The sequence below is a fragment of the Shewanella mesophila genome (assembly GCF_019457515.1).
GTDB lineage: Bacteria > Pseudomonadota > Gammaproteobacteria > Enterobacterales > Shewanellaceae > Shewanella > Shewanella mesophila.
In genome coordinates, this window is the sequence record NZ_CP080421.1 from 3,056,592 (window position 1) to 3,171,934 (window position 115,343).

Below are 115,343 nucleotides of genomic sequence, written 5' to 3' on the forward strand. Positions count from 1 at the left end.
ACGAGACCATATTTCATACTCTTCGTACAATGTGAGCGCCACTGTGAGACTAAAAACCTTTGAGATACTCTGAATAGAAAAAGGCTCTAAATAATCACCAGCACCAATGGTTGTGCCATCGACGCTAGTGACAGCTATGGCTAACTTTTGTGGATCCACCTTAGCCAAAGCAGGGATGTAATTGGCGACTTTACCTTGACCGAGCAGGGGACGAACTTCTTCTACCACCTGCTCAAGTAGCGCCTTATCTGGTTTTAGTTCCACCAAATATCATACAGCTCGCTAATCTCTACATTGGTAGTTGGTTGTTGTTTCCAGAAAGCGCTAACCGCTTCACGATCTTCTTCGGTACATTTACCTATAGCTTGGGTGGCGATGATGCCTTCCCACTCTTTATGTCCACCACCATGGAAACCGAGCTTACGCACTTCAATCACTTCGGCAATAAACTGATCGACAATATTATCAATCTGCTCTTCAGAAACAGAATCATCAAAAGTCCAATTGACATCAAATCCAAACTCTTGAAACTCATCAATACGCAATTTTTTGCGAAGACGACGGCTACGTGTTGCCATGTTGTTACCCCGTTAGTTCATTAAAATAGTTAATAAAAATAGTGACACTAGTTAAACCGTAAACGCTATTCACAGCGCTCGAACATCAGATCCCATACACCATGACCAAGACGATGACCACGAGCTTCAAATTTTGTTAGCGGACGATGATCTGGACGCGGCACGAAATCACCATTTGCAGACTGGTTCTTATACCCAGGAGCTGCACTCATCACTTCAAGCATATGCTCACTGTAATTTTCCCAATCGGTGGCGAGATGAAATACACCACCGACTTTAAGGCTATTACGGATCATCTGTGCAAATTCAGGCTGTACGATACGGCGCTTATGGTGACGTTTTTTATGCCATGGATCGGGGAAAAACAGCTGCACTCTAGCAAGCGAGCCTGGCGCAATACTGTTCTCTAACACTTCAATCGCATCATGATGGAAAACACGTAGATTAGTTACGCCAGCTTCAGCAGCATCAGCCAAACAGGCACCGACTCCGGGCTTGTGTACTTCGATGCCGATAAAGTTGAGCTCAGGAGCGGCTTTAGCCATCTCAACTAAAGAGGCCCCCATGCCGAATCCAATCTCGAGAACCGTATCCGCTTCACGGCCAAAAACTTGAGCTAAATCGAGAGGCTCGGGAGAGTAATCTAGCCCCATTAGCGGCCACTGCTGCTCCATCGCAACCGCCTGACCTTTTGTTAAACGCCCTTCTCGAAGAACAAAACTTCTTACTTTACGAAGGTATTTACCCTCTTCATTAAACTCAGCGGTTGTAACGTCGCTCATTATTTCTAGCCTCTGTCTCTGCCATTAGTTGGCCATATAAGCATCTAACGTAGCGACTGTTTAACTCATGAGTTAATGACACAGCCGAACTAGCAAGATCATGCACAATCTTGACACTAATATGATGGAATTTTTAAAAAGAAGGGCATTATCCAAAGTTAATGGAGCAGTGCAAGCCCTATTGTTGCCAAAGTATACCAATAAACGCTCTAGGTGCGAGCAAAGCAGTACTTTAAACCCCATTTAAGTTGAGAAAACATCAGCGGCTCTATACACTGAGCGCCATGAAAAAAGAGCAATTTCACCAGCGCATTGTTAACTGGTACGCCGTACATGGCCGCAAACACCTTCCTTGGCAACAAAATAAGACGCCTTACAAAGTTTGGGTCTCTGAGATTATGTTGCAACAGACCCAAGTCGCTACGGTTATCCCCTATTTCGACGCCTTTATGGCAAGGTTTCCAACCATTGCCGTTTTAGCTGATGCAGAGCAAGATGAAGTCCTACATCATTGGACAGGGCTGGGTTACTACGCAAGAGCGAGAAACCTACATAAAAGTGCCCAGCTCATTGCCCGTGAATATGATGGACAATTTCCAACAAAATTTGACCAAGTGCTCGCCTTACCAGGTATAGGTCGCTCTACCGCTGGGGCTGTCTTGTCTCTATCTCTTGGCCAACACCACCCAATTTTAGACGGTAATGTAAAGCGAGTACTCGCAAGACATGGCGCAATTGAAGGTTGGCCAGGTAAGAAACAGGTCGAAGAGCAATTATGGCAACTGACAGAAAGCCTCACGCCAATAGACAGTATCGCTCATTACAATCAGGCGATGATGGACATAGGGTCGAGTATTTGTACCCGCTCGAAACCTAAATGTGACCAATGTCCTGTAGCCATAGATTGTAAGGCGCAATTAATGGGAAGGCAGACCGAGTTCCCCGGGAAAAAACCCAAAAAGACGATTCCTGAAAAACTGGCATATATGTTGGTGATAAGAGACTGTGACCGGGTCATGATGGCCAAACGTCCGCCCGCAGGAATTTGGGGGGGATTATGGTGTTTTCCACAATTTGGCACCATGTTAGAACTTAACCAGTTTATTGAGCAACACGGAATGCAGCTAGAGACAGATGAACCACTCGCGAGCTTTAGACACACATTTAGTCATTTCCATTTAGACATCGCAGCATTCACGGCAAAGATCAACCCCAGTAAAGCACATCTGATCATGGAAGATGATGCATCACTCTGGTATAACATAGCCAATCCCCCTAAAGTTGGTTTAGCCGCGGCAACAGAGCGGATCCTATCCAGCTTAGGTTCTGAATTTAATAAGGAGTAATCATGGCTCGTACAGTGAACTGCCAATATCTTAAAAAAGAGGCAGATGGCCTAGCCTTTCAACTCTACCCAGGCGAATTGGGTAAGCGTATTTTCGACAATATTAGCCAAGAAGCATGGACTCTTTGGCAGTCGAAACAGACGATGCTTATCAACGAGAAGAAGCTCAACATGATGAACGTCGATGACCGCAAGTTTCTAGAAGAGCAGATGGTGAACTTCCTGTTCGAAGGAAAAGACGTTGAAATTGAAGGCTATGTGCCAGAGAAAGATGACCAATAGTCTCTCTAACAAGTTATAACTGAAAACGACTTAAATAAAAAAGCGCCATCAACGGCGCTTTTTTGTCTTTGTACAAAATGGAAATTACTGACGAATGCCTTCGACCACCAGATCGAGTTTCACATGACTAGAAGCTGGACCTAAATCCATTTTGATATCGTAATCTTTCAATGCAAACTCTGTACTACCAATAAATCCAACGCGGTAACCTCCCCATGGATCTTTGCCCTCTCCCACAAGGTTGGCATCGATAGCCACATCTTTCGATACGCCATTAAGGGTTAGCAAACCATTAAGCACAAACTTGCCATCGCCTTTATCTTCCACCGAAGTTGATTTAAATGTGGCTTGAGGAAACTTAGCCACATTCAAAAAATCTTCACTGCGAAGATGCTTATCTCGCTCAGCATGATTAGAGTCTAAACTTGCCGTATTAATGGTGACATTAACCTTTGATGCACCAATGTCGCCATTATCGAAACTAAAATCACCAGAAAAATCGTTAAAACGGCCAACCACAAAACTATATCCCAGATGACTTACCTTGAATTGCACAGAAGCATGAGCTCCTTGAGTATCGATAACATAGTCGGCAGCATTTACCTGTCCAGCCATCAATAGTGCTCCAGCGATCACGCTGCTTAATAAACCCTTTTTCATTTTATCTCCTTAATAGTAACCATTCTGACTAATGTTGAATCTTTATCGATTACGTGATGCTTTATCGCCCCAAGCATATGTATACCCACTAAAGCAATTAGGCTATAAGCCAAATACTGATGGATGACACCCGCCAAATCTGCTTGATCATTAAATAATGCCCCTAGGCTAGGTAGCTCAAACAAACCAAATACCATAATGCCACGCCCATCTGCCGTAGAGATCAAATAACCGCTGCAAAAAATAGCCATGAGTAGCAGATACAGCAACCCATGAACTGCGGCGCCAAAGGTCTTCTCCCAAGCTTGATGCCCGGCCAGCCCTCTAGGCTTTGGGTTACTCCATCGCCAAAGCAATCGAGCTAATGTTGCCAGGAGCAATAGCACTCCAACACTCTTATGTAGTTCTGGCGCTGTTTTATACCAACTACTGTAATAAGTTAAATCCACCATCCAAAAGCCCAAAGCAAACAAACCGACAACAACAACGGCTGAAACCCAGTGCAGCAGGATACTCATTAAGCCAAAATGAGTTTCGGTATTCTTAAACATAGTCACTCCACTTATTCAGGTGATATTTTCCTTTTAAAAGATAGTACGTTCGATTTTTAACGGTGAATATCGCGTAATTTCGCCAATTAGATTCGAATTATTAGAATAGTTAGAGTCTTTCGCGCACTTTAGGAAGCATTTAGGGGCCTTAACCAGAGAAAGTAGCAATTTAACGACTCAATTTTAGATGGGAGCTTTAGATCGAAGCCTTAGCTAGAACCAAACAGACGTTATAAAAGCGCTTGAGTGTAGCTTTGTCGCACTAAAAACCAGCTAACAAGATAAAAAACAGACATTTTGAGCATTAACTAGCCATGCAGTAAGATTTATCTAAAAAAGCACTTGCAGGATAAATATGACCGCTATATTATACGCGCACTCCAAACGACACGGGTTACATAAGACCTGGTTTGAAGTAGTAAACTAGACACTTAGTTTAGTTGCCCGAATAGCTCAGTCGGTAGAGCAGAGGATTGAAAATCCTCGTGTCCCTGGTTCGATTCCGGGTTCGGGCACCACTATTTAGCAGTACATTAGTTGTAAAAGTTAAGCCGGCATAGCTCAGTTGGTAGAGCAACTGACTTGTAATCAGTAGGTCCCGAGTTCGACTCTTGGTGCCGGCACCATATAAATTAGCCTCGACATTGTCGGGGCTTTTTTATATCTAAATTATCTTAATCCCTCGAACAATCTATACCAATCAATATAAGAAAGTGATCTATTCAACGTGTTTTTTGGCAACTAATTCAAGGCGAATGGACGATGAAATGGTTGCTCCAAGTTCAGCAATACCTTTCAGAATAAAGATAGGTAATAAAAAAGGAGCCCTTAGGCTCCTCATCAGTTAATACCAATCGGTATAAGTACAACTTGTGTTAGCCCGCCTAACAGACAAAAGCATCACGCTTCAGGCTAAGTCACCGAATCTCTTATAGATTGATACTATTTCCAGCTTCTCATCTTATGCCCTTTAACGGCATAAAACAGGATAAACAGATAACAGGGGAACATCACCATATAACCGCCCTGCTGCCCGAGTGACGTTGCCGAACTAGTTAGTCCCCAAAACAGTGGACCGAAAGCACCACCTGCAATGCCCATGACCAATAGCGCCGAACCAGTGCTAGTCAACTTACCCATACCCGATAACGCTAGCGGCCATACCGCAGGCCAAACAATCGCATTGGCTAACCCAAGGAAAGCGATCATTAATAAGGTATCGGGTAACATGGCGCCACCAAAAGGTACCAATAGAGTATTTGCTATGGCGTAAGAGCTATTGTCGCCAAATAAAATCCCTAAGGTTAATACAAGTCCTAGGATCGCAGAGATCATTAGCGCCTTAGGCTGGGAGATAAAACGTGGGATAGTCAAAATACCTAAGGTGTAACCCAGCACCATACAGATCATGGTATATGAGGTCATCACGCCGTAGTTTTCAACACCCAGTGACAATGCAAAAGTACCTATGGTATCGCCAGCGATAACCTCGACGGCAACATAGAAAAATAGCGCTACCACACCTAATGCAAGATTCGGATGAGACAGTGCTTCGCGAGTATGCCCTTTACCACAGCCCTCTTCATCATCTTCTTTTTCCAACTCAGGTAAGGGAGACTTCTTCACTAAGACGGCTAATAACCCAATAAACAATGCCATTCCCATATAGGGATAAACTAAGCTATTGGCCATCTCATCGATTTGAACTTGAGTCAGCTCCATACCGACGCGATCTTTAAAGCTATCCAGGATCAGCGCGGTGAATACTAACGGTGCAATAACGCCAGCGCCCTTATTAAGGATCCCCATTACGCTAACACGAGCTGCCGCGGATTCCTCTGGACCAATTCGAACAACATAAGGATTAACAGCAGTTTGCAACAAAGTCTGCCCAGTCCCCATCACCAATTGAGCAAACAGAAACAGGACAAATATTTGGGTCTTAGCCGCAGGAATAAACAACAAGCCCGCGAGCATCATTATCCCCATGCCTAATGCCATACCGGTTTTATAGCCCACTTTTCGTATAACCCAAGCCGAAGGAAGTGCTGTAAATGTAACGGCAATATAAAAAGAGAAAAGGATGAGTGAAGCTTGAAAGGGGGAAAGTTGAAGGATCTGCTTAAGATAGGGCATCAATGAGCCATTTAACCAAGTAGCAAATCCTAGAATAAAGAACAGTCCTGCGACAATCGCCATCGGGATCGCGCTACTGCGCTTAATTTCACTATTTAATGTCATTTCCATAAGCCTGTTTTCTTATAGTAATTAATATGTTGATACCAGTTAAACCAGTACCGGCTCAGTATTATAGTGGTACAGCTATCAAAGGCTCGACTCCAGAAGCATTGGAATAGTTTTGCCCCCTTGTTTCACCGATGTTAAAACATAAAACACCAAAAGACAACGCTGTCATTTTTAATTTTAATTGAATACATAGCTAACTTATCGATTTAGTTCACTAAAAAAATCAGCCATGATATTTCAAAGGTCAAACTTTAATAAAAATGCCACGTTTATACATCCAATACAGTAACAACCACTGCACCGTGAGCAACCCAATCGTTGCAGCAAACATCTGCATTGATGCTGGTAGTACATCAATAAAACCACCAAAGAGACTCGACGAAACGTATTGCCATTTAACAAGGCTTGAGGAGAGGTAAATAATGATGGCATTACAACCAATAACAACAAATACAAAAGCGAGGCGATGTAATCTGAGCACATCAACCAAGGCATAGAAAAGAGCCAAAAATATCAAACTCCAACCCGTAGTCACCAATACAAAGCTACTGGTCCATAAATCTTTATTTACAGGAATAACACTATTAGATAGCCAACCTAGCCCGAGTATGACAGTGCCGATTAATAACAGTACGCCAACCTTAGCCCACTCGCCTTTTGGGTGAGTCTTTACAATGAAGTGGCCAGTAAAGACGCCGGCTAAGGCATTAATTACCGCGGGAATCATTGATAATACACCTTCGGGATCTGTTGCCCGACCTTGATAGCTAACGCCTGGTAGCAGAAGGCTATCAACATAAGCGTTGATTGAGCCAGCCATTGATAAGTCACCAGCATTTCCGCCGGGAACAGGAACATAAAGCTGGATAAAGGCATAACCAAACAGCAATGCCATAGCAACGCCGATCTGAATCTTTAAGCTAGTATGCCAAACCAGCATAGCCGCAAAAAACCAGGCAAAGGCAATACGTCCTAGCACACTGGCATAACGGATCTCATCCAGCGCCGCTGGGACACCATTTCCCCATCCGTGATTATAAAGAACACCGAAAAATAATAATAAAGCCAAACGCTTAAATGCGTGACGATAAACGGGTAAGCGAGTCGTAAAAGGTAACTTATCTAGACGCTTCGGAGATAAGCCCAGTGCGACCCCAGAGAGGAAAATAAACAGCGGAAAAATCAAATCATAAAAAGTAAATCCATGCCACTGACTATGATGCATCTGTGCAGCGGCTATCTTCCAGCCTTGCCATCCCGTCCAGGTCAGTAGGCCAGCAAACAGGGCCTCACCACCGAGGATCCAAAACATATCGAATCCACGCAAAGCATCGAGTGACATAAGCCGTGGTTTCGACGTTTTTTTCAGGCTTGCTTCCATATTGAGATTTTCCGCCATACTAAGGTTCTTGTTCTTATTCGTTTAGGTCAGTCAACTTGTATTGTTATTAAGCCCCAAAAGTTTGGCTTTTAGGGCTTAATAACAAAATTTACAGGGTTAAATCTGATATACCAATTTGCCACCGATATAGGTTCTAGTCACCTGTCGCTGAGAGTCCAGCAAGACCATATCTGCTTTTTTCCCAACCTTAAGCGTTCCGCGAACACTATCTTGGCCGATAAACAGCGCAGGATAGAGCGATGCCATACGAAGAGCCTCACCGAATTCTAGCCCCAACATGCTAACGCAGTTGTTCACCGCTTGCGCCATATCTAAAACACAGCCAGCAAGCTCCCCCGTTATCGCATTTAATCGATCGCCATCGCGAATGACTTTAGTACCGAAAAGCTCAAAACTTGCATCTTGTGCCATACCAACCGGTGGCATGGCATCTGTGACTAACATCACCTTGCCTTTAGGCTTTGCATAAATGGCTACTTTAGCAGCGGCGGCATGTACATGGTGACCATCGACAATCAAACCGCACCAAGCATCGCGGCTCTCGATGGCGGCGCCAACCATGCCAGGCTCACGCGATCCCATAGGCGACATTGCGTTGTACAGATGAGTAAAACCTGTTGCACCAGCCTTAAGGGCGGCAACCACTGTATCGTAGTCGGCGTTAGAGTGACCTAAACAGACTCGTACATCTTCTGCCACCAAGGCTTTAATCACCTCAACAGAAACATTCTCAGGTGCGAGGGTAACGACTTTAACACCTAAGTCCTTACGACAAAAAACGTCTAGCTCGGCATCAGAAATTCGACGAATGTGAGACTGTGGATGTACCCCTTTTTTAGGGACTGAAAGATGAGGACCTTCAAAATGCACGCCCAAAACACCATCACTCCCTTCAGATAAAGACTGAGCCACCGCATCTGCCGCGGTGCGCATAACGTCAATATCATCGGTAATTAAGGTGGGCAAAAAGCCTGTCGTGCCAAACTGGGCGTGAGCACGGCCAATCGTTTCAATACATTTAACACTGCGGTCTGCGTTGAGCAGTGCCCCGCCGCCGCCATTAACCTGTATATCGATAAATCCTGGTACCAGTGTGCCATTGACCCGAACAGGTTTTATGTCGGCCACGGTATCGAACGCTATAATATGGCCATCGTCGATTGTCACTGGCAAGTTTTGATGAAACACCTCACCATCAAAGACCTGATCAGCGATTAAGGTTTGCTTCATAAATTAAATCCTACGAAATACTTATCCATCAAATAGTTGCTTTTATTAATCTGCGGCGGCATAACACTGACGCGCATAATAAGCAGCCCCCATTTCTGGTGGCGCAATAACTGGCGATATTCTGGCGACGACGTCTTTATCTAACCAAGGAGCAAGAGGTTCAGCAAGTCCGCCTATCATTGAAAAACGAGGCGGATGCAAACTAAATAACTTCTTGGCTAACTCGCTGATGTAGGCCGCGCCTTCTACGACTATGCTTTTAGCGACCTCATCTTGCTCAGTGGCACTTTCTAATACCAAGCGGGCTAAGGTAGCGTAGCAACTAGAGGACTTACCCGCTAACTGCTCAACAATCCCCATGGCATCAGTTATCTGAAAATGATTCTTAAGACGCTCGGTTAACTGTGTCTTAGGACCGAAACCATCGAGATCTAATAACACCTGCTCTGCCGCCTTTAACCCTAACCAGGCACCACTTCCTTTATCACCTAATGGAAAACCATGGCCACCCAAGGATAAAGATTTTTCTGCTACATGGACGTAACCACAAGATCCTGTTCCGGTGATAATCACCGCGCCATCACTACCATGATGCGCTCCTATACAAGCAGTATGAAGATCGGTAGTCACAAATATGTTAGCAAATGGATGCTGCCACTTAACCAGCTCTTGATATAAATGGGGAACATTAACTCCAGCCAAGCCAAGACCAGCCACAAGCTGTCCGCTATCACTCGCCTGAAGACCCGCATCTTCCAATGCTAGTTGAGTAGAGAGTTTAATAGACTCAAAAGTCTGTGACAGACCGAACAAAGGATTTGCTCGTCCTGCTACGCCTGTCCCAAGGACACGATCATCGCTTGCATAAATGGTGGCTCGACATTTACTGCCACCACCATCGATACCAATAAATAAGGGGGCTTCCTTTGTCTGGTTAAATCCCATTACGGACCTCTTTCACTGTTTTATATCCAGAGAGAAGCATTTAAAAAGGGCTCAGCTCTGCCTTTCGACTAGGTTAACTCTATGTTACAACATAAATGACAACGCTGTCATTTATATTTTAAAAGATTCGGAAATGAATGTATTTATATTAATAAATCAGTTGGATAAGCAATAGAGTCTAGAGCTGACGTAGACATAGGCAGCTCTAGATTTATGACACGATTAATTAACGGATAACACACGTCCCTTGCGTTGACCGTCTGCTGCGATAGCTCTTACCTCGACTTTACCTAGGACTCTCACCGCCTCAAAGTAACGCTGCCAAGGCCCATCGTTGACTCTATACTCAACCGCTAGTCCAGGATAAATAGTGTTAGTAAAAAGCAAGTCATCTTTAATCATCGCCCCAACGGTAGGTACGCGATAAGCGATATCGGCTCGATCGAGTTTTATCAGCTCTTTGTGCCCTAAGGTATTGGCAAACTGTGTCCATTGCGCCTGCTGCTTAGCGCGCATCTCTTCGGTAAAGTGACCGCTATTTTGATTATATATAGCGCCTTGATATTGATAAGGCACTTCCCAATCGGCCTGATGCCAAGCACGTTCAGCTAGCACCAGCAACCTTGGAAAGATCATATATTCAGCCACATCATCACTACGAATCGTTTCGCTCCAAATCTGTCCCTGGATCCCCGAAAACTTAAGGTCCTTAGCAAGCGGGCCACTGATCCGCTTCCCGGTTTCATCTAGCTTAAGGGTATCGTCAGCTTCAAATGGGCGCCCTTCTATATCGGTCCATTGCTCAGCATTCGCTGGTAAGTTATCAGGCATAAAACTGTACAGTTTACGCTCACTACTGTTGCGACTAGCCCAGTAGTAACCATGCTCTTTAGGATCGGCTTCGTAGGGGAAATCAAAATAGAGAACCTCAGGATTGCTCAATACCGTATCCCAACCTAAGTTGGCTTGATCGTGCGCTCGCTTAAAGCCGTCATGAGACACCACATCCCAGATATTACTCTGGCTAACCTTTGGCATGCGATCGGCACGAGTATGACTCATGCCATCACTCCAACCCGCAGGCTTTATGCCTTTTTGTGCCAATAGATTAGAGACGCGCTCGATGAAATAGGCGCCATAATCCTTTTCGCTAGCCACACCTTTATCATTACTCTCTAAAAAGGCCTGACACACGGGCGAATCAACCCAAGCACCTGCAGTTTCATCTGCGCCAATATGATAAATAGTCAATGGTTGACCAGCTTGCTGGTGCAGCTTGGCTATTTCATCGACCACTTTGTCGACAAAGTGGAAAGTTGACTCCATACAGACATTCAAGGTGTTGTCGTCATAATATTGAATCGACGCATATTGTGTCTTATCTTGTGGATCGATCAGGCGATACTCATTTGCAGCAGCGCTATCCCCTACAGCGGTAAGCTTTCGAAAACGAGCTTCCATCGATTTAATTGCGGCTCGTGAATGTCCCGGCATATCCATAGAGGGAATAACTTGGACCTGCCTTGCCGATGCATATCGTAAAATCTCAATATAATCGGCCTTAGTGTAATAACCATTTACTTTAGCATCTGCGCTTGGCCCACTACCGAGTTGAGGCAATAGACAAGTCTCTTCAGTTAAATCATGACAGCGTTTACTACCAATATCAGTTAGCTCAGGTAAACCATCGATTTCAAGACGCCAACCTTCATCGTCAGCCATGTGCAGATGAAGTTTATTGAGTTTGTATGCCGCCATTTGATCGATCAGATCTAACATAAATTGTTTACTGTGAAAGTTTCGCGCAACATCAACGTGCATGCCTCTAAATGCATACCTAGGCTCATCTTCAATACGCATAGCATCAACGGCCAACTCTTTTACATCAATTAGACTTGCAAGTGAGGCTATACCGTAGGAGTAGCCAGCATCGTCAGCCGCATAGATAGTGATCTGGTTCGGCAAAATAGTGAGCTGATAGCCACCAGCAGCTAACGATTTACCAAGCGGCTTAAGCTCCAGTAAAACCCCATCTGGATTTTCATTCACACCTAAACGCTGCAAACGATTTAATGCAGCATCGACGGTCCTTTGCGCAACATCTCCAAGCGATAAACGATAGCCACTCTTTAGTGAGGTGGCAGCAAGATGAGTATCTAAAACTTGTATCTTAGGAGTAGGAATAATGGTGTTAATTGCTAGGCTTGGATCGTTAGCAACTCCCTCATTTTCCCTAAACAATACTTCAGGTTTTGCCCACTCCAATCGATCTGTGTCGCTGCGCTTATATTGGGTTTCCGCATTGGTATAAGACGCGGCATACGGGCGAGTCTCCATACCTGTATCTGCATCCGTTGCTAGCATGGTGCTTTTTATCACCGCAGGATTAAGCCCTGGAACCACCATATAGTAATTAGGCATGGCGTCGGTTTCTGATAACTGCCAAAGCTCTCCGAGAAAATCGATAGTCTGAGATTGCCCCTTATTAAATCCGCCAAACTTATCCGTAGGCGTGATCTGGTGTAAATCGCCTTTAATATGCTTGATATTAAACTGATCTGATGACACCTGTTTTACTGGGCGCATCTGACTGTAATAGATAGCCCAATCGCGAGTAGGCAGTTCGGCTTTAGGAGTCAATGTTATTTGCGCGGCAAAACAGCGTCCGTCGACACCAGATGTGGTGCATTGCTCTGGATAATTAGTCACAGTCTTGTAGGTAACGACTAAAGAGTCTGCAAACTCATTGAGCTGGTTTTGAGTCAAATGAGCAACTGAACTAGACTGGGAAGCTATATCTGAATTTTGCGATCTTGATTCATTGCAAGCTACGCAGCTTAAACTAAGCATCACAGCGACTGCGACAAGTTTATTGTTCATTACCGTCCTCTTAATATTTAATCTAACCTATCATTTAATCTGTCATCTAAAGTTGACTATGAACGCTACAGCCATCTCCTTGCACTAACAGTCCACAACCCATCACATGAGTACCAAAGACAGTGGCTAAAGCCTTCAAGATGATTGCAGCCTAACAATCTATAGCAACCACATTAAGCGATCCTAGTAAGCAATAAGCACTGATTATCATGCCTAATATATCAAACCTATTAATAGTTAAAGACATACCTAAAGACATAGTTAAACACAAGAAATCAATGACATTCATTAACTTAGCTTGCAAAATCAAGACACTGATAGATGTATAGAAACTATCATGTGGGTAAACACAATGACCAATAGCTTATAACGCCCCGCAGGCTTTCACATAAAGGGACTTCTAAATACAGATCTAATGTGAAGGCGATGCTTGGTCGCTCTTCAGAAAAAAATGCTAGGTGCGTTATCTATCAACTTATCGATAAAACACCCAGCAATCTCTAGTATCTGGGGAGAGACTATTGGAAATATCAAACACAATTACAGTTAATCAAACACGGTAATTGCCAATCACATGAATTAGGAGACCTCTTCCTAAATTATGCAAACCTTGCAAAACAAACGTGCCACACAAGCAAATGACAACGCTGTCATCTGTAAATCTACACAAACCAAAACAGAATTTCTACATTTTTTTGACAAAAATAGAGAAAAATTTCTAACCCCAAATATTTGTAGCTTGATTTAATAGACTTAAACAGTAAACAATCACTCATACAAACAACATTAATATGACAACGCTGTCAACAGTTGCTAACATCGAGTATCAATATCAAGTAAACAAGCCTTCTATTCGTCTTTAGATAGCTGATATTTTACGCTGGCGTTTATAACGATATGTTAAGTATTTAGATAAAAAGTGCTGTAGTTTTAGGCGGATAATCATGAAGATATAGACTATGTATCGCAAAGTTGCTTATCAATTAATATAACCTTGTTTGCTCGATATCATTCATTCAAGGCCAACAACTAACACACTATTACCAGATAAATAAGGTGCACGAATAATGACCAAGATAGTTCCTCTTTCATCGGAAAAACACCTAAACATAAAATTGACCCACTCTAGTGACTATACCCGCTTTGCTAAAGAACACTTGATCCCTGTTTTAGCACGAGAGCTCCCAAATCTAGCAGCGGAGTTTCCCGTTGTTTTTGTAAAAAATAGCGAGAATGGACAGTTCATTCCTGTGGCAATGATGGGGATAAAGCCTGAGGTGAATCTATATTGCCAATCGACTCTATGGAGCTCACCAGTAACCCCGTTAGGGTTTAATAATGCGCCCCTTTCTATTACGAAAACAGCCGAAAAAGATGACAAGGTGATTGTCTGTATTGATGAAAATAGCTCGATGATCTCCCAAGAGGAAGGTAGTCGATTATTTACCGATAGTGGGGAACAAACCGAATATCTAACCGCAAGAACCAACTCACTATTAGATGTTGCTGCGATGCACCAGCAAACTCAGCTAATGTGTCAGTATCTAGCACAGAAGAACCTGTTAAACCCCCAGCAACTTACCCTAAAACTTGATAATCAACAGCAAAATATCAACATCAATGGCGTTTATGTCATCGATGACAAGAGCTTCAATGCAATTAGTGACGAAGATTTCTTGGAGCTTAAAAACAAAGGGTTATTACCAATAATTTATGCCCACAGAGCCTCGCTAAACCAGCTTCCTCGACTAATAGCGAAACAAAATAACCACGATAACAACTAGGGGCTTTAACCTACAGCTGTTTTCTGGACTATTAAGTAAAGAATCCACCTTCTGACGAAGGTGGCTTTGAAATGCCTCCCTAGAAGGCTGCTTTCCTATCCTGCTTGTGGCGGCGCTGCATCAAACTGCCCGCCCTGCTGGCAGACACTGATCACTTCTACCGGCAAGCACTGCCCAGGCTGCTGGTCAAACTGCCCAATTGCAGACAAGAAAAAGCCCCAAGCAAATGGGACTGATTGACCAAAAGTGTTATGCCTGTCCTATATCTAATTTATAGAAAGAGAGATATAATCGAGTGAGCTTGCACCATCAATATTCCATGACACTTCGATCTCTTTATCTTCAACTTCAAATAGTGCAGCCATCTCTACCCCATCATTCCACTCGTTACTAGGGATGCCAAGCAACGAGAGTACTTGTTGATAGGTAGTATTTTTGTCAAAAAAATACTCTTGCCCTCGGTATCTAACTATTCCTTTAAAGGCTGAAAAATCATTATAACCATCATTGAAACATGTAAATATATTTGCCACATCCTTTCCTGTACCATATATTCCATAGCCATCACCTTTCTTAGTGACATCTTTGTTTTTCTGCCCGCCAAGATTATATCCACCAAGAGAAAATGTATCTAAATCTAATATTAAATTATTCTTTATGCTGTCATTGGTCATAATAATTACCGTTTTCTTTTATCTAGCTTATCCAGTTTTAGACTATCTAACCTTCCAGAAACTCTCACAACCTTTGGCACCGCGATTCCTTTTCCTGCTGCAGCTTTCATTGCAACGCCTTTGGACTTGTTTTGTGGTTTATCAGGGTTCATAGGAACTACTACTTTTTCAACATTAGCTTGGCTTAGTTTATCAGAACATGAATCACAAGGGTTTTGATCAACCGCAACAGTCCAAGGCCTTGGTTTTCCGCGTAAATCTTTTAAAGTCTGCTCCTCAGCATGGATATCACTAAATACTGGTTGGCGTGATACACTCTGTCTAACGGGGGTCAAATTTCCTTCGCCATCTCGTCCTTGTGAAAAAGTTGCATTTCCAATATCAGTTTTGTCAGCATTAACTCGCCCATCGACTAGATGGTCCACCATAGACTGATCCGTATTACTCGATCCTAAACTTCCCACATCAGCCATACTGCCGGTATCAGTATTAATGCGGTTATCAGCACCACTATTTGGTAAGGCTGACAACGTCGCTTTTCCTAAAAGGATCACGCTGGCAGCTAATGAGCCCGTATCTTTGTACGCCCATTTCAAATCACTGCCTAAATTTACACCGACAGCGAACTCCCCGGTGCAATAGCTACATGAATCCGCATTATTAAGCAGCTCGACCTGTGCAGCAGTTAAGTCAGCGTTAAACCCAAATGACGCCCCGGCAATATAATCTGCCGCATACCCCGTCGGATCCGTCCCGGCCAGCGGGTTATTCATGATGTACGAATAGGGGTTCACACTCTGGGTACTGGTTGGGCTCTGGATCAGCGGGTCCACGCTCATAAAGCGCCCGAGGTTATAATCGTACACCCGGCCGTTCATATGAATTAATCGGAAGAAATTATTATTTTAAAGAGCATAAAAAAGGCCCGAATGTACGAGCCTTTACATAATAACCATTAAAGAACCTGTGTTAAGCAGCCTGCTGTTGCAAGCCAGCAATAATATCTTCAACTTCTTTGTCTATTACAATTTCAAAATCAGTATACAAAGCCACAGGCTTCATATTACGGCCCTCACCTTTTTCAAGTCGCGCAAAACCCTTCTCACACAATGACTTCAATGTGTTAGAAAGATTTGATTTCTTACGGCCTGATAGCTCTGCTAAGGCTGTAACACTCTCAGGCCGTTCAGTGTCAATCAGCCTCAGTAGTGCAATATTCTCAGGGTTAAGGATCTGAGAAACTGCATTGAGAGATGTGTACCAAACTTTAGGCTCATCTTTCGCTGGCTTATACTTACCTTGCGCAATCGCAAGTACTCTGGCGCGAACCAATTGCTCTGACATAATGCCTATTCTTGCTTTCATAGCTACTTACCTTCTATAGCTTCGATTGTTTTGTCAACACCACCAAAAAAGTCATTCAGTAAAGTGGAACAATCTGTAAATTCATAGGGAGTGCCTTTATCGCTGGCTGACTTATGTACATGGTCATAGTCATGGCGCTTACCTGCATACTTTTTCTTTTTCGGTTCTTTAACGGCATGGGCATTGTCCATGCCGAATACGCGTTTATTGTATTTATTATGGAGCGTAAGATTATAGCGAATCCCGTGAGGTCGATGTTTTGATGGGGCAACTTGCCAAACCTCAATCTTCCACCAATAGCCATCTTCTCTATGAACCTCCTGCCCATGAAGTTCTAGCAGATTGTTTAAGCCTGTGTTCAAATAAAGTAACCCTTTTATGTTATGACCTGATTATAACTAAGCCTGTGCCATAAGTCCAATGATGGCTACCTATTGGCCGCCATTTCTGAGCGTACTAAAAATAGCTCTTCCGTGAGCTAGGCTTTACTGTTGAGCAGCAGGGTGCGTCTTGTTATAGACTTCCCGCAGCTTTGTCATGCTCACGTGCACATAAATCTGTGTGGTCGACAAGTCTGCATGCCCGAGAAACTCTTGCACATGACGAATATCTGCACCGTGATCCACCATGTGTGTTGCCGCAGCGTGACGGTACTGGTTGCAAGCTCCTGACTTGCGTACATCGGCCAACTTGATGTACTTGGCCACCAGTTCCGAGAGCTGAGCAGCCCGAAATGGTTTACCATTATTTGCCAGGAATAAGGTTTTTCCGGAGTGCACATTGGCCAACGTCGGTCTAACTTCTTTCAGGTAACGATAAATCCAAATGCAAGTGTCTTTGGCTATAGGCACGTATCTGTCTTTAAAGCCTTTTCCCTGATTAATCCTGAGTTGGCATTGCTCAAAGTCAACATCGTCCAGCGTCAAGGTGCCAAGTTCAAGTCGCCGAATACCGGAAGCATAATAAGTCGTCATAATGGCCGTGTCCCTTATGCCTTTAAGTCCATAGTGTTCGGCCTGTTGTAAGACCTTCTTTACCTCCTGCTCACTAAGAACTGGCTTAGGTAATCGCCTGCCATTTTTCGGTAGTTCAAAGTGTTCAGTAGGGTTCACCGATAGCACTTCTTTGATGAATAACGTTCTCAAAAATACCTTTACCACAGTCAGACGATAACGAATGGTGGCTCGGCATAAAGGCCCACCATGACACGCTTTTCGATACAGATATAGGTACTGCTGATAGCTATCGAGCACTTCCAGGTCAACCTGAGTTACATCGATCAGATCATGTCCAAAAGCCCATCTCCGAAAGAGCGACAATGCCGCTTCTTTGCTTAGCACGGTATTATCGCTTTGCCCTTTAGCCCGACAGATATCTAAATAGTACTGCATACATGCAGTTAAGCTTAGTGAGTTGGGTTTAGTGAGCCACATAGCGCTTCCCCCATATCATGAGATGAAACTTCACTGCATGATAATATGTACGGTGCCTATACCATTGAATGATCCTCGGGGCTGGTCTACTGGGGCAATTGAGCTTTACCCCACAAGCGGCCACGATATTTTCCCCCTCAAACAACGGTTCCACAATACACCCTCGAAAAATTTCATGGCCACTACTCTTTAGCAACCCCATACGCCGTAAAGCTCCACGATAACCTGCGCCGTCAACTTTACTAGCTCCGGACACATAACGATTCAAGGTTCGATCACAATACCCAATCAAATGGGTTTCAATACTGTCCATGCTTATTCCTTGTCGCGCCAGCTTTTGGCAGACGTGGGGGTTTACAAGCAAACGCTGGTGATAAATGTCAAAGAGCTGTCTAAGGTATGAGTCCTCCGCATTTGAGGAGGCCAACATCTGCTCATAGGCTTCAAGATGAAGGTCGGTATCCATTACTTGTCCTCCTTAACCACTCGATATACCTTACGCATGGATTCACCGTGCAACTCTAGGCGATGCGCGCGATGAATGATGCGATCCATAATGGCGTCAGCAAGAGTAGGTTCTCCTATATATTCATGCCATTTACTGACAGGTAATTGGGTTGTGATAATGAGTGCACCGGACTCAACACGCTCTTCTATCAACTCCAGTAAATCTTGCCGATTAAGGTCATTTAACGGTGCCATTGCCCAGTCATCCAATATCAATAGCTTGTATTTGGCCAGCCCACTGCGCAGTTTGGGCAAGGAACCGTCCCGATGGGCAATGTCCAGCTCCTCCATCAGTAGATTGAAGCGCTTATACAGTACAGAAAAATTCAATTTGATTGCTTGATTGGCGAGGGCACAGGCAAGCCAGCTTTTACCGGCCCCTGTTGGCCCGGTAATGAGCAAAAACTGATTCCGTGCGACCCACTCACAACTAACCAAGGTAGCCAAATAGCCCTTATCAATTCCCCTCTTAGCTACGTAGTCGATGTTTTCCACGCAAGCTTGCCCCTGTTTTAGCCTCGCCGCCTTAAATAGCCGCTCCCGCTTTTTTTGAGACTTGTATTGGATCTCCTCACAGGTCAAAAACGCTAAAATATCGATGATGGGAAGTGCGAGCATGTCCGGCGTTACCAGTACTTTTTTTAAGGCTTCACTCATGCCGATTAGCCGCAACTGCTGGAGATTGTCAAAACGCTATGTTCACTGCTCATTTTACTGCCCTCCATTGAGGTAGTAGCGGGCACCACGAACATTATGATGAAGTGGCAACAGGCCTTGGACAGGTTTAGCCTCATCCAAAGGTTCATCCAATCGACACTGTAAAATTGAACGGACACTGCTGACGGTCAAAGATTGAATTTCGCAGGCGCACTGGCAAGCTCGTTCAAATCGCATTTGACCGTATTTTCTCGCTAATTTTTGCAATTGAGAACATGCTTTACAGCCCTGCAACGAGCAATCAGGTACGCCATCAAACTGTGCCGATGTCAAAGCCAAGGAGTGCTCACCGATATTTTTTGCCCAATGCATAAAATGGGCTTTTGATTGTGCCGCATACGCTTGATGGCTCTTAGGGCGATGGCTGTTCTCCGTAGTCGCACCACCTTGAATATTGCTGCGCATATGCATAGCAACTAATTGGTGATGGAAATAGATTTCCACCATGTTTTGGCAGATTTTAATGTCAACAGACTGGCCAGTTAACTCATAGGGTACTGAATAGGCATGGCCATACACGTAAATGTGATAATCCCTATTCACCTTTTGCTGGTGTATCCAACGACCTATGTTAAATCGCTTCGTAGGAAGGGGAGACAACGCTGCTCGCTCTGTATGTTCAAACCGTTCACGGCGATTGCCCTGATATCGCTTAAAGGGGCGTTGATTCAGTTGCTCCAGCAACTCAACAATAGCCTGATTAATCTCTGCAATACTGAAAAAACGGCGGCGACGCAGCACCACGGTTATCCATCGGGTAACCAACAGTACGCCGATTTCGGCTAGCGATTTATCTTGTGGTCGTCTGACGCGCGCAGGTTCTACGACAAAACCATAATGCTCAGCCAACTCCTGATAGCTGCGATTTACTTCTGGGAACTTGCCTGGCCGAGTGACTGCGGACTTAAGATTGTCCGGCACCACTAATTGGGGAATCCCGCTAAAATAGGTGAACATCGCCTGATGGGCTTCCAACCAATCCTCCAATTTTTGGGAACTCAGTGCTTTGGCAAATACCAGTTGTGAGTATCCCATTACCCCAACAAACATTTCTGCATAATGCGTTTGCCCTGAATGTTGGTCTATCCAGGGTATGCGTTTTCCAGCAAAGTCGACAAAACACACCTCGCCAGGGGCATAGTACTGACGCATAGAGACATCGATGGACTTTACGTAGTTCCTATACCAGTGAGTAAACTGCGAGTAACAAAGTGCGTCGGCAGGTTCAATACTGCGGTATTCCTCCCATAGCTGAATGAGTGTTTGATGTTTTTCCTGCATTAAATGGTGCACATATGCCCAGTCGGGTTGACGCTTACTATTGTTTACCGGAACGATAGGGTTCAACTGTTTCAGCAACTGGTCATCAGAGTGTTGTTCCAATTCAGCAAGGGTTATGGCAGCTTTTCGCCGCTTATTACGATAGGCCCGCACTGTATTGGGGGAGATGCCCACAAGCTGAGCAATCCGTCGATTGGAATAGTTGGTGGTCAGTAGCAAACGCAATAACTGCCGTAATTTACGTATGTTCATGATGAACTCCTTAATTTCACTGTGAAGGAAATCAAGGCACACACATGCCCACGCTTCGGTCTGACCGAAACTTGACAGTCTGGCATGGGAAAGCTTTAATGAAGTTGTCGAGCACGCTAATTCGACAACTTCCGAAGAAGTCAGCATCTGCAAATGCTGGCTTTTTCCCTTTCTGTGCCTTGGTAATGAAAAATCAAACGGTTGGTTACATGTCGATAGGCTTCCCCTCTGTTTGATATTGATGTTCAATACGTTGCTTGGCCAACCAAAGCGCGATGTCTTTTACAAGAGCAAATCGTCCTCTTCGTCCCGATATGGTAAAAAGCTCAACAGGAAAAGTCGGTTGAGACATGTGTTTTCGCAATGAATGGATACTCCTGTAGCCCATCGCGTTAGCCAGCCTTTCGCCCGTCAACAAAGGCGAGCCATAGCGATGCATCAATTCACGTTCTAACTCAAAAGCCAGTGTATCCACGTCGCTGCTGAGCTTCTTATTCATGCTGCAACCTATTTCGATTTGGTGGGATTAACTAAGAATACAAAGCCAAGCTAAACTTGCATAAGGCTTTATTTTTCGATTAAAGGCACGAGTTTATGAGATGGTTTGACAGTAAATATGATTTATATCAATCAATTGGCCTAAATGCGCACTGTTTGCAATGCCAGTTGCAAACTTTATTTATCCGATGTACACCTTCGAGAATTACCTCAAACTAAGCAGGCGCACAAAATCGCTTGCTACTCGCTATTGGTGTGCTTGTCTGAAAGCACATTTGGGCGAATCCACTGCCTATGGAATGAAGAGGGCATTATTTGCTGACAGTGAGCAATGCAGTTCTACCGCCAATTGGCTGAACAATTCATCCCGCTTTTTTAACAGAAAAGAGCAAGGTGAACCTGTTATTCGAGAGTATGTGGTTGACATTATTGACCGTCGCTTAAACAGTCCAATTCCCTTTAAATCTCTGCTATGCCACCCCTTGTGGCAACTCATAGATAATCGCAACCCTACAATATCATCAGTGAATGTGGCACTGAGCAACCTTCCCTCTCACTATGTAAACCTACTTTTCACAGAAGATAGTTTCGGTAACCTGACAAGGAAACAATCGCTAACTAAGAAGGCCGTGTGGTCATTGATACAAAAAACCGACATCCATGCGTTCACATGCTTAATCGGTCGGTGTTTACAGGAAACAACAATGGAAGGTGAAAGACTTGATACGAATCAGTTAGAAGCCGTCAAATACCTTTTGAAATTAGCGAATATTACGCCATTTAAATCTATTGCTACTGACTTTTATCGGTTCATAAATGATCAGTTCTGGCATCTCTATTTAAATACTCCCCTCAACGTTCATCATGTCATTTGGCCGATTATTTCGCCAAAAGGAGAAAAATGTTACCTCCCCATGAGATTGATAGCTGAGGAAGCATTAAAAATAGACGAGGTAATTGAACTGTATAAAACGCTATATGAGCAAGCCTGTACGATTGGTCTTGTGCCTGGCAACCCAGCGGGAGAAGCTAATTTTTATGCTTTCATATGTCACACAGAAATGCAGCCTCTAATTGATACTCTCTTTAATCACACGCACCCTCCCAAAACGCTTACAGATTTAAAGCACCGTATTTTTTTAGCAACTTGTTAAAATCTATCCACGACTAACAGCAGCTTGGTCAGTTCAAAGCAGTAGAAGTGATCACTCATGAACAGCAGAAGCGATCAATTGCTCCAGTGCCGCCAGCTTGCGCAAGACTATAAATATATCCCTATAGGCGCTGCTAAATCGTCCCAGATTTAGAAGCTTGCATTGAACTTCTAACAGTAGTGGTCAAGCAAAGTCTAACGCAGATATGTTTAAATCAGCTTATAAGACATTAAACATATGCTACCCCATAACTTTAATTCTTTTTATTTCAGTGTTTTTGTAATCCAAAGCGATTAATCTTCTCAAGTAATACCCTATGCTCAGGTAGGTCATTAGCTAATGTCCCCCCAACCTGCCTAATGCGATCGCTATGTGCCTTCCATTGCAGCTTATCAGTTGAATGATTACTCCCTAAAGAAGTTCCGTAGGCCATGCCATAAAGTACATAGAGGTAGTTATCTAAGTCAAATACCTCAAATTTGCTAAAGAAATCTTCCCTAACTGGAATATGGGTTTGCCAGAGTGTTAATCTCTTGGCTAGTTCTTTTGGAATGGTACTGGGATCTCGATTATCGATCCAAAACGGCGAATCGCTGCGATCGGATATGCAGTAGTGTAACTTAACAAACTCAACAACCCTTTCCCATGCATAGGTCATCACCTTGTTGAACTGCTCAGAGATCAAGCCAAGTTCATCAACATTAGTCGGAAAACGACTTGCCAAATAGCCTGCTGCGAAATCGGTTAACAAGATAGATGTGGCTTCCAACGGCTCGAGGAAGCCCTGAGCCAACCCTAACGACAAGCAATTTTTATGGAAAAAATGCTTCCTATAACCCACTTTCATAAGTAACAGTCGATGCTGATATTGGGCCAGATCCTCCCCAAGATAATGCTCTAACTTCTTAAGGGCGGTTTGATCATCCATATACTTTGATGAATAAACAAAACCTACGCCGCGCCGATTGATTAAAGCAATATCCCAGATCCATCCTGCTTGATGGGCTGTGGCTATGGTAAATGGTGGAATGGGGACGTCGTCAGCGATGGGCACCTGAACGGCGATCGCCCTATCGACAAATAACTCGTTAGATTTATCAACAAACGGCACCTTTAGGGCTTTATCAATCAGCAGCGCTTCAAAACCACTGCTGTCGATATAAAAATCAGCATATAAAGTACCGTGGCTATCTGTGTTGAGCGACTCGATATGACCACTATCATTAAGATTTACATCTAGGACATTTGCACTTATATGTCGCACATTAAAACGAGATTTTGCGTTATTGGCTAACAATAGCGCAAACTTTGCAGCATTAAGATGATAAGCGTATCCAAGTGAGCCTTCATATTCAGCATGAGTTATCTGCTTGGGCGCTTTATAGGACTCACATACGGCATGCTGGGGCGAAACTGTATCACAGTAAAAACGCCCATAAGCGCCATCAGCATAAGGGTCCCCACGCTCTCTTAACCAGTATTCAGTTAAGTCATCCCCTAGGGGACTTGGCATATCGAAGAGGTGATGATAAGAGTTTCCCACGCCATGGCGATGCTTATCCATCCAATTGACGAATTTAATCGACTGTTTAAAAGTGACATCACAACTTGTAATAAACTCGCTCTCGCTGATCCCAAATTGCTTCAAACTCTTGCGAATAGCGGGAACTGTACCTTCGCCCACACCAATCGTTGGAATATCGGGTGACTCAATAAGGGTAATAGAAACGGTATCATTCCCTTCAAAGGTTTTGCCAATATGGTTTGCGGCGAGCCAACCCGCTGTACCGCCACCGACAATAATGATTTTTTTTATATCCATACTTAACCCAATCTAACCATATAACCGAAGACATCAACAACAGCTATGCCATATTAGCCTTCTAATAAAAAAGCCCAGCGAATGCTGGGCTCTATTAGCTAATTGACAACTGAACTCTACTAGCAGCCTAGTGCTAGTAGAGTTTAAGTGCTATTAGAATCTTAGCGATACGCCCACTTTGTATCTCGCTTCACCATCGAAGCTCCATACTGGGTAGTCAGCCTTAAACTCAGGAATAACTTCAGCATCTAGCGGCGCTACACCAGTTTGAATACTATCTTCTTCAGTCAAATTAACGGCTTCAAAAGTAATATCCATCCAATCAGTAACACTGTAGTTCATGCTTAAATCGAGTGAACCGTAATCTTCGTGCTGACGGTTACCATAGAAACCTGGAAGCTCACGCATCATATACTCGCTGCGCCAGTTATAAGCTAAACGAGCATTGAAGCTATCCATCTCATAGTAGCCCACTAAGTTAACTGTGTGCTTAGACGAATCAGAGAATACGCCAACCGAATCTGGATAATTCTCGCTAGGTGAACCCGCATCAGCAAAGGTATAGTTAACAGAGTAACCTAAACCACTGTCGAACGAATCTTGAAGTTGTAGCTCAACCCCTTCAATACGTCCGCCATTGGCATTATACTTTTCACTTACCGTCCAGCAATCATAAATGCCAACACCACAAGCACTTCCACCCTGCTCGATTAGGTTATTGTCCTCAATACCGATCTGTTGATTTAGCTTTTGACGAGTCGTAATGAATGAGCTTACATCCTTAATGAAGTAAGTCACTGACGCTAAGCCTTCACCACCAAAGTACCACTCTAAGCTCACATCGGCTTGAGTTGCTTTAAATGGATCTAACGCCACTGAGCCACGATTAAGCTTTTCATTACCTGGAGTACCGTCATTTAAACCAGGAAGCGTTGAAGTCGCAAATAACTCAGCATAGTTAGGACGTGATATAACCTGAGCCGCTGACGTACGTAAAATGAGATCTGGTGTTAGATCAAATGCCACGTTGATACTAGGTAATACATCGCTATAGCTAGACTTATCAGTGCTAAGCTCATCCGCAAATTGACCTGAATCACTCAGAGCATAGTAATCAGACTCGATATCGGTAGAGATGAAACGTAAACCAAAGTTACCGCGAATACCCTCGCCTTCGAAATTAGCCATTGCGTATGCCGCAAGGTTTTTCTCATTCAAGGTACCATAACCCGATTTATCACGAGTAAAACCATCGACAACCGCTTTAGCATCACGGATCATCGCATCGAAATTAGGTTTAGGTAGTGTAAAACCAGCACCCGCAGACATTGTTCCTGAGTAATATTCAGATGCATCTCTGGCAAGAATATCACCAACAATTGCAGCTTCTGTTTCTTGAGTTACATCGTGGTCGGCGTAACGAACACCCGCTTTAATAGAAGTGATCGCACCGAAATCTACAGGAACGGTTAAATCGATTTGAGCGTAAGTCTCTTCGTCGGTATTTGGTTGCTGCTTTAGCGCCCAACCGGCAGTTTCAAGCTGACCATTAAAATCACCAGCATCAAATGATTGCTTGGCAATATCGATCAAAATCTTTTCGCCAGTTGCATCATAGCGGCCAGCAAAATCACCGGGTTGACCGATAGAATTACCGTAGTTAGAGGTTAAGCTTGTACCGCCATCAGCGCTGGTATTGCCGACTCGGCCTTCTAACGTGAAGTTATCGGCTTCATATTTAAAGTCCAAATCGTAAGTGTCTGAAGACATTTCCGCTTCACGAGCCCAAGTCTGCGCCCAAGCAAATCCACCTTCACCAGTGTGAGTGATATCGGTACAAACACCTGCGGCGTTAGTCTGATTACAGGTACTGACACCTTGCTGGGTCGGGAATAGGAAAATCGAAGTATTAGCGTTATTCGCCTTTAGATCTAGGCTAGTAACGGTTAAGCCAAACTCTAAATTATCGGTAGGACGATACTGAGCAGCCACGTTATAGGCTGTACGCTCACGATCTTGCTGGAAAGTCGTTGGCACTATCTCACCCCAACCGAGGAGCGTTTCGATACCATTACGCTGATACTCTGTTTGAGAACTCGCGGCCGACACTAAAATACCAAAGTTTTCACTGTCATTTTTCCAGCTATATAAACCAGAAAGCGCAGGGTCCGTAGCTTCAGAAACCGTACCATAATCGCCTTTTGCACTTACAAACACCGTATTTGCATCTAAATCTAGCGGTTTACGGGTTTGAACGATCACCGTACCACCAATACCACCTTCAGTGATATCGGCTTGCGAAGACTTATAAACCTCGATACCGCTAACCATTTCTGGTGGCAATAAAGAGTAGTTAAAACTACGGTCTATCGCCTGTTGATCAAACCAACCAGTTGATGCAACTGAGTGTCCATTGAGCAAAGTACGAGTCAACTGTGATGAAGCACCACGGATAGAGACTTGCTGGCCCTGCCCAAACTGACGGCTCACACTCACACCTGGAATACGAGCTAAAGATTCCCCCACATCACCATCAGGGAATTTACCAATATCTTCAGCAGTAACTGCATCTACGACCGCATCAGAAAATCGTTTTGCGTTGATAGAAGCTTTCATTGATGCGCGTAAACCACGCACTTCAATTTTTTCAATATTATCTGTATTTACGGTTTCTGCTTCGGCTTCAGCAGCCATAGCAGAAACAGACAAAGCACCACTCATCAGTAATGCAATATTTGTAGCTAGTACACTTTTCTTAAAAGTAGATGGTCGCATCTCGTTTCCCTTCCATAACTTTATTATCGTTTTATTTTCCATGCCCATTCCTTTAACGAGGAATGACAACGCTGTCATGTGAGGTTAAAGATTACACAACAATTAACAGATGCGCCACAACAAAATAACCAAAAATAGAAAATGGCCCCATCTGACTACTCATGAATGTGCAATTATCAACCAAGGTAGTATGTATAACTAACTGAAGTTAATTGTTTTTTATTAGGAGATATCGTTCTCACCGCAAAAGTAACTTGATGTGTCCAATGCGTGAAATTAAATTTGATGATTGCTTAATGAGGTAAAAGTTAGCAATATTGTCGTCAGGGGAAGTGTGATCTGCTGTTTATATACACAGCACATCGTTTGAATGAAATTAAATTCTGTAGTTTGCAACTATGCGGCTACGACAACGAGTATCCGCTAGATGAAAGTAACCATTAATGATGTCGCAAAGCACGCTGGAGTGTCGATAAAGACAGTCTCTAGGGTCACCAATAAAGAACCTTCGGTAAGACAAGCCACTATAGACAAAGTCAACGAAGCAATTGCGGCTCTAAATTACCAGCCTAACGTCGCCGCAAGAAATTTGGCAGGAACAAAATCCTACGTTATTGCATTCGTTTATGACAATCCAAATGCTTACTATGTTATTGATATGCAAAATGGGATTTTGTCATCATGTAAACAAAGAGGATATGAGCTTCTCATTCATCCTTGTGATGCCACGTCAGATAACATCTGCCAAGAATTAACCGATATGGTTCGCCACGCAAGACTCTCAGGCTTAGTGTTAACACCACCGCTATCTGAAAATCCTAAGGTGCTAGCCGCATTAGACAATATCAATGCAAATTACGTGAGAATAATTGCAGGAGAAGTCGCTGACAAGCATGGTGGATTATCGGTACTGGTGAACGATAAACACGGTGCGGTATCAATCACTCAGCACTTAATCGACCTTGGACATAAACGGATCGCATTTATCAGTGGGGATCACCAGCATGAATCCACCAAAGAACGTTTAGCTGGCTTTAAACTCGCTATGGAAAAAAACCATTTACCTATAGATGATAGTCATATCATCGATGGCCAATACTCTTTCGAATCGGGAGTTGAAGGTGCTAAAGCTTTATTAAGCAACGCACTTAAGCCAACGGCTATTGTTGCCTGTAACGATGAGATCGCCGCTGGCGCGTTATTTGCGGCGCGTTTGGAAGGCGTTTCTATTCCTTCGCAATTATCTATCGTAGGCTTCGAAGATAGTCCATTTTCGCGACAAACATGGCCAAAGCTGACAACGGTACATCAACCTAATAGTAAGATAGCCCAAACCGCAACCGAACTGCTGATAGCAAATCAAAGCAAAGGCGACGACATATTAACAGATGAGGTCTTTGTTCCTGAGCCCGTGATCAGAGATTCGTCCGCCAGCCCACTCTAAATAGCCAACGCTATAACATTAAAAGCAAAAGCCGTTAAATATTATATTTAACGGCTTTTGCTGCAACTAATTAATACGCATAATTAAACGGCTTCTTCGTTCTCTTCACCAGTTCGAATACGAATAACACGTTCAACTTCAGTGACAAATATTTTTCCGTCGCCAATCTTGCCAGTTCGAGCGGTATCAACGATAACCTCTAAAGCCTGTTCCAATTGCTCATCTTGAATAACTAGTTCAATTTTAACCTTAGGAAGGAAATCGACCATATACTCGGCACCGCGATAGAGCTCTGTATGACCTTTTTGGCGACCAAAACCTTTGACTTCAGAAACTGTCATGCCGGTAATACCAATTTCTGCCAGAGATTCCCGCACATCATCTAACTTGAACGGCTTAATTATGGCCTCAACTTTCTTCATCAAACGCTCCCATTAAAATAGATCAACGACTAAACACCATGAAACAATAGCTTATCACGCCCCATAAATACACAGAAGTCGATTATATCAATATGCAAAAAGAAGCTGTATTCATAGAACGCAACAATATAAAAACCGCATCCAAGCATAACGATAGCTAATCTATACTGGTTAACTGTGACGTTATATTTGTCGCGATAAGCCTGTGGAATGCAGGCAAAAGACATGTTCAAGGAATGAACGATGAAAAATCAAAATGGATTTATCAGTGGATTTTCCTGTGGTTTTACCTTAGTTGAGCTAATGGTGACGCTCATTGTGCTAACCATTTTAGTCGGTATAGCAGCGCCCAACCTAACGGAACTCTATGATGCGATGCGATCCAATGCCAACATCCGCACCATACAACAGACGATTCAATATGGCAGAAACGCCGCGATCAGTTACGGTGTAAGAGTCACTACGTGTCCAATAAAAGATTATCAGTGTGACGACAATTGGCAAAATGGACTCACCGTATTTACCGATTCAGGAGAGAAAAATATCATTGATAGTAATGATAAAATACTCATTCAAACCGCACCATTTAATAATAGAGATACAGTTATCTACAATCGTACCTCGGTACGATTTCAACCCGACGGATTAGCATACGGCACCAATGGTACATTACGATATTGTCCAAGCTCGAAAACCAGCCCCTATTCTAAGGCCGTTATCATTAACCAAGCTGGCAGAGTCCGATTTTCAAAAGATACAAATATTAGCTGCGACAGTTAACAGATTGCCTCATCCATTTAATATCTCACAATAAAAGAGCAATATAAGGTTCTGCCAAATTCATATTTAATGCCAAATTATTGGCATTAAAAAGAATGAGTTATATATACTGAAATCCGCTTACATCTCGCTTATACTTACTAAAGGCTTCGCGAGGATTAATAAAAATGCGCAATAGTTCACAAGGATTTACCCTAGTCGAGTTGATGGTCACCATTGCCGTTGCAGCAATACTGTTAACCATTGGAGTTCCCTCGCTGGTGTCTATGTATGAAGGATTCAGAGCGAACAGTAACGTTGAAAAAATCCATAACATCTTAGCATTCTCTCGAAACCAAGCTATCAGCTATGGTGCAACGGTTAATGTCTGCCCGTTTGCTAGTGCAACCTCTTGTGGTACAGGTACGAATTGGAAAAATGGCATTAGAGTCTTTATCACCGATGCTGGCGGCGCAGACAGAGAGCTTAGAGCGATAGATAACTTTAATAGTAATGACAAAGTGAAGGGTCCATCAGGCACCATCACCTTCTCCCCAGAAGGGTTGTCATCTGGTGGAACTATTATCTACTGTCCAGGCGGAAAAACGGCTGAGTCTCAAAGCGTCGATATTAGCACTAGCGGAAAAGTCTCCTATGGTGCCGACGGTAGCTCTTGCTAAACCTTACAGCATCCAAATTTAACCTCCAGAGCTCCAATATTACAAAAGCCCTGCATTGCAGGGCTTTCAGTTAGCTGTCATAACACCTAAAGCTATATAAAACAGCTCAAATCGTTATCTTAATGTCTGCTTATCTTTAGCTCTAGCTTCTTTACTACTAAACTCTTGGCTCAGAGGAACGCATTCCTCTACTTCCTTAATGAAGTACTTCTTGCCCTTTTTATCCGTTAACTGCTTTCCGGGTAAACTAGCGGCCCTTAAACGAGCATCTTTTTCATCCCAGCGATAAAACACCACTTGCTCACCCTTTTTAGAGCTATTGATATAGCATTTATAATCCTGCTTTGCGGCCAATACTGGCATAGCAAAGCTATATAAGCTGGCACAAACTAAAATACTGATAAATTTCATCATTTCCAACACTCCGTAGAGGGGCCTTTAACCCCTGCAGATGTCATGGTGATTGTCGTACATGTCGAATCACGGGCAGCTTGACGGCCTTGCGCCGTAGCTGTAATGGTAAAATTGCTGGTACCGGCAGAGGCCACGCTATAGTGACCATGCTCTGTCACGAAGGGATTAGCAAGACCAAGTTTCGACATGTCAGTCGCATAAGTACGATTATCCAAATAGTATTGCTCTTGCAGGTTTGCCACTCTCATCACAGCTGCAACCCCCTCAGAGCGACCACTCTTTGTGATGTAGTCGATGTAAGAGGGATAGGCAATCGAAGCCAAAATCCCAACGATTGCTACAGTTATCATCAATTCAATCAGGGTAAAACCGTTCACTTTTTGCATTACTAATTATTCTCATCTTGATGATAGTAAAGTTTATTGGTGTTTAAACAGGAATCAAGGTTAATTGTTCCTTTGCAATTAAATCCATTCTCATCACAAATACCTTTACCAATGAGCAACATAATCTTGCTTTCACAATCAGGCTCCGGCTCCGGAGGATTTGGACACTCCTCTCCTTCACAAGATGGCGGTGGACATCCCTCCCCCTCGCAAGGAATTGGCTTATCTACTGGCGGAGTGATGATCTTTGGAGGTTGCGGAATACAATTATCACATACGTCAATAACATACTCTTCAGAATAACGGGCACCTTTATGTAGATCTAATGTATACAATCTACCAACAGAAGAAACGGTACATACATCTTGATCAGCCGCTGGTTGTGTCGGAATAAAGGACGTAAAATAAACCTTTCCTCTAATGATGATTGAAGGCGATAAACTTTTTTCCCCAGCAACAGGAAAGTCATAATACCAACCTCTCTTTGTACCAAATTCGATATTTTCAGCCTCTGTAGTCGGTGACGCTGATGTCACATTATAGAGATTCGAAAAAGTAATCGCTTCAGGTACGGCTGAACCACCAGAACCAAACTGTTGAGTTATAACATTTCTATCTTGTAAGACATAAAACATATCATTAGTTGTTCGATCTAATGGTTCTGCCCTATTACCTGTTCCTAAAGTCACAGCATCATAGGGAACATTTTGATAGGCGACAGTTGTTGTCGTACCTGACCCATCCGTAACAGTAACTTTAGTCGTGTTGGTAAAGTAGGTTTGGGCAACAATTGGCTCATAAAAGAAACGACGATCGTTACTTAATACGCCCCCCAAATCAGCGAACTTAAACCCACTCCAAGTAGTCTTATCATCAGATGGCATGTCCATACGCCAAACTTTACCGCCCAAATCTGATGCATACAATCTATCTGTATAGCCGTCACTATCACTATCCAACGTCGCGATAGAGCCAACGACTGAATCTTCGATACCACTTAATATGGTGTTACCACTCGCTCCAAATTTATGCACTAATGAGCCTGTTTCTGCATCAACAATAAAAACAGCACGTCCGTCGGAGTTTTCTCCCGTACCAGAGTCATAGCCATGATTATAACCACCGCCGAAAATTACTACTGGTTTGTCAGAACCAGGGATTCTAGTCACAACTGGGGTTGACCAAGTTTGTCCTAAATCGGTGAATCCATCGGTACTATTAGACACTTTCCACAATAATTTGGGTTTGGCAGAAGGATCTGTAACATCAAACGCAAAGTATGTTTCACCACCTCTGCGCATACCAATAAATAACCACGCTTTAGTTATTGCACCACTAGAGTTTCTCTCTAAATACGCGACAGGTGAGCCATCCATTCCATACACACTATGACCTAGAGCATAATTATTCCCTCTAAGAGTCGTGACATTGGGAAGCAATTGATAGGGCATAAATGCCCAGCTCTCAGAAACTGATGAACCTGTATCTTTAAAAGCATGAAGCATCCCATGATTTGTTCCGAAGAATATAACCACATTGGAACCATCGCCGCCATAATCTATCGCAAGCGGTTGTGAATGCAGCGGATCGCCTACTATGTCGCCTCGTACTCCAGAAAAGTCCTCAGATGTGAACTCTCCGTCATCGGCTTTATCAACATTATTCCCCTTAATCCATTCAAACGCTTTAGTTAAGTCAGCAGTCGAATCTGGCAATGACATGTATGTCGCTAAGGAGCTCGTTCCTCCAGCATATGATGCCGCATTAGCCACAGAGAAGGCAGTAACGGAGCCACCGGAGCCGATATCACTGTATAAGTTACGTTCGTCGGGAGAAATAGTTCTAGCGGCCCCCCCAAGAATAACATCATTACCATCAGGTGTTCCTGCACAATCACTCCAAAAACTACAAGCCGCTTCTGAGATCCCCCCAGAGCTATCAATCGCTAACTTACCTTTTGCATCAACGAGAGCTCCGCTAGAATTCACTTTTAACTTTTTGAGATTACCAGCCCATTTTGGACTTTGAGAAGGGCGAAAGAGTGCGTAATATGCAGAATCCAATGTTCTTGTAGGGTCTGCGTTACTAAAAGCCACACCTGGAGCGGAAAAACGCTGACCTGTCTTGGTGATTTCATCAACTATATTGCTAATTTTTTCTTGTAACTGTGCGGTATCATTAGCAGCAAAGTACTTACCACCACCGCGTCTAGCAGTTTCAATCAATAATGGCTCAGCTTCAGAGCCCTCTGCTAAACTAAAACCAATTGAATGAGTAATAACTCGTTGAAAATTATCTACATTAGGCAGGATATCATTGTTATACATATATCCTGCTAATGCAGGTAAATAGCTAGACCTATTCCTAACGGTGTCATATTCATATGGCGCATCATTTAACGCTTTTATAAAATTATTCGCACTTGTATCAACCGTTGGCGCACCATCGGTGATATAAATCACGTACGCAATTTTAGCGCACTCAGTCAATGGAGATTTATAACTACCATTCGCTTCAATGTTTGAATCATAGGGCGGTCTGTTAGCTCGATACCAATTCGAATAGTTACTATCAGAATGACCAAAAGTAATACTTCCACCGCTAAAGTATCGATAAGCTTCAAATAACGTTTCACACAAAGGCGTATTTGTTTCAGCAGGAATATTCTCTACTGTATTAATTAATGTATCTTTTTCTGTACTGGTCCTTTGCTTAATGCCCGCAACAATGCGGCCACCATCCCTGTATCCTTCATAAGGATAGTTTAAATTAAAAAGTGCTAAACCAAAATCGACAGATGGGATAGAGCTAATCACACCTGTAATTGCATTCTGCGCCATTTCTAGCCGAGTTGGTGGAGTTTCGTCGGGTGGCAGCAAACCACCTTTATACAGTGTGTACCAACGTAGGTAATTATCGGTATAGAGAGTCACTAACTCCCCTGAACCAAAACTAATAGCTTTAGCGTTCTCTTGCGCAGCGGAGTCTGTAGTACCATAGGGGATATAAGTATTGCCAGATTTAACACTATCCTGGGGATAACCAGATTCATACCCAGTTAAACTCTTATTATTATCAGTTATGCCCGCTTCAATATCTTCACCACAATCAACAGGGTTGTTTTTTTCAGCACCACTATTTTCTTTAATCTGTTGCCAAGTACCTTTACCGTTACCAGTAAACTTAAACTCTCTAATATACCCTGTAAAACGACCATACTTATCCAACGCTGTTTTTGCCGTCGAACACCCGTTAATCAATTCATTGAACCGACGAGACTCAGAAGGACTGTCTGGTACAGGCAATGAGGACTCGTCCATCCCCGTGCCTACAGTAAAATAGATCATTCTACCTTGATACGAATTGGAACTCCCAACAGCAGGGTAAGTTACGGTAGGGTCATAACCCTTTTGAGCCCCCTCAACCTCTGCATCCATACTGCCAGAGTTATCAAATATGATTAAAACTTTACTACGGTTTTGAGTCAACTCTGGATTTAAATACAAATCGGTATCGTCAGCCAGTGATTGCGCCGGCAGTGTTAATGCAGCAACAAGGCTTGCACATAATATTTGATTAAACTTCATGTTCAACTCCCAGCGAGCACTTCCTGCTCAATACCTGTAACCACTGTAACTTGACCTAGATTATCCCGACCAAAACTTACCGTACTAGAGATCTCAATACGTCGACATTCCAAGTTCGAGCTGGTCCACTTAGTACGTTGACAGCTCACATTTTTAGGCTCCACCTTAAGACCACCAGCCCCATCATCAACCAAAGGAAGCGGAGTTAACACTTGTGTCCCATCGGAATAGTTATTGGCATTATCAACATTGGACATAGTTGCTAAAAATGCTGGAGTCTTATTTAATAAAACGGCAGCGATGCCACCATCAGCTAATGCCTTTGCTTCAATACGTTCAGCGCCGGCCCCAGCCATTCTTAATGATTGAGTAGAGTTTACGGCTAAAGCAACACCTATAACTGTCATAGTGATGAGAACAATTAACGAAAAAAACAGCACCACACCTTCTTGCTTTTTGATTTGTACCATTATCTAGCTCCCTATAAGCATTGGGTTTTCTAAAATTACGGTTGTTGCCATAACCTTACGCCTATAGTGGTCTTTAGGCGCGGCTATTGTTTTATCTCCTAACTGATATTCAACATCATTGGTGTAAGTAAAGTCTTCTTGCTGCGACCTAACCAACACATATATTTTTACAGCAACCAAACGGGGTAGCGCAGGTAATGTTGCATCTGTAGTGGGACTCATTAATGCAGACTCCCACATTAAATTTGAAACGTTAGAAACAGGTCTATATATATCAACTACACCATCACCATCATCATCAAACCCATATAACACTCGAATATTTTCTATTCCTTCGACTAGTTGTTCTTCGTTATTCATGCCATTAGTGACCGTCAGCGTACGTCGTCTCAGAACTGGTACCTCACCGTCATTTTTAATAAAATAAATATGATGCAGATACTCCCAAATTCGACTATTTCCAAGAATAGGCAAAGCTTGCCCACCAGTGAAAAAAATTGCGTCATCTGATGCGGTTACGACATAGTGACGCGAAGCATTAAGCGGTAAAGGAGCCCATGGCCCCAGGAGTCTTTTAAGCTGAATGACATCGGTATTTGCTCGCACCCCAGTCAAACAATTTATTCCTACTGCACTAACACCAGCTTCATAACCCCAAACGCGCCTAAATTGGAGCCCAGTTGTATTTGGAAGTGTCGCATTATTAGCTCCTCCGCCGAAACAATCATTGGGTACTGCTGCCGACATAACATTAGGGTTGGTAGTATCTATGTCATTCCCGGTATAATCACCAAAAAAACCCAGTTGGCTTATATCACGCTCCATAATAGCCAGAGCTATCCGGCCGTTTTCTTGTAATTGATTAAACTGACTGGTTGTCGTCACATTAGATGACGACATACTGAACATAGTAAACACGCCAGCAGTTAAAAACAGGCCGATGACCATAGCGACCATTAACTCAACCAGCGACATACCTGATTGAAATGTTTTCAAATTATTAGCCATATATTTCATCTAAATGATCACTGTTCGAATGGAAAATATGCGGCGATTCTCTTTACTCGCAGCGCAAGATGTCGAGGTATCAACGATGGGAGAACTGGTGTCAATTGTCGTCTTTCGAATTCCTCGCCATGCGAGGACTACGGTTACAGTATTGGCACTAACCTCAATACAGGCAGTTGGTGTATCTAAACCACCCACATTTTGCGTACCTACAGTCTCGTCAGCTCCCGTGAATGACGATTGCCACTCATAAATGTCCCTCAATCGCATCTGAGATGGTGTACAAACCGCCACATTACATGCCGTTGCAGAGGAAGGGATTCCGCTGTAAGTGCCAGCGTAGCTTGCTAGCTGAGTTGAATTCAGCTTCATCCGATTAATAATATCATTGGCATAATAGGAGGCTTGAGTTTGCTGAAAAGACTCGAAACTACCTCGCTTGGCAACGATGTGAAGGTTAAATATCCCTATTAATCCGATTACCATGATCACCAGCGATACCATCACCTCAATCAGGGTAAATCCTTGCCCACGCTTTACCATGGTGTCAAATCTCCAGTAAAAGTCATACTTTTGACAGTCATTTCAGTCATTTAGTCTTTTAAAATCTGAAAGTTAGCATAACACTAAACTATACTAGTTAATCATAGTTTAGTCGAATGTTACTCGCTAGTAACATTAGAGTCTAAAAATATAATGTCATATATCTTGACTATATTTCAGACATTAAAAAAGGAGGCTAAGCCTCCTTTTTTAATTTTATTCAGTATGTTGACTAGCGAAGCTCTACTGGCACGGCAAAAACAGTATCCTCTTTGCGGCCTTCGACTTCGGTGATAACACTGGGTGCGAGCTTAGCAATGGCATCGATAACCTGCTTTACCAGTACCTCAGGTGCCGATGCTCCAGCCGTAACAGCCACTTTTTCGATACCGTTAAACCATCCAGGTACAATATCATCAGCATTATCGACCAAATAAGATTGTGTCCCCTTCTTTATTGCCAGCTCTTTAAGCCTGTTCGAATTCGAACTATTTTTTGAACCTACAACAATAAACAGATCCACATCATCGGCAACATTACGTACCGCGTCCTGACGGTTTTGAGTCGCGTAGCAGATATCATCTTTACGCGGGCCCTGTATCGAGGGGAAACGCTTTTGCAGCGCAGCGATAACGCCAGCAGTATCATCCATAGATAACGTAGTCTGGGTCACGAAACAGAGGTTATCAGGATCTTTAACCACTAACGCTTCAACATCAGCTGGAGACTCGACTAACAAGACTCCACCCTCAGGATTATCGTATTGCCCCATGGTCCCCTCAACTTCAGGGTGCCCAGCATGACCAATAAGAATACATTCGATGCCTTTGCGGCTAGCCCGAGTCACCTGAAGGTGAACTTTAGTCACCAATGGGCAAGTTGCATCGAAAACTCTTAATCCACGTTGCTTAGCTTCGGCTCGGACCGCTTGTGACACACCGTGAGCACTGAAGATAACAATGCTATCATCAGGTACTTGATTTAGCTCATCAACAAATACAGCGCCCCTATCTTTTAAATTCTGCACCACATAGCGGTTGTGAACGACTTCATGACGCACATAGATAGGTGGAGAAAATAGCTCAAGCGCTCGCTCGACTATGCTAATTGCACGATCTACCCCAGCACAAAAACCACGGGGATTAGCCAACTTAATTTGCAAGCTTTGAGGAGGATTAATCATTGTCATAATTAAAGTACCTGAACCACTTCTAATTCAAAGGTAACAGCACGGCCAGCCAAAGGATGATTAAGATCGACAGTAACCGAATCTCCGATAACATCACGCACAATACCGGGGATTTCACTGCCACCTGGCCCATCGAAACTGACGATAACGCCAGCTTCTAAACTCATATCAGCAGGAAACTTACTTCTATCCATATGGTGAATCGCATCAGGATTTGATTCACCAAAGGCATCGACCGCTTGCAGGGTGAAGCTATGCTTGTCGCCTTGATTAAGATTAATGAGCTCCGCCTCAAACGCTGGGCTTAAGGTTTCATCGCCAATATTTAATTTAGCCGGCTTACCAGACGCTTTAGTGCTATCGGCTGTAGAACCGTCTTCAAGCACAATATTCATATGGCATAACAATGATCGAGATACAGACACTTAATTACCCCTTTGCGGCATCTTCGCCATTTGGTTTACTTTCAGTGATAAATGAGTCAATGATAATAAGGCCTGCACCTATGCAAATTGCCGAATCGGCTATATTAAACGCCGGGAAATGGCTCATATTCCAATAGAAATCGAGAAAATCGACAACAAAACCATGCTGTAATCTATCGATTAGATTTCCAAGCGCACCTCCGATCACCAGAGTATAGGCTAAATTTAATCGCCACATTCCGCTCGATTGCTTTCTAAGCCAAACCGTTAACAGCGTGCTAAAACCAACCGCCACCATGGTAAATAGCCAGCGTTGCCAGCCACCGGCGTCACTTAGAAAACTAAATGCCGCACCATAGTTACGCACATAGGTAAAGTTAAAAACTGGCAATAATTTAATTGACTCATAAAGGTCAAAATTGGCTAAAATCCATTGCTTAGATAGCTGGTCGGCGATAAACACCAACACAACTACCCAATACCAACGCAAGCCACTCTCTTTCCAGCTAGATGGCATCAACTGTTCCCTTATGCGAATTGACGAACTTCGCCGTCACCTTCGATGTTAGTCACACAACGCGTACATAACGTTGGGTGCTCAACGACCTGACCAACATCTTCACGGTGATGCCAGCAGCGATCACACTTCTCAGCAGTCGACTTTTTCAACCCAAGTTTAAGCGTCGCAAGCTCAGTACTGATAGCATCAGCTGGAGCATCAGCCAAATCAACTAGCGTTGTCTTAGAGGTTAATAAGACGAAACGCAGCTCATCTGCCAGTATGGCCAAAGACGACTTAAGCTCTTCGTCAGCATACAGAGTGATTTCAGCTTCTAACGAGCCGCCAACTTGTTTCTCTCGGCGGGCATTTTCAATCACTTTATTGACTTCTGCACGCACGCTGAGTAGTTGTTCCCAATACTCGTCACTTAAATCTGACTCAAGGGTCACAGACGCTAAACCGTCATACCAAGTTTCAGTAAACACAAATTGGCTACGTTCACCTGGTAGTAAGTTCCAGATCTCATCGGCGGTGAAGCTCAAAATTGGTGCAATCCAGCGAACCATAGCTTCAGAAATTAGATACAAGGCTGATTGACAGCTACGACGCGCGTTGCTGTCATCTTTAGCCGTATACTGTCTGTCTTTAATGATATCTAAGTAGAAACTACCTAGTTCAACTGAACAGAACTGCATTAATTTCTGAGTAACTACATGGAAGTTATATTGCTCATAAGCTTCAAGCAGTTCTTGTTGCAATGCTGCGGCGCGGCGAACCACCCAACGATCTAGCGCAACCATATCTTCAATTGCAACCATATCGGTTTCAGGGTTAAAACCATTGAGGTTAGCCAATAAGAATCGTGCTGTATTACGAATACGACGATAAGCATCGGCACTGCGCTTTAAGATTTCATCAGAAACCGTCATCTCGCCACTATAATCGGTAGCTGCAACCCAAAGACGTAGAATGTCGGCACCCAACTTATTGGTGACATGTTGCGGTGCAATCACGTTACCTACCGATTTAGACATCTTGCGGCCTTGGCCATCAACGGTAAAACCGTGAGTAAGCACTTGCTTATAAGGTGCTTTACCGTTCATTGCCGTTGAGATCATCAAAGATGACATAAACCAACCACGATGTTGATCGCTACCTTCGAGATACAGGTCGATTGGGTGTCCGTTAAATTCTGGACGAGACGCGACAACAGATGAGAAAGTCGACCCTGAGTCGTACCATACGTCTAACGTATCGGTGACTTTACGATACAGCTCGGCTTCATCACCAAGTAGTTCCGATGCATCTAGATCCCACCATGCTTGGATCCCTTCTTGCTCTATACGGTTAGCAACACGCTCCATGAGCGCAACACTGTCAGGGTGCAGCTCTTCGGTTTCACGGTGCACAAATAGAGTGATAGGCACGCCCCATGTACGCTGACGCGAAATACACCAGTCTGGACGATTCTCTACCATTTTCTCTATTCGGCTTTGGCCCCAATCAGGGATCCATTGCGTCTTTTCGATCTCGCTTAACGCTTGGGTTCTAAGACCTTTTTGATCCATAGAAATAAACCACTGCGGCGTTGCGCGGAAGATAATTGGGGTTTTATGGCGCCAGCAATGTGGGTAACTATGATTAATCACCACATAATTTAACAGAGTGCCTTTCTCTTCGAGTAGTTCGATAACACTCTTATTTGCTTTGAAGACATGCTGACCTGCAAAAATCTCAGTATCCGCTTTATAAACGCCATTGTCACCAACAGGGTTAGCCACTTCTAAGCCATATTTTTGACCGACAACGAAGTCGTCTTGACCATGACCAGGAGCGGTATGAACCACACCAGTACCAGAATCGACAGTAACGTGGTCGCCTAAGATAACCGGGACATCGAACGCATAAAATGGATGATTAAAACGTAATAATTCTAATGCAGAGCCTTGAGCTTTACCCAAAACGGTATGTGACTCTGCACCATAACGCTCAAGGCAAGACTCAACTAATTCATCGGCAAGCACTAGTGCTTGCGCTTGACCATTTTTGATCATCTCTACCAAGGTATATTCGATGTTGCCGGCAACAGACAGCGCTCGGTTAGCAGGCAATGTCCATGGCGTCGTGGTCCAGATAACCATTGAGATTTGATGGACGTAATCACTCACACCAAACTTAGCGAGTAGAGCTGGCTTATCGACAACACTGAAAGCGACATCAATTGCGGGTGAATTTTTATCTTCGTACTCAACTTCAGCTTCAGCAAGGGCCGAACCACAATCGGTACACCAATGCACAGGCTTAACACCTTTATGCAAATGGCCACTCTCAATCACTTTAGATAGTGAGCGAACGATGTTGGCTTCAGTGCTGAAATCCATTGTTAAATATGGATTTTGCCAGTCGCCAAAAACACCTAGACGAATAAAGTCTTCACGTTGACCATCAACTTGCTTCGCGGCATATTCGCGGCACTGTTGACGAAATTCAGCCGCGCTAACCTTTTGACCTGGCTTACCGACCTTCTGCTCAACTTTTAACTCAATAGGCAAACCATGACAGTCCCAACCAGGAATGTAAGGCGCGTCAAAACCAGACAGGGTTTTAGACTTAATAATGATATCTTTAAGAATTTTATTTACTGAGTGTCCAATATGGATATCGCCGTTCGCATATGGAGGGCCATCATGCAAAATAAAAGGCTTTGCGCCAATACGACTTTCACGAATCTTCTGGTATAGACCATTTTCAGTCCAAGACTTCAACATCTCTGGCTCACGATTAGCCAAGTTACCACGCATCGGAAATTCTGTTTCCGGCAAATTCAAAGTAGATTTATAGTCGCTCATTGATCCCATACCGTTAATTTAGCTAAAAGAGCTCAGCCTGCATCAAAGCCAAGCAGAGCCAGTGCTCTGTCAGCATCATTTTTAATTTGTTGCTTCAGCGCATCTAAAGATTTAAATGGCTGTTCATCTCTAATTTTTGCCACCAGCTCAACTTCGACAGTTTTACCGTAAAGGTCGCCATCAAAATCAAACAAGTGCACTTCTAATTGACAATTTTGACCATTGACCGTAGGCCTAAAACCAACATTAGCCACACCGTCATAAATATCACTACCATCCCAATAAAGTCTCACCGCAAAGACCCCTCTAACAGGAGATACTTTGCGCTTTAGCGCAATATTGGCCGTTGGAAATCCGATTGTCCGCCCAATTTTTTCGCCATGAGCCACCTTACCGCATAAGGTAAAAGGATGTCCCAAGAGTCGACGAGCTTGCTCTAAATTACCTTTAGCAAGTTGCGAACGAATCTCAGTCGAACTCACTCTTTTGTCGGCCAAAAGAAAGCTCTGAGTGCTCACAACCGCAAAACCAAACTTCTCACCCGCCTCTTTAAGCACCTTAAAATTGCCACTACGCTGTTTACCAAAACAGAAATCGTCGCCGACAACCAGATACTTAACCCCTAATTGCTTGACCAGTAACTGCTCAATAAAGTCTTCAGCAGGCATACTCGCAAACTTGCGATTGAAATTAACGCAGAGTAAACGCTCTATGCCTAACTCTCCTAGCAATACAATCTTGTCACGTAATAGGCTAAGTCGCGCAGGTGCGTTATCCCCCATAAACAGCTCTTGAGGCTGAGGCTCAAAAGTCATCAGAGTGGCTGGTACGCCATGTTGCTGGGCTTTTTTTACAAGCGCAGCAATCACCTCAGCATGACCTCGATGTACTCCATCGAAGTTACCAATAGTTAACACACAGCCTCTGTGCCTAGGTAAAATATTATGTATACCGCGGATCAGTTCCATTACATTCAATAACTAGCAAGCATAAGTTCGCGGATTATATACCAGCTAAGCACGATAATCAGCACTCAAAAGCCAGCTTTCATCCTCCAAGGACGAATTCCTAACAATAACATACTCAATAAATAGACTGCAGCACCGCCGCAAATCAACTCAAGTAACTGAATTATCCGCTGCGAGAACGAAAAAACGAGCCACTCATCTATCGCTGGAAGAAATTGATATAGGGCAACTACCATTAATATCGACGCCAATGCTGATTTAACGAAAAACAGTAAGGTCTGTTTACGAATCTGATATACCCCCGCCTTATGCAATCCTCGATAGAGTAATGAAGCGTTAAGCAGCGCCGACATAGAGGTCGCAATAGCCAAACCAATATACCCAAAAGGGAAAACTAAAATAAGGTTAAATACCATATTACTCACCATTGCGATGATGCCATATCGCACAGGTGTCTTAGTGTCTTGCCGTGAATAGTACCCTGGAGCCAAAACCTTAATTAACATAAAGCTTAATAATCCACTGCCATAGGCCATTAAACTGTAGGAAGCCATGTCAACGTCATCAAGAGTAAAAGCCCCTCTCATAAACAGCACCATTAACATGGGCTTTGCCAATACAATAAGGCCACACATCGCAGGCAACCCCATTAACAAAATAGCCTTAACCCCCCAATCCATGGTTTTAGAAAAACCTGGGCTTTCGGCATTAACATGATTTCTCGATAACGCAGGCAAAATGACGGTGGCGATGGCGATGCCAAACAGTCCTAAGGGGAATTCTAATAATCGATCCGAATAATAGAGCCAACTTATCGAGCCTGTAACTAAAAAACTTGCAATAAAGGTATCTAACAACAAGTTAATCTGTGATACCGACACACCAAACAAAGCGGGGATCATTAAGGTTCTGATCTTAACTACCCCGGGATGGTGCCATCCCCATGATGGCTTAACCAGCGCTTTCTCTCGAAACAAAAAGGGCAGTTGAAATAGAAATTGGATAACACCACCAGCAAAGACTCCCCATGCAAGACCGATTTCAGGCTGATCCAATGTGGGCGCGAGGTAGATTGCTGCAGCAATAATGGCAACATTTAAGAAAACAGGTGTAAAACCAGATACCGCAAAACGTCCTCTGGTATTAAGAATTGATCCAGCCAAAGCAGTAAAGGTAATAAACCACAGATAAGGAAACGTGATTTTTAACATCAAAGACGCCAACTCAAACTTCTCGCCATTAGGTTCGTCATTTAACCATGCTAAGAACCAACCTCCGCCAAACAACGCTGTCAACACAGGAGATCCTATAACGCCGATCAGCGTCACAATGGTTACCAAGCCGCCCAATGTACCCGCGACTTTAGAGAGCAATTCACGCACCTCCTCATCGCTGTTCTTCTCTTGATATTCAGTGAGAACGGGAACAAATGCTTGAGCAAATGCGCCTTCGGCAAAGAGTCGCCTTAAAAAATTGGGGATTTTGTTTGCGAAGAAAAAGACATCGGCACTACTGCCTGCCCCCATCAAATTAGCAATAACCACATCACGAACAAGGCCTAATACACGTGAAATCAATGTCATAGCACTGACAATCATTCCTGACTTAAAAAGTTTTCTGCTCAAAATAACTCCTGAACCGAGCACAGACAGTGACAAAATCATCTAAAAAAGTCGACTTAACGCTGTCACCATGCAGCTTTTGCTGCTAGAATTGCGCACCATATTACACGAGTTAGGTTGAAGAACGCCAAGACTGCTCTGATTAATTTATCTTTAAGATAAAGATCCGATCATTGTCATTGACAAAGTGACAAAAAAAAGGCATATTCCTCGACCTTTAAAAATATCTAACCCTTTTAGGAGTTGCACCTTGGCTAATAGCAAGTCTGCAAAGAAGCGCGCGCTTCAATCTGAAAAACGTCGTCAGCATAACGCTAGCCGTCGTTCAATGTTACGTTCATACGTTAAAAAAGTTATCGCTGCTATCCACGCTGGCGATCACAAAGCGGCGACTGAAGCATTTAATGTTGCACAACCAATTGTTGACCGTATGGCGACTAAAGGCCTTATTCACAAGAATAAAGCTGCTCGTCAAAAGTCTCGCTTGAATACCAGAATCAAAGCACTAACTGCTTAATTCTGTTAGCGACATAAAAAAACCGGCTCAAGCCGGTTTTTTTATAACTAAAATTTGTACTGGCGATTAGGATCACTGTACTCAATCATTCAGTCGTCAACAGGGAAACATGCCAGCCTTTCAATAAAAACAATGCTTGCTACCGTAAAACATGCTTCAAACGACCCAATGCTCTATTCTCGCTCATATACGATCCACCCCGCTTTTTCACCACAACAATCACCACAGTTAGCTTTTCCCTATCGAGCCGCTACCACGGACGTCAACGCGAAGACCAATTATCAGCTTTAGGCTCACTTATTATACCAATCAGTATAAGAATGTGATCTACTCAACGTGTTTTTTGGCAACTAATTCAAGGCGAATAGATGATAGAATCGTTGTTCCCCTGTGAGTCTATTCAACGCAGGAGTAGACAGTCAAAAACACGACTAAAGGGATTTAGGAGGTAGGGTAATTAATGGAGCGGTTACCGAGGATGCTAGAGCCAAGGAGCAATATAAGGGCCTCGCCTCAGAAGCGCTACACTCTCGCTGAGCAATCAGATCTTTATACTGATTGGTATTACACCTAGATTCTTGTATTACCACTAAATGAACAAATAAAATAGTTAGTACAATTGCGATTAAGAATAAAAAAAACTGGCAAAGCTTACGCGATACCAGTTTTAAAATTGAACAATAGGCTTAAAGGCTAATGACAATAAATAGTATTTAAAAGCTTAATAATCTCAGATACTTCTTTACTCTTTAAAGAATAAAATACTGTTTGAGCCTCTTTTCGCGTTTCAACTAAATTATCTTTACGCAGCCAAGCTAAGTGTTGCGACAGCGCAGATTGACTTAAGCCTAACTTCTTATTCATCTCACCGACACACATCTCACCTTCGCTTAGAAGATAACATAAGATAAATAAACGACGTTCATTCGCTAGCGCCTTTAGCAATACAACAGCATTGTCCGCTCGTTGCTGCATCAATTCTATATTCATTACGAGCATTTTCTCCTAAATCAAACCCCGCGACTAATATAGCGTTGACTTAAAGATATAGTCGGGACATAAAGCACACTTTTTGTTAGATTGTTTTCAAAAATGGGATGTACGTAATAAAAATAGAGGAAACTCATGAAAAGCTCAGCTGTTATCCTGCTCAGTAGCCTGTTTATTGCAGGACTTATTGGTTGCCAACAAGCACCAACAACAAACATAAATCAAAGTGTTAGTCTGCAACTGCAACAACAAGCATTAAATTCGACATTAAGTTACGATATTGTCGAGTCACTTACCGTCGAAGTCGGTCCTAGACTTGCCGGCAGCGCTCAAGATTTAGTCGCGGTAAAATGGGCCGAAGACAAACTTAACTCCTTGGGTTTTGACAAAGTATATAAAGAACCGGTAAAGGTTCCCGTATGGCACAGAGGAGCGGCCAAAGCTGCAATTACAAGCCCTTATCCCCAACCTATCGTTATTACCGCTTTAGGCGGCAGTGTGGCCACGCCAAAAGAAGGATTAACTGCGCCTTTAGTGAGGTTTTCTTCACTTGAAGAGTTAGAAGCGGCATCAGTCGATCAGGTCAAAGGCAAAATCGTTTTCATCGATCACATAACGCCTCGTTTTAAAACGGGCAAAGGCTATGGACTAACCGTAGGTGGACGCTCTAAAGGTGCTGTTGCTGCCGCAAAAAAAGACGCTATCGCTATCGTTATTCGTTCTATTGGAACCGATCACGACCGTATGGCACATACTGGTATGATGCGTTATCAAGATGGTGTCGCTAAGATCCCAGCGGCGGCCATGTCAAATCCAGATGCTGATTTGATAACCTTAATGCTAAAGCGTGATCCTAATGTTGTAATGAAATTACAACTTGAAGCCGACAACATAGGTTATGCCACCTCTTATAATGTGATCGGTGAAGTCATTGGCAGCAGCAAACCTGATGAAATTGTGCTTATTGGTGCGCATTTAGATTCCTGGGACGAAGGCACTGGTGCAATTGATGATGGTGCAGGAGTGGCGATTGTGACAACGGCTGGCCATCTAATCTCTCAATTACCAACAAAACCTGCACGTACTGTTAGAGTCGTGCTCTACGCTGCAGAAGAGATAGGTTTAGTGGGAGGGAAAAGCTATGCTAAGGCACACCAAGACGAGTTAGATAAACATTATATTGCAGCTGAGTCTGACTTCGGTGCAGGCCGGATCTACCAAATTGATTTTAATGTAGCCCAAGAGGCATTTGAAACCTTGCAAAAACACGCTGAGCCGATGCAAGCCAATGGTGTCGCGCTAGGCAATAACACCGCTTCAGGAGGACCAGATGTATCAATGCTGCCCTCATATGGCGTTCCTGTAGCATCTTTAAGGCAAGATGGTACTGACTATTTCGATTATCACCATACGCCTAACGATACTTTAGATAAAATCGATCCCGTTGCATTAGCACAAAATGCAGCTGCGTACGCACAATTTGCTTATCTAATGGCACAGTCAGAGATCGAGTTAAGACCTTTAACTGAACAAAAATAGCCCACAAAAAAGCAAGCAACCTATTGGCTGCTTGCTTTTTATTGAGTGCGTTTACAGCTCTTCTCGTAAAAATACAGGCTCGTGCATCGAGGACTCTGCCTCACTATAATAGTAACCAGCAAGATTAAACTTAATCAGCCCATCATAATCATTAACTTCATTGTCAACTAGATAGCGAACCATCATCCCTCTCGCCTTCTTAGCAAAGAAGCTAATGACCTTATATTGACCGTTTTTCTTATCTTTAAAAATAGGCGTGATCAATTGTCCATTTAGCTTTTTAGGTTTTACAGCCTTGAAGTACTCATTAGATGCTAGGTTAACGATAATATCATCCCCCTGCTCCGCCAAGGCCTTATTAACCTGATCTGTAACAATATCTCCCCAAAATTGATAAAGGTTGCTGCCACGAGCATTAGCAAGACGAGTGCCCATCTCCAGACGGTAGGCTTGCATCAAATCGAGTGGACGCAATAAACCATACAGACCCGATAAGATCCTTAGCTGTTTTTGCGCCCGGCGTAAACTCGCTTCAGATAAACTGTCCGCATCGAGTCCCGTATAGACATCACCTCTAAACGCAAATACGGCTTGCTTGGCATTATCAGCATTAAAATCAGCAGTCCAAGAGGTAAAACGCGCGGCATTAAGACCTGCTATTTTATCACTGACTTTCATTAATGATGCTATATCTGCGGGAGTCAACTTTCTGCACTCTTGAATCAGCTCTTTACTGTGTTCCAACAAATCTGGCAGAGTATATTCTGTCGTTTTGGCGGGGGTTTCATAGTCCAACGTTTTCGCTGGAGACACTAAAATAAGCATCCGAGTTCCTTTATTTATAGCCACTTCATTAGCATCTATCATACTGTTCAAACCATAAAAAAACCACGCCTAAACGGCATGGTTTTTTAGATTACATCGATTCAATTTCTACATTAAAACTAAGTATATAGCATTAAACTTCAGGTAAGGCTTCTGTTTTATTTTGCTCTTTAGTTAACACGACTGCACTCGGTTTACCTCGCCAAATACCATCGTCTAGCCCATTAATCTCTGGGAATTCCGCGGCATGGAAGGTAGGCGTAACACCAGCTTTAATCTGTTTTTCGTAGTCTTTGATAACAGCAAATGCAACTTTAGATAACATAACAATCGCCGCGATATTAACTAAGGCCATCAACCCCATAGATACGTCGGCAAAGTTCCAAACTAATTGTAACGATGCAACAGAGCCAGCCATAACCATGGCAAGCACTAGGCCTCTGAAAACATATAATATTCTTTTACTCTTAGTTAAAAACATCACATTGCTTTCAGCATAGCTATAGTTAGCAATGATCGAAGAAAAGCAAAATAGAATAATAGCGAATGCGACAAAATAAGCAGCCCATCCACCTAACTCATTGGTCAATGCTAGCTGCAATAATCCAATCCCTTTTTGTCCTCCGGGATTATCAAGCACACCGGATAATAAGATAATTGCCGCCGATGCCGAGCAAATAACGATAGTGTCAACAAACACACCTATCATCTGCACGAAACCTTGAGATGCTGGATGGTTAGGATTTGGCGATGCCGATGCTGCAATATTGGCTGCGCTGCCCATTCCTGCTTCGTTAGAAAATAGACCGCGAGCAATACCAGCCATCATGGCCCCCATGGCGCCACCAGCGGCCTCTTCCCAACCAAATGCACTCTTGACTATATATTCAATAGCGGCAGGAACTTGCTCTAGGTTCATGACTAAAACGACCATTGCTATCGCTAAATAAGCGACTGCCATAACTGGCACGATTAGCTCTGAAGCCTTAGCAACCTTTTTCAAACCACCAGTAATAATATAAGCTGCAGCCACAACAATAATGACGCCAACGAGGGTCTTATCAAAACCGAAGGCATTATTCAAAGCGTCCGTCATGGTATTCGCTTGCGCCGCATTAAACGAAAAGCCAAATGCAATGATGAGTAATACCGAGAACAGCGTCCCCATCCAGCGTTTACCAAGGCCTCTTTCCATGTAATAGGCAGGACCACCACGATACTGTCCGTCACTATCTTTAACCTTATAAACTTGCGCCAATGTTGACTCAATAAACGCTGTCGCCATCCCTAATAACGCGATAAGCCACATCCAAAAAATCGCACCAGCACCACCGACTGTAATTGCAACGGCAACACCAGCCATATTACCCGTGCCGACTCGGGCAGCCATAGAGGTACAAAAAACCTGGAAAGATGAGATCCCATTCGTTTTCTCTCTTCCCTTGATAACTAATTTCGCACCATGTCCAAACATTCTTAACTGGATGAAACCTAAGCGCAGGGTAAATAAAACGCCAGCAGCGACCAGTACGTATATCAACACACTACCCCATAATATGCCGTTTATCGCATTTATAGCCGCTTCGACTGAATTTAATATAGATTCAAACATAGTACCTTCTAATCCCCAAAACGATGACCGAAAAACCAAAAGCTCAATAGCATCGTTGTTCTTAAATTTCCTTCCCGAATTGATCAAAGAATATCGGTAGAAATTTCTTATAAAATTATCCTTTCATGATGCCAAAACATCATGTCTACCTCATTCGACGCGACAAAATAGCATACCATCAAAAACACACCACGTGATCGGGATCACAATAAATCATTTACATGACACTGGTATCACGCAATAAAACACAAACAAACTACTGTAATAACGAGGGTAACAGGCTATTTACACCCAATTTTTTAACAGTTAACTAATTTTATGACTTTTAAAAAATAAGATATTGGACACGTTTTTGTAATAAAATTACAAATATAGTTCCTCACAGAAGATTTGATTAACTTTATGCTTACCATTAAATGGGGTTCTTTATGTCACAACAAGAGATCAGTGCACTTAAGAAATTTGTTAGAGCGACCAACTTTCTCGCCACCTCGCAAATTTACTTAAAACAAAACGTACTACACAAACGTCCTTTAGAGCACAGCGATATCAAACCTAGATTGCTAGGGCACTGGGGCACATGCCCTGGTATTAACTTCGTCTATGCTAACGTTAACCGTCTCATCGCCAAGCATAACCGATCTTTCGTATATTTAGTCGGTCCAGGCCATGGATTTCCTGCGGTACAAGCTAACCTTTTCATGGAAGGTTCATTAAGCCACTACTACCCAGAGACCATTCCATACAATGAGACAGGCATTGAAGATATCTGTAAGAAATTTTCAGCTGCGTATGGTTACCCATCACATGCCAACCCGGAAGCGCCTGGACAAATTCTAGAAGGTGGTGAATTAGGCTACTCTCTTTCAGTTGCATGGGGTGCCGTACTCGATAATCCAGATCTGATCGCTGCTTGTCTTATTGGTGATGGTGAGTCAGAAACGGGTCCATTGGCAGCATCTTGGTACGCCAACCGCCTAGTTTCTCCAAAAAATAACGGCGCAGTATTACCGATCGTTCATATCAATGGTTACAAAATCTCTGGCCCTACACGTATGGGACGTATGAGTCATGAAGAGCTAGACCTTGAATTTAGAGGCTTAGGCTACCACCCAATTATCGTTGATGATGAGCTAGAAGAAGACGTATACGTTCAAATGACTGCCGCAATGGATAAGTCATATGAAATGATCAACGACATTCAAACTCGTGCCCGTTCAGGCGAAGATGTAGTTAAACCTCGCTGGCCAGTTATCCTGTTACGCACAGCAAAAGGCTGGACTGGTACATCAGAATTTGGCGGTAAGAAACTTGAAGGTAACTGTGAATCACACCAAGTTATCGTCAACAAGTGCGCCACAGATAAAGGTCACCTAGATGCATTAGAAGCTTGGTTAGCAAGCTATAAATTTGATGAGCTATACAGCGTCAATGACAAAGGTGAGTTAATTTTTGATAAAGATATCCAGTCTTTAATACCGCCAAAAGAGCTGACTTGCGGACGTCAAAAGCTAAGTTATGGTGGCGAAATCGTTCGTGCATTAGCGCAACCAGATCTAGAAAAACTCGCTTACGGAGCTGAAACACCTCGCGGTCAACGCGGTCTATCCATGTACAAAATGGGCGAATGGATGCGTGATGCGATGAAACTCAACCGAGATCAACGTAACCTACGTATCTTCTGCCCTGACGAAACTTATTCAAATCAGCTTCAGGCCGTATTTGAAGAGACAGATCGCGCTTGGCAGTGGCCGATAGAAAGTTGGGACGAAGATATGTCTCGCGACGGTCGCGTTATTGAACTGCTTTCTGAAAACTTACTTTTTGGTATGCTTCACGGCTACACAGTAACAGGTCGTCACGCTATGTTCCCAACTTATGAGGCATTCTCACAAGTTGTATCTTCTATGGCTGACCAATACTGTAAGTATGTATACGCTAGCCAAGGTGTACACTTCCGTAAGCCTGTTCCAGCATGTAACGTTGTATTGTCTTCGCTACTTGAGCGTCAAGACCATAACGGTTACTCGCATCAGAACCCATCATTCTTAGGCGCTATGTTAGAGAAGCATCCAAAAATCATCTCTGCTTATCTACCTGCCGATGGTAACAGTACACTGGTTTATACCGAGCGTGCCTATCAAGATCGTGACAAGCTAAACATCTTAGTTGCTGGTAAGAAAGAGTTACCACAATGGTTAACTCTTGCTGAAGCTCGCCAGCAAGCTAAAGATGGCGTAATGGTTTGGGACTTTGCCTCTGATGAAAATCCAGATGTGGTACTCGTTGGCTGTGGCGACTACGTCACTCAAGAAGCAATGGCTTCACTCGTGCTGATTAGAGAACTACTACCGAAAGTGCGTATCCGTTTTGTCAGCGTAACCGAGTTGACTAGTAGCGGTCTAGGTAGCTTAGAATTCCAAAGTAAGCCATGGTTAATGGATGAGGTGTTCACTGCTGATAAAGGCGTGGTATTTAACTATCACGGCTATCCAAATACGATTAAGAAACTCGTGTTTGATTACAAAGGCAGCCACAGATTCCGTATCAAAGGTTACGAAGAGGAAGGTTCTACTACGACTCCATTTGATATGGGTGTTCGTAACGGCACTTCTCGCTACCACCTTGTTATCGATATGGCATACAAGCTATTCCAACAAGGCGTTATCGATGAAACTCAGCATGTAGGTATCACAACAGATATGCTACAACGCTTAGTCGACCACCGTAATTACATCAAGGCGAATGGCGTTGACCCAAGCAACATCGAAAACTGGGTTTGGACTCGTTAACCATTAGATAACAATTCAGCATTAAAAAGGGCTTTCGAAAGAAAGCCCTTTTTTTATCTCGCACAAAAAATGCATTCTTACCTTAAAATATGGAAAAAACATCATTTTAGTTAGATAATACTAAAGCTAGCGATAAAACCAAAGGATCCCCCCACAAAGTGCTGGCTTGTTTTTAAAGAATTAAAAACAGCATTGGGGGAAGAGATAAAATCAAAGGAATTGGAAAATGATGAACAATACATTGAAAGCTATTCTGCTTACTTCAATGCTTCCATTTGCAGCTAATGCAGCTCAAGAACTCAGCCCTTGGTATGTCGGTGGTGGTTTAGGTTTAAATAATTATGAACCTAATTGCGACCAAAAAACCATGAAGGTCTGTGGTGAAGACGAACCTTATGCCTGGGACGTTTTTGGTGGTTACCTATTTAACGACTACTTCGGTGTTGAGCTAGGCTATCGCGATCTAGGTCGTGCCGAATGGGTAGACTACTCAAATAAACTCAACGATGTTGGCGCACGCGGCATGACATTAGGTCTCGTCGGTTTCTGGCCAATTGCTGATAAGTGGAGCCTATCGGCAGAAGCTGGGGCAATGAACTACCTACTCTCAAACAACAAGCAGTGGGGCAGCGAGTATTACAGTGACAGTGGCGTCGCACCATATATTGGCGCAGGTATTGGTTATAACTTTACTGAAAACCTCAAGCTACAAGCTAAGTATCGCCGTTATGAAAACTTAGATGAAGACAAGTGGAATACCCTTGAAATGGAGAGTAACTACTATGGCCTAGAGTTAAGTTATCGTTTCGGTAGCTCAGCGCCAGCAGTAGTCCCAGCGCCAGTCACTGCAACGCCACTCGATACTGATAATGATGGCGTTGATGATGACATGGATAAGTGTGCAGACACTCCAGCAAACCATCAAGTAGATTCAAGCGGTTGTAGCATTTACAAAGAAGTGACAGAGAAACGTGATGTCGGTTCTATTCTGTTTGCCAATAACTCATCTGTTGTTAAAAGTGAATCATACGAGCGTATAGAGAAACTAGCTAACTACATGAACCAAAACCCACGTTCGACTGTCGCCATTTCAGGCCACGCTTCTAACGTAGGTAACCCTAATTACAACATGGCACTATCAGAACGTCGCGCTGCCGCTGTGGCCGATATTTTGGTAAATAAATATGGCATCAGCCAAGATCGAGTGACTTCTAAAGGTTACGGTGTAACACAACCCGTCATCGAAGGTAGTTCAGCCGAAGCTAATAAAGCTAACCGTCGTATAGAAGCGCATGTTACAGGTGTTCGCAAAGAAGCTTTAATTAAGTAGCTATCGCTTGTTCGATACTCAATATTGCTAAATGAATAAAAAATCGCTGCCCTCGCAGCGATTTTTTCCTGTAACAAGTTAAGGGGTATACTCTTAAAACAACTCAACAAAACTCGCGGAACACCAAAGTACAATCACGGGGTTCGTTTTACCGATATTTAGCAACTTTTCTGTAATTTTTTTTCAATCATGGTTGGAAATATCGGCGAAATCGCGTCTAATAGCTGTTAGTAAACAACATAACTTAAGCTGCTTCTTAAGAAGGATGTAATTTTCATGACTAATACACTAGAGCAATTCAAATCTATCACCACTATTGTTGCCGACACCGGCGACATCGAAGCCATCAAACGATACCAGCCACAAGACGCTACCACCAATCCTTCTTTAATTCTCAAAGCAGCTCAAATTCCTGAATACCAGCATTTAATTGACAACGCGATCGAATGGGCAAAGAGCCAAAGCGATGATCTAACGCAACAGATTGAAGATGCAGGTGACAAATTAGCGGTTAACATCGGTCTTGAAATCTTAAAAATTGTCCCTGGCCGTATCTCTACTGAAGTCGATGCAAGACTATCGTTCGATAAAGAGGCTTCTATTGAGAAGGCTCATAAACTAATCAAACTGTACCAAGAAGCAGGAATTGATAAATCTCGTATTCTCATTAAGCTTGCTTCTACTTGGGAAGGCATTTGTGCGGCCAAACAACTTGAACAAGAAGGTATCAACTGTAACCTCACCTTATTGTTCTGTTTTGCTCAAGCACGAGCATGTGCTGAAGCTGGGGTCTATCTAATTTCGCCATTTGTTGGACGTATTCTCGATTGGTACAAGAAAGATACAGGGCTCGATTATAGTGCAAGCGAAGATCCAGGTGTTGTGTCTGTTACCAATATCTACAACTATTATAAGCGTCATGACTTTAAGACTGTAGTGATGGGAGCGAGCTTCCGTAATACAGGAGAAATCATCGAGCTAGCTGGCTGTGATCGCCTGACCATAGGCCCAGCATTGCTTGAAGAGATGGCCAACGCTAACACGCCTGTAGTCCAGAAGCTAAAACCAGCAACTGAAATCGTGGCACCAGATGCGCCAATGACAGAAGCACAATTCCGCTGGGAGTTTAACGAAGAGCCGATGGCAGTAGAGAAGCTAGCCGAAGGTATCCGTAACTTTGCTGTAGACCAAGGTAAACTTGAGCAGATGCTAAAAGCGCAACTACAAGGCTAACGGTTGGAGATATTATGACAATGCTTACTCAAAGCTCATTCTGGTCTAAGCTAGCGGAACACAGTGCCAAGCTGCCACACATGCGGTCACTATTTGAGTCTGATCCACAGCGCTTTGACAAGATGTCAATGTCGGCATGTGGACTCTTTCTCGATTACTCGAAAAATAGAGCCGATGATGAAACTCTTAAATTACTTTTCTCTCTAGCACAGGAGAGCAACTTAACCGATAAAATAAACGCCATGTTTAACGGTGAGATCATCAATAACACCGAAAAGCGAGCAGTATTGCATACGGCACTACGCGCCAGTGCTGAGCAGACAATTATCGTCGATGGAATTAATATCGTTCCAGAAGTTAAGCAAACACAAGCTAAAATGGCTAGATTTGTCGATGCCGTCACTTCGGGGCAATGGAAGGGTTATACAGGTAAAGCGATAACCGACATTGTGGCAATAGGTATTGGCGGCTCTTTCTTAGGCCCTAAAATCGTCACCCAAGCACTACGCCCCTATTGGAATAAATCTCTTAACTGTTACTTTGTTGCAAATGTCGACGCGAGTTCTCTCTGTGAGAAGCTACGCCTTGTCGATCCAGAAACGACATTGTTCGTCATGTCTTCTAAATCATTTGGCACCCAAGAGACACTAACCAATACTCTGAGCGCTAAAGAGTGGTTCCTTAATAACGGCGGCACTCAGTCCGATGTAGCGAAACATTTTGTTGCTGTGACTTCAAATGTCACTAAAGCAACAGAGTTTGGTATGGATGCCGACAACATCTTCCCAATGTGGGACTGGGTCGGTGGACGTTATTCACTCTGGTCAGCAATAGGCCTGCCTATCGCACTGTTAGTCGGCATGGACAACTTTTATGCATTGCTAGAAGGTGCTAAAGAGATGGATGATCATTTCTTAAATGCGCCACTAGAAAGCAATATGCCAGTGATCATGGGTCTATTCTCATTGCTGTATGGCAATTTTCATCATGCCCAGTCGCATGTCGTACTCACTTACGACCATTATCTTCGTGGACTGCCTGCCTATTTCCAGCAGCTCGATATGGAGAGTAACGGTAAGTCGGTTACTATAGATGGCACTGAAGTTGACTACACTACAGGCCCTGTTATCTGGGGAGGAGAAGGTACAAATGGCCAACACGCGTATCACCAACTCATTCACCAGGGAACGGCACTCATTCCTGCAGATTTCATTCTACCATTGCAAAGCCATAACCCATTAGGCGAGCATCATGTACAATTAGCCTCAAACTGTTTTGGCCAAACTCAGGCTATGATGCAAGGGCGAACCTACGATGAAGCCTTGGCAGAATTGAGCGCTAGCAAGTTAACTGATGACGAAAAAACATTGATCGCTAAACATAAGGTAATGCAAGGCAATAAGCCTAGTAATACGATTTTGATGGACAAGTTAACACCATCAAGTTTAGGCGCCTTGATCGCCTTATATGAGCACAGAACATTTGTTCAGGGCGCAATATGGGACATCAACTCATTCGATCAGTGGGGCGTAGAATTAGGTAAAATATTAGGTAATGATGTTCTAGCGAAACTGCAAGCCAGTAAAGATTCAACCGAACTCGATGCTTCAAGCAATGGACTCATCAATATATTTAGAGCCAATCACATCTAAATGCCCCTCAAGAAAAGCCAGTTTTAACTGGCTTTTTTGTTTTTCACAGACAAGATCACCAGCCCACATCGATTTAACCACCAACTGTAGAGCAAAACCTCAGTTTTGATTCATAAAAAGTTTACCCCAACTTAACAATATTGAAACATTTCTCTTGCACCATAAATTGGAAATGTGATATTTAATTGTTGAGAAAAAATACAACAACAGGAGGTTACCATGAATCGTTTAGATTATGGTAGTGCGCTAGATGATACCATCATTGAAAGACCAAACAGTCGTTCGCGAAGCTCCAATAAGAAGCGAAAATGGCGCGAGATAGAGGCTATAAAAGAGAAACATCGTTTACTTAAAGAGCTTCAGGATATAGACAGCAACTTCGAATATGATTTTGATAATCTCCTGATGTAATACCAGAAAAAATAGCGCCTAAGGCGCTATTTTTTATTCTTCTGCTTTAGCTATATACTCTCTTAACTCTTCAAACAGGGCATTGTCATCGTCGCTAAATAGCGGATCACTAATGAGGCGCTCTTGGCATTGAGCCTCGACGACTTTCCAATCCTCATCACTCATACCCGCTTTCCATTTAGGAAAAAGCTCTGCTTCTTCGTAGATTAAATGTTCTTTCTGGATAGTAACATACTCGCGCAACGAATCACTCAACACCTCATTTTGCACAGGTACGTCGCTTAAAATTAAATTAAGCGTTGTCATCAACTGATACGAACACTCTATCAAACTTGTGTGTTCTTTCCCAAGTTGTCGCTGGATAGCTTCCTGTGGATGTTGCTGCATATAATAGTCATTTATCAAATCTTCCAAAGGATGATGACTATGTTCAGCATAACTTTGCATATACTCAATGATATCCCTAATGAGATTAAAATTTATCGCCTCTGCATTTTCCAATCTTTGCTGCTTGTTATGCAATATCTTTAACAGTATCGCGATATGTTTATGATCGTTATGAAGCCTTGTTAACATCGCCACCTCCATATTTCTGAACGCTCTAGTTACTATAGTCAATTGTTGAATATTTACTCACACTAATCTGTTCCTAGTTGAAACTACCTGACCAAGATCAAAAAAATTAACATTAATTTAGCACCTTAACTAATAATGCATACTGTAACCATTAATTAATAGCGATGCTTGGCCAATCACGCTCCTTTGCACCAAGCATTAACCACAGTCTCGTGTTACCATTGTAAATTCATTACGACGCTGGAAAAACTGCATGCCTTTATACGATTGAGTTAACTCAATAGGCCTTGCTCTCCAGTGCTCCGTTTTCATCAAACACTGTCAGTTTGCAAAATTTAACTATGTCAAAAACGCATTGGATTGGCGCACATGTAAGCGCATCTGGAGGCATTGCTAACGCCCCACTCAACGCAAAAGAGATTGGTGCGAATGCTTTTGCACTATTTACTAAAAACCAACGACGTTGGCAGGCCGCGCCACTGTGTCCTCATCAGATAGACGCCTTCCACCAAAACTGTATTGATGCGGCGATTCCTGTTGAAGCGATACTGCCTCATGACAGTTATCTGATTAACTTGGGACATCCTGGTAATGAGCAACTAGAAAAGTCACGACAAGCCTTTTACGACGAAATGGACCGCTGTGAACAGATGGGACTAAAGCTGCTAAACTTTCACCCTGGCAGCCATCTTAAACAGATAAGCGTCGATGAATGTTTGGCAAAAATAAGCGAATCTATAAACCTTGCCCTAGACCGTTCCACAAGCGTCACCGCTGTCATCGAAAATACCGCTGGGCAAGGATCTAACTTAGGCCATAGCTTTGAGCAACTCGCACAAATTATCAACGGCGTTGAAGACAAGAGTCGTGTTGGCATCTGTATTGATACCTGCCATATGTTTGCTGCAGGCTACGATCTTTCCTCTCAGGCAGCCGCAAAAAATAGCTTTGATGAATTTGATAATATTGTCGGATTCGAATATTTGAAAGCTATGCATCTCAATGACAGTAAAACCCCGTTAAACAGTCGTGTCGATAGGCATCAATCACTCGGAGCGGGTTACATTGGTAGCGAAGGATTTAGTTACATAATGACATTGCCCGCGACACAAAATATTCCGCTTATTTTGGAAACGATCGATCCAGCTATTTGGCCCCAAGAGATTAACTGGTTGCGTAACCAAGCCAAGGGCTAAATCAGGCATTTGTAGACTACTGCGAGCACTCGCGTTTGGTCGCTGTCTTCAAGATGATCGACATGCAGCCAAACAATATGAGTGCTTAATAACGCTTCACCTTGGTGCTTAGCACTGATTTTTGCCTCTTTAACGCCATACTTTCCTCTAGCAACGCCTGTAACCATAGCAAAACTGTCACAATGGGCCACCTCGAAGTCATAGGCTTCATTTATACGAGAATCGAGCTCTGGTTCGTTTGCTGCGCAGCCTGCAAACAATTCAATGACCACTAGCAAAATAATTGTTTAAACACATCACACCTGCAGAGTATATATTTGCAAAATAATGAAATTTAATCAGTTTATGAGTGATAACTATCACCTAAATGGATTCTACAAAGTTATATTTAGCAACATTCATTATAAAAAGCGCAGCAGGAAAAACCCTGTAACTAATAAGATAAAAAAATGAGCCTAGAGATGTAGGGGGATTTACAAGTTAAAAACAAAAAGAGCCAAGTAAAATAACTACTTAGCTCTTATAAATGTCGATTTACAAACCTTATAAGATTGCAAATAGATGTGCTTTTAAATCGGCAAAATTAGCGTCCATCGATGCAGACAAAATTGGCTTATCTTTCACCGCTTCCAATTCTGGCGGCAATGCAACTTTAATATCGAGTGCTTGTTCAACCACATCTTTAAACTTAGCAGGATGAGCTGTACCCAAGAAAATCCCCGCTTCTTTGTCTTCCATGGTTAACGACAAAGCTTTAGCTGCGATAGCGGCATGAGGCTCGGACAGATAACCAGCGTGATACAATTGAGCTAAAGAGTCCTGAGTATCAGACTCTGACAATCCGATGCCGGTAATATCAGCTAGACTCCACCCCATAGCTTCCACTATGGCCTCAACTCTAGGCCAGTTACTTGGCTCAGACACATCCATCGCATTCGACATTGTGGCAACTGTCTGATGAGGTAGCCAATCACCAAGGGCTAAATAACGTGGCACGGTATCGTTGCTGTTAGTTGCAGCGACAAAGCGTTTTATAGGGAGCCCCATCGCTCTTGCAAACAATCCCGCCGTAAGGTTACCAAAATTACCACTTGGTACCGCGATAACAGGATCGCAGTCATTAGTAAGCTTAAACTGTGCTACGGCCTCAAAGTAATAACAAATTTGGGCGAGTAAGCGGCTAATATTAATTGAGTTTGCCGAATTTAAATGCAGATCCTCACGAACATCACGATCCTCAAATGCCGCTTTAACTAGGTCTTGACAGGCATCAAAATCCGATTCGACTGAAACCGTATGAATATTTCGTCCTAACGTGGTAAACATCTTTTCTTGCAATAGGCTAATTTTCCCTTTGGGGTATAACACCACTACTTGGATCTTATCTAGCCCATAAAACGCATCTGCTACCGCGGCTCCGGTATCTCCAGAGGTGGCGGTTAAAATGGTAATTTTATCTTCAGAGGCCAACGCATTAAGACACTGAGCCATAAACCTCGCGCCAAAGTCCTTAAAAGCTAAGGTCGGGCCATGAAAAAGCTCTAGGCAATAGCGATTATCGTCGGCTTTAACTAAAGGCAACTCGAAGTTAAATGCATTTTCAACTAACTCATCTACCCTTTCTTGACCCAACTCTTGGGCTAACCAAGCCCCCATAATATGTTTCGAACGCTCAACAAATGGCATTGCCAGTAGTTCATCCACATTATCTAACACTGGGATCAACGTGGGGAAAAACAGCCCTCTATCGCGGCCTAATCCAAGTTTTACCGCCTCGGTAAAACTGACTTTCTGAGACGGGTGTTTTAAATTATATAGTTCCATCTTTTACGCCTTAACTGGTTAATAATGCTCAATCCACTCGACGAGTGCCTTGGGTATCAATCTGACATATATGAGAAAAACCCATACTTGGTTTTATATAGTGACTATCAAGCCATGCTTTCGCGGCTTTAGCAGTATCAAGATCATCTGTCACAGAAAACAGCGTTGGGCCACTTCCCGAGATCCCTGTCGTTAACACGCCCAGCTCGGCTAACGATTCACGCGCCAGCTCATAACCTGGGATCTCACTCGCGCGATAGGGCTCAGCAAGAACATCCTTTAATACTGCAATAGCCAATGGGGCGTCTTGCTTATAGCTGGCATGAACGAAGGCACTTAAATAGCGGCCAAAATCGATAGCCACCGATTTATCGTAAACTTCAGGCAGTAACGCGCGCATCTTAGCGGTCGATAATGAAATCCCTGGGTAAGCGACCACCCAATACCACTGTTTAAAAACAGGTAAGCCTTCGCATATTGAAGTTGGAGTATCGAGCATCAACTGCATTCCCCCTAAATAACTGGGAGCGACATTATCGTAGTGTATAGAGCCACTAATTCTCCCTTCAAACTCCCCCATTAACCTTAGCAGTGCCTGTTGATCATAGGGACGTTCAAAATATTCATTTAGCGCGTATAAAGCCGCTACAACGGAGGATGCACTGGAACCTAAGCCACTACCCACAGGCAGGTTTTTTTCCAATGTCATAGCAATACCAACATCGAGGTCTAATTGCGCTAAGAAAAATTCAGCGCATTGATAAACAATATTCTCCTTGGGATCGACAGGAAGTTTAGTGGCCCAATGTCCTGTCAATGACAAAGAGATCCCAGACGAGTTCGATTCGATGCTGACTCTGTCCCCCAAAAGAGTGCCATCGATAGGGGCTAATGCTGCACCAAGTAAATCAAACCCAACACCAACATTTCCCATCGATGCTGGGGCGTAAACTGTTAGACTCATACCCCCATCTCCCTTGTCCAGTTTAGTGTTCTTAGCAGATCGGCAAACGCTCCTGCTGCAGTCACATCTGTGCCGGCACCATATCCTCTAAGCACAAATGGAATTGGCTGATAATAACGACTGTAGAAAGCAAGTGCATTTTCACCGCCTTTAACACTATAAAGAGGGTCATTTGCATCAACCTCAACAATCTTAACTCGGCAACCTTGATCATCTATCTGACCAACATAACGAAGCACTTTCCCAGCTGCTTTCGCATCGGCGACTCGCTGCGCTATCTCTTCATCAAGCTTGGATAGATTTTGCATAAATGATTCGACATCACCGGATGAATCAAAATGAGCTGGTAAAACAGGCTCAACGAGGACATCACTCAGCTCGATTTCCATGCCCACTTCACGGGCTAAAATGAGTACCTTGCGCGCAACATCCATACCGCTAAGATCATCTCTAGGGTCCGGTTCGGTAAAACACTTTTCTCGCGCGATTTTTGTTGCCTCAGACAAAGTCATGCCCTCATCTAACATTCCAAAAATGTATGATAATGAGCCAGAAAGAATACCGTTAAACCGCTGTAATTTATCGCCAGCGAACAACAACTTTTTCAAGTTATCGATCACTGGCAAACCCGCACCGACCGTGGTTTCATAAAGGAACTGACGACGCTGCTTTAGCGCTGTTTGGCGCAGAGCGCGGTAATAGCCCAGGTCACGAGTATTGGCCTTCTTATTTGGCGTCACCACATGAAGCCCTGCGTTCATGACATCTATGTATTTGTCAGAGACATAATTACTCGAAGTACAATCAACCAATACTGGGTTTAACAGTTGCTGATCTTTGGCCCAAACCAACATTTGGTCTAAATCGCAACTTTGCTGGCTATCGGACAATAGCCCCTGCCAATGGGTTAAATCGACACCTTGGGCATCGAGCAGCATCTGTTTAGAATTAGCGATACCGCAAACTCTAATGGTGATGTGTTGCTGCTTTAACATCTCAGATTGCTGCTTAATCTGTTCGAGCAATCCTGCACCCACGTTGCCACACCCAACAAGAAACACATCGAGATAATGTTGAACGTCGAAGAAGCTTTGGTGACAAGCCGCGATGGCATGCTTAGTTTTACGCAGCTCAATGACCGCCGAAATAGAGCGCTCAGATGACCCTTGAGCAATAGCGACGATGTTAACATTTGCCTGTGCCAATGCTTGGAAAAACTTACCCGCAACCCCTTTATGGGTGCGCATGCCATCACCAATCAGTGACACTATCGCCAAATTATGGCGCATCTCTATCTCTTCAAGAATGTCACTCTTGAGCTCCAATTCGAACTCGAGCTCTAAGGCTTGGCGCACTTTGTTAGCATCTTGAGTGGCGACACAAAAACTGATGCTGTATTCAGATGAACTTTGAGTGATCAAAGATACCGACACCCCGGAGCGAGATATTGCGCCGAGCGTGCGACTCGCCATGCCGACCATGCCCTTCATCCCAGGCCCAGCAATATCAAACATGGTTTGATCATCTAAGTTTGAGATGGCCTTAACATTCAGCCCAGTCTCATCGGCTTGATTAGAGACTAAGGTACCAGGAGCCTCAGGATTAAAACTATTACGAATATAACAAGGGATATGGTACTGAGCGATAGGAGAAATCGTCTTAGGGTGAAGCACTTTTGCGCCAAAATAAGAGAGCTCCATCGCCTCTTGGTAACTAAGCTGTGTGAGTAACTTGGCATCAGGGACAACTCTAGGATCTGTGTTGTAAACTCCATCTACATCGGTCCAGATCTCACAACAACTGGCACCAATACAAGCCGAAAGCACCGCCGCAGAATAATCTGACCCATTACGACCAAGTGTTACGATACGGCCGTCTTTATCACCAGCGGTAAATCCAGGCATGACCCAAACCTGGTGAGCATCGAGTGATAAGGCTGCAAATCGTTGCTTACTAGCAACAATATCAACCACAGACTCAAGCACTTCTCCAGAACCTAAGAATAACTGCTGTGGTACTAATTGATTGGCAGAAATCGAGCGAGCTAACATTAGCTGCTCCATTAATGCTGCCGACATTTTCTCACCGCCAACTACGATTTCTGCACGAACATAATCGGGACACTCTCCCAATAAAACAACACCTTGTAACTTATCTTTCCAGAGAGAGAGTTGTTTATCTAAAACCCCTTGGAGTCCCTGCAACTGCTTTGGTGTTAATTTGTCCTCTGCGGCTTTTGCCCATAAATCATCAAATACACGTTTAACACTTTCTAGCACTGGCACAAATTCACCACCAGCGATAGCAAGATCAACCATCTCTAACAAACCATTGGTCACAGTTGCTGGCGCCGACAGCACAACAGCAATGCTTTCCTGCTGCGCACTATTGGCCACGATATCGGCTGCGCTACTAAAACGTTGCCAATTAGCAAGCGAGGTACCGCCAAACTTCATCACTTTCATATCATTCTCCTTGTACCACGCACCCTAGAAACAAAAAAGCCCGCTCCTTGGTGGGGAGCGGGCTTAAATTAATACATTTTTTGAGTATATTCAGCCGGCCCCCACGATAGTAATCGTGGTGGTTGTAATAATGGTGGTCACTACAAGATTGAGGCTAAACATTAAAATTCGCTATTAACAATTCGTTTGCATTTAAGTGGTAACAGAATTGCCTTTTTTGTGTGCAACTGTCAACCCCCTTTTAGCAACTTTATTAAAAATAGTCCTCCCAGACCAAGAATACCGTCAATGATTCCATTGTGTATTTTGATAACCAATAAAATGGTCACTACAGACAAAAACACCTCAAACACACTTTACGTAAACGTCACACTAGATGAAATTAAATCTTTAAATAACAACAATTAAATTCAATAAAAAATCACTAATTGATAAAAACAACCATTTGTTACGGCAAGTTAATCCAATCGACAATAACTTCAAATATTGCTCCGCAGTTGAAATGAGTTCTCTCAATAAGAGCCATTAATCTAGAAACGAAAACCAACTCATTATCGAGACAGCATTTAAGATGCAATCTATTAGCTCATCAACTCGGTTAATTTTCTAGTTGAGTGTTTGATCACAAAATTCAGCAATTCCTAATGGAACAGAGAACAAATTCTACTATTTTCCTCAAAGAAGCAGAGCTAGGTCATCGCCAAGGCGCCAAAAGCAAGATAAAATGCCGCCACATTCTGAATTGGAGGCGATATGATAATCACCCAACACAAAGCTGTTAGCATCCATTACCGCTTAACAAACCAGCAAGGTGAGTTAGTTGAAAGTTCATTTGAAGGAGAGCCAATGCTTTACCTTCATGGTGCAGAAAACATGATCCCAGGTCTCGAAGCCGCATTAGAAGGTAAGACTGCTGGCGATAAGCTTGAGGTTACCGTTGAAGCAGAACAAGCTTATGGTCCTTACCATGATGGCTTACGCCAAGATGTTCCACTTTCAGCCTTTGGTGATATCGAAGATATCGTTCCTGGTATGCGTTTTATTGCAGAGACAGAAATGGGCCAACGTCCAGTTCAAGTGACTGAAGTAAAAGATGAAGTCGTTGTCGTAGACGGTAACCATCCTTTAGCAGGCCAAACACTGAACTTTAGCGTTGAAGTACTTTCGGTTCGTGAGGCGACTGAAGAAGAGCTCGATCACGGCCATATTCACGCTAGCGGTGGTTGTGGAAGCCATGAGCATAGCCATGAAGGTGGATGCTGCGGTGGTGGAGACGATCATAGCCACGAAGGCGGATGTTGCAGTGACGACAATGCCAAAGAAGCTAAAGAAGGTTGTGATGGTAACGGCGGATGCGGCTGTCGTCACTAATCTTAATAACCTGAACTCGGGTTAAGAGATGGCATAGCGCGAGATGAATTAGCCGTTTTCCGCTTACTTCATCTTAAACTTGCCATTTGTGTTGCGAACAAGGCGTATTTACGCCTCAATAGCCCACCCATTGCAGGTGAAGCCAACGCAGTTAGCGGAATAAAGGGCTGTTTGAGATACCTTTATTATCACGACTTCAGGTTTAATAGGTTAAAAGCGTATTAACGCTGTACTACTCAGCTAGTAATATTCTAAGCTGGCATCCTTTTATCTAGGCATTGCCAGCTTTTTTATTTTAGACTTATTGTAGTGACGGCAGGAAGCTGATAGAGATAAAGGAAAACTGCAATGATCACACGCTCGATCTACGAAGTCTTACCAACGAGCTACCTAATACTTGGTAGTTCGACCATAGCGTTAAATCAAGAAACTATCGCCGTTTCCTTGGCTTTAGTTGTGTTTATTCTTGGTGCCAAAATTTACAATATGCGTTCCCAAAATCGACGTACCGATCCATCCAGAAAACGTAAGCATGGTATGCTACCTATAGCTATTTATGATTTTGTACCATTTATCTACATACTGAGTTCAATGTTATTTTTTCGTTTTGCCAACTCAGCCTTGGTCTCATCAGTTGGGATAGCGCTACTTTGCTATGCCCTGTACATATTGATGCAACGAGCTAATTATCGTAAACACCTACAACCTCTGAACCATAAGCTCTTTTAAGATCAAATTCGGCAAGCATTCAGCCACCTCACACATCGATGGTAGAAAACGCCATGTCGATAATTAAGGTCGATTATAAAATTAGCGCCTTAATCGTCTCACGTTGCTCATCATTCATATGCTTAAGGTAATTAGAACACCGCGTGATCGTCGCAATACTAATCTCAAATTCTGATGCAATCTGTCTTTGGCTCATCTCACCTTGGAGTAGCACCTGAAAAATCTTTAAACGTCCAGCGATCGCACTTCTCTCCTCTTCAGTTAACAGCAGCTCAAATAGATCTATTAGTGCACTATGATCTTGATGAGCAATCACCTTTTCTAAAACTAAATCCCAATTTGCTCGCACTTAAGCCTCGCTGTACTTGTTAGCCATTACGCAAGTGTAGCAACAAATTACCTTAAAACGCCATATTAACCTGAGCTCTGAGTAACTCCTCTAACGCTATTCCATCTATTAACCCGAGTTCAGGTAATATTAAAATAAGGGCAAAACCGCAGTGGCAACTCCTTGTTTTATAAAACGGTGACAAAACACATTTAGCTACAAACTTTAAAATTACATTTCTAAAAAATCATTAGTATCTGATAGTTAATTACCATTACAATGCATGAACTCGATCACATAATCTAGGAATTCGTGAGGATAAGCCAAATGAAAAAACAGCTAAAATTAAGCCTACTCGCACTAGTAGGAAGCGCACTACTTGCATCAGCAGTACAAGCAAATAACTTCGAAGAAACCGATGATGCGATTCATTATCGTCAATCTGCATTTGGCTTAATCGCACACAATTTCGGCGATATGGGAGCAATGCTACAAGGTAAGAAGCCATTTGACGCTGAAGTGTTCGCTATGCGCGCTCAAAACGTTGCGGCTTTGAGTCAACTTCCTGCCGAAGGATTTGTTGCGGGCTCAGATAAAGGTAAAACAGATGCTCTAGCCAAAATCTGGAGCGAGAAAGCTGATTTCGATGGCAAAATGAGTCAGTTTCAAGAAAATGCAGCAAAGCTAGCTGTAGCTGCGCAATCAGATGACCAAAATGCCATAAAAGCAGCGTTTATGAACACAGGTAAAAGCTGTAAAGGCTGCCACGATGTTTATAAGAAAGATTAAATAAAATAGGATTAGCGGCTTAAGTCGCTAATCCTTCATTAATTTAAAGCATTGCCGTTAAGGGTAAAATAAGATAATTAACAGCAAGTCCAGCCAAAAAGCACACTAAAACCAAGGCTATCAAATTTGACTTAAATCTCAGCTCAGTAGCAATATCCAGAGTGACATGCTTATAGCCCGTGATCATTGCACCAACTAATTTGTCACCTTTTATACCGTGCACTATTACCGCCAATATATGCATCCCAGCCAATACTAACAACAGATTAAAATTCATTTTATGCAACCAAGTTAATAAGCTACTCACATCACTGCTAACTAAACTGTAAAGCGGCCCTTCGGTAAAAACCTCATCAGTTGCAAATAGTCCACTGGTCAGTTGCACCAATAAGACCAAAATCATAGTGACGACCATGTATCCACCCAATGGATTATGACCCACACTCGTCCGATTGGGTTGCTTGACGTAATGCAAAACGTGCTGTGGTGACTTTACAAAGTGGCTAAATCGTGAGGTGTCACTACCGATAAAGCCCCACACTAGACGAAATAAAATCAGCACCATCAGGCTGTAAGCAAAAACTTGATGCCACTGCATCTCCCCCACCTCAGCACTCCACCATAAAGCACCTAGTAGCGCCACCATGCTCCAATGGAACACTCGAGTGGGAAGATCCCACACTTTCAACTTTATCTTGTTATTAACACTTGGATCTTGGATAGACACCTAGTTCTCTCATACAACGGAAAAGATGTTATTGATGATATTTGAAGCAAAGCAGGGAGGCAAATAGATTTACACGCTAGCGGTTATCCACTCAAATATGAGCTTTAACGAGTGCAATTACAAGCCTGTTTTGGTGTTTATTTACTAAATTTGTCTAACGGCTCAAATAAAGAACGAACAGATAATTAAGCGTTACCAAATATGATCTAGATCACATTTTAACTGCCCCAGATTGGTAATCTGAACTCAAGGAAGCAACGAAAGGTTCGACATATGATAAAGATTACAAGTAAAGATTTCGAAGTCACAGCTCCTATCCGTCAGCGCATTGAAAGTCGTTTGGAGAAACTAAGTAGACACGATATTCAGTTGATAAACCCACATGTAATCATAACTCAAGAGAAGCAAGGTTTTAAAATAGAGGCTTCAGTTGGTATTCCAAGTAACACACTATTTGCCCAGGCAACAGACAACGACCTATATGCAGCCATTAACGCAATGGGCCAGAAGTTAGAGAAGCAGCTTAATCGTGTTAATCACAAACCTGAAGGAACTCGTAGAGCGGTTCCAACAATCGAAAATGAAGCGATAAGTGAAGATTTTGACAACGAATATGATGAGTCTTTAGAGAAGGAGTATATAGCTTAGCAATAGTACAAAGGATACTGTAGCTGAAAGTAGCCACCTTGAAGTCATAAAGGAATACAGCTAACTCATTAGCAACTTGGCCTTCAGTATCCGAAATAGTAGTTCAGTATTTAATAACTATGATGTTCTATGTACAGCAAACTAAAAGAGGGGCAAGGCGAGAGTATCAGCCTTAACAGGTTATCCACTAACCGAAGGAAATTAGCTAATGAGCTAGCGATGTCGCCACCCCTTGTTATACTGATAGTAAGCAGCACGATTAATATGAGCCAAACAATGCAAAGGAGAACGCCGACACTTGAATTCGATTTTGCGATACATACAAAAACGACGACTAAAACAGCCTAAAGGTTGCGTGATGAACCAAGAGGATATTAGCTAACAAGCTTACCCAATATAGTCGTCTCTTTATTGATAGTGGAACCTATTTTGCTAATTAGAAGTAAATATAAATGGTTCTTAAATACGATGAGGAGAAAATAAAGTTTGAGTAATAGGCAATTGAGTTTTTGAAGGCGACCAATTAAAGCCAAGCAAGATGAATAACATACTTGCAAAGGAACATAGCTAATGTCATAGCATCGTCGCCTGTTTGGTAACAGGATCCTGAAATGCTAACAGTACAGATACATTGATTCAGGTCCTTAGTATTTTTCGGGAGGGTATCTCAGATTTGAAAGCGTTATCCTTGCTCCAACTAAGCGCATCATCTAGATGCGCTTTTTCATGTTTTTTAATAAGCAGATAAATTCTCATATTGAATAACTTTTCATTGACACTCACTAGCCTACGATCTAATTTGAATGCTATGAAAAATTCAAGCAACGCAGTTTTTACTTTCTTTTTTATTCCACCCTTCTAGGGAGGCGGAATTTCGGTGTAAAAACGAAAGTGAAAATTCCAAAGCCTCCCATAAGGGAGGCTTTTTATTTTATAGAATCAAAAATATAGTTCAATTATAGAGGAACGCATGACCAAACCACATCCCCTAAATCAAACACGGGAGCAGATCACCGCACTCGACAATGAACTATTGGCACTACTCGCTAAACGTCGTGACTTGAGCCTAGATGTTGCTCGAAGCAAAGAGGTGGACATTCGCCCAATTCGCGATACTCAACGAGAAAAAGAGCTATTAGCAAGATTGGTAAAGCAAGGACGTGAACAAGGGTTAGATGCGCATTATGTCCTGTCACTCTATCAGAGTATTATCGAAGATTCGGTACTAAACCAACAGGCCTATCTGCAAGGCAGAGCTAATCCCGACTTACAAAAACAGCAATATAACATTGCCTATCTCGGCGCCCGAGGATCCTATTCCTATCTAGCCGCGACACGTTATTGTGAGCGACGCCAAGTTGATATGCAGGATTTAGGTTGTAAAAGCTTCGATGAGATAGTCCAAGCCGTTGAGTCTGGGCACGCAGATTATGGTTTTCTACCTATCGAAAACACCTCATCAGGATCGATAAATGAAGTTTATGATGTTCTCCAACACACGAGTCTAGCTATTGTCGGAGAAACAACCATTGAAGTCGGGCACTGCTTACTTGGACATGCTGGAGCTCAACTCAAGCAAATAAAAACAGTTTACGCTCATCCTCAACCCATTAGTCAATGCAGTCGATTCTTAAGCCAACACCCTGACTTAAAATTAGAATATTGCTCTAGCAGTGCTGAAGCGATGGAAAGAGTACTAGAGAGTAATGATCCAACATTCGCTGCTATTGGTAGTGCAGAAGGCGGCGCGCTATACCAACTCGAAGCGATAGAGAAAGAACTGGCAAACCAAAAAGTTAATCAGAGCCGTTTTATCGTTGTCGCTCGTAAGGCGATTGCGGTGCCTGAGCAGCTGCCAGCCAAATCAACCTTAATCATGGCAACGGGCCAAAAACCCGGCGCATTAGTTGAAGCATTATTAGTCCTTAAAGCTCATAACCTTAACATGAGTAAACTAGAATCTAGACCAATCCCGGGGACGCCATGGGAAGAGATGTTCTACCTAGATCTCGATGCCAACCTTTCCAGCGAAGCGATGCAAAAAGCGTTAAAAGAGTTAGAGCGCATTACGCGTTTTATCAAAGTGCTTGGATGCTATCCCTGTGAAACCGTTAACCCTACACAGCTAAGCAATAGTCAGCTGATGATTGAACCAAGTACCAGCAGAGCCCCAGAGCTGAACGCAGAACAAGATAGCCACGCTTATCCTCGTGCTAGCTTGAGTCAAAAAAATCAGTTAACCCAAGTAAAACATGGACGACTAAGCGTCGGTGATGACCAATTTGGCGCCTTGGCTCAAATTGAATTGAATACAGATCTCCAAACCTATGGTCAAACAGCAAAACAGATCAAAGAAGCAGGTTTTCAAGCCGTTGTAGTGACAGGTTTGAACAATGTTCAGCATCCGAATCAATTACTCGATGAGATGAAGCGAGCACTGCACCAGTTCGACTTAAGTTGCGTGGTTGCGGTTGAGTATGAAACAGAGTTAAAACTGGCAACTGATCATGGTGACTTACTGCTGATCTGCGGTAAACAGATGCACAATAGACCTCTGTTGAAAAAAGTGGGTTCGCTTCATATTCCCGTCATACTAGAGCGCAACACCATGGCCAGCATCGATGAACTTCTCGATGCTGCCGAACTCATCCTCTCCAAAGGGAATCAACAAGTGATCCTTTGTGAAGCTGGAGTAAGAACTTTTAACGAAACATTAAAACCCACACTGGACTTAGCTGGATTAGTTAATATCAAATCACTCAGCCATCTACCGATTATCGTCAATACCAGTTACGCCTGTGATGTTGCCGATGCCCCCATTCAAGCCGCAGCAGCAAAACAGCTTAATGCAGATGGGTTGATTATCTCTTTAATGGACGACTCCACTCTCTTAGAAGAGCAACTATTAACAGCGAGTCGATGTTTAGGCGAAATATATAGAGATTAGCAGCAATTGCGCACTGCAAGATAACCAAAAAAGAGGACTAATGTCCTCTTTTTGTCTTGGTGTAATGCACGAATAAAAACTTATACAAACGACACTCAGATTAAATAGGCTGACCGTCAACCAACGCCATCCAACCTTTTATCGTGCGGTGACAAAACCAAAATAGCGCCAAGACAGCCAGCGTAATAGCTAACCATGTTTGAGACACGATATAGGCTAATACGAGTAAAGAAAGCATGGTCACAATCGACCACCTTTGCCAACGAATGTGAGAATAAAGCAGTTCACTCATCTTGTGGCCTTTTTGGGCACAATTGATCACTAATCCCAAAATCGGTGGCAACAAAAACAGTGGGAAAGCCAGCATCAAACCATAAAGCAGATGACCAAGACTATGATCATCAAGGGCAATGCGCGAAGACGTTGTCGATATCATAAGCTGGCCACTCCAAAGCTGACAAACTAGGTTTATAAAAATTTGGTTACTATAATAACCATACTTTGTCAGACCTATTTGCGCAAATTTGTCACTCAGGAAAAGACGCTGTTATTCATCTAGCCGCACATCACCCTCCTTGTTTCTAGTTTTACGTTAACTCACAGAATCAACTTAATGCGATGTTTACGTTAGACTTAATTTTGGTTGAACAAGCTAAAATGTATCCACTAGCAATATCTTCAGCAGTTAATGTCATCTGGCTACTCGACTCAGTTTCACCACTAACAACCTTACATTTACACGCCCCGCACACACCTGAACGGCATGCTGCGATAATGGGTAAGCCTTCGGCTTCGATACCTTCAAGCACGGTTTGCTCAGCGAACAGTGGCGTCTTAACATCGCCGATATGCAGCATAAATTGAGCTGACGCCGTAACCGAAGCTGGCTGTGAAACCGTCATAGGAGCATCACCAAAGCTCTCTTGATGATAGCGAGTCATATCGAAGCCCGCTTGCTCAAGCATCGTTTTGACCGCTTGCATATAGGGGGCTGGGCCACAGACAAATATGGTTCGCTCTTTGTAATCGGCCACCGCAGATGCTAAAGAGACTAACGATATACGTCCCTGGTAGCTATCCATGTCGTTAATATCCCCCTCCTCTAGGCAATAATTTAACGAGAAATGTTCATGGCGCTGCGCTAACTGCTGTAGCGATTGATGGAAAATCAGATCTTGTGGCGATTTAGCACTATGAAAAAACGCTATATTACTGCCGATCTGTGTATCGGTCAGCCAGCGAGACATTGAGTACATAGGCGTTATGCCGCTACCCGCACTTAAAAAAAGATATTTATCCGCTTCGATATCGACCAAGTTAAATACACCATCGGGTCCGCGAGCGGTAATACTGTGCCCAGGCTGCAGATGATCCACTAAATAATTGGATGCCACTCCGCCCTCGATCCGCTTTATGGTTACCACGATAGAGTAAGGACGAGAAGGTGATGAAGAGAGGGTGTAGCTACGTGCAACGGCATTACCATTAATGTTAAGCATCAAGGTGATAAATTGCCCTGGCTTAAAGTGAAACTTGACACTCTTTTCGCCCTGAAACCGGAAACTGGTGACATCGTGAGTTTCTTGCCAACGCTCGACGCACGTTAAACGTACCTCGCCACGCTGCCAAGTCTCAGAATGATATTGTTGGCTGTTCATAGAGATATTTACCCAGACAGAAGAGAATGCCTATGGCCTTATCCATAGGCATTAAAACGAGTTAAGCGACGCTTAGTATGTCCTTGAGATCGGCTTCGACAGTCGTTGTGGTACGTAGACCAAACTTGTCTTCTAAAATCTTAGCCAGATTTTCTGTCAAAAATGCAGGCGCTGTCGGGCCAGTGCGGATGTTTTTTACACCCAGCGATAGTAGAGTCAACAAGATCACAATCGCCTTTTGCTCAAACCATGATAGAACCAAGCTCAGTGGCAGTTCGTTGATCTCACACTCGAACACCTCAGACAGTGCAATGGCTAGCTGAATCGCCGAGTAAGCATCGTTACATTGACCGATATCCAATAGACGTGGAATACCGTTAATATCACCGAATGCAAGCTTGTTAAACTTGTACTTACCACAGCCTAACGTCATGATAATTGAGTCTTTTGGTGCCGCTGTTGCGATATCGGTAAAGTAACTACGCTCAGACTTATCACCGTCACAACCACCCACAAGGAAGAAATGTTTAATCGATCCATTCTTCACATTTTCAACCACGGCAGGCGCAGCAGCCATTAACGCATTTCGAGCAAAACCTATGGTGATAAGATGGGGGATCTCATCATAGATAAAGCCTTCTAGCGATAGTGCTTTATCGATCACCGCAGAAAAATCGTCGCCAACAATATGAGTTACACCAGGCCAGCCAACAATGCTGCGGGTGTATATACGGTCAGAGTAATCGCCTACATTTGGATCGATAATGCAGTTAGAGGTCATCACTACCGCACCAGGGAAGTTAGCGAACTCTTTCTGCTGATTCTGCCACGCACTGCCGTAGTTACCGACGAGGTGTGGATACTTTTTAAAGGCGGGGTAAGCCAGCGCTGGTAGCATCTCACCATGGGTAAAGACATTGATGCCCTTGCCTTGTGTCTGCTCTAAAATCAGCTCTAAGTCTTTCATATCATGGCCGGAGACCAAAATAGCTTTGCCTTTCACTGCAACCGTGTTGACTTGTGTCGGCTCAGGGTGACCAAACGACGCTGTTTCACCGGTATCTAACATCGCCATCACGCGATAGTTCAGCTGACCAATCTCCATTGCGGTGGCAAACAGCTTGTCAGCATCTTCTGAATCTGAGCCAAGGAAAGCCATTATTTCATGGAAGTTAGCCGCGACATCGCTATCCGTTTGCTCTAGAACACGTGCATGCTCCATATAGGCAGCTGCGCCTTTTAGGCCATAAAGACAAAGTAGACGCAGACCCATAATATCTTCATGAACACTCTCTTTACCACGGTTGGGCGCAGCTTGAGCGGCTTGAGCAAGCATTTCAGGCTTAGATGTCGCCAATATTAATGATGCAGCAGGAATAAGCGTATCGACAGCTTTGCCAGCTTCCGCGCATGCCGTTTCATAGGCAGCCTTTAGACGGTTACGATAACGTTCCGCCTGATTGACGTAATCGATTAATCGCTCATCATCAAAGTTGACGTTTGTCAGTGTGGCGAAAAAGGCTTTAGGGACAAAGGTGTCAATTTCACTATCAATAATATCAAACTCTCTTGCCTTAACCGCATAGGCTGAAACGCCCTGAAGCAAGTAGATCAAGAGATCTTGCAGATCTGAGGTATCAGACAACTTACCGCACATACCTTGAGAATAACTACAGCCATTACCCGCTGGGGTTCTAATCGTTTGCTCACACTGAATACAAAACATTACAACTACTCCTATTTTTAATCATGCTTTTATTTTGCATGTTTTATTGGAGTCTACTGCGACTTTGCCATCAGCTAAAGCGATTTATCGGAGCAATGTGGCAAACTATGAGGCAGATCAAATTAGAATAAGTGCAACTAATGTGGGATTTTTTGAGCTTAAGAACAACGAACATATGAGATTGATGGACGATAACCTATTTCTAATCCACAAAAAAACTGAGCCAGATAGCGTTAATCTCGGCTCAGGTTTTACGTTAGAATGAGGGCTAAACAATCCGTTTTCAGGCAGCAACTAGCCCGCTTTCATGTCATTGACCGATTGCAACATAGCCCGACTCTCTCGTTGAAATTGTGGTGCAAAATCACCAAACCAGTTAGCCACCTCTTCAAACTGGTCGATAAACCCTTGGCGATCACCCGACTTCAACAACTCGAGTGCTTGAGTGTAGTTTTCCAAATAGTCACCAATGGCCGTCAAACTTTCACGCTGGGCATAGATAATATCGGCGTAAAGTTCGGGACTCTGGGCAAAAAGACGTCCCACCATCGCCAGTTCTAACCGATAAATTGGCGAGCTAAACTGCAATAGGTTATCGATATCAGCCGCTTCACGATAAAGGTTTAATCCATAGACAAATGATGAAAAGTGACGCATCGCCTGAACTAACTGCATCGCCTTGTCATGTTTCTGCGCATCAGCCTCAACCAGTCGAGCACCCCAAATCTTGATCTGCTCCATCAGCCATTCATACTGGTCCTGACCACGACCATGGCACACCACAACCACCTGCTTCGCTAGACTGCCGACATCAGGGCCAAACATGGGGTGAAGCCCGACCACTGGACCTCTGTGCGCCGATAGCATTGCATCAAGCGGCTTGGCTTTTATCGAAGTTAAGTCCGCTAAGATGCAGGACTCAGGCAATTGCCCTAGTTTGCTTGCAATCAGCTCACAAGTGATACTGATTGGCACTGTCACAATCACTAAACCAGCACCATTAAAAATGGATTCAGCGCGCTGCCAATCATCTTTGTCTAACGACTGAACCTGATAGCCAGATAGTCGTAACATCTGGCTGAACAGTCCACCGAGCTTACCTTCACCACCAACAATCACCACATGACCAAGATCGGTTTTAACCTGCTTAAAGCCCACATCTTTCTCATTAAGGTAAGATTCACGCATTAAGCGGCGCAAAATATCTTCAATAAGCTGAGGAGAGACATTCATACTCGCCGCTTCTTCCCGGCGCTTGGCAAGCATGGATGCTTCACGCTCTGGTGCATAAATCGGCACACCAGCGGCATGCTTTACGGCACCGACCTGACCGACTAGATCGAGGCGTTTACGCAGTAGATGCAGCAATTGTTGATCGACATTATCGATATGTCCGCGAAGCTTTTCTAACTCTTCGGTGGTTTTCTCGTTCATTTGTGGTTTATCCATCAAGCATTTACAGCCTTGAGCATATCAAACCTTGTCGGTAAAACCGAAGCTAATTGTGCCGCACCTTGACGCAGTAATTGCTCGGTCGTCTGCCAATTAATACAAGCATCCGTAACCGATACACCATAAGCTAACTCGCTCAGAGGCTTATCACTACTTTGATTGCCTTCATTAAGGTGGCTTTCAAGCATGACGCCGATGATCGATTGATTACCATTTTCTATCTGATTGAAGACATCTTGGCATACCGCAGGCTGCCTGTTGTGATCTTTAGATGAATTGCCATGGCTGCAGTCAACAATTAGACGAGCATTAAGCTTGGCGTCATGCAGTTGAGTTTCACACTCTGCGACACTGGCTGCATCATAATTTGGCGTCTTTCCACCGCGTAAAATTACATGCCCATCTGGATTACCGGCCGTTTGCAACAATGCCACCTGCCCTTGCTGATTAATCCCCATAAATCGATGACTACTGGCAGCCGATTGAAGCGCATTAATCGCAACCCCCAGTTTGCCATCTGTACCATTCTTAAAACCAACTGGCATAGACAAGCCTGATGCCATCTCTCTATGAGTCTGGGATTCTGTGGTACGAGCACCAATCGCCGACCAAGTGATTAATTCAGACAGGTACTGCGGACTAATAGGATCGAGTGCTTCGGTTGCGACAGGGAGTCCAAGCTCTGCAAGCCAAATCATTAGTTCACGGGCCATACGAAGTCCTTTTTCGACATCGAATGATTCATCCATATCGGGATCGTTTATCATTCCCTTCCAGCCAACCGTTGTCCGCGGCTTCTCGAAGTAAACGCGCATCAGAATGTAAAACTCATCTTGTAACTCATCATGGAGTGTTTTTAATTTGAGTGCGTATTCCTTGGCTGACTTGATGTCATGAATCGAACATGGACCGCTGACGACCAACACTCGATTATCTCGCTTATGAACAATATCCGAGACTGTCTTTCTCGCATTAAGCACATATTGATAAGCAGCGTTGGACAAAGGTAGCTGTTGCTTTAACTCTTCGGGAGTCACCAATACTTGTTCAGAACTAATATGGACATTATTAATTGTGTCTTGCTGCATACCTGTCACCAACCTAATCTCTGTTATTTACTCACGACTACATTTAAATATAAATATTGCAATATCTGACGACACTATTTGCAACACCGTAATAGTACACCATTACATTTTGAGGTAACTATGCCTGTGGATTGAGATCAGATCAAGCGGAAATCGCTATCAATAGTAAAATTCAACTTTAGTGACTGGATTGGGGACTTGGAAAATTGTCAATTCACTAGTTCTAAATAATACCAATCAATATAAGAAAGTGATCTACTCAGCGTGTTTGTTGGCAACTAATTCAAGGCGAATAGGCAATAGAATGGTTGTTCCCTTGTGAGTCTATTCAACGCAAGAGTAGACAGGTGAAAAACGCTAAAAGGCGAGCTTTGGCGCATCAGGTACAGTGTTAACGAGCTTAAATCTAGTTCGACTATGTTCCTCACTCGTTGCAATCAATAGGGTCTTGCGTGTTCCTGACATACTCAAAACATTTCCTCCATCTCTGGATGGTCAGATCTTGTGAATGCCCTTAATGGAAGACTACATCGATATAGGAGATAGGGCGAAGCACAACTAAAAGAGATTTAAAAGGTAGGGTAACACGTAGAGCGGTTACCGAGGATGCTAGAGCCGAGGAGCAACTATGGGCCTTGCCTCATAAGCGCTAAATTCTCACTGAGCTATCACATCTTTATACTGATTGGTATAAAACTCCTGCAGTGGCCATGACTTTCAAACAGATAAATAGATTTGATCACCAACATTTATGCATGCCCTAAAACACAAAAACCCGCCATAAGGCGGGTATTTGTGCGAACACTGCATCTTGTTTTACTTGAAGCGATTTCTTACTTAGAAAGCTTCTCACGGATACGTGCAGACTTACCTGAACGATCACGTAGGTAGTAAAGCTTAGCACGACGTACACGGCCGCGACGCTTAACTTCGATGCTAGAGATGATTGGGCTGTGAGTTTGGAACGCACGCTCAACACCTTCACCATTAGAGATCTTACGAACTGTGAATGCTGAATGCAAACCACGGTTACGCTTTGCGATTACAACGCCTTCGAAAGCCTGTAGACGCTCTTTACCGCCTTCAACAACACGTACTTTAACAACTACTGTGTCACCTGCACCAAACTGTGGTACGTCTTGCTTCATTTGCTCATCGTTGAGCATTTTAATGATGTTATTCATGAATAAACTCCATACTAGATATAACTGACCATTTGTTACTCACCTTTTTGGGTGGCATCGACAAATTCGGCTAATAGCTTAGTTTGTTCGTCAGTCAGAGCTAGATTTTCAAATAATTCTGGTCGTCGTAACAAAGTTCTTCCGAGACTCTGTTGCAGACGCCAGCGTCTAATATGTTCGTGGTTACCACTTAACAACACTGCCGGTACATCGATACCATCAAGGCTTTCAGGTCGAGTATAGTGGGGACAATCCAGTAAACCATCAGAGAAGGAATCCTGCTCTGCTGATGCTTGCTTTCCAAGAACCCCTGGCACCAAGCGTGATACTGAATCAATCAGAGTCATCGCTGGCAATTCACCGCCCGAAAGCACGTAATCGCCAATTGACCACTCTTCATCCACTTCCGTTTGAATAATGCGCTCATCGATACCTTCGTAACGACCACACACCAATATCAAACTCTCTGATTTAGCTAACTCTTCGACGCCTTGCTGAGTCAGCTTGCGACCTTGAGGAGAAAGATAAATCACCTTCGCCTTCTTTCCAGCAGCCGCTTTGGCTGCGTGGATGGCATCACGTAGAGGTTGCACCATCATCAACATTCCAGGTCCGCCACCATAAGGCCGGTCGTCCACTGTGCGATGTTTATCATGGGTGAAATCACGAGGATTCCACGTTTGCAACTCCAGCAAGCCGTTGCTAACGGCCCGACCCGTTACACCAAAGTCTGTTACGGCACGAAACATCTCTGGAAACAGGGTTACTACCCCTAACCACATCTGTTGTCCCTCGACTTAGAAGTCCGGATCCCAATCCACTAAAATTTGTTTGTCCGATAGGTTCACCTCAATGATGAACTGCTCGGTAACAAAAGGAATCATACGTTCCGTTTTGCCAAAGCCATCTTTCGCGTTAGCTTTTACAAGGAGTACGTCGTTCGATCCTGTTTCCACGATCTGTTCGACTTTTCCCATGTCATAGCCTTTGGTATTCACTACTTTACAGCCGATCAAATCACGCCAGTAGAACTCGTCTTCAGGCAACTCTTTCATCAACTCCGCAGGAATGGCAATCTCACAATTAGTGAGCATTTGCGCTTGGTCTCGAGTGGTTATGCCTTCGAGTACAGCGATTAACGCCTTACCCTGAAAACGCCACTGGTCAACCTTAACTTCGCGCCACTCACCTTGCTCTTTGATCAACCAAGGTGAATAGTCAAAAATATCTTCGGCAGAATCGGTATAGCTAGTGATCTTCAACCAACCTTTAATACCGTGACATGAGCCTAATTTGCCCAGTACGATAGGGTCTTGGTGACTACTCATTAATCTATACCTTAACGCTATTAAGCAGCAGCTTTACGAGCGTCTTTGATCAATTTTGCTACACGGTCTGTAGTAGCTGCACCGTTAGAAACCCAGTGCTCAACACGATCAAGGTCTAAACGTAGAGCTTCTTCTTGGCCACGAGCCAATGGATTGAAGAAACCAACACGTTCGATGAAACGACCGTCACGAGCATTGCGACTATCAGCAACAACGATGTTATAAAATGGACGCTTTTTTGCGCCGCCACGAGCTAAACGAATGGTAACCATGCGTCTTTTATCCTCTAATGATTTGCCTTAATAAGGCAAAAATAAAAACTGGAACCCCGTGTTCGCGAAGAGTCCCAGATAGAAAGCCGCACGATTCTACCTGAATCGGCGACGAATGCAACGTTTTTCACACTAAAATAGAAAGCCCACGAAGAGTGTGAATCCCTTCATGGGCTTAACTAAATCTTTAAAAATCAATCTATTTATCGGCCAGGCATCTTCATGCCTGGGGGCAACATGCCACTCATGCCGCGCATCATTTTTTTCATGCCGCCTTTAGCCGACATCTTCTTCATCATTTTTTGCATCTGAGTAAACTGTTTCAATAGACGGTTCACATCTTGAATCTGGGTACCAGATCCCATTGCAATACGGCGTTTACGCGAACCTTTGATGATATCAGGACGTTTACGCTCGGCGGCCGTCATGGAGTTAATGATCGCCTCCATTTGCCCCGTCATCTTACCATCTTGCACTTGAGCGAGCGCTTCTGGTGGAAGTTGACCGACACCAGGCAGTTTTTCCAGCATGTTCATCATGCCGCCCATATTTTTCATCTGCTGCAGCTGTTCACGGAAATCTTCAAGATCAAAGCTACCGCCTTGCTTCACTTTAGAAGCAAGCTTCATCGCCTTTTCTTTATCGACACCACGCTCAACTTCTTCGATAAGCGATAGCACATCGCCCATGCCCAAGATGCGAGAGGCTACGCGATCGGGATGGAACGGCTCTAAAGCGTCGGTCTTCTCACCGACACCCAAAAACTTAATCGGCTTCCCCGTGATATGGCGAATGGATAATGCCGCACCACCGCGTGCATCACCATCGACTTTGGTAAGAATCACACCCGTTAAAGGTAGTGTTTCGTTAAACGCTTTAGCCGTATTGGCCGCATCTTGACCTGTCATGGCATCAACCACGAACAAGGTTTCGATTGGTTTAACCGCGGCATGAAGATCTTTGATCTCATCCATCATGCTTTCATCAACGTGCAATCGACCTGCAGTATCGACAATAACAACGTCGATAAACTTCAGCTTTGCATGCGCCATAGCCGCATTAACAATATCGATTGGCTTTTGGCTGACATCTGATGGGAAGAACTCAACCTCAACTTCAGCTGCCAAGGTTTCCAACTGTTTTATTGCCGCTGGGCGATATACGTCAGCACTGACCACGAGAACAGATTTCTTTTCGCGCTCTCGAAGAAACTTAGACAGTTTCGCCACACTGGTAGTTTTACCGGCACCTTGAAGACCAGCCATCATGATAACCGCAGGCGGCTGGGTCGATAGATTTAGCGCTTCGTTGGCTTCGCCCATGGCGTTTTCCAACTCGCTTTGTACTATCTTAATAAATGCTTGGCCTGGGCTAAGGCTTTTCGAGACCTCTTGGCCAACAGCACGTTCTTTAACGCTGTTTACAAAAGCACGCACAACAGGCAAAGCGACATCGGCTTCAAGCAACGCCATACGCACTTCGCGTAACGTTTCTTTTATATTATCTTCAGTTAAGCGACCACGACCACTGATGTTCTTCAGGGTACGTGATAATCTGTCCGTTAGGTTCTCAAACATTATCGCGTTCTTTACCGTTTAGAATTTACATGATTGGGCAGTATTATAACGATGCATAGATATTATGCTACCGCACTAAGCAAGTTATCGAACTCGATGAGATGCATTAATCTTTTAAAAATTTGCAAAACTTAGGACTAACGCTCAGAAAGTGCTAATTTTTGTGTGTAAAGCCCCTGCCCATTTATGCATCGCTCGTGTTATTCTAATGACATTAGTTAAGCAAGATACAACCAGCTCAGAAGGGTTGCGATTGCAAAGAAAGCGAACATAACGATAGGTTAATTTTCGATGGTCATTTTTTCGGCTTCAGCCATATTTTTCTACAGCATAGCCCTTATCCTGGTGATTAGTCGCCTGTTTCATGCCGATGGCCCGAACCGCAAGGCTGTTGCTGGGTTTGCTGCGATCGCAGTGATTCTTCATGCCGCAGCGCTGTCACAGGCCATCTTTACTGGTGACGGGCAAAACTTTAGTCTGACCAATGTCATCTCTATGGTTAACTGGATCATTGCCTTTACCTTTACTATTTTAATGTTCAGATTAAAGGTGATTGTGGTTGTTCCCGTAGTCTATGCCTGCTCGGTGATTTCCGTCGCGCTGCTGTGGTTGCTTCCGCCTAAGTTTATTATCCATTTTGAGCTCTACCCAGAAGTACTTGCCCACGTAGTATTGTCACTGATGGCATATAGTGCACTGATGATTGCAGCGCTTTATGCGATACAGCTTGCAATGATCCAAAATAAATTAAAGAAAAAGCAATTGATGTTGAGTCCTGCGATACCGCCTTTAATGACAGTAGAAAAGCAGCTGTATCATCTCGTCATCATTGGTGTGGTATTACTAAGTTTATCACTGGCTACCGGGTTTATTTTCCTCGACGATATGTTTGCAGAAGGTAAAGGACATAAGGCGATTTTGTCTATCGTGGCTTGGTTTACCTATATTGCTATGTTGGCACAACAATATTGGGTTGGCTGCAAAATCCGTACTGCGGTAGCCTATACGCTGACTGGCGCAACCTTACTATCTCTTGCTTACTTCGGTGCCAGAATCGTGAAAGAGCTTATTTTACAATAGGCCAAATATCACTTTGTGACCCTAGTTGATGATATAAGTAGTCGACTAGGGTCAACTTGACTCTTCGTTCAAATCGCTGTATCTACTACTTCTTACAGCAATTTTCTTACTATCGCCAAAGCGGGGCCACTGTTTGGACGCAATATCCACCAGCGTACTTCTAATAATTTTATTCGTGCTTATCATTATCTCAGCCTACTTCTCAGGCTCTGAGACAGCGATGATGTCACTCAACCGCTATCGATTACGTCACTTAGCCAATAATGGTCATAAAGGGGCTAAAAGAGCGATAAAATTACTCGATAGACCCGATCGCCTTATTGGCCTCATCCTAATTGGCAATAACCTAGTCAATATCCTTGCATCAGCAATTGCGACGATTGTCGGTATAAGACTATTTGGCGATGTTGGCGTGGCGATCGCGACAGGAGTTCTCACACTCGTGGTATTAGTCTTTGCAGAGGTTACCCCTAAAACCGTTGCAGCACTGCACCCTGAACGTATCGCTTTTCCATCGAGTGTGCTGCTGAAGATACTGTTAGTTCTACTCTCGCCGCTCGTCAAAATCGTTAACTTCATCACGTCGACTTTCTTGCATATTTTGGGTATTCGTTCAGTAAAAGAAGATGATGCATTAAGCCAAGAAGAACTAAGAACCGTTGTACATGAAGCTGGAGCGCTGATCCCAAGGCGACATCAGGAGATGCTACTATCGATTATGGATCTTGAAAAAGTCACCGTCGAAGACATCATGATCCCGCGCTCAGATCTTTATGCCATCAATATTAATGACAACTTCAAAAGCATTAATAAGCAAGTGATCCAAAGTCCGCATACTCGCGTACTACTCTATCGGGATACTATCGATGATGCGGTGGGTTTTGTTCATCTTCGCGATGCACTTCGCCTGCAGTCTAAAGAGCAATTTAGTAAGTCTTCCCTACTTCGCGCCGTAAAAGAGATCTACTTTGTACCAGAAGGCACACCGCTTAACGTACAACTGGCAAACTTCCAGCGCAATAAAGAGCGTATAGGACTGGTCGTAGATGAATATGGCGATATCCAGGGCTTAGTGACACTAGAAGATATTCTCGAAGAGATTGTGGGTGACTTCACCACATCTATGATCACCACCCCAAGTGAAGATATCAATAAGCAACCTGACGGCAGTTATTTAATCGATGCGACCATTAACATTCGCGAATTAAATAAAGAGATGGGTTGGAATTTTCCAATTGATGGACCAAAGACCCTTAATGGCCTCATCATAGAATATCTTGAAGATATCCCAGAACCTAGCACCTCAATGCGGATATTTGGCTATCCTCTGGAAGTCATCGAAGTGGGTGAAAACATGGTTAAAACGGTAAGAGTGATACCGCAGCACTATAAAGCGCCAAAGGCCAACAAGCGCTAAATTAAAATAGTAAAAAGGCACTTTATAGCGCCTTTTTACTGTCTAATCGATTTGTTTAACTTACTGTGTTTTTGCTTACAGGTTTGCTGCGACGTTAGTTAGCGGCAGTTAATTTTGTCAAACTACGTCTCTTTTCTATCGCCAACGGCGTGATCTCTTTATCCAACTCTGACTCCAATCCCAGCATAAAATAAACCTCTGCCATCAAGAAAAACGGGCCGATTAACAACTGATTCAAATCATCGATAAACGCAGGCTTCGCCTTTTCATACTTGTGCCCTATTAGCTGAAATACCCAGCCAACAACAAAGATACCAATAGCAATCATCCAAACACTGTCCAATTTAGAAACCAAGTATGAGCTGTACAATACAGGTAAGATAAAGAGTAACAATCCTATGGCTAATTTCACATGCAACTTAACATAGTAAATGAGCACACCAACGGCAAATAGTCCGGCAACGTTGAATACAAAGCCTGAATCCTCAAGGACTAAAAAATTAATTGGAATAGTGTTTATCATCAAAAATGCCGACCAGATAATCAGAGGTATCCCAACAAAATGTGTCTTAATATTGGTCGGATTCAGGTGAACACTCTTATAGGTTGCTAGCTGTTCTACTGCGGATTTCATGCTGTATTCCCTTATATTATGAATTTGTTTTTATTATGAGCAATTGCAGGCAAGGGGTTTAAACGAAATAACCCAATCAAGATGAAGAGGCTAGATCGTCTCACATGAATAACTGTTTCGGCGATTCAAACATTTACCCTGTCCCGACTTCATCTATGAGAGTCTCAATTGGCACCTTTTTTTTATTATTCTCTAACCTAGTTCATTTACCGTTTAAATCATAGACTCAAGATTCAAATAATTTCCCGAAGAATGAATCCCCAGTTATCATCAAAAAATTCAGCACCTTGCTAAAATCTCCCTCGAGCAAGGCTAAAAATAACAAAACGGAAAGATCACTGTTTTATGTTGGTTGCTTCAACTATATTAAAGAAAAACAAAGCCGATCTCATATCAGTATTCTATGGAAAATACCTATAAGCATAACACCCTTGCCGAATCTGACATCACACTCAACGCCATTCTAGATCTGATAGCGGAAGGGACTTGGGACTGGAACGCCAATACTGGGATAGTAATAAGAAGTCCAGGCTGGTATCGCATGTTAGGTTACGATGAAAAATCCTTGCAAGAGAATGTGTTTACATGGGAAAACATCATTCATCCAGATGACTATAACAGAGTGATGACCCACTTTGAGCAGTATATCAATGGCGAGTCTAATCAATACCGGATCGAATACCGTTGTAAAAAATCCGATGATACTTACTTATGGATATTGGATCATGCCAAGATCCAGACTTATAAGGCTGACGGCACAGTTGCGAGAATGATTGGCGTTCATCAGAATATTCATGATGAGAAATTAGCAGCACAAGAAGCCGATAAACTAAAAGAGATGGCACAAAAAGGCACAATGTCATTAGAGAATTTGATCAAGATAAATGCCAACGAACTTAAACTAAAAAATCAGCAACTTGAAGATAAGATCAAGCAAGTTGCCCTGCTATCCAATATTGATCCGCTCACCTCTATCGCCAATAGAAGAAGCTTTGAAGTCGAATTAACCAAAGAGATCTTGCGTTCAAAACGATATAATCATCCGTTGTCGCTGGCTATTTTTGACATCGATTTATTCAAAAATATCAACGACACCTACGGTCACAATAAAGGCGATCTTATTCTGCAAAAGCTCTGTCGGCTAGTCTCTAAAAATATTAGAGAGCAAGACTGCTTCGCTCGATGGGGTGGTGAAGAATTTGTTATTATATTTCCCGAAATAACACTAGAAAACGCACTAGAGGTGACAGAGAAATTACGAAGCACCATCAGCCAATATGAGTTCGAACCCAATTTATATATTAGCTGCAGTTTTGGCGTAACCGAATGTAACAGTACAGACTCAATAGAAGCCGTCTTTCAGCGTATTGATAACTCACTATATCAAGCCAAAAGAAACGGTCGCAATCGAATCGAAAGCGGTTAAATCCCCTAAAACCCACCGATTTATCTATAAGAATAAAAAATACAGATAAGTTTAATTCAAATTTCCGCTATGACTCAATAATCACAGTCGCGGTGGCATAATGTTTTTCATCGGCAATGGACAGATGGGCTTTAACACCACCTAACACTGTTAATCGCTCTGAGGCACCAGCATTAAAACTCGCTAGAGGCGCGCCGTTAGCATCATTACTTATCTCAATATGCTGAAACGATACACCACGGCCGATCCCTGTACCTAACGCCTTAGCGGCAGCCTCTTTGGCTGCAAAACGTTTAGCTAGATAGCGTCCCGGTTGGGTAGCGTTAATAAAAATCGAAAACTCAAAGGGGGTTAGCACCCGCTTGGCCAAGCGACATTGAGCGAGCGCATCATGATCGCCCGCTTGAGGTACCTTTTGTTCAATACGTTCAATTTCAACGATATCTGTACCTAAACCGACAATCATGACAATTCCTTAAAAAATTGAACCGCAGCGTGCTCAATACTCAACACAGAACGAAAATATTGCTCACTCTTAGCAAGCGACTAGTTGCCCGTAGCTCGTAGCGTGTAGCCCAACTTCGAGTAATTTACTCGCCGTTACGCCCTTCAATCATTAATTGTTTCATATCACGTACAGCAGTGTCTAAACCATCGATAGATGCTCGTGCGATGATCGCGTGACCAATATTAAGCTCATAAAGCTCTGGGATCGCGGCTATAGGCTTCACATTGTGATAATGGAGCCCATGACCAGCGTTAACCACTAATCCCTTACCATGGGCGTACGTGGCCATCTCTGTAATACGCGCAAGCTCTTTAGCTTGGTCTTCATCGGTCTCGGCGTCGGCATAACAGCCTGTATGTAACTCAATCACAGGGGCGCCTACGGCAACAGTGGCATCGATTTGTGTTTTATCGGCATCGATAAATAGCGAAACCTTAATGCCCTGCGCAGCCAAACGGCAAACAGCGGCGCGGATCTTATCCTGTTGCCCAGCAACATCCAGGCCTCCCTCAGTGGTCAACTCTTCACGTTTTTCAGGCACTAAACACACATAAGTAGGTTTAACTTCACAGGCGATATCGAGCATCTCATCGGTCACAGCCATTTCAAAATTCATCCGCGTCTTAATCGTCTTAGCGAGCAGATAAATATCGCGATCGCAGATATGACGTCGATCTTCACGTAGATGCACGGTAATACCTTCAGCCCCCGCATGCTCCGCGACTGCTGCGGCATGGACAGGATCTGGATAGCTAGTACCACGAGCCTGACGTAAGGTTGCAATGTGATCGATATTAACGCCCAAATGAATACGGCCCATGGTATGTCCTTAACCTTTAAGAATATTAAGTGATTGTAGATTGGTTGGCGCTTATTGTACTAAGCCACAAGGGAAAAACCAGTTGAAACTGCACCAGAGGCAAGCAAATTACTTGCTATAAGATGATTTTTTGATGCCTTTATTAAACAAGGCCCGCGACTTGAGTGGTTTATCGCCAAGCACGACCGAGAGCAGTTGCCTCATTAATAGTTTGGCCTGTTTAAAATCAGACTCTTGCAATTTATCAGTCTCTAAAGCCAACAGCAACTCACCACTATAGTGATTAGATTTAGGCCCAAGTGCAGTAGAAAAGCCCTCTTCCGATAACAGGCGGTAATAGAAATCAGCCTCGATAGGAGATTGTGTCACATCCAGTGTTAAAGATGGCATCACTCCCAGCTCTTTGAGTAGTTCAATTTCAAATGACCTTAGTTGCGCCTGATTAAATCCCGCCGCCATTGCCATCAAGGTTTTATGATAAGTAAAAAATAGCTGCTCAGCGCCGTGTTCAACAGATAGACAACGCACCAATAATTCATTTAAGTAGAATCCGGCAAAGCTAACTTCGCCACTTATTGGCACAGCAGGGCTTGCAGCTTCGACTTGATACAAATTTTTCAGGCTACTGCGACCAGAAAGTTGAAACAGCAGAGGTTGAAATGGCTGAAGAATACTCTTAATTGATGACTTGCCACTACCAAGACGCGCAACACAATCGATGCGTCCTTGACCATCGACCAATAAATTAACGAGAACGCTCGACTCTTTGTAAGGACGAGTATGTAACACATAGCCCCGCAGCATCTATCCTCGCTCGCTTATAATCATAATTACAATAAAGGCCAAGATAATAAACTGCAAACCTTGTTGCAATCCATCATCTCGGCCTCAGACTATCAAGCTACTTATGGTTAATCTTCGCCATAGCCTAATGATCTTAACGCACGCTCATCATCAGCCCAACCAGATTTAACCTTGACCCAAACCTCTAGGAACACCTTGTTATCGAATAAGACTTCCATATCGAGCCGCGCTTGAGTTGCAATAGTGCGAATACGTTCACCCTTATTACCAATCACCATACGCTTTTGGGTTTCACGCTCAACTAAGATCAAGGCATTAATTTGATAAACGCCATTTTCCATCATCTTAAACTGCTCAATCTCAACCGTTGCATCGTAAGGCAATTCATCGCCCAAAAAGCGCATCAGCTTTTCACGCACAATTTCTGATGCCATAAACTTTTGAGAGCGATCGGTAACATAGTCTTCTGGGAAATAGAAAGGCGACTCTGGAACAGACTCAACCGCCATATCCATAATACGCTGCACATTTGTGCCTTGAGTCGCTGATATAGGCAAAATTTCATCAAACTCAAATTTCGCCGCAAGCTCCTGCAAATGCGGAAATAGCGCCTCTTTGTCTTTGATATTATCGACTTTGTTGATGGCTAACACGGTTTTACGGCCATCATCACGGCTTTGAAGCTTCTTAAGCACCATCTCATCGTCGGCGGTCCAGTTAAGACCATCGACAACAAAAACAACCAGACTCACCTCAGCAAGGGAGCTCGAAGCGGCGCGGTTCATTAAACGGTTAATCGCGCGCTTCTCTTCAATATGCAAACCAGGCGTGTCGATAAACACCACCTGGCGGGGACCATCGGTATGAATCCCCATGATACGGTGACGTGTAGTTTGCGGCTTCTTAGAGGTGATTGAAATTTTTTGCCCTAAAAGCTTGTTGAGTAGTGTCGACTTCCCCACATTTGGGCGGCCAACAATGGCAACCATACCACAGTAAGTGACCGCATGTTGGCTGCCACTCGCACCGCTGTTCATCCGAGCGAGTAGCTCGTCTAAACTAGGTTCGTTGCTGCCTTGCGGCTTTTTAGGATCACTCATCGTTTAATACGCTCCAAAACTTCTGCTGCGGCAATCTGCTCCGCTTTTCTACGGGAGTTGGCGATACCAACTACCGCTTTATCTAATTGCTCAATTTTACATTCAACTGTAAAAGTTTGCGCGTGAGCCTCTCCGCTAATATTGACAACCTTGTATACAGGTAGAGGTTTTTTAAAGCCCTGCAGGTGTTCCTGCAGCAGGGTTTTGGGATCTTTTTGATTAATCGGCTCAATGACCGCCAATCGCGTCTTATACCAATTTAAAACTAATACTCGACAAGCTTCGAGATCGGCATCGAGATAGATAGCACCAATAATCGCTTCGACCGCATCAGCTAAAATGGATTCACGGCGAAATCCACCACTCTTAAGCTCGCCAGGACCGAGTTTAAGGTAATCTCCTAGCTTAAATTCTTTAGCTATTTCAGCTAACATTTTGCCGCACACTAACGTCGCTCGCATACGACTCAAGTCACCTTCAGTCGCCTTTGGAAACTGATGATACAAAGCATCCGAGATCACAATAGACAGAATAGAATCACCTAAAAATTCAAGACGTTCATTGTGTTTGCTTGCAGCACTTCTGTGAGTCAACGCTTGCTCTAAAAGACTTAGCTTATTGAACTCATGGCCTAATGTTCGGCATAAACGCGGCAGGTTTTTAATCGGTTCCATATTACACAATTCCGCCTACACGATTAAAACGCACACCCGTTGGGATCCATGTTGGCAAGAAATCGCTCTTGCTGCGGTCAAACTCGAAGCTAATCCAAATAGCCACCGCTTTGCCTACCAAGTTAGCTTCGGGCACAAATCCCCAAAAACGCGAGTCGGTACTATTATCGCGGTTATCACCCATCATAAAATATTGACCTTCAGGTACGATAAACTCACCCACGGCCAGATTGTTTTCGCGGAAATAGTAAGAAGTGGGTTCACCTCGTCCAGGGTTAATCAAGATATCGTGTGTCACGTCACCTAACTGCTCTTTGTAGCGTAATAGCGGGATATTATCTTGGCTAAACTCGCCTTGGTTAACACCGACACGCTCAATTTTCTCAAGCTTAGGACAAGTCGTTTCGCCTTCTGCGCACGCTTTTTGGATATAAAGATCTTTATTACGATAAACAATACGATCCCCAGGCAGACCTATCACTCGTTTAATGTAATCAATCTGAGGGTTCTCTGGATACTTGAATACCGCAACATCGCCACGCTCAGGCTTGCCAGTTTCAACCAACTTACTGCGCCAGACGGGGTCTTTTAATCCGTAGCTGAACTTCTCAACTAAGATAAAATCGCCCACTAACAATGTAGGCATCATCGACCCCGAGGGAATTTGAAACGGTTCATAGATAAAGGATCGTAAAATCAATACAAAAGCGATAACTGGAAAAATGGAACGCGAGGTTTCAACAATCGCCGATTCACGAACAATTTTTTCAGCGCTTTCTTCACTAATATTAGCCTGAGAGGCTTGTGCAATAGCGAGCTTCTGCTGGCGCTTAGGTGCAAGCACGATCGCGTCGAACAGCCAGATCAAACCGCTACTGAGTGTCACCAATACCAAAATGAGGGAAAAATAAGCTGCCATAGCTAACTAACTCCTGAGAAATAAGAATATCAGCATCAGACTAACCTGTCTGACGCCTTAATAGCTCATTTATACTGTAACAAAGAAAGCGCCGCAAACCGCGGCGCCTAATATCTATCACTATTAACAATTATTAACGAAATAGTGATTATTCGTTGAGCTTGAGTACCGCAAGGAAGGCTTCTTGTGGTACTTCCACATTACCAACCTGCTTCATGCGTTTCTTACCCTCTTTCTGCTTGTTAAGCAGTTTCTTCTTACGCGATACGTCGCCGCCGTAACATTTAGCCGTCACGTCTTTACGTAATGCCTTCACAGAAGAACGAGCAATAATCTGACTACCAATAGCCGCCTGAATCGCAATATCAAACATCTGTCTTGGAATAAGCTCTTTCATCTTATTCACAAGCGCCAAGCCCTGATAACGCACATTAGTCTTATGTAAAATCATCGCAAGCGCATCGACGCGATCGCCATTAATTAACACATCTAAACGCACCATATCGGCAGGTTCAAAACGCTTAAAGTTATATTCAAGCGACGCATAACCACGACTGGTTGACTTCAAACGGTCAAAGAAGTCCATGACCACTTCAGCCATCGGCATATCATAAGTGATTGCCACTTGATTGCCGTGATACACCATATTGGTTTGTACACCACGCTTTTCAACGCAAAGGGTGATCACGTTACCTAAATACTCTTTAGGTACCAGAATGTTTGTTTCAACAATTGGTTCACGCATCTCTTCGATGTTATTCATCGCAGGAAGATCAGATGGGTTATCAACGTAGATGGTTTCCCCCTTCGTCGTTACCACCTCATAAACTACTGTTGGTGCAGTGGTGATCAGATCAAGATTATATTCGCGCTCTAAACGCTCTTGAATGATCTCCATGTGCAGTAGACCGAGATAACCAATACGGAAACCAAAGCCAAGTGCTGATGATGTTTCAGGCTCGAAGAACAAAGAGGCATCATTAAGACTTAATTTATTAAGCGCATCACGGAAGTTTTCATAATCATCGGTAGATATTGGAAATACACCCGCATAAACCTGAGGCTTTACCTTTTTAAAGCCAGGTAAGGGCTTTTCAGCACCATTTTTTGCCAAGGTTAACGTATCACCAACTGGTGCGCCGTGGATCTCTTTAATTCCCGCGATAACAAAGCCAACTTCACCAGTATTTAGTGCTCCTGTGTCGGTTTGTTTTGGTGTGAATATACCCACACGATCAGCTGTATGGGTTTGTCCTGTAGACATCACCTTAAACTTATCGCCTTTTTTGAGTTTGCCGTGCTTGATACGCACTAACGATACAACACCGAGATAGCTATCAAACCATGAGTCAATAATTAGTGCTTGTAGCGGCGCTTCTGGATCTCCCTCTGGAGGAGGAATTTGAGCTACGATAGTTTCAAGAACATCTGTGATACCTAAACCCGTTTTAGCAGAGCAGCGAACCGCATCGGTCGCTTCAATACCGACGATATCTTCAATCTCTTCAGCAACACGCTCAGGATCAGCTTGAGGAAGGTCAATCTTGTTTAATACCGGAACAACATCCAGGTCCATCTCTAATGCGGTATAACAGTTTGCTAAGGTCTGAGCCTCCACACCTTGACCCGCATCGACCACGAGCAGCGCGCCTTCACATGCCGCTAGCGAGCGTGAAACCTCATAGGAGAAATCCACATGGCCAGGAGTATCAATAAAGTTAAGCTGGTAAGTTTCACCATCTTTGGCTTTATAATCGAGCGTTACACTCTGAGCCTTAATGGTAATACCGCGCTCACGCTCAAGATCCATTGAATCCAATACTTGCGCCGCCATCTCACGGTTAGACAAGCCACCGCATTCTTGAATAAGACGGTCAGAAAGGGTTGATTTGCCATGATCAATATGGGCAATAATCGAAAAGTTTCTAATATGCTTCATTATGCGAAATGACTAAACTCGAAGTTGAAAATTATCTAAAAGTGCCGAATTGTACCCGATCACCAACCTAATACCAATTGGAATCACAAAGAGAAAGTAAATATTAGCGTGTTGAGAACGAAATAAACTACACCAAACTACGACCGAGACGAGCGATGATCACTGGCTGACTATTTTGCTCTAATACCTTAGCCCAGCGTCGACCAACACGCCACGCAGCTGTAGCTCCTAGCAGAGCAAACCCAATAGTTAATCCATCACTAGCAGCGACATCTAGCAATGGCATGAAAAGCTGGCCAAAACCTGCACCAACAAACAAACCGGCTAAAGGAAGCAAATAGACGATTGCAGCCGCTTTTAAAATCACGCTTTCAGGAAGACCAAGCTTAAGTAACTCGCCAGCTTGATACTGCTCATTTGAGGGTACAGAAAAACGCTGTACTTTAGGTGAGAAGGCTTTTGATACCGCAGAAGTGCCACAAGACTCATTGTTATCACAATGGTTACAGGCATTTTTAACTTTTACCTCAACGATTACCCAACCGTCATTGCCACTGCGAATAACAGTGGCGACCTCTTCCATCATCTTGCTATCACTCTATTGTGAGACTCTTTGCTATTCGGCTTAACGTTTCGGCAGGGACTTTACCCACCGCAACAACTTCGGCATTACCCACACGTTCGCTCGCTAACGATAAACCATTACGAGTCATTAACTCTTCCGGCATTGCCGTCTCACCAGCGCGAGCAACATAAACAGATATGTGAGTCATGCCATCGCTTAGGGCAATATATTCAACCGCTTCGTGACTGCCAATTAATCTATGGTTATCTCTAACCAAAATCTTAAAACCTTGAGGTAACCATTTAAACTGCCAATTATCAGCCTTTTCGCGCTGGGGCTGCGGCATCACCTCGGGCCATTCAGCCTTATAGGCTTCACGCAAAATAGAGGGGGCATCATCGAGAACTATGAGCTCAACCACGAGTATCTGTTCCAGCAGCTGTTTATCCAAATTGAGCATGTCATATCGCAGCGGTAAATATGTATCCATATCTAACCATACTTGATAGCCGTAACGGTTTTCGTCATTTGGAATAATACGCACTAACTGTCCAGGACGACCCGCTAATCGGCTACGACCACCGAGGACAAATTGATAGCCCTCTTCTAGCGCACTGATATTGCCTGCAAATGCTGGAGGGAGAACCCCTTGAATCCTATCGGCCTCAACACTATATGCCGGTTGATCGTGCTCAATGAACGTCACTTTAGAGCCCACTCTAACAGCATTTTTGGGCGGCCCATTGAGATGTTCTAAGAAGGCAACTTCTTGATCTTCAACTTGACCATGAATATACACTAGGGGGCGAATATGATCCGATTGTAAATGGATCAAAGACATTTTGAATTCTTGAGTCTGCAAAGCTTGGCTCATATTTTCTAACCAAGCTTTAGCTGACATATCTTCCCGTGCGGTCACGGGAAGCGCGAGAACTAACAGGGCCAACCAGATAAGACGCAAGCTAACTCCTTAAAAAAGACCGACCATCAGAATGATTATAACAGCAGTGATCGGTACCAATAGCTTTTAGTGATTAACCGGGATCGGTGTCGTATCGCTATTGTCGTCTATATTTGCACTATTATTCAATCTTTGTTGCAACATATGATCTTGAATATACGTATTTATACGGTGACGTTGTTCCATCACTCGCTCATTGGTATAACTTTGACTCTGTTGCACAGGACCTGTTTGCAGGCTCACTGGAGAGGCACTACCAATTAAAGGACGCGTATTGAGCACTGGCAATGGCGAGGCATCTAACTCAGGAGACTGGTTATAATTTTGCACTCCAACCACAGCAACTAGCGCAACACTGGCTGCAATAGCATATTGACCAAACTGCTTAAACATAGGGATAACATTGGCCAACTTACGCGTCGTAGCAGCTTCTCTTACTTCGACTCGCTTTGGTGCAACAATTGTAGGTTCATCTTCAAGTGCGGCAGCAATGTTGGCACAGAGATCGAGATCGATCATCTTTGGCAACTCGCCGCGCATAGCATCGCCTATCATATGATAATCATGCCACTGTTGATGTGAATCCGTATCAGCCGCTAATTCAGCTAACACCTGCTCATCGACTTCACCGTCGACGGCAGCGGATACCCATTCCTGACCTAATTTATCCATTTATCACCCATATAAGATTAATGTACTGAGATAAAACTTTCATCGTTCCAGCAAAGGCTGCAACTGCTTGTCGATGGCTTCACGGGCACGGAAGATTCGAGATCTTACGGTGCCAACCGGACATTCCATCACATTGGCAATCTCTTCATAACTCATCCCATCGAGTTCTCGTAACGAGATAGCCATTTTCAATTCTTCTGGCAAAGTATCTAACGTATCAAACACCACTTTGCGGATCTCTTCCGATAACATTAGGCGCTCTGGAGAGGCAAACTCTTTAAGCGCATCGCTACCATCGTAGTATTCGGCCTCTTCGGCATCGACATCGTTTGCAGGTGTTCTCCTGCCTTGTGCCACTAAATGATTTTTCGCAGTATTAACTGCGATACGGTACAACCAAGTGTAAAAAGCACTTTCACCTCTAAAGTTTGGCAGTGCACGATAGGCTTTAATAAATGCCTCTTGAGCAACATCTGCCACATCAGCCTGATTACGCACATAACGTGCAATCAGATTAATAACTTTACTCTGGTACTTCTGTACCAGCAGGTTAAAAGCGTTCTTATCTCCTTGCTGTACTCGCTCAACTAACTGTTGATCGCTTATTTGTCCACTCATCCGAGCCGACTACTCCTAAATCTAAAATGCTGATTTCTCAGTCGCTCGAATCATATTCACATATGTAGACTAGCCTATACCGAAAAAGTTCTAAAAAAATTTGCGAATTATGAATTTATTTTCTAAGGCTTTGCCTGTATCCATAATTTCAGTCTTGGTTTACCATAGACGATACTCGCATAACTTACCCATGATACCCGATGAAACAAGTAGTTGAACACCAATCTGACGTTTTGGTTATCGGTAGCGGTGCTGCAGGTCTAACTTTAGCATTGCATCTGGCTGAAAAAACGAAAGTTATCTTACTCTCCAAGGGACCCCTTAGCGAAGGATCAACCTATTACGCTCAAGGCGGTATAGCCTCCGTCTTCGATGAAGAGGATACCATTGAATCCCATGTCGCCGATACGCTAGTGGCTGGCGCAGGGCTATGTGATGAGCAGGTTGTCACATTTACCGCCGAAAACGCTAAGAGTGCAATGGAGTGGCTAATTCACTGCGGGGTGGCCTTTGATAAAGAGGAAACAACCGATGGTGATACCAGCAAAGCCCCTTATCATCTAACCCGTGAAGGTGGTCACAGCCATAGACGTATTCTGCATGCTGCCGACGCAACGGGTAAAGAAGTACAAGTTACACTGCAAGAACGCGCACTTAATCATCCAAATATCCAAGTGCTCGAACGCTATAACGCCATCGATCTGATTACCACTCGCAAGTTAAACCGCCCGGGTAACCGTGTACTTGGCGCCTATGTTTGGAACCGCAATGAAGAGCATGTCGAAACCGTAAAAGCACGCTTTGTCGCGCTAGCTACTGGTGGGTCATCTAAGGTGTATCAATATACCTCAAACCCAGATATAGCATCGGGAGACGGTATTGCCATGGCTTGGCGCTCAGGTTGCCGTGTTGCCAATATGGAATTTAACCAGTTCCATCCCACTTGTTTGTATCATGCTGATGCGCGTAACTTCCTATTGACCGAAGCATTAAGAGGTGAAGGCGCTTATTTACGCCGCCCAGATGGCAGTCGTTTTATGCCAGACTTCGATGAACGCGGTGAATTAGCACCACGCGACATCGTTGCTCGCGCGATAGATTATGAGATGAAGCGTCTGGGTTCAGATTGCGTTTATCTCGATATTACCCACAAGCCAGCCGAATTTGTGATTAAACATTTCCCCACTATCTATAAACGTTGTTTAGAGTTAGGGATAGATATTACTAAAGACCCGATCCCTGTCGTACCAGCTGCACATTATACCTGCGGCGGAGTGATGACAGATCTGCATGGTCAAACCGACCTTAACGGTCTATATGCCATTGGTGAGGTTGCCTATACAGGTCTTCATGGTGCTAACCGTTTAGCGAGTAACTCATTGTTAGAATGTTTGGTATTTGCAAGAGCTGCAGGGGAAGATATCGAAAGCCAACTGGCTAAAATCCCCATGCCTAACGACTTACCGGCTTGGGATGAAAGCCAAGTATCAAACTCTGATGAAGAGGTTGTTATCGCCCATAACTGGCACGAGCTCAGACTCTTTATGTGGGATTATGTTGGCATTGTGCGCTCTGATAAACGTCTTGAACGCGCAATGAGACGCTGCACCATGCTGCAGCAGGAAATCCAAGAGTATTATAGTAATTTCAGGGTTAGTAATAACTTACTTGAGCTGAGAAACTTAGTCCAAGTAGCCGAACTGATTATACGTTGTGCAATGGAGCGTAAAGAGAGTCGCGGCTTACATTACAACATCGACCACCCAAATAAGAGTAATAATCCGCTACCGACCATACTGCTGCCGGACTAAGATTTTACTAGCCAAAGCGCAGTAGCAGACGACACAAGTGACGATAACTTGTGTCGTCTAACATGTCTCGCCAAACAATGATGAGATGCTTTTCTTGCTCCGCCCTCATTTGAAATAACACGACAAACGGGCTAATCCACAAGCGTTTTAACAGATAGTTTTTCTCTCTATCCACGAAAGCACCCTTGCCTGACTCATCGAGCCAAAAATTTAAGTGCCAGTGCTTTAAACTGAACCATTGATAGATAAAAAAGCAGCATACTAAAGTGATAACAAACCACTTAATAAGTACAAACCATAGCGGGGAAAGCGGCGGCCAGGCTAAGAAGGAACTTAGACATACAGCCGCAAAGATGACCAACGATAATCGCTGTTCAAAAGAAGCACAAAGATAAAAATTATGGCGCTGGGCGACCACGGACTTGAACAACCATCTTAGCCAGCTCAGGATCAGGGCACTCTTCATGACCCATGAACCAGGCAAACAACTCTGGATCTTCACACTCTAACAAACGAACAAATATCGCCTTATCTTCATTTGAGAGTGACTCATACTGCGCCTCAACAAAGGGTTGAAACAATACATCAAGCTCTAACATACCGCGGCGGCATGCCCACCGAACTCTAGCAATCTTCATTGGTTCAGACACACAACTTCTCCCTTATTTACTGTTGGCGCTAGTGTACCAGCAACATCAATCGCTTACATCTTTTATAGCAATTGAACCTGCAGATCTTTGCCGTCAAAAAGATCGGTAAAATCCGTTTCCAATAGTCGCTTCACGGCGGGATGCTGAATCATCCGCTCTGCAAACATCACATGATATACCTCTTTAATATCAGTGGTTTCACCGAGTAAATGCATACCATGCGCTAAAATATCTTGTTTATAAATCGACGGCGCCACAAATATCCCTTGCTTAAAATAACCAAAGGCTTTCATCATCGCGGCGTCATCAAATTCGCCCAATATTGTGATATCCAAACCATTTTCATCAAACCAATGATGTAATTGTTGACCAAGTGAAGTTCGCTTACCAGGGATCAACAGCTTGCCTTGCTCAAGGCAAGCGGGAAATGGCAGACTGAAGAGTTCTGATGAGAAGAAGCCAACGCCACATTCACCTAACTTTTTTGACAAAATCTCAGGATACTTTAACGACTCTCCCGCGCAATCAGATAAGATCATATCGAGTTTATGGGCGCGCAAACGCTCCATTAAACTCTCATGTGTCGACTCATAACAGGCGAGTTGCATTGTGCCGTCACTCGGCACAACAGTAAGTAGCACTCGGCTTGCCAGTGCCTTAGAGAGCGCGTCTGCGATACCCACTTCGAAAAGAATATTATTATCTTTTTGATAATTGAGAATATCGAGCATCTCATAGCTAAGACTGAACATCTTATCGGCGTAACGAAACACCAACTCGCCTAATTCGGTCGGCTCTAAGGAACGTCCAACACGTTTAAATAGACTCCCTTTTAAACGCTGTTCCAGTACTCGGATCTGACCCGTTACTGTTTGAGGAGTCAAACAAAGGGTCTCTGCAGCCTTCGCGACAGAGCCCTTTTTATGTACCATCCAAAAGTAATACAGATGATTGTAATTAAGATGCAACATTAATACGTTATTTAACCTATGCCCAACGACTGCCTTATTTTAAACGCTGACAGTCCATCAAACTATATACAACGCTCGTTAGCTCATCGGCAGTATTGATACTCCCAGCCGAAAAAGCTTCTTCCAATCCCAGCACTAAATCGTCGCGATCGGGAATCCGACTTTCACAATAGGTTCTGTTAGCCTGCTGAAAACGTTTGCCACTGCGGTATTTAAGCGCACGAGATTCATAACCATTAGACTCAACACGTTTACCTATGGCGTTAGGCTTATACATTAACGCACCGTCCACAACGCCTTCGAGATAATGTACACACGCTAAGCTTTCCACATCTTGGTTACAGGCGGCTAATTGAGATGCCGATGCACTCGCAGCCATACCCATAGTGAGCATTAAGGTAATTAATGATTTTTTCATGCTTTTTCTCCTTGTTCTGGAAGCACTTTTGACAACCAGAAGTAGCCGATTAATGCCGACAGAATGGAGCCCGTTAAAATACCAAGGCGCGCTACATCACCATACATATCGCCTTCCCCAACAAACGCTAGAGAGGAGATAAACATCGACATAGTGAAACCGATACCACACATTACCGCTACAGGCGCAATATGACGCCAACCCATTCCCTCGGGCAAAACGGCAAGCTTCAATTTGACGGCAATAAAGCTAAACAACAGCACACCTAGGGGCTTACCTAACAACAGACCTAATGCGATGCCGACAGGGACGGGTGACACTAAATCAACAATACTCATACCAGAAAGGTCAACACCTGCGTTCGCAAAAGCAAAGATAGGCAGAATAATAAAGGTACTCCAAGGGTGTAGACTATGCTCAAGGTTTTCTGATGGCGAACTACCGTCTTTCGCCCGTAACGGAATACAAAAAGCAATAATGACCCCGGCGAGTGTGGCATGAACCCCTGATTTGAGCACCGCGATCCACAAAATGAGTCCGACAACACCATATGGACCCAGTGCAGTGACACCTTTTCGATTGAGCCCAATCAAGCAAACGATCGCAACGGCAGCAACAACCAAACTGATGGTCGACAGATCTGAGCTATAGAACATCGCGATAATGACCACCACGCCCAAATCATCAATAATGGCTAAGGCCAACAAAAACACTTTTAACGCGACAGGAACGCGGCTTCCCAGCAGCGCCATAATCCCGAGCGCAAACGCAATATCTGTCGCAGCGGGGATCGCCCAACCATTTTGAGTGACAGGATCTGAATAGTTGAAGATTAAATAGATAGCGGCGGGAAACAGCATCCCACCTATCGCAGCAAATGTAGGCAAAGAAGCCTGCTCACGGCTAGACAATGCTCCTTCGAGTAATTCTCGCTTTACCTCTAGACCAATTAGCATAAAAAACAGCGCCATTAAGCCGTCATTGATCCAATGAATAAGGGTCTTATCAATATCTAATAAACCAACACGAATCTGCATCTCTGTATGCAAAAAACCTTGGTAAACATCTGATAATGGCGAGTTAGCCATGATCATGGCTAATAACACAGCCCCCATTAACAGGATCCCACCTGCCGATTCTTGGCTTAGAAAGTTTCTAATTGCCCGTTCCATATATCGCTCCATTAACACCTAATGTACAGAGTCTAGCTCATTGCTATCTTACTGAATAATCGTTTGCCTCTGCTTTAAACATCGAAATTTCCGATGTATTGAGTTTAGACAGCAAAAGATGACTAATCAACAGCTATGCAATAATCTACTGAGAAATAGGGTTAAAAACGGGTATGTCAGGTAGTTCACAAATAAGAATAGATGTTTAAGAGCGTTTTTATGCGTGCAGAATAAATAAAGCGTTAAATGCCATCGAAACAGTTAACGCTCTAACCTCAGTATTTCCTCGTTATTGTCGTTATCGTTAGACAGAGAAAGGATATTTTATCGCATCATGATGCTGGTAGCCTGTCACTTCAAAATCGTCCATGGTCACCCAGGTTTCAATATCCGTTAACGACTTTATATCAGGGTTAATATGCAGCTGGGGAGAAGGATAAGGTTGCCGTTTCAGCTGAACCTCTTGCATCAGCTCAAGCTGATCTTCGTAGATGTGAGCATTGACAATTTTATGATAGGCCGTCCCCGCTTTTTTACCAGTAATTTGGGCAATAAGCGCTAATAAAGCAAACACTTGTACTTGATTAAAGTTTAAGCCAAGAGGGACATCACAAGAACGTTGAAAACTATTTAAATAGAGAGTATCGCCCAACAAGGAAAAATTATGGGTATGCATACAGGGACGCAAACAGCCCATGTGAAACTCACCAGGATTATAAAAACTTAAGATCTCGCCGCGATCATCAATCCCTTTAGATAGGTTATCGACAATCTTCTTTAATTGGTCTACGCTGCCACCATCAGGTTTACTCCAGGCTCGCCCCTGCACACCATAGACCCGTCCCATGTCATCGACACCTTTACGATGAGGATTGTTAAGCCAAGCCTGGTTCTCGTTAGCGTTGGCATCCCAAGTTTTCGCTCCCAACTTACGAAAATCCGCAGCATTATCATAGCCGCGTAAATAACCGAGCATTTCTGCTATCGCACCTTTCCAGAAACTTTTACGTGTAGTGATGAGTGGGAACTCATTTTTATCAACACGGTATACCAAATCTGCATTGACTACGGTTAAGCAACGCTTACCTGTTCGTTCATTCTCTACCCAGACACCTTCATCAATGATCCGGTTACAAAGTTGCAAATACTGTTTCATGGTTTCCTACTCAGTTATCGCGATTAGTCGATAGCTTGCTAAAAATTGAGCAAACAAAAAATTAGTTAGGTCAATGCTAACTTAAGACCTGTAAAGATAAGCATCACGGCAAATATTTTCTTTAACATTGGCGTTGGCCAGACGCTCGCCGCTTTCGCTCCAACAGGCGCCATAAAAATAGATGTACATACAATACCGACAAGCGCAGGGAGATAAATATAGCCCAACATATAATCAGGAAGTCCCTCAGCCCCCCAACCCGCTAAGATATAACTAATACTTCCAAATAGTGCAATCATAAAGCCCGTGACCGATGAAAAACCGATAGCATGGCGCATCTGCACACCACACCAACACAAAAATGGAACCAGTAACACTCCACCACCGATCCCCATCAGCGCCGCGATAATCGCAATCACTAATGCGGCAATAAAAAGGTAACTAGGCTGAGGTAACTGACGCTCTACTTCTGGGGCTTTAAACGGAAACACCATCTTAATCGCCATAATAATAACGAAGATGGCAAAAGCTTGTTTTAAGGTCTCTGCGGAGAACAGTGATGAGATAAAACCAGCGGATAAGGCCCCTAACACAAAACCTGGCAGCATTATCTTTAACAGAGGCCAAGGTACGTTGCCTCGAGAGTGATGTGCTTTTGCTGAAGATAAAGAGGTTAAAATAATGGCGGCTAAGGATGTCGCAATTGCCACATGGGTCAAATGTTCTGGTATAACACCTACTTTCGGCAACAAAAACAGCAACACAGGGACAGCGATAATACCGCCACCAATGCCAAGCAGACCAGCCATAAAACCGATAAATGCACCAAGGACTACACAACTTAAAAATATGGTTAACATTCTGTCTCGATTGCTTAGGCTATTAAAGCGCTCTAGCTTAAATCAAATCTCATCGGATTGAAATTCCCTTAATTCGTTTCATTCGCGACAAGGCTTATAAAAATTCCTCCAACTCATTATTTCTCAAATATTGAGTCACCAAGCGCCTCACTTCGCCACCACTCGATAAGGAGAGCGCCATTTCTAATAGCTCATTCAAATCGGCATATGAAACTCGCCTAATCAAGTAGTTTATCTTAGCTAGGCTACCTTGGTTCATGCTTAGCTGATCAAATCCCATGGCGACGAGTAAGATGACACCGATTGGCTCACCAGCCAACTCGCCACAAACACTAATAGACAGTTGATACTGTTGGCATTCGACACGAGCCCGTTTTAGCGCTCGTAATATTCCAGGATGATAACAATCATACAGGGTACTAACCCGCGGATTATTGCGATCAACCGCCAGTAGATATTGAGTTAAGTCATTTGAACCGACAGAGATAAAATCGACCCGTTGGCTAACCTCTTCAAGCTGAAATAGCAAAGCGGGCACTTCTAACATGATCCCTATTTTAGGCCTGACCAACTGAGGGTGAATATCTTGTTTGACCTCAAGATAAGCTTGCTCGAGATACGCGATAGCTTGATCTATCTCATCGAGACAACTAACCATGGGTAATAAAATATGTAACTGCTCGCTATCGCCAGCGGCATTAAGCATCGCGCGCAGCTGAACTAAAAACAATTCGGGATGATCTAAGGTTAATCGAATACCACGCCAACCTAAGAAAGGATTATCTTCAATAATGGGTAGATAAGATAAGGGTTTATCGCCACCAACATCTAAGGTACGCATCACTACAGGCTTATTAGCAGCCGCTTGTATTACCTGGCGATAGATCTCAACCTGCTCTGCTTCACTAGGAAAGCGTGTTTGTAGCATAAACGGAATTTCAGTGCGGTATAAACCAATACCATCAGCCCCCTCGGCGACCTCCGAAGCTAGGCTGCTCAGCAAGCCTGCATTTAAATAGAGGTGAATTCGTTTCCCGTCGAGCGTTTGAGCCGCTAAGGATAACTCCTTCGAATAACGTTTTTGCAGCGCCTTCTCTGCTGAGATATGACTACGGTATTCTTTAATAAGCGTCGGTGTCGGTGATACTAACACCTGACCGCGACTGGCATTTAAGATGATCTGTTTGCCATCTATGCCTGCGTTTAGGATCCCTTCGACTCCTATCACAGCGGGTACACCAAAAGCTCTAGCTAAAATGGCGGCATGAGAGTTAACACCACCAAGCTCAGTGACAATACCAACCAATTTATGCTGTGGAAACTCAGCTAACATAGTCGCCGTAGCTTCTTTAGTCACTAAGATAACAGGAGCATCAAACTCAATGTGCATCTTCTGAGGCTCAATTAACTCTCGAAGCACTCTCTGGCCTAAGTCTCTAATATCGGTAGCACGCTCTTGCAAGTAGGGATCTTGCATCTGTAAAAATTGATCAATATAGCGCAGCGACACCCGACTAACGGCAGAAACAGCACTCCAACCTAATTTTATTTCACGGACATATTCGCCACCCAAACTAGTATCATCGAGCAACAGCAGTAACGCAGAGAAGATGGATTGAACCTCTTTCTCGTTTTCACCATCGAAACGTTGCGAAAGAGCGCTCAAGGTATTGCGGCAAGCATCCAGCGCATACTTAAGCTGAATTAGCTCCTCTTCGATATCAGTTGCGAAGTAGTCTTCCTGCTCTAGCGAAATATCACCACCAATAACCATGGCATGAGCTATCACGACCCCATTGGCTGCCGATGTGCCACTGTAATAACATTGATCGGGTGAAGATTTAACCTCAGCCTTCTTACGTTGCTCACGAACGGCAACGGCTAATTGGGCTGCCAAGGTCATCAAAAACGCCTCTTCAGCCTCACTGAACTGACGTTCGTCGGCCTGCTGGACAACTAGCACACCTAGGATCAGTTTTTGATAAATGATGGGAACAGCGAGAAAGGCACGAAAGTCTTCTTCGGCCACTTCGGTAAACAGTTTAAATCTAGGGTGTAGCGGTGCATCGGCGAGATTAATTGGTTCTTCACGTTCAGCGACTAACCCAACAAGCCCTTGAGTTAGTGGCATTTTTACATGACCAACTGCACTGGGGTCGAGTCCATCCGTTGCGGATAAAACCAGCTGTTGCTCTTCCAATATATAGATAGAGCAACATTGGGTAGCCATGGCAGACTTGGTTTGGGTTACCAATAAACTTAAAGCAGATTGAAGATCGTCAGCAGCAGCAACGGCCTGAGTGATATCCCTAAGCGTTTTTAGCACAGCTTAAATCTCCTGATTTGTCTATCTGTTTATCTACCTACGACGACCTCTTCTTCTGCCACTGTGGCCAGATTCTTGAGCTTGATATGGCAATGCCGTTGGGGCGAACTCTTTCATTACTTTTCGGTAAACATCTCGTTTAAAAGATACGACTTGCCTCACCGGATACCAATAACTAACCCAGCGCCAATCATCAAACTCAGGATGACCACTAGCGCTGAGATCGACGGCAGACTCTTGGCTCTTCAATAATAGTAGAAACCACTTCTGCTTTTGGCCGATACATAAAGGTTTACTGTCTTGCCTAATTAACCGTTTCGGTAATCTATAACGCAACCAGGAACGAGTCGAAGTTAAAATCTGAACGTGTTCAGGTCTCAAGCCGACCTCTTCATACAACTCCCGATACATGGCTTGCTCGGCTGTTTCGCCATCGTCAACGCCACCTTGTGGAAATTGCCAGGAATGCTGACCAAATCTTCTAGCCCACATAACCTGCCCAAAGCGATTACAGATAATGATGCCAACATTTGCACGAAAGCCGTCACTATCAATCACATGGACTCCAAATTGAAAAATTTTAATGGATCGATTGTTTCACAAAGCGGCGCACTCGGCAATTATCTCTTAGCAGATATTATTTGGATAAAAAACAGAAATAATCAGATTTATCAACAGCTGTAGTAGCGACGTCACAAGGATATCCACAAAATCTGTGGATATCTCTGTTTGAAACTCTGTTGAAAATGTTATTTTCACAGAATAAGATCAAAAAATGCGCGAGTTAAAAACAACAAACTAAAAGACTAAGCTATTGAAATAAACTAAATAAATTGACTAAAAAGTGAAAGTGATTAGTGAGCGATAAATAATTGCTTAAATTTACGGCAACAATATGAGTTATACCAAGATCTCCTTATCACCACTTAGGTTATTCACAGGTAAAACTATTTGGCAACCCATTTTGGTAAATTTATGGGACTAATTAAGCTTGACAGCGATAATAAATGCGTTAATTGAAAACACACATCACAGTTATCCAAGATTTCTGTGGATAACCATGTTAGAAACGCAGGGGAAATAAAAGAGTAACTTGCAAACAGTCATAACGAAATAATGGGAAAAGAATTATATTAACTATATAATCAAATAGTTAAAAGGAAAACACTCTGTTTTACTCTGCCGGATTTTACGCTGAGTGATTTTTAAACACATTTGATTAACCTCGTAACTTGAGTAAAATCACCAAATGATCACGACCCCAACCCCACCTAAAACAGTCGAAGAACTGATGCAAAGAGCCCAAGACATGGCAGGTCTTACCTTGGGTCAATTAGCACAGTTACACCATATAAGTGTGCCCAATGATCTTAAACGAGATAAAGGTTGGGTAGGACAGCTTATCGAACATGAACTCGGCGCGCTCGCAGGCTCAAAACCAGAACAAGACTTCCTACATTTGGGCGTTGAGCTAAAGACCATCCCCATAGATAACCATTGGAAACCGATAGAAACCACCTATGTTACCGTCGCGCCATTGATAAACATTCAAGGGCTCACATGGGAGCAAAGTCTGGTATATCACAAACTACAGCGCGTGTTATGGATCCCGGTTGAAGGAATGCGTGACAAGCCCATCAAAGATCGCCAAATTGGTATGCCGATCCTTTGGACTCCCTCTGAACAAGAGTTTGCCATGATCCGCCAAGATTGGGAGGAGATAATGGAGTTAATAGCACTGGGCAAGGTAGAGCAAATTACAGCTCGTCATGGCGAAGTGTTACAACTACGCCCCAAAGGAGCCAATAGTCGTTCACTGACTCAAAGCATAGCCGTCGATGGTGGCTTAAAACAAACTAACCCAAGGGGATTCTATCTTAAGATCCCGTTCACTCAGCAGATCCTTAATAACTACTTATCTGGAAAGTTAGCAGAAAACTAATTCCAGATAGATATTCTCGGAAACCGTTTTACTATTGGCGCTAAACATCGCTTTTTCGGCAAAAGTTAACACACGACAAATGACCCTCTATGGAGAGTAAAAAGTCCATTAGAAGACAGCTATTTTAGGGGGTGATACAACAGTTAAATCTAATATTAATTCCCGATAGTAATCAAAAAAGCATAACCAGAGCGGTAACTTATACCCAACAGGTATCAAAAACGTCTGTTTTTTGACGCATCTGAACTTCATTTGACTTAGATCACAAATTTCACTGGAAATGGTAGGGGTGTTTTCTATACACTAGCGCATCCTGAAACATCAGCCACAGATTAGGATTTATTCGTCACAGTGAGAGCGCGCAGACAAGCAAAAAAACTCATTTTTGCCATATTCGCTTGGGCTATAGCCATGGCGGCATTTGTGTTTTTCCGATATGCGCAGACTCCTGAACTACCTCAATGGGCAGTTGGCACGGCGGATCTAGCAACACTCGCCATTTACATGGGAATTATCTTTGGCAGCCTGCACTGGATGTCGAATTTAATTGCCGATTTTAGCGCGATTAATCGATTACCTTATCTATTTTCCGTCATATTCAAAGGCCTATTTCTTCTCTTAGGTGCAACAACCCTCGCCTACATTACCCAATTTCTAAATATGTGGGCGATTGAAAACCATATGACGACGCTGCGGCAGATGCTGACGGCGCATATTCTCTATAGTCCCGCATTTCAAGCGCTTATTATCTATTTAGTCGTGGTTCGGGTTGGCCTAGCCTTCATCGAACAAATGGCGCTTTTAGTCGGACCTAAGGTTCTGCTCAACATTGGCCTAGGAAAATACCACCGTCCTCGATATGAGCAACGTCTATTCCTTTACTTGGATATGGTGGCCTCTACCACTCACGCAGAATCATTAGGAGACTATCGTTTTAGTCGCCTAATTCAAGATTGCTTTAGCTTGCTCTCTGATACCATCATCAATAATGATGCCGAGATATATCGCTACATGGGTGATGCGGTATTAATCTATTGGCCACTAGAAGACGGCATTGTTCATGACCGCAGCTTCAATATCTATTATGAATTTAGCCAACAGTTGAATTGGCAGCGAAAATATTTTGAAGAGCAATATGGTTTTGTCCCCAAATTCAAAGCCGCAGCCCATTGTGGACAAGTGGTCGCGGCAGTCGTTGGGGTACAAAAACAAGAGATAAGCTTCTTTAGTGACGTATTAAACACCTTGGCCCGCCTACAAGATCAGTGTAATCCTCTTGGTCAAAGAATGTTGATCTCAGGGTCATTGCACTCTCAACTCAATACCAGTTCTAGTCATTATGAATTTAGCAATCTAGGGCCCGTAAAGCTCAAAGGCAAACAGCACTCAATAGACGTTTTTGGCGTCTCTCCTAGAGGTTCTGCAGCCTAACTGAGCTTGCTACTTAGTCGAAGATGCCAGTAGAGTCTCAATTGCCTTACCTAAGGTTCTAAAGGTCATGATCCGACTCGACGTTTGACGCCAGACTAAACCGATATCGCGATAAGGCGCTTCTCCAGGCGGCGTCATCACAGTTAAATCAGTATCGTTAAGTATCCCAGCATCGATCGCCATCTGAGGCAAGAATGTGGTCCCCAACTTACTGTTTACCATCTGCACTAAAGTATGCAAACTCGTTGCCGCAAACGGATTAATCTTATCGCTATCGCCAAGCCGACAAGCACTAATAGCATGACCCGTAATACAATGTTCAGACTGCAGTAGAAAAATACTCTCATCGGGCAAGGCTTTATAATCCACCGGCTGAGTCACGCCAGATGACAACTCCTTATGCATTATTAGTTTAAAAGGATCAATTCCCACCTTCATACTATGGTACCCACTGGTATCGGCAGGCAACGCCAGTAATAACAGATCCAACTCGCCCTTACCCAGTGCATCGAGCAGTCGTTCTGTCGTATCTTCTTTTAAAAATAGGGTTAAATTGGGGTAACTCGACTGGCAATGTTTTACCACTCGACTGAGTAGAAATGGTGCTATCGTCGGAATACAGCCTAGACGAATATCACCCGTCATAGGTTCGCCTTGATGTTTAACTAACTCAACCAGATCATCGACATCCGTGAGTAACTTTCGAGAGCGTAATACGACCTCTTCGCCAATCGCGGTGAAGATAAACGACTTATGATCTCGCTCTATTAACTGATGCCCCAGTTGTTCCTCTAAATTTTGAATACCGCTAGATAGGGTCGACTGACTCACATGACATAGTTTGGCAGCACGATTGAAATTCTGCTCTTGAAAGAGATTAACCAAATAATAGAGATTTTTTAAACTCGGTAGATGTTTCATAAAATCGATTACCAACTTGTTTTTATATTCAGATATTCTATCTAACTCTAGCATAGTCGACGGTACAAAAACTCCTTTGTGCTGCTCAATATGTGAGCGTTCGCTCAAAAAGGAGCGAATATTTCATACTGACTGATTTTAATACCCATCGGCATAATCCCCATCAGTATAAGAAAGTGATCTAATTAGCTGTTTGCTAAACAAACTCTAGGCGAGAAATAATGAAATGCTCAACCTAGAGCCGATTGAAGTTTACTGGTTGAGTTTTGTTCGAGACAAAAACGTGCTAATTGAGGCGAGTAGATTGCAGCCTAGTGATCTAAGCAAAATTCACTTAACGAAGAGTAAAATTTTTCAGCCGCCCCCTTTGAGCAGCGTTTATAGGTCATTTCTGCTGCGTTCTCAGCTTTTTATGTAGAATAACTACACAACAAAGCCCGCTCCCGGTACAAATAACCAACGGCTCGTTAAAAACAACCTTAAAAGGTCAACAGGCCCTAGAGAGTTCAGCCTTGCTGATGAACATAAAAAAACCTCGATGATTACTCATCGAGGTTTTTTTACAAATCAAGCTTATGCTTTTGATTCTAAATACTGTTTTAGCTCAGCTAAATCTTTGCTGGCATTATCTACGATAGCTTGCAACCAAGCTTCATGTCCCTCAGCCCATTCCTGTGCTTCGCCATGTTGAAGCAATTGGGCAAACTGTTGAATACGCTTTAAACCTACCGATCCTGCTGCGCCCTTAAACTTATGAGCTTCTGAACATAAGGTATCTTTGTCTTGAGCTTCACTAGCATTGACCAGATTGCCAACATACTCAGGCATGAGCTGCTCAAATAAGACGACACTTTTAAGCAAAGTGCCCGCGCCAATCGCACTGCAGTACTGCTCAAGTGTGTTAAGATCCAATATTGATTCTAACTCAGCTGTTGCCATATTAAGGCACCCCTCGAAATAATGCTTAACTATATGAGAACGAAATTTACCCCATAATACCCTCTATAATTGCAGGTGCAACTAATTGAAGCATATGATAGTAAAATCCTTTATTTTTTAACCATCCCTTAACTTATTTGCAATTCAATTGCTTAAAAATTCACTTTATTTATCATCGTTCAGCATTTACTAAAAACACGAGTCGGCCAAATAATGACCTTGCCCACCCAGCTTTTCCAAGTTATCTACGATGGCCACTAAGCCATCCCAGCGAAAAGCACACCAATCGGGCGCCAGCAAAATAGGTTTCTTAGCATAAGCCGTAACACGATGAAAAATAATATCTTTAGGCGTATAACGTATTAGCTCTGCCACACTAGAAGCATAATCCGATAATGACAACAGCTCTAATCTACCGGCGCGCCAAGCCTTAGCCATTGTGCTCCCTTCGACGACATGTAATGGATGTAATTTCAACCCATCAACCCCAGCAGCTATCACTGCCTTGTGGGTAACTAAATAGTCATCATGAGTCTCACCGGGCAAGCCTAAAATAAGGTGAGTACAGACCTTTATTCCAGCCTGCCTTGCACGCCCAACCGTATCTAAATAAACCTCAAAATCATGACCACGATTAATTCGCTTTAGTGTTTCAGGATTAGCCGTCTGAAGCCCAAGTTCGAGCCAAACCTCTATGCCTCTTCTCTGGTAACTAGCAAGTAGTTCAATCACCTGATCAGGGACACAATCTGGACGTGTCCCCACACACAAGCCCACAATACTGTTGTCCGTTATGGCCTCATCATACTTTTGCTTAAGTACGCAGTATTCATCATAAGTACTGGTATAAGCTTGGAAGTAGGCGATGAACTTTGAGCTCTTGCCTTTAGTGCGTTCACGCCCTTTTGCTAATTGCTCGGAAATTGAATCTAGAGTGCCATGCTCATGACTAAATGATTCAACGTTACAAAAGGTACAACCACCTAGTCCCAATGTCCCATCTCGATTTGGGCAGGTAAATTTCGCATCTATGGTCAATTTTTTAAGGCGTTCGCCATACTTTTGCTTACACTGCAGACCAAACGTATTGACATGACTATCCAATCCCACGGGGTTTCCTCTTTAAATTCACAGACACTTATTTTAATCATTTTAAAACATATAAACCTTGTACTACCTCAAACAACCATCTGTTCACCTGAGATCAGCCAGCACAAACACCTTAAATCCTTAAATCCTTAAATCCTTAAATCCTTAAATCCTTAAATCCTTAAATCCTTAAATCCTTAAATCCTTAAATCCTTAAATCCTTAAAAACAGAAGCATCCCTCATTTGACGCACCAAGGATTATAATTGTTAAAACATTCACTGTATTTGCAATAAAAATCACTTTTCCAAAATAAAAAACAATCACCCCACTTGTTACATTTCAGTAAACCAAAAGTGTGGTGAATATCAAAATTCTTTTTATTCATAATGTTATACACGTCAAACCACAGTTGACGTTAACGTAAAGATGCCGTTATAGGTGTATTAAACACCATTTCACACCATAATTTTATGCATAAATTTGGTTTGACCTTTTATCAGGCAAAAGTTAATTTGGTTGGTTCGGGTGCATATCAATCGCAACTATTTACCCCGACGTAGTATTGGTTAGTATTAGGGAGTTTTTATAATGAGCTTGTATCACCCCAGTTTTGAACGGGATAACTGTGGCTTTGGCTTAATAGCCCAAATGGATGGCGAAGCCAGCCATAGAATTGTGCGTACTGCGATTCACGGTCTTGACCGTATGAAACATCGTGGCGGCATAGCTGCAGATGGCCGCACTGGCGATGGCTGTGGTTTGCTTATGCAACTTCCCATAAAATTTTTTGAAGCGGTCGCTGCAGAGAATGATTGGCACCTTAGCCGTAAATTTGCGGTCGGTATGCTATTTCTTAGTCAGGACGAAGAGGTCGCAAACCTGACTAAATCGATCCTCGAACGTGAACTCGAAAAAGAGACCTTGAGTGTCGCTGGTTGGCGTGAAGTACCAGTCAATCCCGATGTGCTAGGGCCAATAGGCCAAGCGAGCCAACCACAAATTTGGCAGGTATTAATTAATGCCCCTATCGGTTGGCGCGAAAAAGATTTAGAGCGCCGTCTCTATATGGCACGTCGTCGACTCGAGCAGCAGATGACCGACTGCAAAGATTTCTATGTCGCCAGTCTCTCAGGGCAAGTGATCGTGTACAAAGGCCTAATGATGCCGGCCGATCTCCCCGCATTCTATCCAGATCTCGCCGATATTCGTCTGCAAAGCTCTATCTGTCTGTTCCACCAGCGTTTTTCAACAAACACTTCACCCAAATGGCCGCTTGCGCAGCCATTTAGATATCTGGCACACAACGGTGAGATCAACACCATTACGGGTAACCGCCAATGGGCTAGAGCCCGTGCCTATAAATTTAATGCACCGCTGCTACCAGATCTGCAGCAGGCGGCACCTTTTGTCAATGAAACAGGTTCAGACTCATCATCACTCGATAACATGCTCGAAATGCTGCTTGCTGGCGGCATGGACCTTTACAGGGCGATGCGTTTGCTTATTCCACCAGCATGGCAAAGCAACCCTGAAATGGATGATGAGCTAAAAGCCTTCTATGACTTTAACTCAATGCACATGGAGCCTTGGGATGGCCCTGCTGGCATAGTCATGACCAATGGCCGACATGCCGCCTGCGCTGTCGACCGTAACGGCCTGCGCCCATCACGCTACGTGATCACCAAAGACCGTATCTTAACCCTCGCCTCAGAAATTGGCATTTGGGACTATGCACCCGATGAAGTGGTTGAAAAAGGTCGCGTTGGCCCAGGTGAGCTACTGGTACTCGATACCCTTAATGGTCAGCTCTACTCCTCATTTGAGATCGATAACGACCTTAAACGTCGTCATCCTTACAAAGAGTGGATGGCAAAAAACAGTCAAACCTTGATCCCAGCGGAACAGATGCCAGCTGAAGCCCAAGGTGTCTGTGAGTTCTCCAAAGAGACATTGCTGCAATACCAAAAGCAGTTTGGCTACTCTAGAGAAGAGCTTGAACAAGTGATCTGGGTACTCGCAGAAAAAGGCGAGGAGGCGATTGGCTCCATGGGTGACGATACGCCTATGGCTGTGTTGTCGAAAAAATCTCGCACCTTATACGACTACTTCCGGCAGAAATTTGCTCAGGTCACTAACCCACCTATCGATCCACTGCGGGAAAAGCATGTGATGTCACTCGCGACCTGTATCGGGCGTGAGCAAAACCTATTTAACGAAACTACGGGTCATGCGTATAGAGTGATGTTCAACTCGCCGATCTTACTATTTAGTGATTTCAAACAATTACTCGCACTCGATGCGACCTATTATCGCACCAACACGGTAGATCTTAACTACGATCTTAATGAAGGTCTCGAAGCCGCGATTAAGCGTATCTGTGACGAAGCAGAGCGACTCGCGCGCACGGGCACGACATTGCTGATCCTCTCCGATCGTGCAACCGATAAAAATAAGCAAGTGATCCCTGCAGCTATGGCCGTTGGTGCCGTGCAACAGGTATTAGTGGATAAGAGCCTGCGCTGCGACACCAACATCATTGTTGAAACCGCATCGGCTCGCGATCCACACCATTTTGCCGTACTGCTTGGCTTTGGCGCGACGGCTATCTACCCCTATTTAGCCTATGAAACTATCTCTGCCCTCGCCGTAACTCGCGGTGTGAACGAGACACAGAAGTTGATGCTCAACTTCCGTTACGGCATCGACAAGGGTCTGCGTAAGATCATGTCGAAAATGGGGATCAGTACGGTCGGTTCTTACCGCTGTAGTCAGCAATTTGAAGCGATTGGCCTCTCCTCTGATGTGGTTGAGCTTTGCTTCAAGGGCGTGATCAGCCGTATCGAAGGCGCAAACTTCGCGCTGCTTGAACAAGATCAGCAAAAGCTACAGAAGCTCGCCTTCCAGAAACACCAGCCTTTATCTCAAGGTGGCCTGCTCAAATATGTTGAAGGTGGCGAATACCACAGCTTTAACCCTGACGTAGTCAACACTCTGCAGGCTAGCCTGCGTGATAAAGACTACAGTGCATATAAGCGCTTTACTCAGCTGGTTGATGATAGGCCCGTAGCGACCCTAAGGGACCTCTTTAAAATCGAGGGCTCTCAAAACGCGGTCGATATCGACAGCGTCGAAGCTGCTAAGACTTTATACCCACGCTTTGACAGCGCGGCGATGAGTATTGGCGCCCTCAGCCCTGAAGCTCATGAAGCCTTAGCCGTTGCAATGAACCGTCTTGGCGGCCGCTCTAACTCAGGGGAAGGCGGAGAAGATCCACGCCGCTTCAACTCAGAGCGAAACTCAGCCATTAAGCAGGTCGCATCGGGACGTTTCGGCGTA

Annotated in this window: 104 protein-coding genes, 2 tRNA genes and 1 other annotated feature (2 of these 107 cut by a window edge); of the genes, 29 read left to right on the forward strand and 77 right to left on the reverse strand. The window is 43.6% G+C overall.

The genetic code is table 11. The features are described 5' to 3' along the window. The 3 genes from glsB to trmB form a co-directional block, all read right to left on the reverse strand. Nucleotides 1-264: the beginning of a glutaminase B gene (glsB, locus tag K0I73_RS13565; protein WP_258405190.1), read on the reverse strand. It extends 660 nt beyond the left edge of the window; only the first 264 of its 924 coding nucleotides appear in the window; the start codon lies at nt 262-264; its stop codon lies beyond the left edge, outside the window. Then, entirely contained in the window at nt 255-578 is a 324-nt protein-coding gene (locus K0I73_RS13570) for a YggL family protein (protein WP_220061611.1), read from the reverse strand. Before K0I73_RS13570 ends, glsB begins: the two co-directional genes overlap by 10 nt. 65 nt (nt 579-643) lie before the next feature. Further along, a complete protein-coding gene (trmB, locus tag K0I73_RS13575; protein ID WP_220061612.1) occupies nt 644-1,360 on the reverse strand; it encodes a tRNA (guanosine(46)-N7)-methyltransferase TrmB in 717 nt (238 codons plus the stop codon). A gap of 284 nt (nt 1,361-1,644) precedes the next feature. Here trmB and mutY point away from each other — a divergent pair, with 284 nt between their 5' ends. Further along, the gene (gene mutY / locus K0I73_RS13580) at nt 1,645-2,706 is read left to right on the forward strand and encodes an A/G-specific adenine glycosylase (protein ID WP_220061613.1); all 1,062 of its coding nucleotides are present in this window, start codon (nt 1,645-1,647) and stop codon (nt 2,704-2,706) included. 2 nt (nt 2,707-2,708) lie between these two features. Beyond that, entirely contained in the window at nt 2,709-2,987 is a 279-nt protein-coding gene (locus tag K0I73_RS13585; protein WP_220061614.1) for an oxidative damage protection protein, read from the forward strand. An 84-nt stretch (nt 2,988-3,071) separates the two neighbouring features. Here the strand turns inward: K0I73_RS13585 and K0I73_RS13590 are convergent, their stop codons facing one another. Together K0I73_RS13590 and K0I73_RS13595 are read right to left on the reverse strand one after the other, a co-directional pair. Next, nucleotides 3,072-3,647 (reverse strand): YceI family protein, encoded by a 576-nt coding sequence (locus K0I73_RS13590; RefSeq protein ID WP_220061615.1) that lies wholly within the window; start codon nt 3,645-3,647, stop codon nt 3,072-3,074. Beyond that, entirely contained in the window at nt 3,644-4,198 is a 555-nt protein-coding gene (locus tag K0I73_RS13595) for a cytochrome b (RefSeq protein ID WP_220061616.1), read from the reverse strand. The genes K0I73_RS13590 and K0I73_RS13595 overlap by 4 nt, the downstream gene beginning before the upstream one ends. Before the next feature lie 442 nt (nt 4,199-4,640). Here K0I73_RS13595 and K0I73_RS13600 point away from each other — a divergent pair. Together K0I73_RS13600 and K0I73_RS13605 are read left to right on the forward strand one after the other, a co-directional pair. Continuing rightward, nucleotides 4,641-4,716: transfer RNA gene (locus K0I73_RS13600), tRNA-Phe, on the forward strand. 32 nt (nt 4,717-4,748) lie between these two features. Further along, nucleotides 4,749-4,824, forward strand: a tRNA-Thr gene (locus K0I73_RS13605). A gap of 316 nt (nt 4,825-5,140) precedes the next feature. Here K0I73_RS13605 and nagP read toward each other — a convergent pair. The 5 genes from nagP to K0I73_RS13630 all read right to left on the reverse strand — a co-directional run bounded on the left by nagP (nt 5,141) and on the right by K0I73_RS13630 (nt 12,902). Then, nucleotides 5,141-6,445, reverse strand: a complete 1,305-nt coding sequence (gene nagP / locus K0I73_RS13610; protein ID WP_434086684.1) for an N-acetylglucosamine MFS transporter NagP — start codon at nt 6,443-6,445, stop codon at nt 5,141-5,143. Between the two features lie 244 nt (nt 6,446-6,689). After that, nucleotides 6,690-7,844, reverse strand: a complete 1,155-nt coding sequence (gene nagX / locus K0I73_RS13615) for a transmembrane glucosamine N-acetyltransferase NagX (protein ID WP_258405191.1) — start codon at nt 7,842-7,844, stop codon at nt 6,690-6,692. 99 nt (nt 7,845-7,943) lie between these two features. Continuing rightward, nucleotides 7,944-9,077 carry an N-acetylglucosamine-6-phosphate deacetylase gene (gene nagA, locus K0I73_RS13620; protein ID WP_220061617.1) on the reverse strand — a complete coding sequence of 378 codons (1,134 nt, stop codon included), beginning with the start codon at nt 9,075-9,077 and terminating at the stop codon, nt 7,944-7,946. A 45-nt stretch (nt 9,078-9,122) separates the two neighbouring features. Continuing rightward, entirely contained in the window at nt 9,123-10,022 is a 900-nt protein-coding gene (gene nagK, locus K0I73_RS13625) for an N-acetylglucosamine kinase (protein ID WP_220061618.1), read from the reverse strand. A gap of 222 nt (nt 10,023-10,244) precedes the next feature. Then, a complete protein-coding gene (locus tag K0I73_RS13630; protein WP_220061619.1) occupies nt 10,245-12,902 on the reverse strand; it encodes a beta-N-acetylhexosaminidase in 2,658 nt (885 codons plus the stop codon). 1,067 nt (nt 12,903-13,969) lie between these two features. On the opposite strand from K0I73_RS13630, the gene K0I73_RS13635 reads away from it, so the two are divergent. Further along, on the forward strand, nt 13,970-14,686 hold the full coding sequence (locus K0I73_RS13635) for a SapC family protein (protein ID WP_220061620.1): 717 nt from the start codon (nt 13,970-13,972) through the stop codon (nt 14,684-14,686). A 266-nt stretch (nt 14,687-14,952) separates the two neighbouring features. Here K0I73_RS13635 and K0I73_RS13640 read toward each other — a convergent pair whose 3' ends face one another. From K0I73_RS13640 to K0I73_RS13675, 8 genes are all read right to left on the reverse strand, one after another. After that, a complete protein-coding gene (locus K0I73_RS13640) occupies nt 14,953-15,360 on the reverse strand; it encodes a hypothetical protein (RefSeq protein WP_220061621.1) in 408 nt (135 codons plus the stop codon). A 5-nt stretch (nt 15,361-15,365) separates the two neighbouring features. Further along, nucleotides 15,366-16,238, reverse strand: a complete 873-nt coding sequence (locus tag K0I73_RS13645; RefSeq protein ID WP_258405192.1) for an RHS repeat-associated core domain-containing protein — start codon at nt 16,236-16,238, stop codon at nt 15,366-15,368. 91 nt (nt 16,239-16,329) lie between these two features. Further along, nucleotides 16,330-16,725, reverse strand: a complete 396-nt coding sequence (locus K0I73_RS13650; RefSeq protein WP_220061622.1) for an HVO_A0114 family putative DNA-binding protein — start codon at nt 16,723-16,725, stop codon at nt 16,330-16,332. Between the two features lie 2 nt (nt 16,726-16,727). Next, complete coding sequence (locus tag K0I73_RS13655) at nt 16,728-17,087, reverse strand: toxin-antitoxin system TumE family protein (RefSeq protein WP_220061623.1); 360 nt, start codon at nt 17,085-17,087, stop codon at nt 16,728-16,730. A 123-nt stretch (nt 17,088-17,210) separates the two neighbouring features. Next, a complete protein-coding gene (locus K0I73_RS13660; RefSeq protein WP_220061624.1) occupies nt 17,211-18,158 on the reverse strand; it encodes a tyrosine-type recombinase/integrase in 948 nt (315 codons plus the stop codon). A 465-nt stretch (nt 18,159-18,623) separates the two neighbouring features. Continuing rightward, nucleotides 18,624-19,337 (reverse strand): IS21-like element helper ATPase IstB, encoded by a 714-nt coding sequence (gene istB, locus K0I73_RS13665; protein ID WP_258405193.1) that lies wholly within the window; start codon nt 19,335-19,337, stop codon nt 18,624-18,626. A 39-nt stretch (nt 19,338-19,376) separates the two neighbouring features. Then, nucleotides 19,377-20,915 carry an IS21 family transposase gene (gene istA, locus K0I73_RS13670; protein ID WP_220061626.1) on the reverse strand — a complete coding sequence of 513 codons (1,539 nt, stop codon included), beginning with the start codon at nt 20,913-20,915 and terminating at the stop codon, nt 19,377-19,379. 205 nt (nt 20,916-21,120) lie between these two features. Then, nucleotides 21,121-21,414, reverse strand: a complete 294-nt coding sequence (locus tag K0I73_RS13675; RefSeq protein WP_220061627.1) for a hypothetical protein — start codon at nt 21,412-21,414, stop codon at nt 21,121-21,123. 160 nt (nt 21,415-21,574) lie between these two features. Between K0I73_RS13675 and K0I73_RS13680 the strand changes: the two genes are divergently transcribed. Beyond that, complete coding sequence (locus K0I73_RS13680) at nt 21,575-22,567, forward strand: hypothetical protein (RefSeq protein WP_220061628.1); 993 nt, start codon at nt 21,575-21,577, stop codon at nt 22,565-22,567. A gap of 268 nt (nt 22,568-22,835) precedes the next feature. On the opposite strand, the gene K0I73_RS13685 is transcribed toward K0I73_RS13680, so the two are convergent. Then, nucleotides 22,836-24,389, reverse strand: coding sequence for a tryptophan halogenase family protein (locus K0I73_RS13685; protein WP_220061629.1), 1,554 nt, complete (start codon nt 24,387-24,389; stop codon nt 22,836-22,838). Between the two features lie 153 nt (nt 24,390-24,542). Then, nucleotides 24,543-27,164 carry a TonB-dependent receptor gene (locus tag K0I73_RS13690; RefSeq protein ID WP_220061630.1) on the reverse strand — a complete coding sequence of 874 codons (2,622 nt, stop codon included), beginning with the start codon at nt 27,162-27,164 and terminating at the stop codon, nt 24,543-24,545. Nucleotides 27,165-27,591: 427 nt separating this feature from the next. On the opposite strand from K0I73_RS13690, the gene K0I73_RS13695 reads away from it, so the two are divergent. Further along, entirely contained in the window at nt 27,592-28,608 is a 1,017-nt protein-coding gene (locus K0I73_RS13695) for a LacI family DNA-binding transcriptional regulator (RefSeq protein WP_220061631.1), read from the forward strand. A gap of 83 nt (nt 28,609-28,691) precedes the next feature. Here K0I73_RS13695 and K0I73_RS13700 read toward each other — a convergent pair whose 3' ends face one another. Further along, the gene (locus K0I73_RS13700) at nt 28,692-29,030 is read right to left on the reverse strand and encodes a P-II family nitrogen regulator (RefSeq protein WP_220061632.1); all 339 of its coding nucleotides are present in this window, start codon (nt 29,028-29,030) and stop codon (nt 28,692-28,694) included. A 243-nt stretch (nt 29,031-29,273) separates the two neighbouring features. Between K0I73_RS13700 and K0I73_RS13705 the strand changes: the two genes are divergently transcribed. Together K0I73_RS13705 and K0I73_RS13710 are read left to right on the forward strand one after the other, a co-directional pair. After that, nucleotides 29,274-29,810: a GspH/FimT family pseudopilin gene (locus K0I73_RS13705; RefSeq protein WP_220061633.1), complete on the forward strand. Its 537-nt coding sequence runs from the start codon at nt 29,274-29,276 to the stop codon at nt 29,808-29,810. Nucleotides 29,811-29,977: 167 nt separating this feature from the next. Next, nucleotides 29,978-30,469 (forward strand): GspH/FimT family pseudopilin, encoded by a 492-nt coding sequence (locus tag K0I73_RS13710; protein ID WP_220061634.1) that lies wholly within the window; start codon nt 29,978-29,980, stop codon nt 30,467-30,469. A 114-nt stretch (nt 30,470-30,583) separates the two neighbouring features. Here K0I73_RS13710 and K0I73_RS13715 read toward each other — a convergent pair whose 3' ends face one another. The 12 genes from K0I73_RS13715 to murJ form a co-directional block, all read right to left on the reverse strand. Then, nucleotides 30,584-30,883 carry a TapY2 family type IVa secretion system protein gene (locus K0I73_RS13715; protein WP_220061635.1) on the reverse strand — a complete coding sequence of 100 codons (300 nt, stop codon included), beginning with the start codon at nt 30,881-30,883 and terminating at the stop codon, nt 30,584-30,586. Then, complete coding sequence (locus K0I73_RS13720) at nt 30,880-31,269, reverse strand: type IV pilin protein (RefSeq protein WP_220061636.1); 390 nt, start codon at nt 31,267-31,269, stop codon at nt 30,880-30,882. Before K0I73_RS13720 ends, K0I73_RS13715 begins: the two co-directional genes overlap by 4 nt. Nucleotides 31,270-31,271: 2 nt before the next feature. Then, nucleotides 31,272-34,856, reverse strand: coding sequence for a pilus assembly protein (locus K0I73_RS13725; protein ID WP_220061637.1), 3,585 nt, complete (start codon nt 34,854-34,856; stop codon nt 31,272-31,274). Nucleotides 34,857-34,858: 2 nt separating this feature from the next. Beyond that, complete coding sequence (locus K0I73_RS13730; RefSeq protein ID WP_220064389.1) at nt 34,859-35,317, reverse strand: pilus assembly PilX family protein; 459 nt, start codon at nt 35,315-35,317, stop codon at nt 34,859-34,861. A gap of 12 nt (nt 35,318-35,329) precedes the next feature. After that, nucleotides 35,330-36,343, reverse strand: a complete 1,014-nt coding sequence (locus tag K0I73_RS13735; RefSeq protein WP_434086685.1) for a PilW family protein — start codon at nt 36,341-36,343, stop codon at nt 35,330-35,332. After that, nucleotides 36,344-36,877 carry a type IV pilus modification protein PilV gene (pilV, locus tag K0I73_RS13740; RefSeq protein WP_220061638.1) on the reverse strand — a complete coding sequence of 178 codons (534 nt, stop codon included), beginning with the start codon at nt 36,875-36,877 and terminating at the stop codon, nt 36,344-36,346. A 232-nt stretch (nt 36,878-37,109) separates the two neighbouring features. Next, nucleotides 37,110-38,039: a 4-hydroxy-3-methylbut-2-enyl diphosphate reductase gene (gene ispH, locus K0I73_RS13745; protein WP_220064391.1), complete on the reverse strand. Its 930-nt coding sequence runs from the start codon at nt 38,037-38,039 to the stop codon at nt 37,110-37,112. Between the two features lie 29 nt (nt 38,040-38,068). Beyond that, complete coding sequence (gene fkpB / locus K0I73_RS13750; RefSeq protein WP_220061639.1) at nt 38,069-38,491, reverse strand: FKBP-type peptidyl-prolyl cis-trans isomerase; 423 nt, start codon at nt 38,489-38,491, stop codon at nt 38,069-38,071. Between the two features lie 4 nt (nt 38,492-38,495). Next, on the reverse strand, nt 38,496-39,008 hold the full coding sequence (gene lspA, locus K0I73_RS13755) for a signal peptidase II (protein WP_220061640.1): 513 nt from the start codon (nt 39,006-39,008) through the stop codon (nt 38,496-38,498). A gap of 11 nt (nt 39,009-39,019) precedes the next feature. Next, the gene (gene ileS / locus K0I73_RS13760) at nt 39,020-41,842 is read right to left on the reverse strand and encodes an isoleucine--tRNA ligase (protein WP_220061641.1); all 2,823 of its coding nucleotides are present in this window, start codon (nt 41,840-41,842) and stop codon (nt 39,020-39,022) included. Between the two features lie 32 nt (nt 41,843-41,874). Further along, complete coding sequence (gene ribF / locus K0I73_RS13765; protein ID WP_220061642.1) at nt 41,875-42,810, reverse strand: bifunctional riboflavin kinase/FAD synthetase; 936 nt, start codon at nt 42,808-42,810, stop codon at nt 41,875-41,877. A gap of 65 nt (nt 42,811-42,875) precedes the next feature. Then, on the reverse strand, nt 42,876-44,435 hold the full coding sequence (murJ, locus tag K0I73_RS13770) for a murein biosynthesis integral membrane protein MurJ (RefSeq protein ID WP_220061643.1): 1,560 nt from the start codon (nt 44,433-44,435) through the stop codon (nt 42,876-42,878). Nucleotides 44,436-44,682: 247 nt separating this feature from the next. Between murJ and rpsT the strand changes: the two genes are divergently transcribed. Further along, a complete protein-coding gene (rpsT, locus tag K0I73_RS13775) occupies nt 44,683-44,949 on the forward strand; it encodes a 30S ribosomal protein S20 (protein ID WP_220061644.1) in 267 nt (88 codons plus the stop codon). A 693-nt stretch (nt 44,950-45,642) separates the two neighbouring features. Here the strand turns inward: rpsT and K0I73_RS13780 are convergent. Further along, nucleotides 45,643-45,939, reverse strand: coding sequence for an ArsR/SmtB family transcription factor (locus K0I73_RS13780; RefSeq protein ID WP_011864899.1), 297 nt, complete (start codon nt 45,937-45,939; stop codon nt 45,643-45,645). Nucleotides 45,940-46,074: 135 nt separating this feature from the next. On the opposite strand from K0I73_RS13780, the gene K0I73_RS13785 reads away from it, so the two are divergent. Further along, a complete protein-coding gene (locus K0I73_RS13785) occupies nt 46,075-47,478 on the forward strand; it encodes a M28 family peptidase (RefSeq protein WP_220061645.1) in 1,404 nt (467 codons plus the stop codon). A 51-nt stretch (nt 47,479-47,529) separates the two neighbouring features. Here the strand turns inward: K0I73_RS13785 and yaaA are convergent, their stop codons facing one another. Together yaaA and K0I73_RS13795 are read right to left on the reverse strand one after the other, a co-directional pair. Beyond that, a complete protein-coding gene (gene yaaA, locus K0I73_RS13790; RefSeq protein ID WP_220061646.1) occupies nt 47,530-48,303 on the reverse strand; it encodes a peroxide stress protein YaaA in 774 nt (257 codons plus the stop codon). A 133-nt stretch (nt 48,304-48,436) separates the two neighbouring features. Further along, nucleotides 48,437-49,915 carry an alanine/glycine:cation symporter family protein gene (locus tag K0I73_RS13795; RefSeq protein WP_220061647.1) on the reverse strand — a complete coding sequence of 493 codons (1,479 nt, stop codon included), beginning with the start codon at nt 49,913-49,915 and terminating at the stop codon, nt 48,437-48,439. A 428-nt stretch (nt 49,916-50,343) separates the two neighbouring features. Between K0I73_RS13795 and K0I73_RS13800 the strand changes: the two genes are divergently transcribed. From K0I73_RS13800 to K0I73_RS13820, 5 genes are all read left to right on the forward strand, one after another. Further along, nucleotides 50,344-52,707 carry a phosphoketolase family protein gene (locus K0I73_RS13800; protein ID WP_220061648.1) on the forward strand — a complete coding sequence of 788 codons (2,364 nt, stop codon included), beginning with the start codon at nt 50,344-50,346 and terminating at the stop codon, nt 52,705-52,707. 226 nt (nt 52,708-52,933) lie between these two features. Then, nucleotides 52,934-54,037, forward strand: a complete 1,104-nt coding sequence (locus K0I73_RS13805) for an OmpA family protein (RefSeq protein ID WP_220061649.1) — start codon at nt 52,934-52,936, stop codon at nt 54,035-54,037. A 276-nt stretch (nt 54,038-54,313) separates the two neighbouring features. Beyond that, nucleotides 54,314-55,270 (forward strand): transaldolase, encoded by a 957-nt coding sequence (tal, locus tag K0I73_RS13810; RefSeq protein ID WP_220061650.1) that lies wholly within the window; start codon nt 54,314-54,316, stop codon nt 55,268-55,270. A gap of 14 nt (nt 55,271-55,284) precedes the next feature. Further along, nucleotides 55,285-56,922, forward strand: coding sequence for a glucose-6-phosphate isomerase (gene pgi, locus K0I73_RS13815; RefSeq protein WP_220061651.1), 1,638 nt, complete (start codon nt 55,285-55,287; stop codon nt 56,920-56,922). Between the two features lie 219 nt (nt 56,923-57,141). Beyond that, on the forward strand, nt 57,142-57,333 hold the full coding sequence (locus K0I73_RS13820; protein WP_220061652.1) for a DUF3545 family protein: 192 nt from the start codon (nt 57,142-57,144) through the stop codon (nt 57,331-57,333). A 33-nt stretch (nt 57,334-57,366) separates the two neighbouring features. Here K0I73_RS13820 and K0I73_RS13825 read toward each other — a convergent pair whose 3' ends face one another. Beyond that, nucleotides 57,367-57,909: a hemerythrin domain-containing protein gene (locus K0I73_RS13825; RefSeq protein WP_220061653.1), complete on the reverse strand. Its 543-nt coding sequence runs from the start codon at nt 57,907-57,909 to the stop codon at nt 57,367-57,369. A 341-nt stretch (nt 57,910-58,250) separates the two neighbouring features. Here K0I73_RS13825 and nfo point away from each other — a divergent pair, with 341 nt between their 5' ends. After that, complete coding sequence (gene nfo, locus K0I73_RS13830) at nt 58,251-59,105, forward strand: deoxyribonuclease IV (RefSeq protein ID WP_220061654.1); 855 nt, start codon at nt 58,251-58,253, stop codon at nt 59,103-59,105. Here the strand turns inward: nfo and K0I73_RS13835 are convergent. From K0I73_RS13835 to thrA, 4 genes are all read right to left on the reverse strand, one after another. Then, a complete protein-coding gene (locus tag K0I73_RS13835) occupies nt 59,102-59,383 on the reverse strand; it encodes a hypothetical protein (protein WP_258405194.1) in 282 nt (93 codons plus the stop codon). The genes nfo and K0I73_RS13835 overlap by 4 nt on opposite strands. Before the next feature lie 265 nt (nt 59,384-59,648). Next, the gene (thrC, locus tag K0I73_RS13840; protein ID WP_220061655.1) at nt 59,649-60,929 is read right to left on the reverse strand and encodes a threonine synthase; all 1,281 of its coding nucleotides are present in this window, start codon (nt 60,927-60,929) and stop codon (nt 59,649-59,651) included. A gap of 28 nt (nt 60,930-60,957) precedes the next feature. After that, entirely contained in the window at nt 60,958-61,893 is a 936-nt protein-coding gene (thrB, locus tag K0I73_RS13845) for a homoserine kinase (RefSeq protein ID WP_220061656.1), read from the reverse strand. Beyond that, complete coding sequence (thrA, locus tag K0I73_RS13850; RefSeq protein WP_220061657.1) at nt 61,890-64,358, reverse strand: bifunctional aspartate kinase/homoserine dehydrogenase I; 2,469 nt, start codon at nt 64,356-64,358, stop codon at nt 61,890-61,892. The genes thrB and thrA overlap by 4 nt, the downstream gene beginning before the upstream one ends. Before the next feature lie 753 nt (nt 64,359-65,111). On the opposite strand from thrA, the gene slyD reads away from it, so the two are divergent. Together slyD and K0I73_RS13860 are read left to right on the forward strand one after the other, a co-directional pair. Beyond that, a complete protein-coding gene (gene slyD, locus K0I73_RS13855; protein WP_220061658.1) occupies nt 65,112-65,729 on the forward strand; it encodes a peptidylprolyl isomerase in 618 nt (205 codons plus the stop codon). A 348-nt stretch (nt 65,730-66,077) separates the two neighbouring features. Further along, nucleotides 66,078-66,458 (forward strand): hypothetical protein, encoded by a 381-nt coding sequence (locus tag K0I73_RS13860; protein WP_220061659.1) that lies wholly within the window; start codon nt 66,078-66,080, stop codon nt 66,456-66,458. A gap of 73 nt (nt 66,459-66,531) precedes the next feature. Here the strand turns inward: K0I73_RS13860 and trpR are convergent, their stop codons facing one another. Further along, nucleotides 66,532-66,807, reverse strand: a complete 276-nt coding sequence (gene trpR, locus K0I73_RS13865) for a trp operon repressor (RefSeq protein WP_220061660.1) — start codon at nt 66,805-66,807, stop codon at nt 66,532-66,534. A 306-nt stretch (nt 66,808-67,113) separates the two neighbouring features. Between trpR and K0I73_RS13870 the strand changes: the two genes are divergently transcribed. Beyond that, nucleotides 67,114-67,575: a c-type cytochrome gene (locus K0I73_RS13870; protein ID WP_220061661.1), complete on the forward strand. Its 462-nt coding sequence runs from the start codon at nt 67,114-67,116 to the stop codon at nt 67,573-67,575. A 43-nt stretch (nt 67,576-67,618) separates the two neighbouring features. On the opposite strand, the gene K0I73_RS13875 is transcribed toward K0I73_RS13870, so the two are convergent. Continuing rightward, nucleotides 67,619-68,302 (reverse strand): cytochrome b/b6 domain-containing protein, encoded by a 684-nt coding sequence (locus K0I73_RS13875; protein ID WP_258405195.1) that lies wholly within the window; start codon nt 68,300-68,302, stop codon nt 67,619-67,621. A gap of 273 nt (nt 68,303-68,575) precedes the next feature. Between K0I73_RS13875 and hpf the strand changes: the two genes are divergently transcribed. Both hpf and pheA read left to right on the forward strand, forming a co-directional pair. Further along, a complete protein-coding gene (hpf, locus tag K0I73_RS13880) occupies nt 68,576-68,950 on the forward strand; it encodes a ribosome hibernation-promoting factor, HPF/YfiA family (protein WP_220061662.1) in 375 nt (124 codons plus the stop codon). An 811-nt stretch (nt 68,951-69,761) separates the two neighbouring features. Then, nucleotides 69,762-69,882: a sequence feature (Phe leader region), on the forward strand. A 38-nt stretch (nt 69,883-69,920) separates the two neighbouring features. After that, nucleotides 69,921-71,897, forward strand: a complete 1,977-nt coding sequence (gene pheA / locus K0I73_RS13885) for a prephenate dehydratase (RefSeq protein WP_220061663.1) — start codon at nt 69,921-69,923, stop codon at nt 71,895-71,897. Nucleotides 71,898-71,997: 100 nt separating this feature from the next. Here pheA and K0I73_RS13890 read toward each other — a convergent pair whose 3' ends face one another. The 10 genes from K0I73_RS13890 to ffh form a co-directional block, all read right to left on the reverse strand. Beyond that, entirely contained in the window at nt 71,998-72,333 is a 336-nt protein-coding gene (locus K0I73_RS13890; protein WP_220061664.1) for a hypothetical protein, read from the reverse strand. 169 nt (nt 72,334-72,502) lie between these two features. Next, a complete protein-coding gene (locus tag K0I73_RS13895) occupies nt 72,503-73,555 on the reverse strand; it encodes an FAD-binding oxidoreductase (protein ID WP_220061665.1) in 1,053 nt (350 codons plus the stop codon). Between the two features lie 61 nt (nt 73,556-73,616). Then, the gene (gene hcp, locus K0I73_RS13900; protein ID WP_220061666.1) at nt 73,617-75,281 is read right to left on the reverse strand and encodes a hydroxylamine reductase; all 1,665 of its coding nucleotides are present in this window, start codon (nt 75,279-75,281) and stop codon (nt 73,617-73,619) included. Nucleotides 75,282-75,575: 294 nt separating this feature from the next. Further along, entirely contained in the window at nt 75,576-76,715 is a 1,140-nt protein-coding gene (gene tyrA / locus K0I73_RS13905) for a bifunctional chorismate mutase/prephenate dehydrogenase (RefSeq protein WP_220061667.1), read from the reverse strand. Between the two features lie 14 nt (nt 76,716-76,729). Continuing rightward, a complete protein-coding gene (locus K0I73_RS13910) occupies nt 76,730-77,821 on the reverse strand; it encodes a 3-deoxy-7-phosphoheptulonate synthase (protein ID WP_220061668.1) in 1,092 nt (363 codons plus the stop codon). A gap of 833 nt (nt 77,822-78,654) precedes the next feature. Continuing rightward, nucleotides 78,655-79,005 carry a 50S ribosomal protein L19 gene (rplS, locus tag K0I73_RS13915; RefSeq protein WP_220061669.1) on the reverse strand — a complete coding sequence of 117 codons (351 nt, stop codon included), beginning with the start codon at nt 79,003-79,005 and terminating at the stop codon, nt 78,655-78,657. 35 nt (nt 79,006-79,040) lie between these two features. Then, nucleotides 79,041-79,787 carry a tRNA (guanosine(37)-N1)-methyltransferase TrmD gene (trmD, locus tag K0I73_RS13920; protein ID WP_220061670.1) on the reverse strand — a complete coding sequence of 249 codons (747 nt, stop codon included), beginning with the start codon at nt 79,785-79,787 and terminating at the stop codon, nt 79,041-79,043. A 15-nt stretch (nt 79,788-79,802) separates the two neighbouring features. Then, nucleotides 79,803-80,333, reverse strand: coding sequence for a ribosome maturation factor RimM (rimM, locus tag K0I73_RS13925; RefSeq protein WP_220061671.1), 531 nt, complete (start codon nt 80,331-80,333; stop codon nt 79,803-79,805). Nucleotides 80,334-80,353: 20 nt separating this feature from the next. Beyond that, nucleotides 80,354-80,605 carry a 30S ribosomal protein S16 gene (gene rpsP / locus K0I73_RS13930; RefSeq protein WP_028762753.1) on the reverse strand — a complete coding sequence of 84 codons (252 nt, stop codon included), beginning with the start codon at nt 80,603-80,605 and terminating at the stop codon, nt 80,354-80,356. Nucleotides 80,606-80,808: 203 nt separating this feature from the next. Beyond that, the gene (gene ffh / locus K0I73_RS13935) at nt 80,809-82,182 is read right to left on the reverse strand and encodes a signal recognition particle protein (RefSeq protein ID WP_220061672.1); all 1,374 of its coding nucleotides are present in this window, start codon (nt 82,180-82,182) and stop codon (nt 80,809-80,811) included. Between the two features lie 291 nt (nt 82,183-82,473). Here ffh and K0I73_RS13940 point away from each other — a divergent pair, with 291 nt between their 5' ends. Further along, a complete protein-coding gene (locus tag K0I73_RS13940; protein ID WP_220061673.1) occupies nt 82,474-83,262 on the forward strand; it encodes a cytochrome C assembly family protein in 789 nt (262 codons plus the stop codon). 133 nt (nt 83,263-83,395) lie between these two features. Further along, complete coding sequence (locus K0I73_RS13945) at nt 83,396-84,679, forward strand: HlyC/CorC family transporter (protein WP_220061674.1); 1,284 nt, start codon at nt 83,396-83,398, stop codon at nt 84,677-84,679. Nucleotides 84,680-84,773: 94 nt separating this feature from the next. On the opposite strand, the gene K0I73_RS13950 is transcribed toward K0I73_RS13945, so the two are convergent. Next, complete coding sequence (locus K0I73_RS13950; RefSeq protein ID WP_220061675.1) at nt 84,774-85,313, reverse strand: Mpo1 family 2-hydroxy fatty acid dioxygenase; 540 nt, start codon at nt 85,311-85,313, stop codon at nt 84,774-84,776. Nucleotides 85,314-85,716: 403 nt separating this feature from the next. Here K0I73_RS13950 and K0I73_RS13955 point away from each other — a divergent pair, with 403 nt between their 5' ends. Then, on the forward strand, nt 85,717-86,739 hold the full coding sequence (locus tag K0I73_RS13955) for a sensor domain-containing diguanylate cyclase (protein ID WP_220061676.1): 1,023 nt from the start codon (nt 85,717-85,719) through the stop codon (nt 86,737-86,739). Between the two features lie 67 nt (nt 86,740-86,806). Here K0I73_RS13955 and acpS read toward each other — a convergent pair whose 3' ends face one another. From acpS to rpoE, 11 genes are all read right to left on the reverse strand, one after another. Next, a complete protein-coding gene (gene acpS / locus K0I73_RS13960; protein ID WP_220061677.1) occupies nt 86,807-87,205 on the reverse strand; it encodes a holo-ACP synthase in 399 nt (132 codons plus the stop codon). Between the two features lie 124 nt (nt 87,206-87,329). Continuing rightward, the gene (pdxJ, locus tag K0I73_RS13965; RefSeq protein WP_220061678.1) at nt 87,330-88,067 is read right to left on the reverse strand and encodes a pyridoxine 5'-phosphate synthase; all 738 of its coding nucleotides are present in this window, start codon (nt 88,065-88,067) and stop codon (nt 87,330-87,332) included. Between the two features lie 108 nt (nt 88,068-88,175). After that, nucleotides 88,176-88,871, reverse strand: a complete 696-nt coding sequence (gene recO / locus K0I73_RS13970) for a DNA repair protein RecO (protein WP_220061679.1) — start codon at nt 88,869-88,871, stop codon at nt 88,176-88,178. Nucleotides 88,872-88,978: 107 nt separating this feature from the next. After that, on the reverse strand, nt 88,979-89,971 hold the full coding sequence (gene era / locus K0I73_RS13975; protein ID WP_220061680.1) for a GTPase Era: 993 nt from the start codon (nt 89,969-89,971) through the stop codon (nt 88,979-88,981). Continuing rightward, nucleotides 89,968-90,645 carry a ribonuclease III gene (gene rnc, locus K0I73_RS13980; RefSeq protein WP_220061681.1) on the reverse strand — a complete coding sequence of 226 codons (678 nt, stop codon included), beginning with the start codon at nt 90,643-90,645 and terminating at the stop codon, nt 89,968-89,970. The genes era and rnc overlap by 4 nt, the downstream gene beginning before the upstream one ends. A 1-nt stretch (nt 90,646) precedes the next feature. Continuing rightward, nucleotides 90,647-91,564, reverse strand: coding sequence for a signal peptidase I (lepB, locus tag K0I73_RS13985; protein WP_220061682.1), 918 nt, complete (start codon nt 91,562-91,564; stop codon nt 90,647-90,649). A gap of 148 nt (nt 91,565-91,712) precedes the next feature. Next, entirely contained in the window at nt 91,713-93,503 is a 1,791-nt protein-coding gene (lepA, locus tag K0I73_RS13990; protein ID WP_220061683.1) for a translation elongation factor 4, read from the reverse strand. A gap of 127 nt (nt 93,504-93,630) precedes the next feature. Continuing rightward, nucleotides 93,631-94,089: a SoxR reducing system RseC family protein gene (locus K0I73_RS13995; RefSeq protein WP_220061684.1), complete on the reverse strand. Its 459-nt coding sequence runs from the start codon at nt 94,087-94,089 to the stop codon at nt 93,631-93,633. A 7-nt stretch (nt 94,090-94,096) separates the two neighbouring features. Beyond that, complete coding sequence (locus tag K0I73_RS14000) at nt 94,097-95,029, reverse strand: MucB/RseB C-terminal domain-containing protein (RefSeq protein ID WP_220061685.1); 933 nt, start codon at nt 95,027-95,029, stop codon at nt 94,097-94,099. Nucleotides 95,030-95,095: 66 nt separating this feature from the next. Continuing rightward, the gene (locus K0I73_RS14005; protein WP_220061686.1) at nt 95,096-95,701 is read right to left on the reverse strand and encodes a sigma-E factor negative regulatory protein; all 606 of its coding nucleotides are present in this window, start codon (nt 95,699-95,701) and stop codon (nt 95,096-95,098) included. A 39-nt stretch (nt 95,702-95,740) separates the two neighbouring features. Then, nucleotides 95,741-96,319 carry an RNA polymerase sigma factor RpoE gene (rpoE, locus tag K0I73_RS14010; protein WP_220061687.1) on the reverse strand — a complete coding sequence of 193 codons (579 nt, stop codon included), beginning with the start codon at nt 96,317-96,319 and terminating at the stop codon, nt 95,741-95,743. 200 nt (nt 96,320-96,519) lie between these two features. On the opposite strand from rpoE, the gene nadB reads away from it, so the two are divergent. After that, on the forward strand, nt 96,520-98,130 hold the full coding sequence (nadB, locus tag K0I73_RS14015; protein ID WP_220061688.1) for an L-aspartate oxidase: 1,611 nt from the start codon (nt 96,520-96,522) through the stop codon (nt 98,128-98,130). 7 nt (nt 98,131-98,137) lie between these two features. Here the strand turns inward: nadB and K0I73_RS19265 are convergent, their stop codons facing one another. The 9 genes from K0I73_RS19265 to rppH all read right to left on the reverse strand — a co-directional run bounded on the left by K0I73_RS19265 (nt 98,138) and on the right by rppH (nt 106,241). Next, nucleotides 98,138-98,596 carry a protein YgfX gene (locus K0I73_RS19265; protein ID WP_350355260.1) on the reverse strand — a complete coding sequence of 153 codons (459 nt, stop codon included), beginning with the start codon at nt 98,594-98,596 and terminating at the stop codon, nt 98,138-98,140. Further along, nucleotides 98,529-98,768, reverse strand: coding sequence for an FAD assembly factor SdhE (locus K0I73_RS14025; protein WP_220064394.1), 240 nt, complete (start codon nt 98,766-98,768; stop codon nt 98,529-98,531). The genes K0I73_RS19265 and K0I73_RS14025 overlap by 68 nt, the downstream gene beginning before the upstream one ends. Before the next feature lie 74 nt (nt 98,769-98,842). Beyond that, nucleotides 98,843-99,751 carry a transcriptional activator NhaR gene (gene nhaR, locus K0I73_RS14030; protein ID WP_220061689.1) on the reverse strand — a complete coding sequence of 303 codons (909 nt, stop codon included), beginning with the start codon at nt 99,749-99,751 and terminating at the stop codon, nt 98,843-98,845. A gap of 34 nt (nt 99,752-99,785) precedes the next feature. After that, nucleotides 99,786-100,169: a hypothetical protein gene (locus K0I73_RS14035; RefSeq protein WP_220061690.1), complete on the reverse strand. Its 384-nt coding sequence runs from the start codon at nt 100,167-100,169 to the stop codon at nt 99,786-99,788. After that, a complete protein-coding gene (nhaA, locus tag K0I73_RS14040) occupies nt 100,166-101,341 on the reverse strand; it encodes a Na+/H+ antiporter NhaA (protein WP_220061691.1) in 1,176 nt (391 codons plus the stop codon). Before nhaA ends, K0I73_RS14035 begins: the two co-directional genes overlap by 4 nt. Nucleotides 101,342-101,645: 304 nt before the next feature. Then, nucleotides 101,646-102,497, reverse strand: coding sequence for a thymidylate synthase (locus K0I73_RS14045; protein ID WP_220061692.1), 852 nt, complete (start codon nt 102,495-102,497; stop codon nt 101,646-101,648). A gap of 65 nt (nt 102,498-102,562) precedes the next feature. Beyond that, nucleotides 102,563-103,357 (reverse strand): sulfite exporter TauE/SafE family protein, encoded by a 795-nt coding sequence (locus K0I73_RS14050; protein ID WP_220061693.1) that lies wholly within the window; start codon nt 103,355-103,357, stop codon nt 102,563-102,565. A 94-nt stretch (nt 103,358-103,451) separates the two neighbouring features. Next, nucleotides 103,452-105,683 (reverse strand): phosphoenolpyruvate--protein phosphotransferase, encoded by a 2,232-nt coding sequence (ptsP, locus tag K0I73_RS14055; RefSeq protein ID WP_220061694.1) that lies wholly within the window; start codon nt 105,681-105,683, stop codon nt 103,452-103,454. Between the two features lie 33 nt (nt 105,684-105,716). Then, nucleotides 105,717-106,241, reverse strand: a complete 525-nt coding sequence (gene rppH, locus K0I73_RS14060; protein ID WP_220061695.1) for an RNA pyrophosphohydrolase — start codon at nt 106,239-106,241, stop codon at nt 105,717-105,719. A 691-nt stretch (nt 106,242-106,932) separates the two neighbouring features. Between rppH and mutH the strand changes: the two genes are divergently transcribed. Both mutH and K0I73_RS14070 read left to right on the forward strand, forming a co-directional pair. Continuing rightward, nucleotides 106,933-107,625 (forward strand): DNA mismatch repair endonuclease MutH, encoded by a 693-nt coding sequence (gene mutH / locus K0I73_RS14065; protein WP_220061696.1) that lies wholly within the window; start codon nt 106,933-106,935, stop codon nt 107,623-107,625. A 351-nt stretch (nt 107,626-107,976) separates the two neighbouring features. After that, nucleotides 107,977-109,056: an adenylate/guanylate cyclase domain-containing protein gene (locus tag K0I73_RS14070; protein ID WP_220061697.1), complete on the forward strand. Its 1,080-nt coding sequence runs from the start codon at nt 107,977-107,979 to the stop codon at nt 109,054-109,056. Nucleotides 109,057-109,065: 9 nt separating this feature from the next. On the opposite strand, the gene oxyR is transcribed toward K0I73_RS14070, so the two are convergent. From oxyR to mnmL, 3 genes are all read right to left on the reverse strand, one after another. Beyond that, nucleotides 109,066-109,977, reverse strand: coding sequence for a hydrogen peroxide-inducible genes transcriptional activator OxyR (gene oxyR / locus K0I73_RS14075; protein WP_220061698.1), 912 nt, complete (start codon nt 109,975-109,977; stop codon nt 109,066-109,068). 573 nt (nt 109,978-110,550) lie between these two features. Beyond that, nucleotides 110,551-110,916, reverse strand: a complete 366-nt coding sequence (locus K0I73_RS14080; RefSeq protein ID WP_220061699.1) for an Hpt domain-containing protein — start codon at nt 110,914-110,916, stop codon at nt 110,551-110,553. A 189-nt stretch (nt 110,917-111,105) separates the two neighbouring features. Continuing rightward, the gene (mnmL, locus tag K0I73_RS14085; RefSeq protein ID WP_220061700.1) at nt 111,106-112,026 is read right to left on the reverse strand and encodes a tRNA modification radical SAM protein MnmL/YtqA; all 921 of its coding nucleotides are present in this window, start codon (nt 112,024-112,026) and stop codon (nt 111,106-111,108) included. Between the two features lie 569 nt (nt 112,027-112,595). On the opposite strand from mnmL, the gene gltB reads away from it, so the two are divergent. Next, nucleotides 112,596-115,343, forward strand: the 5' portion of a protein-coding gene (gltB, locus tag K0I73_RS14090; protein ID WP_220061701.1) for a glutamate synthase large subunit. Its footprint extends 1,701 nt past the window's final position; 2,748 of the gene's 4,449 nt are visible here — the first part of the coding sequence; its start codon is at nt 112,596-112,598; its stop codon lies beyond the right edge, outside the window.

What these genes read in the sequence shown, in the direction of transcription:
- K0I73_RS13705 (WP_220061633.1), top strand. Translation starts at nt 29,274, where the DNA reads ATGAAAAATCAAAATGGATTTATCAGTGGATTTTCCTGTGGTTTTACC.
- K0I73_RS14080 (WP_220061699.1), bottom strand. Translation starts at nt 110,916, where the DNA reads ATGGCAACAGCTGAGTTAGAATCAATATTGGATCTTAACACACTTGAG.
- tyrA (WP_220061667.1), bottom strand. Translation starts at nt 76,715, where the DNA reads ATGAACGAGAAAACCACCGAAGAGTTAGAAAAGCTTCGCGGACATATC.
- K0I73_RS13695 (WP_220061631.1), top strand. Translation starts at nt 27,592, where the DNA reads ATGAAAGTAACCATTAATGATGTCGCAAAGCACGCTGGAGTGTCGATA.
- K0I73_RS13660 (WP_220061624.1), bottom strand. Translation starts at nt 18,158, where the DNA reads ATGTGGCTCACTAAACCCAACTCACTAAGCTTAACTGCATGTATGCAG.
- K0I73_RS13800 (WP_220061648.1), top strand. Translation starts at nt 50,344, where the DNA reads ATGTCACAACAAGAGATCAGTGCACTTAAGAAATTTGTTAGAGCGACC.
- K0I73_RS14005 (WP_220061686.1), bottom strand. Translation starts at nt 95,701, where the DNA reads ATGGATAAATTAGGTCAGGAATGGGTATCCGCTGCCGTCGACGGTGAA.
- nfo (WP_220061654.1), top strand. Translation starts at nt 58,251, where the DNA reads ATGTCAAAAACGCATTGGATTGGCGCACATGTAAGCGCATCTGGAGGC.
- K0I73_RS13570 (WP_220061611.1), bottom strand. Translation starts at nt 578, where the DNA reads ATGGCAACACGTAGCCGTCGTCTTCGCAAAAAATTGCGTATTGATGAG.
- lspA (WP_220061640.1), bottom strand. Translation starts at nt 39,008, where the DNA reads ATGCCATCTAGCTGGAAAGAGAGTGGCTTGCGTTGGTATTGGGTAGTT.
- pilV (WP_220061638.1), bottom strand. Translation starts at nt 36,877, where the DNA reads ATGGTAAAGCGTGGGCAAGGATTTACCCTGATTGAGGTGATGGTATCG.
- ileS (WP_220061641.1), bottom strand. Translation starts at nt 41,842, where the DNA reads ATGAGCGACTATAAATCTACTTTGAATTTGCCGGAAACAGAATTTCCG.
- thrC (WP_220061655.1), bottom strand. Translation starts at nt 60,929, where the DNA reads ATGGAACTATATAATTTAAAACACCCGTCTCAGAAAGTCAGTTTTACC.
- K0I73_RS13680 (WP_220061628.1), top strand. Translation starts at nt 21,575, where the DNA reads ATGCCAGTTGCAAACTTTATTTATCCGATGTACACCTTCGAGAATTAC.
- K0I73_RS13995 (WP_220061684.1), bottom strand. Translation starts at nt 94,089, where the DNA reads ATGATGGAAGAGGTCGCCACTGTTATTCGCAGTGGCAATGACGGTTGG.
- K0I73_RS13585 (WP_220061614.1), top strand. Translation starts at nt 2,709, where the DNA reads ATGGCTCGTACAGTGAACTGCCAATATCTTAAAAAAGAGGCAGATGGC.
- nagX (WP_258405191.1), bottom strand. Translation starts at nt 7,844, where the DNA reads ATGGCGGAAAATCTCAATATGGAAGCAAGCCTGAAAAAAACGTCGAAA.
- K0I73_RS13650 (WP_220061622.1), bottom strand. Translation starts at nt 16,725, where the DNA reads ATGAAAGCAAGAATAGGCATTATGTCAGAGCAATTGGTTCGCGCCAGA.
- pheA (WP_220061663.1), top strand. Translation starts at nt 69,921, where the DNA reads ATGACCAAACCACATCCCCTAAATCAAACACGGGAGCAGATCACCGCA.
- K0I73_RS13710 (WP_220061634.1), top strand. Translation starts at nt 29,978, where the DNA reads ATGCGCAATAGTTCACAAGGATTTACCCTAGTCGAGTTGATGGTCACC.
- tal (WP_220061650.1), top strand. Translation starts at nt 54,314, where the DNA reads ATGACTAATACACTAGAGCAATTCAAATCTATCACCACTATTGTTGCC.
- hcp (WP_220061666.1), bottom strand. Translation starts at nt 75,281, where the DNA reads ATGTTTTGTATTCAGTGTGAGCAAACGATTAGAACCCCAGCGGGTAAT.
- nhaA (WP_220061691.1), bottom strand. Translation starts at nt 101,341, where the DNA reads ATGGAACGGGCAATTAGAAACTTTCTAAGCCAAGAATCGGCAGGTGGG.
- lepA (WP_220061683.1), bottom strand. Translation starts at nt 93,503, where the DNA reads ATGAAGCATATTAGAAACTTTTCGATTATTGCCCATATTGATCATGGC.
- K0I73_RS19265 (WP_350355260.1), bottom strand. Translation starts at nt 98,596, where the DNA reads ATGAAGAGTGCCCTGATCCTGAGCTGGCTAAGATGGTTGTTCAAGTCC.
- K0I73_RS13795 (WP_220061647.1), bottom strand. Translation starts at nt 49,915, where the DNA reads ATGTTTGAATCTATATTAAATTCAGTCGAAGCGGCTATAAATGCGATA.
- K0I73_RS13685 (WP_220061629.1), bottom strand. Translation starts at nt 24,389, where the DNA reads ATGGATATAAAAAAAATCATTATTGTCGGTGGCGGTACAGCGGGTTGG.
- rplS (WP_220061669.1), bottom strand. Translation starts at nt 79,005, where the DNA reads ATGAATAACATCATTAAAATGCTCAACGATGAGCAAATGAAGCAAGAC.
- K0I73_RS13735 (WP_434086685.1), bottom strand. Translation starts at nt 36,343, where the DNA reads ATGAAATATATGGCTAATAATTTGAAAACATTTCAATCAGGTATGTCG.
- oxyR (WP_220061698.1), bottom strand. Translation starts at nt 109,977, where the DNA reads ATGAAACATCTACCGAGTTTAAAAAATCTCTATTATTTGGTTAATCTC.
- thrA (WP_220061657.1), bottom strand. Translation starts at nt 64,358, where the DNA reads ATGAAAGTGATGAAGTTTGGCGGTACCTCGCTTGCTAATTGGCAACGT.
- rpoE (WP_220061687.1), bottom strand. Translation starts at nt 96,319, where the DNA reads ATGAGTGGACAAATAAGCGATCAACAGTTAGTTGAGCGAGTACAGCAA.
- istA (WP_220061626.1), bottom strand. Translation starts at nt 20,915, where the DNA reads ATGAACATACGTAAATTACGGCAGTTATTGCGTTTGCTACTGACCACC.
- K0I73_RS13725 (WP_220061637.1), bottom strand. Translation starts at nt 34,856, where the DNA reads ATGAAGTTTAATCAAATATTATGTGCAAGCCTTGTTGCTGCATTAACA.
- K0I73_RS13805 (WP_220061649.1), top strand. Translation starts at nt 52,934, where the DNA reads ATGATGAACAATACATTGAAAGCTATTCTGCTTACTTCAATGCTTCCA.
- ribF (WP_220061642.1), bottom strand. Translation starts at nt 42,810, where the DNA reads ATGGAACTGATCCGCGGTATACATAATATTTTACCTAGGCACAGAGGC.
- K0I73_RS13645 (WP_258405192.1), bottom strand. Translation starts at nt 16,238, where the DNA reads ATGAACGGCCGGGTGTACGATTATAACCTCGGGCGCTTTATGAGCGTG.
- K0I73_RS13640 (WP_220061621.1), bottom strand. Translation starts at nt 15,360, where the DNA reads ATGACCAATGACAGCATAAAGAATAATTTAATATTAGATTTAGATACA.
- K0I73_RS13700 (WP_220061632.1), bottom strand. Translation starts at nt 29,030, where the DNA reads ATGAAGAAAGTTGAGGCCATAATTAAGCCGTTCAAGTTAGATGATGTG.
- yaaA (WP_220061646.1), bottom strand. Translation starts at nt 48,303, where the DNA reads ATGCTTATTTTAGTGTCTCCAGCGAAAACGTTGGACTATGAAACCCCC.
- K0I73_RS14025 (WP_220064394.1), bottom strand. Translation starts at nt 98,768, where the DNA reads ATGAAGATTGCTAGAGTTCGGTGGGCATGCCGCCGCGGTATGTTAGAG.
- slyD (WP_220061658.1), top strand. Translation starts at nt 65,112, where the DNA reads ATGATAATCACCCAACACAAAGCTGTTAGCATCCATTACCGCTTAACA.
- recO (WP_220061679.1), bottom strand. Translation starts at nt 88,871, where the DNA reads ATGCTGCGGGGCTATGTGTTACATACTCGTCCTTACAAAGAGTCGAGC.
- nagP (WP_434086684.1), bottom strand. Translation starts at nt 6,445, where the DNA reads ATGGAAATGACATTAAATAGTGAAATTAAGCGCAGTAGCGCGATCCCG.
- pgi (WP_220061651.1), top strand. Translation starts at nt 55,285, where the DNA reads ATGACAATGCTTACTCAAAGCTCATTCTGGTCTAAGCTAGCGGAACAC.
- lepB (WP_220061682.1), bottom strand. Translation starts at nt 91,564, where the DNA reads ATGGCAGCTTATTTTTCCCTCATTTTGGTATTGGTGACACTCAGTAGC.
- K0I73_RS13940 (WP_220061673.1), top strand. Translation starts at nt 82,474, where the DNA reads ATGGTCATTTTTTCGGCTTCAGCCATATTTTTCTACAGCATAGCCCTT.
- K0I73_RS13595 (WP_220061616.1), bottom strand. Translation starts at nt 4,198, where the DNA reads ATGTTTAAGAATACCGAAACTCATTTTGGCTTAATGAGTATCCTGCTG.
- mutY (WP_220061613.1), top strand. Translation starts at nt 1,645, where the DNA reads ATGAAAAAAGAGCAATTTCACCAGCGCATTGTTAACTGGTACGCCGTA.
- ffh (WP_220061672.1), bottom strand. Translation starts at nt 82,182, where the DNA reads ATGTTTGAGAACCTAACGGACAGATTATCACGTACCCTGAAGAACATC.
- nagK (WP_220061618.1), bottom strand. Translation starts at nt 10,022, where the DNA reads ATGGGATTTAACCAGACAAAGGAAGCCCCCTTATTTATTGGTATCGAT.
- K0I73_RS14045 (WP_220061692.1), bottom strand. Translation starts at nt 102,497, where the DNA reads ATGAAACAGTATTTGCAACTTTGTAACCGGATCATTGATGAAGGTGTC.
- hpf (WP_220061662.1), top strand. Translation starts at nt 68,576, where the DNA reads ATGATAAAGATTACAAGTAAAGATTTCGAAGTCACAGCTCCTATCCGT.
- K0I73_RS13635 (WP_220061620.1), top strand. Translation starts at nt 13,970, where the DNA reads ATGACCAAGATAGTTCCTCTTTCATCGGAAAAACACCTAAACATAAAA.
- K0I73_RS13860 (WP_220061659.1), top strand. Translation starts at nt 66,078, where the DNA reads ATGATCACACGCTCGATCTACGAAGTCTTACCAACGAGCTACCTAATA.
- K0I73_RS13690 (WP_220061630.1), bottom strand. Translation starts at nt 27,164, where the DNA reads ATGCGACCATCTACTTTTAAGAAAAGTGTACTAGCTACAAATATTGCA.
- nhaR (WP_220061689.1), bottom strand. Translation starts at nt 99,751, where the DNA reads ATGTTGCATCTTAATTACAATCATCTGTATTACTTTTGGATGGTACAT.
- mutH (WP_220061696.1), top strand. Translation starts at nt 106,933, where the DNA reads ATGATCACGACCCCAACCCCACCTAAAACAGTCGAAGAACTGATGCAA.
- K0I73_RS13630 (WP_220061619.1), bottom strand. Translation starts at nt 12,902, where the DNA reads ATGAACAATAAACTTGTCGCAGTCGCTGTGATGCTTAGTTTAAGCTGC.
- K0I73_RS13715 (WP_220061635.1), bottom strand. Translation starts at nt 30,883, where the DNA reads ATGATGAAATTTATCAGTATTTTAGTTTGTGCCAGCTTATATAGCTTT.
- rpsP (WP_028762753.1), bottom strand. Translation starts at nt 80,605, where the DNA reads ATGGTTACCATTCGTTTAGCTCGTGGCGGCGCAAAAAAGCGTCCATTT.
- rimM (WP_220061671.1), bottom strand. Translation starts at nt 80,333, where the DNA reads ATGAGTAGTCACCAAGACCCTATCGTACTGGGCAAATTAGGCTCATGT.
- K0I73_RS14035 (WP_220061690.1), bottom strand. Translation starts at nt 100,169, where the DNA reads ATGAAAAAATCATTAATTACCTTAATGCTCACTATGGGTATGGCTGCG.
- trmD (WP_220061670.1), bottom strand. Translation starts at nt 79,787, where the DNA reads ATGTGGTTAGGGGTAGTAACCCTGTTTCCAGAGATGTTTCGTGCCGTA.
- K0I73_RS13825 (WP_220061653.1), bottom strand. Translation starts at nt 57,909, where the DNA reads ATGTTAACAAGGCTTCATAACGATCATAAACATATCGCGATACTGTTA.
- K0I73_RS13590 (WP_220061615.1), bottom strand. Translation starts at nt 3,647, where the DNA reads ATGAAAAAGGGTTTATTAAGCAGCGTGATCGCTGGAGCACTATTGATG.
- K0I73_RS13870 (WP_220061661.1), top strand. Translation starts at nt 67,114, where the DNA reads ATGAAAAAACAGCTAAAATTAAGCCTACTCGCACTAGTAGGAAGCGCA.
- K0I73_RS13720 (WP_220061636.1), bottom strand. Translation starts at nt 31,269, where the DNA reads ATGCAAAAAGTGAACGGTTTTACCCTGATTGAATTGATGATAACTGTA.
- acpS (WP_220061677.1), bottom strand. Translation starts at nt 87,205, where the DNA reads ATGATTGTCGGTTTAGGTACAGATATCGTTGAAATTGAACGTATTGAA.
- nagA (WP_220061617.1), bottom strand. Translation starts at nt 9,077, where the DNA reads ATGAAGCAAACCTTAATCGCTGATCAGGTCTTTGATGGTGAGGTGTTT.
- K0I73_RS13890 (WP_220061664.1), bottom strand. Translation starts at nt 72,333, where the DNA reads ATGATATCGACAACGTCTTCGCGCATTGCCCTTGATGATCATAGTCTT.
- K0I73_RS13785 (WP_220061645.1), top strand. Translation starts at nt 46,075, where the DNA reads ATGAAAAGCTCAGCTGTTATCCTGCTCAGTAGCCTGTTTATTGCAGGA.
- rnc (WP_220061681.1), bottom strand. Translation starts at nt 90,645, where the DNA reads ATGGAACCGATTAAAAACCTGCCGCGTTTATGCCGAACATTAGGCCAT.
- K0I73_RS13675 (WP_220061627.1), bottom strand. Translation starts at nt 21,414, where the DNA reads ATGAATAAGAAGCTCAGCAGCGACGTGGATACACTGGCTTTTGAGTTA.
- K0I73_RS13780 (WP_011864899.1), bottom strand. Translation starts at nt 45,939, where the DNA reads ATGAATATAGAATTGATGCAGCAACGAGCGGACAATGCTGTTGTATTG.
- era (WP_220061680.1), bottom strand. Translation starts at nt 89,971, where the DNA reads ATGAGTGATCCTAAAAAGCCGCAAGGCAGCAACGAACCTAGTTTAGAC.
- K0I73_RS13820 (WP_220061652.1), top strand. Translation starts at nt 57,142, where the DNA reads ATGAATCGTTTAGATTATGGTAGTGCGCTAGATGATACCATCATTGAA.
- K0I73_RS13910 (WP_220061668.1), bottom strand. Translation starts at nt 77,821, where the DNA reads ATGCAGCAAGACACAATTAATAATGTCCATATTAGTTCTGAACAAGTA.
- pdxJ (WP_220061678.1), bottom strand. Translation starts at nt 88,067, where the DNA reads ATGGGCCGTATTCATTTGGGCGTTAATATCGATCACATTGCAACCTTA.
- trmB (WP_220061612.1), bottom strand. Translation starts at nt 1,360, where the DNA reads ATGAGCGACGTTACAACCGCTGAGTTTAATGAAGAGGGTAAATACCTT.
- K0I73_RS14050 (WP_220061693.1), bottom strand. Translation starts at nt 103,357, where the DNA reads ATGTTAACCATATTTTTAAGTTGTGTAGTCCTTGGTGCATTTATCGGT.
- K0I73_RS13950 (WP_220061675.1), bottom strand. Translation starts at nt 85,313, where the DNA reads ATGAAATCCGCAGTAGAACAGCTAGCAACCTATAAGAGTGTTCACCTG.
- thrB (WP_220061656.1), bottom strand. Translation starts at nt 61,893, where the DNA reads ATGAGTCTAACAGTTTACGCCCCAGCATCGATGGGAAATGTTGGTGTT.
- K0I73_RS13895 (WP_220061665.1), bottom strand. Translation starts at nt 73,555, where the DNA reads ATGAACAGCCAACAATATCATTCTGAGACTTGGCAGCGTGGCGAGGTA.
- K0I73_RS13955 (WP_220061676.1), top strand. Translation starts at nt 85,717, where the DNA reads ATGGAAAATACCTATAAGCATAACACCCTTGCCGAATCTGACATCACA.
- nadB (WP_220061688.1), top strand. Translation starts at nt 96,520, where the DNA reads ATGAAACAAGTAGTTGAACACCAATCTGACGTTTTGGTTATCGGTAGC.